The following is a 113,045-nucleotide window of genomic DNA, read 5'->3' on the forward strand; positions in this document are numbered from 1 at the left end:
CCCTGGTCCCGATGTTCCTGATCATCGGCATCTGGGGCGGTCAGAACCGGATCTACGCGGCCTACAAGTTCTTCCTATACACGCTGCTGGGGTCGGTGCTGATGCTGCTGGCCATGCTGTGGATGGCGCATGAAGCGGGCACCACCAGCATTCCCGAGCTGAAGCGTTTCGCCTTCGATCCGGCCGTTCAGCCGATCCTGTGGCTGGCCTTCTTCGCCTCGTTCGCGGTCAAGATGCCGATGTGGCCGGTCCACACCTGGCTGCCCGACGCCCACGTTCAGGCGCCGACGGCCGGTTCGGTCATCCTGGCGGGCATTCTGCTGAAGCTGGGCGGATACGGCTTCATCCTGTTCAACGTGCCGATGTTCCCGATGGCGTCGGAGATGTTCCGGCCGCTGGTCTTCACCCTGTCGGTGATCGCCATCGTCTATACGTCGCTGGTCGCCTGGCGTCAGACGGACATCAAGAAGCTGATCGCCTATTCGTCGGTCGCCCACATGGGGTTCGTCACCTTGGGCATCTTCTCGGGCAACGACATCGGCATGCAGGGCGCCATCTTCCAGATGATCAGCCACGGCCTGATTTCAGGCGCGCTGTTCCTGTGTGTCGGCGTCGTCTACGACCGGATGCACACCCGCGAGATCGCCTTCTACGGCGGACTGACGTCCAAGATGCCGTGGTACGCGGCCATCTTCCTGATGTTCACCATGGCCAACGTCGGCCTGCCGGGCACCTCGGGCTTCATCGGCGAAGTATTGACCATGACGGGCGCCTATCAGGCCTCGACCTGGGCGGCGCTGGTCGCGGCCTCGGGCGTGATCTTCTCGGCGGTCTATGCCCTGACCCTGTACCGCGCGGTCATGTTCGGCGAGATCACCAATCCGAAGCTGGAGACCATCACCGACATCGACAAGCGCGAACTGCTGCTGTTCGTGCCGCTGATCGTCGGCACGCTCTGGCTGGGGGTCCATCCGGCCTCCGTCCTCGATTACACCGGGCCCGCCGTCGAGGCCCTGACCAGCGCCTATCGCGCCGCGATCGGCGGGTGAGACCATAATGCCTGATCTGTCCTCCGCCCTGCATCTCGCCGCCTCGGAAGTCACCCTTGCGGTCGGCGCCCTGGTCCTGCTGATGGTCGGCGCCTTCGTCGGCGACAAGAGCGCCCGGCTGGTGTCGATCCTGTCGGTCCTGCTGCTGATCGCCGCCTCGGTCATCGCCATCGTCGGCCCGTGGGGCGTCGCCTTCAACGGGGCCTATGTAGCCGATCCGCTGGCCATCTACGCCAAGAGCCTGATCTATCTGTCGGCCGCCGTGGCGGTCGTGCTGGGTGACGGCTGGATGAAGCGTACGCGCATCGCCAAGTTCGAATATCCGGTCCTGATCGTGCTGGCCTCCGCCGGCATGGGGATGATGGCGTCGTCGGGCGACCTGATCTCCATGTATGTCGGGATCGAGCTGCACTCGCTGGCCCTGTATGTTCTGGCGGCCTTCCACCGCAACGACGTCAAGGCGTCGGAAGCGGGCCTGAAGTATTTCGTCCTTGGCGCCCTGTCGTCGGGCCTGCTGCTTTACGGCTCGAGCCTGATCTACGGTTTCGCCGGTTCGATGCGGTTCGAGGACATCGCCGCCTTCGCCGCCGACAACCCCGGCCCCGGCCTGATCTTCGGTCTGGTCTTCCTGATCTGCGGTCTGGCGTTCAAGGTTTCGGCCGCGCCGTTCCACATGTGGACGCCCGACGTCTATGAGGGCGCGCCGACGCCGGTCGTGGCCCTGTTCGCCACGGCGCCCAAGGTGGCGGCCATGGTCCTGATCGCCCGCGCGCTGGAGCATGGCTTCGGCGACGCCCACGCCCAGTGGTCGCAGGTCCTGATCGCCATTTCGCTGATCAGCTTCGTCGTCGGCGCCTTCGGCGGTCTGGCCCAGAAGGACATCCAGCGCCTGCTGGCCTATTCGTCGATCGCCAACATCGGTTACGCCCTGCTGGGCGTCGCGGCGGGCACGGCCGAGGGCCTGCAGGCCATGCTGATGTTCATGACCCTTTACGTCATTGATCAGCTGGGCTTCTTCGCCATTCTGCTGTCGCTGTCCAAGTCGGGCCGTCCGATCCGCCGCATTGCGGATCTGGCCGGTCTGAAGAAGGACCGCCCGCTGACCGCCGTCGCCCTGACGGTGCTGTCGCTGTCGGTGCTGGGGATGCCGCCGTTCTCGGGCTTCTGGGGCAAGTACTATGTGTTCGGCGCCGCCGCCGATGCGGGCCTGTGGCCGGTCGCGGCCGCGGGTCTGGTGGCTTCGGTCGTCGCCGCCTTCTACTATCTGCGCATCATCAAGCTGATGTGGTTCGATGCCCCCGTGGATGACATCGCCACCGACGCCGCGCCGGTCGAGGCCAAGTGGATCGGCTGGGCCTGCGCGGCCTTCGCCTTCCCTCTGGTCATCGTGGGTCTGACCTGGCTGGAGCCGCTGACCAAGGCCGCGAGCGCCGGCTTCGGGAACGGGTAGGGCGTTGACGCCCGCCCCCTTGGTCATCCTCGACGAGATCGACTCGACGCTCTCGGAGGCCCGACGGCTGGCGGAGGCCGGCGAGGTCGGTCCGAAGTGGATCATCGCGCGCCGTCAGACCGCGGGGCGTGGCCGCCGGGGCCGGGCCTGGGTGGACAAGCCGGGCAATCTGGCCGCGACACTGTTGATCAGGGTTCATGCGACACCGCGAGAAGCGGCGCAGGCGACGTTCATCGCCGCGTTGGCGGTTGCGGATCTGCTGGATGTTTTCGTGTCGCCCGCGCTGGTGTCCATCAAATGGCCGAACGACGTCCTGCTGGACGGACGCAAGGTGTCCGGCATCCTGGTGGAGAGCGGGGTCCATGCGTCGGGCGGGCTCTGGCTGGGCATCGGCATCGGCGTGAACCTGACCCACGCTCCCGAAGGCACTGAAACCGCCGCGGCGGCGATGTCCGAAAAGCTGCGGGAAGATCATGCGTTCGCGCCGCCCATCGAGGCCGCCGCCGAGATTTTGGCCGAAACTTTCGCGGTCTGGTGGGGACGCTGGCAGACGCTGGGCTTCGAGCCGGTGCTGGACGCCTGGACCAGTCGCCTGACCGGGTTGAACGGCCCGTGCGTCGCGCGTTTGGACAACGAAACCGTTGAGGGTCTGGCCGAGGGCGTGGAGCCGGACGGCGCCTTGCGCCTGCGTCTCGCCGATGGTTCGGCGCGCCTGATTTCCGCTGGCGACGTCTTCTTCGGTTCGGCGCCCAACGTCGGTGCCGTCTGATGCTTTTGGCCATCGAGCAGGGCAACACCAATACGTTGTTCGCCGTTCACGACGGATCGGAATGGATCGCCCAATGGCGCGCCGCCACCGAGGCCAGCCGCACGGCGGACGAATACGCCGTCTGGCTGAACCAGTTGATGGTCATGAAGGGGTTGGCGGTCGCCGACCTGACCGGCTGCATTATCTCCAGCGTCGTGCCGCAGTCGATCTTCAATCTGCGCAACCTGGCGCGCCGTTATCTAAACATCGAGCCGCTGGTGATCGGTGAGAATGTCGACCTGGGCATCGACGTGCGGATCGCCAAGCCCAGCGAGGCCGGCGCCGACCGTCTGGTCAACGCCATTGGAGCCAAGCTGCTGTATTCGGGCGACCTGATCGTGATCGACAGCGGCACGGCGACGACCTTCGACATCGTGGCGCACGACGGCGCCTTCGAGGGCGGGCTGATCGCGCCGGGCATCAATCTGTCGCTGCAAGCCCTGCACGAGGCGGCGGCCAAACTGCCGCGCATCGCCATCCAGCGGCCTGAAAACGTCATCGGGCGCGGCACGGTCGAGGCCATGCAGTCGGGCGTTTTCTGGGGCTATATTTCGTTGATCGAGGGCCTGGTCGCGCGCATCAAGGCCGAGTGGGGTCGACCCATGACGGTCATCGGCACCGGCGGCGTCGCCAGCCTGTTCGAAGGCGCGACCGACAGCATCGACCACTTCGATTCCGACCTGACCATTCGCGGCCTCCTCGCAATCTGGCGTCGTAACGCCCATTTGACTGACTGAATGAAAAAGCAAAACCAAGACGAACTCGTTTTCCTGCCGCTGGGCGGCTCGGACGAGGTCGGTATGAACCTGAACGCCTATGGCTTCGGCCCGGAGGCGAACCGTGAATGGCTGATCGTCGATGTCGGCGTCACCTTCGGAGATCTGTCCACGCCGGGCGTGGACGTGATCGTGCCCGATCCGACCTATCTGCAGGGCGAGACGATCAAGGGCATCGTCCTGACCCACGCGCATGAGGACCATATCGGCGCCCTGGGCTGGCTGTGGCCGCGCATCAAGGCGCCGATCTACGCCACGCCCTTCACGGCCTATCTGATCCGCGACAAGCTGCGCGAGCGCGGCATCCTGGATCAGGTCGAACTGATCGAGGTTCCGCTGGGCGGCACGGTCGACATCGGTTCGTTCGGCGTCACCTTCGTCAACATGACCCACTCGATCGCCGAACCAAGCGGCCTGGCCATCGACACCCCGCTGGGGATGGTGTTCCACACCGGCGACTGGAAGATCGACGACCAACCGGTGATCGGGACCAAGACCGACGCCCCCGCCATTCGCGCCCTGGGCGACGAGGGCGTGCTGGCCATGGTGTGCGATTCCACCAACGTCTTCGTGCCGGGCGTCGCCGGGTCCGAGGGCGATGTCGCCGTCGCCATCTCCAAGCTGATCGCCAGCCTGAAGGGCCGCGTCGCCGTGGGCTGTTTCGCCTCCAACGTCGCCCGGATGGACAGCGTGATCCGCGCGGCCGAGGCCTGTGGGCGTCGTGTCGCCCTGGCCGGCCGGTCGATGCACCGGATCACGGCGGCGGCCAAGCACGTCGGCATGCTGCAGGACGTCAAACCCTTCCTGTCGGACGAAGAGGCCCGCGTCTGGCCCGCCGATCAGATCCTTTATCTGTGCACCGGCAGCCAGGGCGAGGCGAGGGCGGCCCTGTCGCGCGTCGCCGATGGGACACACCCGACGGTCAAGCTGGGCCTGGGCGATCACTGCATCTTCTCGTCGCGCCAGATCCCGGGCAACGAACTGGCCATCGGCAATCTGCAGGACCGGCTCGCGGATCGCGGCGTGCGCCTCTACACCGAGAAGGATCACCCCGGCATCCACGTCTCGGGCCACCCCTGCCGCGACGAGCTGAAGCAGATGTACGAATGGGCGCGGCCGCAGATCGCGGTGCCGACCCATGGCGTTCGACGCTTCCTGCTCGAACACGCCAACCTGGCCAAGGAGGTCGGCGTTCAGGAGACTGTCACGCCGCGCAACGGCGACATGGTGCGTCTGGCGCCCGGACCGGCACAGATCATCGACGAAGTGCCGAACGGCCGCCTGTATGTCGACGGCGGGATGCTGGTCACCGAACAGGGCGAGGCGCTGAAGGAGCGTCGGCACGCCTCGACCAACGGCGTGCTGATCGTCAGCTTCGCCCTGGACAAGCGCGGCCGGATCGTCAGCGACATCGACATCCGCAGCGTGGGCCTGCCGGGCGACCTGCAGAAGCCGCTGGGCGATGTGCTGGACGACCTGGCCGAGCGCGTCGAACAGGTGGTCAAGAACCTGAAGGGCGAGGCGCCGGAGGACGAGATGGTGGTGGAACAGGCCATCGCCCGCGTGCTGAAGAAGGCCAGTCAGCAGGTCTGGGATCGCCGTCCCATCGTCGAGACCGTCGTCCTGCGCGTCTGAGATTAGCGGTCGCGACAGGCCGCCCGCATCGGCTATAGGCTGAGGCATGGCCGAGACGCTCTTTCTGCTGAATCCCGACTGGCACGACGATCAGGGCGGGCCGTGGTTCTGCCCGCCCGGCGCCTATATCGAGGGCGTTCTGGCCTTCTATCCGCGACTGCGCGAGGCGCTGAACGTGGTCTATCTGGACCATGCGAAGCCGCGACCGCCGGTGATCGAACAGGTGGGCGAGGCGCATCAGAGCTGTCCGATCCTGATCCTGGACGGCGAACTGGACTGGCCCGACGCGCAGGTCAGCGCGGCGACCGGGCGGCGTTTCCTGCAGGATCACGCCATCGCCCCCTATCTGGCGGCCCGCTACGGCGTCGGCCGCCCGCATCCCTGAAGCAAAGAGGCCCGTCATGCCCATCGGCCCGCTGACCATGATCGGCATCTACATCATCGTCTGGTGGACGGTGCTGTTCGCCGTCCTGCCGCTCGGCACCTCGCAGGAAACCCACGAGCCGCCGACCGACGGCGCCCAATGGGGCGCGCCCCGCACGCCGAACCTGAAGAAAAAGTTCCTGACCACCACCTGGGTCTCGGCGATCGTCTGGGCCTTCGTCATGGTGCTGATCTTCACCGGCTGGCTGCCGCTGCCGGACTTCTCGCACGCGCCTGCAGTCTAAACCGCAAGCCGGTCTAGCTTTCGCCCCGCTCCAGCGGCTAAAGCCTTGTTCCGTCTCTACGCCTAGGATTCCCGATCATGCGCCTGTCGCGCTTTTTCCTGCCCACGCTGAAGGAAGCCCCTTCGGACGCCCAGATCGTCTCGCACCAGCTGATGCTGCGCGCCGGCATGATCAAGCAGGAGGCCGCCGGCATCTACGCCTGGCTGCCGCTGGGTCTGAAGGTGCTGCGCAAGATCGAGCAGATTGTGCGCGAGGAGCAGACGCGGGCAGGGGCGGTCGAACTGCTGATGCCGACCCTGCAACTGGCCGACCTGTGGCGCGAGAGCGGCCGCTACGACGCCTATGGCCCCGAGATGCTGCGCATCACTGACCGGCATGAGCGCGAACTGCTGTACGGCCCCACGAACGAGGAGATGGTCACCGACATCTTCCGGGCCTATGTGAAATCCTACAAGTCGCTGCCGCTGAACCTGTTTCACATTCAGTGGAAGTTCCGCGACGAGCGCCGCCCGCGCTTTGGCGTGATGCGCGGCCGCGAGTTCCTGATGAAGGACGCCTATTCGTTCGATCTGGACGAGGCGTCGGCCCGCACCGCCTACAACCGTATGTTCACGGCCTATCTGAACACCTTCGCCCGTATCGGCCTGAAGGCCGTGCCGATGCGCGCCGATACCGGCCCCATCGGCGGCGACCTGAGCCACGAGTTCATCGTTCTGGCCGAAACCGGCGAGAGCGAGGTCTTCTGCGACCGCAAGCTGGTCGAGATGGCGCCGCCCGGACACGATCTGGACGCCGAGGCGCTGCAGGCCGTGTTCGACGAGCGCACGGCGCTGTACGCCGCGACCGAGGAAATGCACGACCAGGCCCAGTTCGAAGCCCAGACCGCCGAAAGCGACCGTCTGTCGGCCCGCGGCATCGAGGTCGGCCACATCTTCTATTTCGGCACCAAATATTCCGCGCCGATGAAGGCCAAGGTCGCCGGGCCGGACGGTCAGGACACCGAGGTCCATATGGGCAGCTATGGCGTCGGGGTGTCGCGCCTGCTCGGCGCCATCATCGAGGCCAGCCACGACGAGGGCGGCATCATCTGGCCCGACGCCGTCGCGCCCTTTGATGTCGTGGTCATCAATCTGCGCGCCAACGACGCCGCCGTCTCGGCCGCCTGCGAAGATGCGGTCGCCCAGCTGGAAGCCCTGGGCAAGGATGTGCTGTACGACGACACCGACGAGCGTCCGGGCGGCAAGTTCGCCACCGCCGACCTGATCGGCGTGCCGTGGCAGTTGACCATCGGGCCGAAAGGTCTGGCGGACGGCGTGGTCGAGCTGAAGCGCCGCGCCACCGGCGAGAAGGTCTCGGTCGCCCTGGCCGAAGCCATCGAAAGGCTGACCGCTTGAGCCTGCCGTCCCAACCGTCCGGCGCCTTCTCCTCCTGGGAGATCGGCCTGGCCCTTCGCTACCTGCGCGCTAAGCGCAAGGAGGGCGGGGTGGCCACCATCGCCGTCATCAGCTTCATCGGCATCATGCTGGCCGTCGCCGTGCTGATCAGCGTAATGAGCATCATGTCCGGCTTCCGCAGCGAGCTGCTGGGCCGAATGCTGGCCTTCAACGGGCACATGTATGTTCAGGGGCCGGTCCTGACGTCGCCGGATCGGGATGCGGTCCTCAAGAAGATCGAGGCCATCCCCGGCGTCTATAGCGTCAATCCGCTGAACGAGGCGCAGAGCCTGATCCGCGTAGGCAGCTATACGACCGGGGTGATGGTCAAGGGCATTCGTCCGCAGGACCTGGCCAAGACGCAGTATGTGTTCGACAGCCTGTCGCCGCAGGAGCGCGATAGCTTCGGCAAGGGCGCCTATGGCGGCGACCGCGTCCTGATCGGCGCGGCCCTGGCCAACTCGCTGGGCATTCGGGTCGGCGACGCGATCACCGTCTATTCGCCGACCGGCGCCGACAGCGCCTTCGGCAATTTGGGCGGTCTGGAGAAGACCTATTTCGTGGGCGGCCTGTTCCGTTCGGGCGCCGCCGATTACGACCGCGCCTTCATGTTCATGCCGCTGGAGCAGCAGCAGCTGTTCTTCGGCAAGGAAGGCGTCTGGGACGCCATCGAGATCAAGGTCGATGACCCCGATCAGGTCGGCACCCTGACGCCCGCCATACGCGCCGCCGCCGGCCCCGGCTCGGTCGTCAGCGACTGGCGCGAACGCCTCGCCGCCTTCTATGGCGCGCTGAAGGTCGAGCGGGTGGCCATGAGCATCATCCTGGGCCTGGTCGTCGCCATCGCCGCCATGAACATCATCTCCGGCATCGTCATGCTGGTGAAGAACAAGGGGCGCGACATCGCCATCCTGCGCACCATCGGCGCCAGCCCGTCGGCGATCCTGCGCGTCTTCTTCATGGCCGGCGCCATGATCGGCGTGGCGGGCACACTGGCCGGACTGCTGCTGGGCCTGCTGTTCTGCTGGAACATCGGCGCGATCCAGCATTTCCTGGAGTGGGCGCTTCAGACCAAGCTGTTCGATTCCGACGTCTATATGCTGGACGCCATTCCTGCCCTGGTCGATCCGATCGACGTGACCTGGGTCGCCTTCTGGTCGTTGCTGATGAGCTGTATCGCCAGCCTGCCGCCGTCGTGGAATGCGTCGCGCATCGATCCCGTGGAGGCGCTCCGCTATGAGTAAGGCTCCCATCCTGTCGGTGCGCGGCCTGACCCGCACCTATCCCACGGCCCAGGGCGGACTGACCGTTTTGAAGGGCGTCGATCTGGACGTGTTTCCGGGCGAACTGGTCGGGCTGATCGGACCGTCGGGGTCCGGCAAGTCGTCACTGCTGCACGCCGCCGGTCTGTTGGAAAAGCCGACCAGCGGTACGGTGGCCATCGATGGCGAACAGGTCGGCGATCTGGACGAGCGCGCGCGCACCCGGCTGCGCCTGGGCCGGATCGGCTTCGTCTATCAGTTCCACCATCTGCTGCCCGAGTTCGACGCCCGCGACAACGTCGCCTTGCCGATGCGGATCGCCGGCCTGGGGCAGGATGAGGCCCGCAAGCGCGCTGAAGTCACCTTGACGGCGCTCGGCCTGGGCGAGCGCCTGACGCACCAACCGGCGCAACTGTCGGGCGGCGAGCAGCAGCGCGTCGCCATCGCCCGCGCCCTGGCCAACGGTCCACGCCTGCTGCTGGCCGACGAGCCGACAGGCAACCTTGACCCGATCACCAGCCAGTCGGTGTTCGAGGCCCTGCGCGACCTGGCCAAGACCACGGGCGTCGCCGCCCTGATCGCCACGCACAATATGGAGTTGGCCGGTCATATGGACAGGGTCTTCGCCCTGCGCGACGGCCATCTGGAAGAGCGCGCGGCCGAAAGCCACGCCTATTGATCAACTGACGGCGGCGTCGCCCCAGATGGCGCGCAGCCGTTCCGGCCGGCGGCAACCGATCCGATAGGCCTGATAGCTGGCGGCGTGGCGTTTGGCGTAGTTCTGATGCTCTTCGGCCGCCGGCCAGAAGCGCTGGACGCCGACGACCGGGGTGGTGAAGCTCTTTCTCAACACCCGCATCGCCGCATCGCGGGAGGCGACCGCATCGGCCCGCTGCTGGTCCGTAGCGAAGACCGCCGCACGATAGGATGGGCCCTGATCGCAGAACTGACCGTTTGGATCGGTCGGGTCGATGGTGCGCCAGTAGCGATCGACCAGGGCGCGATAGCTGACGACGCGCGGATCGAAGGTGACCTGCACCGCCTCCATATGGCCGGTCCCGCCGCGCACCACCTGCTCATAGGTCGGATTGGCGGTGTGGCCGCCGACAAAGCCCGACACGGCGGACCGCACGCCGGGCACGTCTTCGAACGCCTTTTCCTCCGACCAGAAACAGCCGCCCGCGAAGATCGCCGTCCGCAGGTCCGGCGCACGGGACTGAGCATAGACGACCGGCGACGCCAGCAAAGCCGCTCCCGCCAGAATGGAAACCCCAAACCGCATCGCCATTACCTGTTGTTGTCTGGTCAGGAATACGTGGGCGACAGCCGTTCGGTTTCAGGCCGCAGGCATCGGCTGACCGTCGCGGCGATCACCGCTGCGCTTGACGAGAACGCACAGGGAACATAGAACAGAGAGAGAACATTTTCGAGGTCGGGAAAGCCATGCCGCGTTTGATGAGGGATATGTTGTCGTTGGCCTGCTGCGGCGGTTTCGTCTGGATGGTCTGGACGTTGGCGTTCAGTGTCACCGCCGTCTGAGGAAGGATCCGGTGGGCGTTGGCGTCTGAAATGCGTCGACGAACATCAATAGGTTCAATCAAGTTCAGACGATGAGGCGCTGTTTTCCAGTCTCGCGACCATCGGTTCGCCGTTCTTCTGGGGATGATGCAGCGCCGCATCGGGTTTGCCATGGTGGCGCGGCGCAGGATGTGAGACTCGCTTTAGGGTGATGATAGGCGGACGTTGCGTCGCCCAGACGGAGAGCCAGTGAGCCAGCGGATGAAGAGCCAGGGTTTCGTGCATCTGCGGGTTCGGTCGGCCTATTCGCTGCTGGAAGGCGCGATCAAGGCCAGCAAGGTTGGCAAGCTGGCGGCGGACGCGGGTATGCCCGCCGTCGCCGTGGCGGACCGGGCCAATCTGTTCGGGGCGCTGGAGTTCAGCCAGACAGCCAAGGATGCCGGCGTCCAGCCCATCGTGGCCTGCGCCCTGCCGGTCGTAGGCGTCGGCGGCCAGGTCAATGCGCGCTGGGCCAAGACGCCGACCGTTGTTCTGCTGGCGCAGGATATGACGGGCTGGCTGAACCTGTGCGCCCTGTCGTCCTCGGCCTATCTGGACGCGGGCGAAATGGCCGAGCCGGGCGTGGCCTGGGACCAGGTCGTGGCGCGATCCGAAGGCTTGATCCTGCTGTCTGGCGGCCCCGACGGCCCGGTCGACCCGCTGTTCGCCCAGGGAAAGACCGCCGAGGGCGTCGGGACGCTGGCGGAGATGAAGGCCGCGTTCGGCGACCGGTTCTACGTCGAGCTTCAGCGCCATGGCCTGGACGATGAACGCCGGGCCGAGCCGGGGCTGGTGGAATGGGCCTACGCCAACGACGTCCCGCTGGTCGCCACCAACGATGTCTATTACGCCAAGGCCGCCCAGGCGAAGTCGCACGACGCCCTGCTGTGCATCGCAGACGGCGCCTTCACCGGCCAGGAGGACCGTCGCCGCATCACGGGAGAACACTGGTTCAAGTCGGCGGAGGCGATGCGTGACCTGTTCGCCGACCTGCCGGAAGCTTGCGACAACACCATCGACATCGCACGGCGCTGCGCCTTCCTGGTGCAGACCCACGCCCCGATCCTGCCACGCTTCGACACCGGGGCAGGGCGGTCAGAGGGGGACGAACTGGCTCACCAGGCGCGTGAGGGGCTGAAAGTCCGCCTGACTCAGGTCGATCCCGCCGTGCCCGAGGCGGAATATTGGTCTCGGCTGGAGTGGGAGGTCGGGATCATTCAGCAGATGGGGTTCCCTGGCTACTTCCTGATCGTGTCGGACTTCATCAAATGGGCCAAGACCCACGGCATTCCGGTTGGGCCTGGGCGGGGGTCCGGCGCCGGTTCGCTGGTGGCATGGTCCCTGACCATCACCGATCTGGACCCGTTGCGGTTCGGCCTGCTGTTCGAGCGGTTCCTGAACCCCGAACGTGTCTCCATGCCCGACTTCGACATCGACTTCTGCCAGGAGCGGCGCGAAGAGGTGATCGACTATGTCCAGGCCCACTACGGCAAGGACCGGGTGGCGCAGATCATCACGTTCGGCACGCTACAGGCGCGGGCGGTGCTGCGCGACGTCGGGCGTGTGCTGCAGATGCCGCTGGGCCAGGTGGACCGGCTCTGCAAGATGGTGCCGAACAACCCGGCCAACCCCGTGACCCTGGCCCAGGCCATCGAGTTGGAGCCGCGCCTGAAGGAGGCGAGGGACGCCGAGCCGGCGGTCAAGACCCTTTTGGAGACGGCGCTGGAGCTGGAGGGGCTTTACCGCAACGCCTCGACCCACGCCGCCGGCATCGTCATCGGCGACCGACCGCTGACCGAGTTGGTGCCGCTGTATCAGGACCCGCGTTCGACCATCCCGGCCAGCCAGTTCAACATGAAGTGGGTGGAGCCGGCGGGCCTGGTGAAGTTCGACTTCCTGGGCCTGAAGACCCTGACCGTGCTGGATCGGGCGCGGGGCTATCTGGAGCGGCGCGGCGCGGCGCCCGAATGGAACCAGCTGCCGCTGGACGATGCGCGCACCTATGAACTTATGGCGTCGGGGCAGACGGTCGGGGTGTTCCAGCTGGAATCGCAGGGCATGCGCGACACCCTGCGCAAGATGCGTTGCGGCTCCATCGAGGAGATCACCGCCCTGATCTCCCTCTACCGGCCGGGGCCGATGGAGATGATCGACACCTATATCGACCGCAAGTTCGGTCGGGCCGAGGTGGACTATCTGCACCCCAGTCTGAAGGAGGTGCTGACCGAGACCTATGGCGTCATCATCTACCAGGAACAGGTGATGAAGATCGCCCAGATCCTGGCGGGCTACAGCCTGGGCGAGGCCGACCTGCTGCGTCGCGCCATGGGCAAGAAGAAGAAGGAGGAGATGGACTTTCAGCGAGCGCGCTTCATCAAGGGCGCGCTCGAGAAGTCAGTCTCCGAGAGCCAGTCCGGCTCTATCTTCGACCTGGTGGCCAAGTTCGCGGGCTATGGCTTCAACAAGTCCCACGCGGCCGCCTATGCCCTGATTTCATTCCAGACGGGGTGGCTGAAGGCCAATCAACCGGTCGAGTTCTTCGCCGCGTCGATGAGTCTCGACCTGTCGAACACCGACAAGCTGGCGGTCTTCTATCAGGATGCGCGTCGCTTCGAGGTGCCGGTGCTGTCGCCCGACATCAACCGCTCGTCCGCTGACTTCGACGTGGCGTGGGACGATGCGAAGGGCGCGGTCCTCTATGCCCTGGGCGCCATCCGAAACGTGGGCCTGGAGGCGATGAAGCACGTCATCGAAGTGCGCGAGACCGGCGGGCGGTTCGCCGACATCTTCGACTTCCTCGAACGGGTCGATCCCCGCAGCGTCAACAAGCGCGCGCTGGAGGGCCTGGCCAAGGCCGGCGCCTTCGACAGCATTCATCCCAACCGCCGCCAGTTGGTCGAACAGGCCGATGTGCTGATGGCCTATTGCCAGAGCGTGGCGGCCGAGCGGGCCTCGTCGCAGGTGTCGCTGTTTGGCGGCGATCAGGCTCACGCAGCGCGCCCACGCCTGAAGACGGTCGAACCCTGGGTTGGGCCGGAACGGCTGGATCACGAGCTGGCCGCCGTGGGATTCTATCTGTCGGGCCACCCGCTGGACGAGATGACGTCGGCCTTGAAACGCAAGCGCGTCACCTTTGTCGCCGAGGCCATCCCGCTGGCGGAATCGGGGCACGAAGCCTTCCAGATGGCGGGTATGGTTCGGCGCAGACAGGAACGGGCCAGCGCCCGGACAGGCGAAAAGTTCGCCTTCGTCACCTTTTCGGACCCGACGGGCGAGTTCGAATGCCTGTTCCCGCCTGAACAACTGCGCAAATGCCGAGAGGTGCTGGAGCCCGGCGCCTCTGTCATGGTGCGGGTCCGCGCCAAGGCGTCCGAAGGGGAGGTGCGTTTCTTCGGCGACGATGCGTCGCGCATGGACAATCTGCTGGACGACGCCAACATCGGCCTGCGTATCCATGTCTCGGCCCGAACCGCCGACGCCGACGCCTTGAAGGGCCGGCTGGAGCGCGCCCGATCCGGCGCCATCGGCAAGGGCGGCGAGATTTCGCTGATGATCGCCGGGCTGGAGCAGGGGCGGGAGGTCGAGGTCAAATTGCCTGGACGCTATCGCCTGGACGGCGCATTGCGCGGTGCGCTGAAATCCGCGCCGGGTGTGGTCATGCTGGAGGACGCATAGGGATTTGCAGGCGTGAGCTTATGGTCAAGCTGTTGATTTTTCGGAACCTCACGGGCGCGTGATGGGTTTGGTCAGTCCATAGGGAGACTGTTCCAATGAAATATCTCGCCATCGCCAGCGTCGCCTCGCTGGCTCTCCTCGCAGCGTGCAACCAAGGTGGAGACAGCGCCGGCCAGAACGCCAGCGAAGCCGTCAACGCCACCCAGGACGCGACTTCGGGCGTCGTCGGCCAGACCTCGGCCATGACCATGGGCGCCAACACCGTGGACGGCTTCGTGACCGGTCTGGGCACGAGCAACATGTACGAACTGGAAGCGGCCAAGATCGCCGCCGCCAAATCGACCAACGCCGACGTAAAGGCGCTGGCCGCCATGATCACCAAGGACCACACCGCCGCCGGCGAGAAGCTGGGCGCTGCAGTCGCGACCGCCGGTCCGAACGTGGCCATCCCGACCACTCTGGACGAGCGCCGCAAGGGTCTGATCGACAACCTGAACGCCGCCACGCCCGGCGACTTTGACAAGGTCTATCTGAACCAGCAGGTCGCCGCCCATAACGAGGCCCTGACCTTGCTTAACGGTTTCGCCGGCAACACGGACGCTCCGGCCCTGTCGACGCTGGCGCGCGAACTGGTGGCCCCGGTGACCGCGCATCGCGACCGCGCCCAAGCGCTGCTTGATGCGATGAAGTAAGGATTACGCCTTAGGGCTGATCGGGAAAGGCGGTCTCGAGAGGGGCCGCCTTTCTGCTGCGCGCGACGCAGCGCTTGCTATTCGAGGCCATCCCGCCTACATGGCCCCCGCATTTCGCAACGCGGGTGAGGCGCGATTCGGGGAGAAATCCCGGCACGCACCATTCCGAGGGTCGTCGACCTTTAATCCCCCGCGCCACGTTGATCGGAAAAAGGACTGAACGATCATGGCTCTGCCTGAATTCTCGATGCGCACCCTGCTGGAAGCGGGCGCCCACTTCGGCCACCAGACGCACCGCTGGAACCCGAAGATGGACCGTTACATCTTCGGCTCGCGCTCGAACATCCACATCATCGACCTGTCGCAGACGATGCCGCTGTTCCACCAAGCTTTGGTGGCCGTGCGCGACGTCGCCGCCAAGGGCGGTCGCGTCCTGTTCGTCGGCACCAAGCGCCAGGCTTCCGAGCCGGTCGCTGAAGCCGCCAAGCGCTGCGCCCAGTACTATATGAACAACCGTTGGCTTGGCGGTACGCTGACCAACTGGCGCACCGTCTCGGGCTCGATCGCTCGTCTGCGCGAACTGGAAGGCATCCTCGAGAACGGCGGCGAAGGCCGCGTCAAGAAGGAACTGCTGACCTTGCAGCGCGAGAAGGACAAGCTGGAACTGTCGCTGGGCGGCATCAAGGACATGGGTTCGATTCCGGACATCATGTTCGTGATCGACACCAACAAGGAAGCGATCGCGATCCAGGAAGCCCGCAAGCTGAACATCCCGATCATCGCCATTTTGGACACCAACTCGGACCCGGACGGCATCACCTATCCGGTGCCCGGCAACGACGACGCCGCGCGCGCTATCCAGACCTACTGCGACCTGATCGCGGACGCGGTTCTGGACGGTCTGGCCGCTGGCGCCTCGGCCTCGGGCGTGGACCTGGGCGCTTCGGAAGCCCCGGTCGAGCCGATGCTGCGCGAAGCCTCGGCGCCGGTCGCCGCTGAAGCCGCTCCGGCCGGCACGGAAGGCGCCGCCGCCGAGCTGGAAGCCGCCGCTCAACCGGCCGTCGCCGATGAAGCGGCCCAGGCCGCCACTTCGGAAGCCAACGACGCGGTCGAAACCGAGAAGGCCACGGGCTGATGGCCCGCAGGGCGGCGCTCGGGTTTTCGAACGCCGCCTGACGAAATGACACACGGCCGGGCTAAGTCAGTCCGGCCGTTCCCACATACGAATCCCCCAAGGAGAAGAACATGGCCGAGATCACTGCCGCCCTCGTGAAGGAACTTCGCGAGCGTTCGGGCGTCGGCATGATGGACTGCAAGAAGGCCTTGCAGGAAAACGACGGCAACATCGAAGCCGCCATCGACTGGCTGCGCGCCAAGGGCCTGTCTAAGGCCGCCAAGAAGGCCGACCGCGTCGCAGCCGAGGGCCTGGTCGCCGTGGCGTCCAAGGAAGACGGCAAGGGCGAAGTCGCCGCCGCCATCGAGTTCAACGCGGAAACCGACTTCGTCGCCCGCAACGAGCTGTTCCAGAACGCCGCCAAGTCGTTCGCCCAACTGGGCCTGGAGCACCACTCGGTCGAGGCCCTGCACGGCGCCGAACTGGAATCCGGCAAGACGGTCCAGGATGAAGTGACGAACATGATCGCCACCATCGGCGAGAACATGCAACTGCGCCGCGCCGCCCGCCTGTCGGTGTCGGAAGGCGTGGTTTCGACTTACGTCCACAATGCGGTTTCGCCGGGCGTGGGCCGCATTGGCGTTCTGGTGGCGCTGGAAGGCGAGGGCGACAAGACCGCTCTGCGCGAACTGGGCCGCAAGATCGCCATGCACGTCGCCGCCACCGCGCCGCTGTCGCTGAACACGGACGACCTGGACCCCGCCGCCATCGAGAAGGAACGCGCCGTTCTGATCGAAAAGGCCAAGGAGGAAGGCCGTCCGGAAAACATGATCGAGAAGATCGTGGAAGGTCAGATCAACAAGTTCCAGAAGGACGTGGTGCTGTCCAAGCAGCCGTTCGTGATGGACCCGGACGTGACCATCGAACAACTGGTCGCCAACTCGGCCAAGGAACTGGGCTCCTCCAATCTGCATCTGGCCGGCTTCGTCCGCCTGGCGCTGGGTGAAGGCGTCGAGAAGGTCGAAGGCCCCGACTTCGCGTCGGAAGTCGCCTCCATGATGGGCGGCAACTAAGCCCCTATCCCCTCATTCGTGAGGGTTTTGTATCAGAAGGGCGCGTTCGGCTTTGATGGCCGGCGCGCCCTTCGTCTATAAGAAGTCGCCTGATTCAAGGGCGCAGCAGCCAACGGACCCTCCGCACATGCCCGACGCCCCCAAAACCTTCCGCTACAAACGCGTCCTGCTGAAGGTCTCCGGCGAGGTGCTGATGGGCGATCAGTCGTTCGGGGTGGACATGAAGACGGTGGACACGGTCGCCAAGGCCGTCGCCGACGTCGCCGCCGAGGGGATCGAAATCTGCCTGGTCATCGGCGGCGGCAACATCTTCCGCGGCCTGTCCAAGGCGGCCGCAGGAATGGAGCGCGCCCAGGCCGATTACATGGGCATGCTGGCCACCATCATGAACGCCCTGGCCATGCAGTCGGCGCTGGAGAAGATCGGCGTCTCGACACGGGTGCAGAGCGCCATTCCGATGGCCGCCATTGCTGAACCCTACATCCGTCGGCGCGCCTTGCGTCATTTGGAAAAGGGCAGGGTTGTGATCTTCGCCGCCGGCGTGGGCGCTCCCTTCTTCACGACGGATTCGGGCGCCGCTCTGCGCGCCGCCGAAATGGGCTGCGACGCCCTGCTGAAGGGCACCAGCGTCGATGGCGTCTATACCGCCGACCCCAAGAAGGACGCCACCGCCACCCGTTACGAAACCCTGACCTATCAGGACGTGCTGGCCAAGGATCTGCGGGTCATGGACGCCTCGGCCATCGCCATGATGCGCGACACGGGCATTCCCATCGTGGTCTTCTCGATCCGGGAAGACAATTCGCTTCGCCGGACCCTGACCGGCGAAGGCACGTTCACGGTCATTCAGGACGTCGCTTAAGCGTCCGCACGACCAGGAAAAACGAAGAGAGACCAAGACCATGGCAAAACCCGATCTCAAGACCTATCGCGACCGGATGGACCGTTCGGTCGCCGCCCTGAAGGAAGAGTTCAGCGGCCTGCGCACCGGCCGCGCCAACGCCGGCCTGCTGGAGCCTGTGCGGGTCGAGGCCTATGGTTCGGCCTCGCCGCTGACCGCCGTGGCCGCCATCAGCGTGCCCGAGCCGCGCATGATCAGCGTCAGCGTCTGGGACAAGGGCATGGTCGTCGCCGTCGAGAAAGCGATCCGCAACGCCAACCTGGGACTGAATCCCATTGTCGATGGTCAGACCCTGCGCATTCCCGTGCCGCCGCTGACCGAGGAGCGCCGCAAGGATCTGGTCAAGCTGGCCGGCAAATACGCAGAGCAGCAGAAGATTTCGGTCCGCAACATCCGCCGCGACGCCAATGACGACCTGAAGAAGGCCGAAAAGGCCGGCGACATCAGTCAGGACGAGCAGAAGAAGATGGAGACCGAGGTCCAGAAGGACACGGACGCGGCCATCAAGCGCATCGACGAGGCCTTGAAGACCAAGGAACAAGAGATCATGCAGGTCTGAGGCGAAACGGCTTGGGCCTGAAGGGATCGCACGACAGATGACGGCAGACAGCGCCGCCTCTTCAGGGCCGAGCCTCGCGGGTCCGCGCCATGTCGCCATCATCATGGACGGCAACGGCCGCTGGGCCAAGGCGCGGGGACTGCCGCGCGCCTTGGGCCACCGCGAGGGCGTGCAGGCGTTGAAACGCACCATCCAGGCGGCTCCGGACCTGGGCATCGAATGCCTGACCGTCTTCGGCTTTTCGACCGAGAACTGGAGCCGTCCCGAGGACGAGGTGTCGGACCTGATGGGTCTGGTGCGGACCTATGTGGCCAGCGATCTGGCGCGGCTGGAGAAGGCGGGCGTCCGCCTGAGGATACTGGGCCGGCGCGAAGGGCTGCCCGCCGACATCGCGGCCATCATCGACAGGGCCGAGGCGCAGACGGCGCACAACGACCAGTTCCTGTTGCAGGTCGCCTTCAACTATGGCGGTCGCGCCGATCTGGTGGACGCCGCGCGTCGGCACATGGCGCGGATGGCGGCCGGCGAGACGACCGAACCCCTTACGGAACAGGCCCTGGAGGCCGGACTGACCACGGCCGGTTCGCCGCCGCTGGATCTGATCGTGCGGACATCGGGCGAGCAGCGGCTGTCGAACTTCCTGTTGTGGGAGGCCGCCTACGCCGAACTGGTCTTCCAGGACATCCTGTGGCCCGACTACGGTCCCAAGGCCCTGGCCGAGGCCATCCAAGCCTTTGGACGGCGCGACCGCCGGTATGGCGGCCGTGTTGTCCCGCCCTTGCGCGAAACAGCCTGATGGCGGTCAAGCCTCGCGACATCGCGCTGCGCGCTGCATCCGCCGTGGTTCTGGCGCCGGCCGCCGTGGCTGCGACCTGGGCCGGCGGCGTCTGGTTCCTGGCTCTGATGGTGGCGGCCAGCATCGTTCTGGCGTTCGAATGGGCGGCGATGAGCGCGCCCCACGCCCGGCGCGTGATGGGCGGGGCCGTCGGCTTCGGCGTCGTCGCGGCCGTGATCAGCGCGCATTTCGGCGTGATGTCGGTGGCCTTCATCATGCTGGTGTTCGGGGCGGCCGCCGCTGGCGTCTATGCCCGCAGTCGAGGGCAGGAGGCGTTGGATGCGGCCTATGGCGTGCTCTATTTGGGATGGCCTGCCGTTCTGCTGATCTGGCTGCGCGGCGTCGACAGCCCCATCGGACTGCATTGGACCGTGCTGGTGTTCGCGGTGGCCTGGTCGGCGGACATCGTCGCCTATCTGGCCGGTTCGACCTTTGGCGGGCCTAAGCTGTGGCCCCGCTTTTCGCCCAACAAGACCTGGTCCGGCTTCATCGGCGGCATATTGGCCGGCGCGGTCGCCGGCGGCTTGATGACGACCTGGGTCGATATGGGGGCCTTGACCGTGATCTGGGGCTCCATCCTGGGCCTGGCGGCCGCGCTGGCCACCATGGCGGGCGACCTGTGGGAGTCGGCGTTGAAGCGGCGGTTCGGGGTCAAGGACGCCGGCAACACCATTCCCGGCCACGGCGGTCTGCTCGACCGCGTCGACGGGCTGATGTTCGCCGTGGTCGTGGTGGCGGCCGGGCGATTGCTGCTTCTGATGCTGGAGCGTGGCGCGTGATTCATCGTCGCGTCACGGTGCTGGGCGCCACCGGCTCGGTCGGTTCCTCGACCCTGGACCTGATGGCCCAGGCCGAGGCCTCGGGAACCGGGGCCTTCGAAGTCGAGGCCCTGACGGGCGGCGCCAATATCCAAAAGCTGGCCGAACAGGCCCGGCGGTGGAAGCCCAGGGTGGCGGTCACCGCAGATCCGGCGCGCTTGGACGACCTGCGGGTCGCCCTGGTCGGAACCGACATCGAGGCGGCGGCCGGCGAGGCGGCCATCGTGGAGGCGGCGACCCGACCGGCAGATTGGATCATGGCCTCAATCGTGGGGGCCGCGGGTCTGAAGTCGGCCTGGGCGGCGGCGGGGACGGGCGCGACCCTGGCCCTTGCCAACAAGGAGAGCCTGGTCTGCTGCGGTCCCGCCTTGATCGAGCGGGTCAGGCGGGCAGGGGGACGGCTGATCCCGGTCGATTCGGAACACTCCGCCATCTTTCAAGTCTTTCCGGCGGAGGCGCCCGAGCGGGTGTCCAAGCTGATCCTGACCGCTTCGGGCGGGCCATTCCGGCAGACCCCGCGTGAGCATATGGGGGCGATCACGCCGGAGCAGGCGGTGGCCCACCCCAACTGGAGCATGGGGGCCAAGATTTCTGTCGACAGCGCCACCATGGCCAACAAGGGCCTGGAGATGATCGAGGCGGCCTATCTGTTCGACATGCCGCAGGATCGGATCGACGTGGTGGTCCACCCTGAATCGATCATCCACAGCCTTGTGGAATATGTGGATGGATCCACTCTGGCGCAGATGGGGCCGCCGGATATGCGCACGCCGATCGCCTGCGCCCTAGCCTGGCCGGACCGCATCGCCTGGCCAGCGCCCCAGTTGGACCTGGCCACGCTGGGCAGACTGACATTCGAGGCGCCGGATTTGGCGCGCTTCCCGGCCCTGGATCTGGCGCGTCAGGCGCTGAAGGCCGGGGGCGCGGCGCCGGCCGTTTTCAACGCCGCCAACGAGGTCGCAGCCTTCGCCTTTCTTGACCGGACGCTGGCCTTTCTCAATATTGCCGCAGTCGTCGCCGAAACCCTTGAACGTGCGACGAAAGCGGGGATGGTTTTCGGCTCTGGAGACGCCTGCGGCGCGGCCCTGTCGGTCGATGCCGAGGTTCGTCTGATGGCCCGTTCCATAATCGTTGGACTGGCGAGCGCGGCCTGATCGGTCGGGGGAGACGATTTTCGAATGCTGGGCGTCCTGGGTCAGATCCTGATCTACATCGTGCCTTTCCTGCTGGTGCTGACCTTTATCGTCACCATCCATGAACTGGGTCACTTCCTGGTCGCGCGCGCCTTCGGCGTGAAGGTGGATCGTTTCGCGGTCGGCTTCGGCAAGGCCGTCTTCAGTCGCACTGATCGGCACGGCATAGAGTGGCGGCTGGGTTGGCTGCCGCTGGGCGGCTATGTGAAGTTTTCCGGCGATCTGGATGCGTCCAGCGTGCCGGATCAGGCGGGGCTGAACGAACTGCGCCAGCGTGTCGTCGCCCAGAGCGGGCCAGGCGCCGAGCGCGACTATTTCCACTTTAAGCCCGTATGGCAGCGCGCCCTGGTCGTCGCCGCCGGGCCTGTCGCCAACTTCATCCTGGCCATCACAATCTTCGCCATCGTCTTCATGGCTGTGGGCGTCCAACTGCGTCCGGCGCGCGTGGCCCAGGTGCAGGCGGGATCGCCGGCTGCCGCCGCCGGTTTCCAGGTCGGCGACCTGATCACGGGCGTGAACGACAAGGCGATCAAGGACGGCAGCGCGGTGACGCGCACTGTCATGCTGTCGACCGGCGATCCCGTGCGGTTCACGGTAGAGCGCGGCGCACAGACGTTGCACCTGACGGCGGTGCCTGAGCGGCGCGAGGAGAACGACCCGGTCGCCGGCCGCGTCAAGGTCGGCCGCATCGGTCTGGGCCTGGGGTCGACCGCCGCCGACGTTCGACACGTCCGCTATGGCCCCGTCAGCGCCGTGGTCGAGGGCGTGCGCCAGACCGGTGATGTGATCGGCTCGACCCTGACCTATCTTGGACGCCTGGTGACCGGCCGAGAGTCCGGCGATCAGTTCAGCGGACCGTTGGGCATCGCCAAGGCCACCGGATCGCTGACGACCGCTGCGGTCGAGGCCAGCCCGGCGCCCGGTCAGATGGCGATCAATCTGCTTCTGACGCTCACGACCTTGGCCGCCATACTTTCGATCGGAATCGGCTTTCTAAATCTGCTTCCCATTCCGATCCTCGACGGCGGGCATCTGCTTTTCTACGGCTATGAGGCCGTGGCCAAGCGACCTGTGTCGGCGCGGTTCCAGGAGATGGGCTATCGCGCAGGTCTTGCGCTTTTGGCGGGATTTATGTTGTTCGCGACGTGGAACGACCTACAGAAGCTCAACCTCTTCCAATTCCTCGGCGGGCTCGTCTCTTGAGCCGACGCCAGCCCCCGATGGTTTCCCGAATGAATGACATGACCTCTCGCGCCGCCGTTCGATTGAGCGCCCGTTCCAGCCTGCTGGCGCTAGCCGTCGCCGCAGGCCTCGGCGCACCCGCCCTGGCGCAGACCGCACCGGCGCAAGCCACGCCCGCAACGCCGGCGCCCACACCTGCTCCCCAAGGCGCCGCCGCCGAACAGACTCCGCGCGTCGAGATCGCCGCGCCCCAGACGATCACGATCAACCGCATCATCGTGCAGGGCGCGCAGCGGATCGATCAGACGACGGTTCTGTCCTACCTGCCGATCCGTCCCGGCGATGCGGTGGACGCCTCTGTGCTGGATGTCGCGGTGCGCACCCTGTCGCGCACCGGCCTGTTCGCCGATGTGCAACTGGGCGTGCAGAACGGCGACCTGATCGTTCAGATCAAGGAAAACCCGATCATCAACCAGGTGGTGTTCGAGGGGAACAAGGCGCTGTCGCAGGACAAGCTGACCAAGGAGGTCACCCTGGCGCCGCGCGGCATCTACACCCGCGCCAAGGTGCAGGAAGATGTCGGCGCCATCGTCGAACTGTATCGCCTGCAGGGCCGGATATCCGCGACCGTCACGCCCAAGCTGGTCCAGCTGGATCAGAACCGCGTGGACGTGATCTTCGAGATCAACGAAGGGCCGCAGACCGGCATCAGCGCGATCAACATCCTGGGCAACCATGCCTTCTCAGACCGCGATGTGCGCGGGGTGATGGTCACCGAGAAGTCGACATGGTGGAAGTTCTTCTCCAACAACGACAACTACGATCCCAACCGCCTGGAATACGACCAGGAGCAACTGCGCAAGTTCTACACCAACCGGGGCTATTACGACTTCCGCGTCATTTCCTCTGTCGCCGAACTTCAGCCTGACGATCAGGCGTTCCAGCTGACGCTGACGCTGAACGAAGGCGACAAGTACAACTTCGGCGAGGTCAAGGTCGTCACCCAGAACGACCGCCTGAACGCCGACTTCCTGCAGCGCCTGATCCCGATCCGCTCGGGCGACCTGTACGAAAGTGACAAGATCGAACAGGCGGTCGACGCCCTAACGTTTGCGGCGGGTTCGGCCGGTTACGCCTTCGTCGAGATCAATCCGACCTATCGGGCCAATCCCGACACCGACACGGTGGACGTGACCTTCAACGTGTCCGAGGGACAGCGGGTCTATATCGACCGCATCAATGTGGTCGGCAACACCCGCACCATCGACCCGGTGATCCGGCGCGAACTGATGCTGACGGAAGGCGACGCCTTCAACCGCGCCCTGATGGAGCGGTCGCGCAACAACCTGCGCGCCCTGGGCTTCTTCAAGGACGTGAAGGTTGAGGAGACGCGCGGCAGCGCGCCGGACCGTACGGTCATCAACGTCAACGTTCAGGAACAGCCCACCGGCGAACTGTCGGTCGGCGCGGGCTTCAGCTCGGTCGACTCATTCACCGTAAACCTGGGCATCTCCGAGCGGAACTTCCGTGGACGCGGCCAGAACGTGGTGGCCCGACTGGAGTGGGGTTCGCTGCGTCAGCAGGTCGACTTCCGCTTCACCGAGCCGAAGTTCCTGGGCCGCGACCTGCGCGCGGGCTTTGATCTGTTCCACTCGCGCTATGACCTGAGCAAATACTCGTCCTACGATTACCGCTCGACCGGCGGCGGGGTGCGGCTCTCCTATCCGCTGAACGGCAATATGCTGCTCAGCACCCGCTACTTCCTGAAGTCGGACGAGATCATCGTTCCGTTCGGCTATTGCTCTGGCGTGGGGCAGGGTTCGTCCGCGCTGTGCGACCAGGTGGGCAGCTTCATCAACTCGTCCGTCGGCTATACGCTGCAGATGAACTACACCAATGATCCGGTGCGGCCGACGCGCGGTTGGGCTGGCTCGTTGCGTCAGGATCTGGCCGGTCTGGGCGGCGACGTGAACTATGTGAAGACCGAGGCGGACGCCAGCTGGTACTATGGGTTCACGCCCAACTGGGTGGTCAGCCTGCAGGGTTCAACCGGCTATGTCAGCGGCTGGAACGGCGATCCGATCCGCATCAACGATCGTTTCTTCAAGGGCGGGAACAGCTTCCGCGGCTTCGAGACAGCCGGCATGGGGCCGCGCGATCTGAACACGACCGATGCGCTGGGCGGCAACTTCTACGCCATCGGCACGGTCGAGCTGACAGTGCCGAACTATCTGCCCGAGCAGTACGGCATCAAGACGTCGCTGTTCGCCGATGTCGGTACGCTGGGCGTGCTGGATGATCGCTACAAGCTGACCTCCACCGGGACGGTGAACCCGAACATCGCCGACGAACTGTCGCTGCGCGCGTCGGCCGGCGTCAGCATCCACTGGAAGTCGCCGATGGGTCCGATCCGCTTCGACATCTCCAAGGTCCTGTCCAAGGAAGACTACGACAAGACCGAATCCTTCCGCTTCTCGACCTCCACCCAGTTCTAATCGCGGCATTTCGACCGCACGAGGAAATCCCATGAAAGCTCTGATCATCGCGGCGACCGCCGCCGCTTCGCTTCTCGCCACCGCCGCCTCGGCGGCCACGGCCCAACAGGCGTCCGCCGCCCCCGCCAACCCCGGCCCGGTGATCCCCGGCGTGTGCGTCTATTACAACGCCCGTCTGCTGGCCCAATCGTCGGCTGGCCAGGCCGTCGAAACCCGCATGCAGCAACTGGCCCAGGAAGTTCAGGGCGAACTGCAACCCTACGCCACGGCGATCCAGAGCGAAGCCCAGCAACTGCAGACGTCGGGCGCCAGCCTTCCGGCCGATCAACTGCAACAGCGCCGCCAGGCCCTGCAACAGCGCGCGCAGGAAGCCCAGCAGCTGGAAGCCACCCGCGAGAACGAGTTACGCTACACCCTGGGCATGCAGCGTCAGGCGATCACCGAGGCCGTCTCCCCGATCCTGACCGCCCTGTATCAGGAAAAGGGCTGCGGCCTGCTGCTGGACCGCGAAAGCGTCTTCATGATGAACCCGGCCATGGACGTGACCGATCTGGCCATCCAGCGCCTGAACACCGCCCTGCCGACGCTCAGCTTCAACCGCATGACCGTGCCGGCTCAGACGCAGGCTCAGCCGGCGGCCGCGCGCTAAGTCTCGATGCCCGATTCCCGCTTTTTCGAAACCCTGTCGCCCCTCAGTGTCGCCGAACTGGCGGCCAGGATCGGCGGGGAGGTCGAACGGGGCGGGGATCGCATGATCGCCTCCGTCGCGCCCCTGTCCTCAGCGGACGGGGGCGCGATCGCGTTTTTGGGCGACCGCAAGTTCGCCGGAGCGCTGAAGGAAACCCGCGCCGGGTGCGTGATCTTGCCGTCGGAGGCCGTTGACGCGGCGCCGGCGGACGCCGCCGTGATCGTTTCCCGCACGCCACAGGCCGCCTGGGCCAAGGCGTCGATCCTGTTGCATCGGCCGATCCTGCTGGACGCCGCCATCGCGCGCGCGGAGGCGGCCGAAGACGACAGCGTCGTGATCGAGCCGGGCGCCGTGCTGGGCGCGGGCGTTCGCATCGGTCGCGGCTCTCGCATCGGGGCCAACAGCGTGATTGCGCCGGGCGTCCAGATCGGACGCGACTGCGCGATCGGCGCCAACGTCAGCGTCGGTTTCGCCCTGATCGGCGACCGGGTGAAACTGTATGCCGGGGCGCGGATCGGCGAGGCGGGTTTTGGCGCGACCGGAACCCAGGCCGGGGTGATGGACATTCCGCAGCTGGGCCGGGTTATCCTTCAGGATGGGGTGACGGTGGGCGCCAACAGCTGCATCGACCGCGGCGCCTATGACGACACCGTCATCGGCGAAAACACCAAGATCGATAATCTGGTCATGGTGGGCCACAACTGCGTCATCGGGCGCAACTGCCTGCTGGTCGCCAATACGGGCATTTCCGGCTCGGTCACGGTCGGCGACAACGTCATCTTCGGCGGCAAGGCGGGGATCGGCGATCACATCACGATCGGCGAGGGCGCCCGTATCGCGGCCGGCGCCGGGGTGTTGGCTGACGTTCCGGCGGGCGAAACCTGGTCGGGTTATCCGGCCCGTCCGATCCGACAGTTCTTGCGCGAGACCGTCTGGCTCGCCAAACAGGCCTCATCCAAGAAGGCCCCGAAGGAATCATAGGGATGAGCGAAGACGGCAAGATCGATTACGCCGAGGTGATGCGGCGGCTGCCGCACCGCTATCCCTTCCTGCTGGTGGACAAGGCCGAGGACTTCGTGCCCCGCACCTCCATCGTGGGCATCAAGAACGTCACCCATAACGAGCCCTTCTTCCCCGGCCATTTCCCCATCGACCCGGTTATGCCGGGCGTGCTGATCGTCGAGGCCATGGCCCAGACCGGCGCCTTGCTGATGTCCAAGACGCTGGATGTCGCGGTGGCGGACAAGGTCATCATGTTCATGTCCATCGACGGGGTGCGGTTCCGCAAACCCGCCCGCCCCGGCGATCAGTTGCGCATGGAGGTCAAGGTGATCAAGGCGCGCGGCGACGCCTACAAGTTCCGGGGCGAGACCTTTATCGACGGCAAACTGGCCGCCGAGGCCGAGTTCATGGCCATGGTGGTGACGGTGCCGGAGCCGGCCGCCTGATGAGCATCCACCCGACCGCCCTCGTCGATGCGTCCGCCCTCCTGGCTGACGGGGTGCAGGTAGGGCCGTGGTGCACGGTCGGGCCGAACGTGACGCTGGGCGAGAATGTGCGGCTGGTCAGCCATGTCGTGATCCAGCAGGACACCGCGGTCGGGGCGGACACCTCGATCCATCCCTTCGCCGTCATCGGCGGCGATCCGCAGCACAATGGCTACAGGGGGGAGGCCGTGAGGCTCGAGATCGGGCGCAACAACCTGATCCGCGAACACTGCACCTTCAACCGGGGGACGCCGCAGGGGACGGGCGTCACGGTGATCGGGTCGAACAATCTGTTCATGACCGGCGCCCACATCGGTCACGACTGCGTTGTGGGCGATAATGTCGTCATGGCCAATAACGCCACCCTGGGCGGTCATGCCCAGGTCGGGGACAAGGTCTTCCTGGGCGGCCTGTGCGCGGTTCATCAGAACGGACGGGTGGGGCAGGGCGCCATAATCGGCGGTCTGGCCGCCGTGACGCGCGACGTCATCCCCTATGGCTCGGCCTGGGGCAATCATGCGCGGTTGAGAGGGCTGAATCTGATCGGCCTGAAGCGCAAGGGCTATGGCAAGGATCAGGTGCGGCGTCTGCTGGCCGCCTATCGCGAACTGTTCGAAGGCGGGGGCGAGTTCGCGGGGCGCCTCGAGGGTGTCGCCGCCCGCTATTCCGACCTGCCCGAGATCATGGAAATCCTGACCTTCATCCGCGAGGGCGGCAGGCGGCCGCTGTGCCTGCCGAACGCGGAATGAGCGTCAAACTGGGTCTGATCGCGGGCGGCGGCGATCTGCCGCAGGCGGTGGCCCAGCGCTGCGAGGCCGAGGGGCGCGCGGTCTATGTTGTGCGGCTGGACGGGTTTGCCGGCCCGCATCTGGCGCGTTGGCCGGGCGACGATTTCGGCATGGCCCAGATCGGCGCGATCCTGAAGGCGTTGAAGGCTCAAAAATGCGGCGCGGTCTGTCTGGCGGGCATCGTCAGCCGGCCTGATTTCAAGACGTTGAAGCCGGACTTCAAGGGCGCGACCCTGCTGCCCGGCATCGTGGCCGCTGCGGCCAAGGGCGACGACGCTCTTTTGCGCAAGATACTGTCGGTGTTCGAGGCGGAGGGGTTCGCGGTCGAGGGCGCCGACGACATACTAGGCGGTGAGACGCTGGCCCCCGGCGCCTTGGGCGCGTTGACTCCGACGCCCGAGCAGCTTTCGGACCTGAAGAAAGCGCTGCACGTCGCTGAAAGGTCTGGCGAACTGGATATCGGCCAAGGGGCTGTCGTGTGCGACGGTCTGGTGCTGGCGGTCGAAGCTCAAGAGGGCACGGACGCCATGCTGGGGCGGGTCGCCAATCTGCCGGCCGACCTGCGGGGTTCGACTGCCGACAGAAAGGGCGTGTTGGCCAAGGCGCCCAAGCCGATCCAGGACCTGCGGGTCGACATGCCGGTGATCGGGCCACGCACGGTTGAGACGGCGGCGGCGGCGGGACTGGCGGGCATCGGCGGGGTCGCGGGCCGGCTGATCCTGATTGACCGCCCTGGCATTGTCGCGGCGGCGGACCGGCTGGGCCTGTTCGTTTGGGGCGAGGAACAATGAGCCGGCCCCTGAAGATCATGCTGGTTGCGGCCGAGGCGTCGGGAGACGCCTTGGGCGCGGGCCTGGCCAAGGCGCTGCGGGCGCGGCTGGGCGACGATGTGGCCTTCGTCGGCATCGGCGGGCCGCGAATGGCCACAGAGGGCGTGGTCAGCCCGTTCGACATCGCCGAACTGTCGATCTTGGGCTGGATCGAGGGTCTGCGCGCCTATGGCAAGGTCAGGCGCCGGGTCGCGGAGACAGCGGCCTTGGCCGCGCGCGAACGGCCGGACGCCGTGGTCCTGATCGACAGCTGGGGCTTCACCATTCGCGTCGCCCAGGCCATCCGAGCCGCGCGGTCGGATGTAGCCTTGATCAAATATGTCGGCCCCCAGGTCTGGGCTTCCCGTCCCGGTCGGGCCAGGACGCTGGCCGGGGCGGTCGATCATCTGCTGGCGCTCTATGGCTTTGATGCGCCCTGGTTCGAGCGCGAGGGTCTGGCGACGACCGTGGTCGGCTCGTCTGCGCTGCATATCGACATGGCCCATGCTGACGGGAAGGCCTTTCGCGCGCGACGCGGCATAGCGGCGGACACGAAACTGCTGCTGGTCTTGCCGGGCAGCCGGCCCAGCGAAATCGCGCGCATGACCCCCGTCTATGAGGAGACGGTGCGCAAGCTGAAGGCCATCGACCCCGCACTGGAGATCGCCGTGATCGCCGCGGGCACGGTGGCCGACGACGTCGCCGGCCGGATCGCGACCTGGCCCTTCCGCGTGCATCTGGTGGACGAGGCCGAGAAGTACGACGCCATGCGCGCCGCCGATGTGGCCCTGGCCACCAGCGGCACGGTCTCGACCGAACTGGCCTTGGCTGGCGCGCCAATGGTCATCGCCTACAAGATCGACGGCCTGTCGTATCAGCTGATGAAGCGGATGGTGACAGCCAAATACATCACCCTGTTCAACGTCGCCGCCGACGACCAGATCGCGCCTGAATACATTCAGCACGAGGCGACGCCGGCCCTGCTGGCTTCCGCCGTCGGTCGGCTGCTGTCCGATCCCGAAATGGCCGAGGCGCAGGCGCGGCGCCAGACGGCGGCGCTGGATCTGATGGGGCGCGGCGGGCCCGATCCGTCGGAACTGGCCGCCGACGCCGTTCTGCGCGTCATCGCGGCCAAGGTCGGCGCGGGGCCGAGCTGACCGTGGCCCGCGCCCTCAGCCCCCGTCGTGCGGCCGAGGTGCGGGCGGCGCTGCAGATGGCGGTGGCCGCGACGGCCGCGCTTTATCTGGCCACCCTTCTGCATCTGCCCCATCCCTATTGGAGCGTGATCTCGGCCATTGTGGTGGTGCAGGCCAGCGTCGGGGGAGGGGTGGTGGCGATCGCGCGAGACCGGGCGCTCGGCACAATGACTGGCGCACTCGTCGGCGCGGCGATCGCCTTCGTCCGGCCGCCGGGCATGGAGAGCCTGGCCCTCAGCATCGCCGTCTCGACGGCGGTGCTGGCCTTCTTGGGAGCCGGACGCCCCTGGTTGAAGATCGCCCCGGTGACGGCGACCATCGTCATCGCCGGGGGCGCGGGATCGGAGGGGCCCGCATCCTTGGCGCTGGATCGGGTGATGGAAATCCTGGTGGGCAGCGGGGTCGGCGTGGTCGCCATACTGGCCTTGTTTCCGCGTCATGCGCGCCAGGCGTTCAAGCTTCAGGCCCGCGAAGCGGCGGGCGAAGCCGCCGTGCTGCTGGCCCTTGTGGCCAAGGGCGACGCCAAGGATGCGGCCGAGTTGACCCGCCGTCACGCCGATTTGAAACGGCGTCTGGACGCCCTGGCCCAGGCGGCCAAGAATGTCGTCGACTTCCCTGGCGTGCAGCGCGAGACGGCCGACCGGGCCGCCCTGGCCCGCGCCTTCTGGCGGGTGCGCAGCGACATCGTCATCTTGGGCCGTGGTTTTCATGACGAGGGGGCGGATGGGCGGTTGACGCCCTGGTCCCAGGACGCCGCGCGCGCCGTCGAACGGCTGGAAGCGCTGTCGCGGGGCAAGGCCGCCGATCCTATGGGGCCCATCGACCAGAGCCTGGCCCTGTCCATCGCGGTCGAGGGCGACGACATGGCCTTGGGCGCCGCCGCCATCGGCGCGGCCCACATGCACCGGGACCTGGACGACCTGGCCGCGCGTTTCCGGGATCTGCGCCTGGTCTGATGGACCAAACGAAAACGCCGGGGAGGTCCCCGGCGTTCTGCATTTCGGATGCTGGACTGCCGATCAGCCGCGCTGGTCGATGGCCACGTAATCGCGCTCGGTCGGGCCGGTGTACAGCTGGCGCGGGCGGCCGATCTTCTGCGACGGATCCGACATCATTTCTTGCCACTGGGCGATCCAGCCCACGGTGCGGGCCAGGGCGAACAGGACGGTGAACATGGTGGTCGGGAAGCCCATCGCCGACAGGGTGATGCCCGAATAGAAGTCGACGTTCGGGAACAGCTTGCGCGAGGTGAAATATTCGTCCGACAGGGCGACCTTCTCCAGCTCCTTGGCGACCTGGAACAGCGGATCGTTCTCGCGGCCCGTGGCGGCCAGCACTTCATAGGCCGACTGCTGCATGACCTTGGCGCGTGGATCGTAGTTCTTGTACACGCGGTGGCCGAAGCCCATCAGCTTGTACTTGCGGTCCTTTACGCCCTGAATGAACTCAGGGATCTTGTCGGGCGTGCCGATTTCCTTGAGCATGTTCAGCGCCTCTTCGTTGGCGCCGCCGTGCGACGGCCCCCACAGGCAGGCGATGCCGGCGGCGATACAGGCGAACGGATTGGCGCCCGACGAACCGGCAAGGCGAACGGTCGAGGTGGATGCGTTCTGCTCGTGGTCGGCGTGCAGGGTGAAGATGCGGTCCATGGCGCGAACCAGGGCCGGATCGACGTGATAGTCTTCGGCCGGCACGGCGAAGCACATGCGCAGGAAGTTCTCGGCGTACGACAGGTCGTTGCGCGGCGAGATGAAGGGCTGGCCGACGTGGTATTTGTAGGCGCGAGCCGCGATGGTGGGCATCTTGGCGATCAGGCGGATGGCCGAGATGTCGCGCTGGATCGGATCATGGATGTCCAAGCTGTCGTGGTAGAAGGCCGACAGGGCGCCGACCGTGCCGACCATGATCGACATCGGGTGGGCGTCGCGGCGGAAGCCCTCGAAGAAGCGGTCGAACTGGGCGTGCAGCATCGTGTGGGTGGTGATGCTGTTTTCGAACTTCTCGAACTGTGCGGCGGTCGGCAGTTCGCCGTGCAGCAGCAGATGGCAGACTTCCAGGAAGTTCGACTTCGACGCCAGTTGATCGATGGGATAGCCGCGGTGCAGCAGCACGCCGGCGTCGCCGTCGATATAGGTCAGGGCCGATTCACAGGCCGCCGTAGAGGTGAAGCCGGGATCGAAGGTGAAGGCGCCCGTTCCCGCATAAAGCTTGCGGATGTCGATGACGTCCGGGCCGGTGGAGCCCGAAAGGACCGGCAACTCGATGGTCTTGTCCTCGAAGGACAGGGTCGCCGAGCCGGCGGTTTTGGCTTGTTCAGTCATGAATGCCCCTTTGCATCATACGTCCAGGCGCGGGGAGGCGCCGGGCGCTTTTTGGTTTGTGGGTGATCACTTAGTCTGTTGCAGCGCATCATCCAAGCGTCCGAGACTTTCGTCGCGACCGAGAGCGGATAAAGTTCGTGCGATGTCGGGCGAAGCTGACCCTGCGGTAAGCGCCGCGCGCATCGGCGGGCCGATTTTTCCAAAGCCCACGCGCTCGGATTCGGCGAAGGCCTTCAGTTCAGCCTCCAGGGCGAAGACGTCCCAGGACTGGAACAGGGCCAGCCGGTCGCGCAGTCGCGACAGGCGATCCAGCGTCTCGCCAGACAACAGGCCGCGGGCCTTTTCGTCGAGCGTCAGAGGTCGGGTCTTCAGCACGAATGCGGTCTGATCGGCCAAGTCTAGCACCGTCTTGGCGCGGTCCTTGACGAAGGGCATGGCGCGCTGGAGCCGGGCCTCGTCGGCCTCAGCCAGGACGTGCCCTTTCTGCAGGTGAGCGTCCAGCGCCAGCTTGGCCAGTCGTTCGTCGTCGGCCAGACGCAGCCAATGGGCGTTGACGTGGGCCAGTTTGTCGAAGTCCAGCCGAGCTGGGGCCTTGCCGATGCCGGCCAGATCGAACCAGGCGATGGCCTGGGCGTCGCTGAACAGTTCGTCGTCGCCGTGCGCCCAACCCAGTCGGGCCAGATAGTTGCGCATGGCCTCCGGCAGATAGCCCATCTCGGCGTATTCATGCACCGCCTGGGCGCCGTGCCGTTTGGACAGTTTGGCGCCATCCGGCCCGTGGATCAGCGGGATGTGGGCGAAGACGGGCCGCATCCAGCCCAGGGCGTCGTAGATCAGGCTCTGACGCGCGGCATTGTTCAGGTGGTCGTCGCCGCGAATGACGTGGGTCACGCCCATGTCGTGATCGTCCACCACCACGGCCAGATTATAGGTCGGGGCGCCGTCCGAGCGCAGTAGGACCAGATCGTCCAGATCGTCGGTCGACCAACTGACCGCGCCCTGGACCTCGTCGGGCACCGTCACCGTGGTCGATTGCGGCCGGCGGAACCGCACGACGTGGGGCAGAACCAGATCGTCAACGGTGGGCTCGCGGTCGCGCCAAGGCGATTCGAAGCTGCGCTTCTCCGCCTTGGCCTCATCGCGCAGACGGCCCGTCTCCTCGGCGGAGGTGAAGTCGCGATAGGCGTGGCCGGCTTCGAGTAGTTGATCGACCACCTCGCGGTGGCGGTCGGCGCGGCTGAACTGGAACACAGGCTCCTCGTCGGCGAACAGCTCCAGCCAGCTCAGCCCGTCGAAGATCGCCCTGACGGCCTCATCGGTGGAGCGCTCGCGGTCGGTGTCTTCGACACGGATCAGGAAACGCCCTGCGTGTCGCTTGGCGTACAGCCAGTTGAACAAGGCGGTTCTCGCCCCGCCGATATGCAGATAGCCTGTCGGCGAGGGGGCGAAGCGGGTGACGACAGTCGAAGAAGGTGAGGTCATGGGGGAGGGGTCCGTAGGCGAGGCCCTTATACGCTCCGATGCGGCAAAGCCTACCCCCGGCGCGCGATTGCAATCCTGGCTGGCCGATCAGGTCGGCGCCCAGGCGCTGCGATGGCGGCTGTGGGGGCCGGTGGCGTTCGGCGGCGGGTGCGCCTTCTATTTCGCCCTGCGGTCCGAGCCGCCGTTCTGGCCGCTGGTGTTGGCGGCGGTCGCGGCTTTTGCGTTCTGGGGCTTGGCCAAGGCGCGGGGAATGACGCGGCGCATCACATGGCCCCTGCTGCTGATCGCCTGTCTGGCGGGCGGCCTGGCGGCGGCCAAGGCGCGCACTGGCTTCGTCGCCGCCCCCATCGCACCGGTGCTCGGCGAGCCGACGGCGATCGAGGCCTGGGTGGTCGATGTGGACAGCCCTGGCCAACGCGGCGCCCGGGTGGTGATCGCTCCCGTCTGGATTCGCGGCCTGGCGCCAGACCAGACGCCGGTGCGCCTTCGCGCCACCGTGCGGGGCGAACCGCCCGAACCGGGCCGGGCCATACGTGTGTTCGCCATCCTCAATCCGCCGCCGGCGCCGGCCAGCCCCGGCGCCTACGATTTCGGCCGGAACGCCTTCTTCCAGGGCATGGGCGGGGTCGCCTTTGCGCTGGGAGAGACGCGCGAGGCGGACCTGCCCCGCCCGCCGTGGCGCCTGCGGCTGGAGATGGCGGTGAACGGCGCGCGCTACGCCCTGGCTCAGCGCATCGTGGCGCGGTTGGGCCAGCGGACGGGCGGGATCGCGGCCGCCATGACCACCAGCCACGAGACCTGGATCAGTCAGGAAGACATGGATGTGATGCGCGATTCCGGTCTGGCGCATATCCTGTCGGTGTCGGGTCTGCACATGGCCATCGTCGGCGGCTTCGTCTTCTTCGCCGTACGCCTTGGCGTCGCGGCATGGCCCTGGTTGGCGCTGCGGGTTTCGGGCAAGAAGGTCGCGGCTTTGGCGGGCCTGGTCGCGGTGGGGGTCTATCTGGTGGTGTCCGGCGCGCCGCCGCCGGCCGAGCGGGCCGCCATCACCGCCGCCATCGCCTTTCTCGCCATCCTGCTGGATCGGCAGGCGGTGACCATGCACGGCCTGGCGGTTGCGGCCTTCGTCGTGCTGGCCATCCAGCCGGAGGCTGTCGTTACGCCCGGCTTTCAGATGTCGTTCGCGGCGACCGCGGCGCTGGTGGCCTTGGTCGAGGCCTGGCCCAAGCGACCGCGCGAAATTTCCGCACCCTGGCCGATCCTGGCGATACAGCGGTTCGCCGGCTGGATCACGGCGGCGGTGGCGGCCAGCCTGGTCGCCGGCATGGCGACCGGGCCATTCTCCATGCAGCATTTCAACCGCACGGCCGTCTATGGCCTGCTGGCCAATCTCGGCACATCGCCGGTGGCGGACTTCATTTTGATGCCGGCCTTGGCGCTGGGTGCGGCGCTCGAACCCCTGGGGCTGGGCGGCCCCTTCCTGGCGGTGGCGGGATGGGGCGTCGATCTGATGCTGGCGATCGGGTCGTGGACGGCCAGCTTACCGGGGGCCGTTAGAACCATACCGAGCGCGCCCGACGTCGTTCTGCCCATCGCCTTCGTCGGCGTGCTGTTCATCTGCCTGTGGCGCGGGCGGCTACGCTGGATGGGTTTGCCGCTGGCGGCGGCGGTGCTGATCTGGCCCCGTCCGTCGGCGCCTGACCTTTGGATCGGGGACGGCGGAACAAACGCGGCCTTCAATCGGCACGGCGCGGCGGTCGTCGTGTGGCCAGGCGTGCGAGAGTTCGCCGCAGACCTGTGGTCCCGGCGAAGGGGGCTGGCCCTGACCAAGCGGGAAATGGACGGCTGGACCTGCGATCGCTTCTCGTGCCGGCCCCAAAGCCCTGTTGCTGGACCGATCGCATTATGGTGGGGCAGGCGGGCGCCCGATCCCGAACGTCTGGCGGCATTGTGCGAAACGGCCGAGGTCGTCGGACTCCGCGCCGCCGTCCCAGATATTCCCGCATCCTGCGCCGGCCGTCTGGTTCTGGACGGGGTGGATTTCTCTAAGGGCGGGGCGGTCGAACTATGGCGCGATGGCGTCGGCTGGCGCGCGGTCTGGACGACCGACGTGCGCGGCAACCGTCCCTGGACGCGCCAACCCGACCCCGATGTCAGTGATAGCGGCGCATGAGCCCCACCAGCTTGCCCTGAACCTCCACCTGATCAGGGCCGAAGATGCGGGTCTCATAGTTGCGGTTGGCCGGTTCAAGCGCGATGGAGCCGCCCTTGCGGCGCAGGCGCTTCAGGGTGGCTTCCTCGCCCTCGACCAGGGCGACGACGATCTCGCCATTGGTCGCGGTGTCGCCGCGCCGGATCACCACCAGATCGCCGTTCAGTATGCCGGCCTCGATCATAGAATCGCCCTCGATCTCCAGCACGTAGTGATCGCCCTTGCCGAGCATGGATTCCGGCACCGGTAGGCGGTCCTGTTCATGCTGAATGGCGGCGATGGGAGTGCCGGCGGCGATCTTGCCCAACAGCGGCAGATCGCGCGTGTCGTTGGCGGCCATAGGCGCGGTCTCGCGAACCGGTGCGCCGCCTTCGATCACGTCGGGCTTGAACCCGGCCCGGCCGCGCGGCGCGCCGGCGGTCGCCTGTTCGGGCAGTTTGGTCACTTCCAGCGCGCGGGCGCGGTGGGCGAGGCGGCGGATGAAGCCGCGCTCCTCCAGCGCTGTGATCAGCCGGTGGATGCCCGACTTGGAGGCCAGGTCCAAAGCCTCCTTCATCTCGTCGAACGAGGGAGAGACGCCCGTCTCCTGGATCCGTTCGTGGATGAACATCAGCAGTTCGTGCTGTTTGCGCGTGAGCATCGCCAAGCCCTCAAGCGCCCTCTCCGTAGAATCGGAACGGGCCGTGAACATTGATGATGTTCTGTAAGTGTTCCTTCCTAATGTCAACTTAACGGCCGCGCTGGCCCGCATCGGGCCAAGGAAAGCCGTGCCTCAGGCCGCCAGCAGCGCTCGCGTCGCCGCCTCGACATCGGCTTGGCGCATCAGGCTTTCGCCGACCAGTATGGCCTGGGCGTGGGCGGCTGAGACCCGCGCGACATCATCCGGCGTGAAGATTCCGCTTTCCGCGACCAGAAGGGCGCGCACAGGGCTGAGCATCGACAGGCGTTCGGTGACCTCCAAGTCGACCTCGAACGTCCGCAGCGAGCGATTGTTGACCCCCACCAGATCACCGCCCAGCGCACAGGCGCGGGCCATCTCGTTCTCGTCGTGCGTTTCGATCAGGGCGTCCATGCCGAACCGTTCGGCCTCCGCCAGCAACTCGGCCGCAAGCCTGTCGTCGATCATGGCCAGGATGATCAGGATGCAGTCCGCGCCCAGAGCGCGGCTTTCCGCCACCTGCCACGGATCGACCAGGAAATCCTTGCGCAGGCAGGGCAGGGCGACGGCCTCGCGCGCGGCGGCCAGATAGGCGTCGTCGCCCTGGAAGCTGGGGCCGTCGGTCAAGACCGAAAGACATGCGGCGCCCCCCGCCTGATAGGCGCGGGCCAAGGCGGGCGGATCGAAATTGGGGCGAATCAGACCCTTGGACGGGCTGGCCTTCTTGATCTCGGCGATCAGGGCGGGGCGACCCGTCTCTTCTTCGACCCGCTCCAGGGCGGCGCGAAATCCGCGCGGCGCCGAGGCGGTCTTGGCCATGGCCTCGATCGCGTCCTGAGACGTGGCGGCTTTTCGGGCGGCGACGTCCTCGCGCTTGTAGACGGCGATACGGTCGAGAACGTCGGTCATGCGTCGGCTTCGGGGTCCAGCGGAGTCGTGGTGATGCGGGCCAGACGCTCTAGCGCCTGTGCGGCGCGGCCGTCGTCGATGGCGGCGGCGGCCAGCACCGCGCCCTCGGCCAGATCGGCCGCCTTGTCCGCCACGACCAGGGCGGCGGCGGCGTTCAACAGGACGATGTCGCGATAGGCGCCGGCCTGGCCCGCCAGCAGGGCGCGCAAGGCGGCGGCGTTCTCCTCGGCGTCGCCGCCGCGAATGGCGTCGATGGGGCTGCGCGACAGGCCGGCGTCCTCTGGCGTGACCTGGAACCGTCGGACGGCGCCGTCCCTCCATTCGGCCACCTCGGTCGGGCCGGATGTCGCCAGCTCGTCCAGCCCCTGCCCGTGGACGGTCCAGGCGCGCGTCGCGCCCAGCCGCCCCAAGACATCGGCCAAAGGCTCCAACAGACGCGGATCATAGACGCCCATGACCTGACGCCGTGCAGACGCTGGGTTCGAAAGCGGACCCAGAAGATTGAATACGGTGCGAAAACCGATCTCGCCCCGCACGGGCCCGACGTGACGCATGGCCCCGTGATAGGCGGGCGCGAACAGGAAGCAGATACCCGCCTCGTCCAGCGCCTTCCGTTGCTGCGCCTGATCGGCCATCAGGTTCACGCCCAGGATCGACAACACGTCGGAAGAGCCTGATTTAGACGACATGGCCCGGTTGCCGTGCTTGGCGACCTTCAGCCCCGCGCCAGCCAGAACCAGGGCGGCGGCGGTGGAGATGTTGTAGGTGTGCTGACCATCCCCGCCGGTGCCGCAGGTGTCGATGACTTCGTAAGGGTGATTCAGCGTCAGGGCCGCTTCGCGCATGGCCGAAGCGAAGGCGGCGATCTCATCCACCGTTTCGCCGCGCATCCGCATGGCGGTGACGGCGGCTGCGACCTGGGACGGGGTCGGCTCGCCCCGCAGACAGGCGGCGAAGAAGTCGTGCGCCTGTTCCGACGTCAGCGGTCGGCCCTCGACCAGCCGGGCCAGGATCGGCTTGAACCCTTCCGCCATGGTCAGTCCGCCACGATCAGGCGGCCGCGAGGCGCTTTACGCCGGCGATATCGAGGAAGTTGGCCAGCATGTCATGGCCGTGTTCGGTGGCGATCGATTCCGGGTGGAACTGCACGCCGTGGATCGGACGGACGCGATGCCGCAGGCCCATGATCTCGCCGTCGGCGGTCCAGGCGGTGACCTCCAGGTCATCGGGCAGGGTTTCGCGCCGGACGGCCAGCGAATGATAGCGGGTGGCGGTGAAGGGCGAGGGCAGGCCGGCGAAGACGCTCTGGCTCTCATGCAGGATGGGCGACGTTTTGCCGTGCATCAGGGTCTTGGCGCGGATCACATCGCCGCCGAACGCCTGACCGATGGCCTGATGACCCAGGCAGACGCCCAGGATCGGCATGGAGGCCGGCGCCGTCTGGATCAGCGGCAGGCAGATGCCGGCCTGATCCGGCGCGCAGGGGCCGGGGGACAGCAGGACGGCGGCGGGGTTCAGCGCCCACGCCTGGTCCACCGTCAGGTCGTCGTTGCGCACCACATGCGTCGGCGCGCCCAACTCCGCGAGGTAGTGGACGAGGTTGTAGGTGAAGCTGTCGTAGTTATCGACGACGAGGATCATGCCTTGGCTTCTAGGCGCGACAGGCGTCCGCGCCAAGCCAGCGCGGCGGTAAAGCGCATTTTAACTCGCATGGACGCAGGATGCGGCTGTGAAACTGACCGCAGAAAAAGACATCGCCGCCAAGATCGCCGCCGCCAGGGCCAGGCTGGTCGTGGTCGAAAGCCCGCCGAGCGCGGCCGCCGCCTTGGGCGCCGCCGCTCTGGCGGCGATGGCGGCGCTGCTGATGGCCGGAGTGGTCATCGTCGGGCCGGGCGTCCAGTTCGACGACCCGACGACGACGCTGACCCGCTAGCGATTGCCGGTGCGAAAGCGCCAGGCTTCCTCGGCCGCCCGCATCGGCGCGCGCGCCTTGTGCTGGGTTTCGGCGTATTCGGCGGCCGGATCGCTGTCGGCGACCACTCCGGCCCCAGCCTGAACGAAGATGCGGTCGTCCGCGAACAGGGCGGTGCGCAGGGTGATGCAGATGTCCGCCTCGCCACCGGCCGAGATATAGCCGACGCCCCCGCCGTAGCCGATGCCGCGCTTCTGGCTTTCCAGTTCGTCGATGATCTCCATCGCGCGAACCTTGGGCGCGCCCGACAGGGTGCCGGCGGGCAGGGCCGCCAGCAGGGTGTCGACGGCGTCGAGACGCGGATCGGCCTTGCCCCGCACGTTTGAGACGATGTGCATCACCTGGCTGTAGCGTTCGACGACGAAGCTTTCCGTCACCTCCACCGTGCCCGGCGCGGCCACGCGGCCCACGTCATTGCGGCCCAGGTCCAGCAGCATCAGATGCTCGGCCCGCTCCTTCGGATCGGCGAGCAGTTCGACTTCCAGCGCCTTGTCCGCCTCGGGCGTCTCGCCGCGCGCCCGGGTGCCGGCCAGCGGACGAATGGTCACTTCGCCGTCCTTCAGCCGAACCAGGATTTCCGGGCTGGATCCGGCCAGCTGGAAGCCGTCGAAATTCAGATAGAACAGATAGGGCGACGGGTTCTGGCGGCGCAGCGATCGATAGAAGGCGAAGGGATCGGCCGACCAGGGCGCGGAGAATCGGTGGCTGAGCACGACCTGAAAGATGTCGCCGGCGGCGATATAGTCCTTGGCGCGCGCCACCATCTCGCCAAAGCCGGCTTCGTCCACCGGCGAGGCGAAGGCCGGCGCCTGGGTTTTCTGAGGCGCGGCGCGGACTGGCAGCGGATCACGCAAGGCGGCTTCGAAGGCGTCGAGCCGCGCCACCGCCGCGTCGTGGGCGGACTCAGGCTCTAGTCCCGCGTCCGGGTAGGCGGCGGAGACCAGGACGATCTCATGACGCACCGAATCGAAGATGGCGACCAGCGACGGCCGGGTCAGGACGGCGTCTGGCAAATCCAGCGGGTCGGGATTGGGCGCACCCAACGGCTCCAGCAGCCGCACCATGTCATAGCCGAACACCCCGAACAGGCCCGCCGCCATGGGCGGAAGGTCGTCGGGCAGATCGAACCGCGAGGCCGCGATCAGGCCGCGCAGCGACTGAAGCGCCGGCAGGCTCTCGGGTGTGAAGGCACCTTGGCCGATGGCCTGCCCACGGGCCATCTCGGCCGCGTTCGCCCGGCAACGCCAGACCACGTCGGGGTCCAGCGTCAGGATCGAATAGCGACCGTTGACCGCACCGCCTTCCACCGATTCCAGCAGGCAGGCGTAGGGGCGGTCCAGGCCCAGTTTCAGATAGGCCGAAACCGGCGTTTCCAGATCGTCGATGATCCGGCGCACGATCACCTGCGGCCGACCGGCCCGAAGACCGGCGGCGAAGGCGTCGAAATCGGCGTCGGCAGGCGTCGCCGTGCTCATTGCGCCGGGGCGGCGGGCTTGGCGTCGGCCGACAGGCCCAGCGCAGAAAGCGCCTGGGCTGGATCGTTCTTGGCCTTGGAACGCTGGGCGCCGGCGGTGAAGGACGACTGAACCATGGCCTGGACCAGTTCCTGGGTCAGACGCGGACGGACCTGTTCGGCCAGCGGGCCGGCGGCGGCGGGATTGGCGGCATGGATGTTGTCCACGCGACCGACGACATAGGCGGTCTGCGACGCCGGCTGCGAGAAGGCCTGGCCCTTGGACTGGCCAAACAGACCCTGCAACACGCCCTGTCCCAGCGACTGCTGGGTTTCCTGATTGCGGACCACGCCGGTTCGGACCGTGAGGGGCGCGTTCACCGAGCGGGCGACGGCGGCGATGTCCTCGCCATTGCGGACGCGGCCGGTCAAATCCTCAGCCTTGGTCGACAGACGGCGCATCGTTTCGCGCTGGATCCACTGTTCGGCCAGGGGCGCGCGGACTTCGGCCAGGGTCGGCAAGGCCGAGGGGCGGATGTCGTTGACGCGGATGGCGAAATACTGGCCCTGGCCGGCGTGAACCACGTCGCTTTCGCCGCCCTTGGTCAGGCTCCAGGCCGTCTCGAAGATTTGCGGCGGGGCGTTCAGCGCCTGACCGTTCGGCAGCTTGCCGTCCTTTGTGAACGGCGGCAGGTCGACCATGCGGCCGCCGGCTTCACGCGCGGCGTCGGCCAGGGACTTACCGGCCGTGCGGGCGGCTTCGTACTTCTCGACCTTGGCGTAGGTCTGGGTCTTCACATCCTCGGCGCGTAGTTCCTGGATCAGCTCCTGGCGGGCGCTTTCCAGCGACGCCGGGGCGGCGGGCTGAATGGCCGTGACCTTGGCGACGGCGAAACCGACGCCGGCCTGGACGGGATCGGACACCTGATTGGCTTGCAGGCCGAAGACGGCGCCGGCCGTGGCGGCGTCGCCGATGGCGGCGCGCGGGGTGGCCTCGAAGCTGGCGGGGGCGATGTTGTTGGCGCGGCCCACGTCGGCGGGCGACTGACCGGCGCGCAGGGCGGCGGCGATCTTCTGGGCCGTCTCGCGGTTCGGGGCCGTCAAGGTGACGAAGGTGCGGGTCTCGGGCTTGCCCAATGTGTCCTTCTTAAACTCGAAGCGCTCACGAATACGATCTTCCGAGATCGGCGCATTGCCGGCGTTGTCGGGCGTGAACAGCACGACCGAAACCATGCGGAACTCGGGCGCGCGCAGACGCTCGGCGTTTTCCTGGATGAAGGCGTTCAACTGGGCGTCGGTCGGGGCGGGAACCTGGCCCGCCATGGCCGAGGTCACTTCGAACCAGCGACCATCGCGCGTTTCAAGCGCCGAACCGGCCAGCAGGGCGCCGTAGATGCGCGGCACGCGGGCGCCGGCGAAGACGGCGGCGCCGAAATGTTCGGTGGCGTATTGGTCACGCAGGTCCTGCTCCAGCATGGCCGGCGTCAGGTTCTGCTGGGCCAGGGCGGCCTGATAGGCCTGCTGGTCGAACTGGCCGGTGACAGAATTGAAGAAGGCCGGAATCTTGCGGATCTGTTTGACGACCAGTTCCTGGCCAGGGCGGATGCCCGCTTTCCAGGCCCAGTTCAGGAAGCCCAGCTGTTCGGTCTGCTCGGCGAGGAAACGGGTGTGGATGTTCTCGGCGACCAGATCCTGATTGGTCAACGGGCGGCCCACCTGCTGCTGCAGCCGCTCGCGCACTTGGTCGAATGCGGTCTTGAACTCGGCCTCGTTCATCGAACGCTCGCCGGCGTCGATCACATGCTTCGGCCCCAGGTTCGAGAACACGTCCATGCGCGCGCCGACGATGACGAAACTGATCGCGATCAGGACAAGCAGGGCGGCCGCCCATTTGGATCGAGAGAAGGCGCGGAAGGCGGTGAGCATTCGAAAACCCGGGACAGGCCGATATTGGCGTCAGCTGTCGCGTATAGTCGCGCCGGGCACGCCCCCGCAAGGATGGCATGATGTCGAGATTGCGGCGCGCCTCTTGGCTTCGCGGTTTACGCCCCCTAGAGAGGCGGCCATGAAACAATCCGTGAAGATGATCGTCGGCAATTGGAAGATGAACGGCCTGGCCGGGGCCTTGGATGAAGCGCGGGCGATCCGAGACGCCGCAAAAACCCTCGATGGCGCCTGTCGGGTCGCCCTGTGTCCGCCCGCGACGCTGGTCGAGCGTATGGCGACCGTGTTGAAGGACGGGGCGACGGCCGTCGGAGGGCAGGACTGCCACGCCAAGCCGTCAGGCGCCTTCACCGGATCGGTTTCGGCCGAGATGCTGGCGGACGCAGGGGCGACGCTGGTGATCCTGGGGCACTCCGAACGCCGGGCGAGCTTTGGCGAGACGGACGCCGAGGTTTCGGCCAAGGTCGAAGCGGCATTGACTGCAGGCCTTGAACCAATCGTCTGCGTCGGCGAGACCCTGGCGCAGCGTGAGGCGGGTGAAGCCATCGCCGTGGTGTCCGCGCAGGTCGAGGGTTCGTTGTCCGACAGCCTGTCGGAACGGCCTTTCGCCGTGGCCTATGAGCCGGTGTGGGCCATCGGCACGGGCCTGACGCCCACTTTGGATCAGATCGCAGAGGTCCATGCGGCCGTCCGCGCCGCCATCGTCAGGCGGTTGGGGGAGGGCGCGCGCGCCGCGCCGATCCTGTATGGCGGTTCGGTCAAGCCGGATAACGCCCGCGACATCCTGGCCGCGCCTGAGGTCGGCGGAGCCCTGGTCGGCGGTGCATCGCTGACGGCGGCGGATTTCATTCCGATCATCCAGGCGGCCGTCTGAGGATGGTTTGCCCCCGGCGCGCTTCGATGATAGAGGCCGCCGCTTGATCGGCGCAGATCCGCGCCCACATGATTGACACCATGCTCCAGACCATTCTGCTCGTCGCCATTATCATCGTCGCCGTCGCCCTGACGGGGGTGGTGCTGCTCCAACGGTCCGAGGGCGGCGCCCTGGGCATGGGCGGCGGACCTTCGGGCTTCATGACGGCGCGGGGCGCGGGCAATCTGCTGACGCAGATCACCTGGATCTTGGCGGCCCTGCTGTTCGTTTTGACCATCGTGCTGACCGTGGTCGGCAACATGGATCGCGCCTCGGTTTCGGGCATCGACGCCGACGCCGTCGGATCGCTGGCCACCACGCCTCAGAGCCAGGCGCCGCAGCAGCCCGCGCAGCAACAGCCAGCCACACCGGCGCAGCCGGCGGCGCCGTCGCTGGACGATCTGGAAGCCAGTCTGCCGTCAGCGGGCGCCCGGCCCGCGACGGCCCCGACCCCGGCCCAGCAACCCGCCCAGTAAGGGTCGGAAATCCCGACCAGAGTTTTGGAAAGCGCGCCGCAGGGCGCGCTTTCTTCTTTTGATCAACAGTTCGATTCGCCGCGGGCCATGCGCCGTTTGCGAATCATGGAGTAAGGTGTCCCCCCATGGCTCGCTATGTGTTCATCACCGGCGGCGTGGTTTCCTCGCTAGGAAAAGGCCTCGCCTCCGCCGCTCTCGGCGCTCTTCTGCAGGCGCGCGGCTACAAGGTCCGCCTGCGCAAGCTGGACCCCTATCTGAACGTTGATCCGGGCACCATGAGCCCCTATCAGCACGGGGAGGTCTTCGTGACCGATGACGGCGCCGAGACCGACCTGGACCTGGGCCACTATGAGCGGTTCACCGGCGTGTCGGCGGCCAGGTCCGACAACATCACCACGGGCCGGATTTATTCGACCATCCTGGAGAAGGAGCGTCGCGGCGACTATCTGGGCGCCACGGTGCAGGTCATCCCGCACGTCACGGATCAGATCAAATCCTTCTGCCTGACGCCGGCCCTGACAGATGTGGGCGAGGATGTGGACTTTGTGCTGGTCGAAATCGGCGGCACGGTCGGCGACATCGAGGGACTGCCCTTCTTTGAAGCCATCCGCCAACTGGGTCAGGACCTCCCGCGCGGCCAGTCGTGCTTCGTCCACCTGACTCTTCTGCCCTTCATCAAGACAGCCGGGGAGATGAAGACCAAGCCGACGCAGCACTCGGTCAAGGAACTGCGATCCATCGGCATCCAGCCCGACATCCTGCTGTGCCGCTGCGAACAGCCGATCCCGGCCGAGGAAAAGCGCAAGATCGGCCAGTTCTGCAACGTGCGTGAAAGCGGCGTCATCCAGGCGATGGATTCGGCCGACATCTACGCCGTGCCGCTGGACTATCACCGCGAAGGTCTGGACCGCGAAGTTCTGGCCCATTTCGGCATCACGGACGCGCCGGAGCCGGACCTGACCCGCTGGCAGGAAATTTCTCGCCGTCGCCTTCACCCCGATGGCGAAGTCACCATCGCCGTGGTCGGCAAATATACGGTCCTGAAGGACGCCTATAAGTCCCTGATCGAGGCGCTGCATCACGGCGGCGTGGCCAACAACGTCAAGGTCAACATCGATTGGGTGGAGGCCGACACCTTCGAAGGCGATCCTGAAGCGTGCGAGGAGCGGCTGCAGGGCGCGCACGCGGTCCTGGTGCCCGGCGGGTTCGGCGAGCGTGGATCGGAAGGCAAGATCGAGGCGGCGCGTTTCGCCCGCGAACGCAACATCCCCTATTTCGGCATCTGCTTCGGCATGCAGATGGCGGTGATCGAGGCGGCGCGGAACCTGGCAGGCTACCCCAAGGCGTCCTCGACCGAGTTCGGCCCTACGGACGAGCCAGTCGTCGGCCTGATGACCGAATGGACGCAGGGCAACCAGCGCGTCCTGCGACAGCAGGGCGGGGACCTGGGCGGCACCATGCGTCTGGGCGCCTATGATTCGACGCTGACGTCGGGATCCAAGATTGCGGAGATTTACGGCGCGACCGCCATCAGTGAACGGCACCGCCATCGCTACGAGGTCAACATCAACTATCGCGAAGCGATCGAGGCCAAGGCGGGGCTGGTCTTCGCCGGTCTGTCGCCGGACGGCGTGTTGCCCGAGACGGTCGAACGTCCCGACCATCCGTGGTTCATCGGCGTCCAGTATCATCCCGAACTGAAGAGTCGCCCGTTCGCGCCCCACCCGCTGTTCGCGAGCTTCATTGGCGCGGCCGTAGTCCAAAGCCGTCTGGTTTGATGTAACGTCGTTCACGGACCTGCGATTCCGTCAGGCGCGACTTTTGCGTTAAAGTGAACGGAACGGATCGATTTGGCACGATCCGAGATCGCGTGGGACCGTCGATGATCGGCGAGATGCTTTACCACCTGCATCGGCATGTCCGATTGGTGTTGATCGCCGGTGGGCTGATGTTCCTTATCGGTGTGGCCCTGCTCGGCTATGAGGCCGTGCGGCACATAGACGATCAGTCGAACCGGCCCGTGGCGTCGTCGCAGGCTTAACCGCGCTTCTTGTCTACCAACGGCAGGCCTGGCGCGTCGGGCGATGAATCGCCGCCCTGGCCCAGGGCACGCTGCATGAAGACCACGTCTCGCCAGTCGTCGTGCTTCCAGCCGGCCGCCTTGAAGACGCCAGCGTCGAGGAAGCCGCGTGTCCGATGCAGGGCGATGGAGCCGACGTTTTCCGAATCGCCGATGACCGCCACCATCTGACGAAGGCTCAACGCTTCGCAGCGCTGGATCAGGGCATCGAGCAGGGCGCCGGCGACGCCCTGTCCGCGCGCCCAAGGCGCGACGTAGATCGAATCCTCGACCATATAGCGATAGGCTTGGCGTGTGCGGAACGGCGCAGCGTAGGCGTATCCGGCGACCCGGCCGCCGATTTCGCCGACCAGACGGGGCAGGCCCAGGGTTTGGACCACCGCCAGACGTGACGCCATCTCGGCCTCGTCCGGCGGTTCCAGCTCGAACGTGCCTCGCCCGTTGGCGACGCTCTCCGCATAGATGGCGGTGATCGCCGCGATGTCGTCGGGACGGGCGTCGCGAACCGTTGGTGCGCTCACGCCGTCTCCCACCCCTTGTCGACGGCCCAGACGGCGAAGGCGTAGTCGTGGGCGACTTCCTTCAAATAGTCGAATCGCCCGGCCGCCCCGCCGTGGCCGGCCTCCATGTTGATCTTCAGCAGCACAGGCTTGCCCGAGGTCGTGGCGGGCCGCAGCTTGGCGACCCACTTCTCCGGCTCCCAATAGGTGACGCGCGGGTCGGACAGGCCGCCGGTGGCCAGCACGGCCGGATAGGCTTTAGGCGCGACCTGATCGTAGGGGCTGTAGCTGAGCATATAGTCGTAGGCGGCCGCATCCTCGATGGGGTTGCCCCATTCGGGCCATTCGGGCGGCGTCAGCGGCAGGGAGGTGTCGCTCATGGTGTTGATCACGTCCACGAATGGCACCTGACCGATCACGCCGGCCCACAGGTCGGGCCGCATATTGGTGACGGCGCCCATCAGCAGGCCGCCCGCCGATCCGCCCTGAGCGACGATGTGCCCGGTCGTCGCGTATTTGCGGTCGATCAGATGTTCGGCGGCGGCGATGAAGTCGGTGAAGGTGTTCTTCTTCGTCATCTTCCGGGCGTCCAGGAACCAGCCCCAGCCCTTGTCGGAGCCGCCCCGAATGTGGGCGATGGCGTAGATCCAGCCGCGATCCACCAGCGACAGCCGGTTGGTCGAGAAGCTTGCGGGCATGGGAATGCCATAGGAGCCATAGCCATAGAGCAGCAGGGGCGCCGAGCCGTCGACCGGCGTCGATTTTCGACGCAGCACCGTCACCGGCACAAGCTGTCCATCGGACGCCGGGGCGTTCAGACGCTCCACCACATAGTCTTCGATGTTGTGACCGGACGGAATCTGCTGGGTCTTGCGCAGCGTCCGTTCCCGCGTCGCCATGTCGTAGTCGAAGGTCTGGGTCGGGGTGGACGGCGAGTTGTAGGCGTAGCGGGTGGTCGTCGTCTCGAACTCCGACGCGCCGGCCAGCGACAGGGCGAAGGCCGGCTCGTCCACCGCGATCTCATGCTCAGCGCCGGCCCGGTCGCGGATGATGATCCGGGTGTTGGCGTCGGCGCGTTCCTGGCGGGCCAGATGGGCGGAGGTCAGGTCGAGACCTTCGATGAAGCGGCCGGGCGTGTGGGCGACCAGATCGGTCCAGTTCGCCTTCGACGGCGTCGCGCTCGGGGCCTGGACGATCTTGAAATCGATAGCGTCGTCGGCGTTGGTGCGGATCACCCAGCGGTCGCCCCAGTGATCCGCGTCATAGCGAACGGCGACGACGCGCGGCTCCAGCACCACCGGCTCGGCGGTCGGTGTCGCGGCGGGGATATAACGGGCTTCCGACGTTTCCTGGTTCTGGATGCCGATCAGGATGAACTGATCGTCGGCGGTGCGGCCCACGCCGATGAACATGCCGTCGTCGGCCTCTTCATAGACCAGTGTGGTTTCGCCGCCGCGCGCAGGGCGACGGAAGATCTTGTCCGGGCGGCCGTTGTCGTCGCGGTTGGTCCAGAAGATCCACTGGCTGTCGGGCGAGAAGACGAAGTCGCCGGTGGCGCTGTCGATCACATCAGGCAGAACCTCGCCCGTGGCGATGTCCTTGACGTAAATCTTGTGGACCTCGGACCCTTGGGCGTCCTCGGCATAGGCGAACAGGGCGTGGTCGGGGCTGTGGGAGGCGGCCGACACTTCCGAATAGGCCTTGCCTTTGGCCAGGACATTGGCGTCCAGCAGCAGTTGCGGGGTCGGAGCCATGACGAAATTCTTCGTCACCGGCTGGCCGTCCACCATCCATGTGCCTTGGCGTTCTACTCGCATGTAGCGGGGGTGCTGATCGCCGGTCTTGTATTCGACGTAGTAGTTCCAGCCGCCATCGGGCGCGGGCACCGAACTGTCGTCTTCCTTGATGCGACCGCGCATCTCGGCGAACATCGTCTGCTGCAGCGGCAGGGTGGAGGCCATCATGGCCTCGCGATAGGCGTTCTCGGCCGTCAGATGCTCCTTGACCTCGGCCTTGATCAGGGTCGGGTCGCGCAGAACCGCCTGCCAGTTGTCGTCCTTCATCCATTGATAGTCATCGGTTCGGGTGCGGCCCAACTGTTCGATGACGACAGGTATCTTCTTGGCGACGGGCGGTTGGGGCATCGAGGCTCCGGCAGGTTGGCGGGCGAGGGCAGGGGCGGCCGAGGCGGCCAGGGCCGTGGCTGCCGTGGACATGATCACTTGCCGACGGTTCATCGGTCGCTCCCTGCATTTGAAGGTCAAGGCCGCACCTTGCGGGCCTCCGACGACGAAGGTCAATGAGGCGCCACGCGGTTCAGCCCGCCAGCGCCTCGACCGACAGGCGTTGCAGCAGGGCGCCGCCCTGGCCCACGGCCGCCAGGCGGCTGGAGACGTGGCCCAGCACATTGGCGGCGTAGATTTCGTAGAGGTCCAGCTTGCCCTGCAGCCAGGCCGGATCGCCGTCCTTGGCGTCGAGCCGGGCCTTGGCCGCCAACGCGCCTTTGGCCAGCATCCAGCCGCCGACGACGTCGCCCAGCAGTTTCAGATAGGCGTCGGCGGCGGCCAGAACGTCGGCCGCCGCATTCGCGTCAGCCTTCTGGTCCAACAGCCAGAGGGTTGCGTCCTCGACCGCCTCGATGGCCGTGGCGAACCGTTCGACGGGCTTGCCGGGATAGAGCGCCCCGAGGTCGGCGAGCGTCGCCTTCATGTCCGCAATCAGGGCCTTGGCCGATTCCCCGCCGTCCATCGACAGCTTGCGCCCGACCAGGTCCATGGCCTGGATGCCGTTGGTGCCTTCGTAGATCGGGGCGATACGGGCGTCGCGATAGTATTGGGCCGCGCCAGTCTCCTCGATAAAGCCCATGCCGCCGTGGACCTGCACGCCCATCGAGGCCACGTCGCACCCGACGTCGGTGGACCAGGCCTTGGCGATGGGGGTGAACAGGTCTTCGCGACCCTTCCAGCGGCGGCGCTCCTCCTCTGTCGCGGCGTGTCGGGCCAGATCGGCGGCGACGCCGGTGGACAGGCAGATGGCGCGGGCGGCAGAAATCTTGGCCTTCATGACACCCAGCATCCGGCGCACATCCGGGTGATCGAAGATCGGCGCATTGGCCTCGCCCGTCCAGACAGAACGGCCCTGACGACGCTCCAGCGCATAGGCCAGGGCGTGCTGATAGGCGCGTTCGGCGACGCCGACGCCCTCGACTCCGACAGCCAGGCGGGCGGCGTTCATCATCACGAACATGTGGGCCAAGCCTTGGTTGGGCTGTCCGACCAACTCGGCGGTCGCGCCCTCATAGCTCATGACGCAGGTGGGCGAGGCGTGGATGCCCAGCTTGTGCTCGACCCCGACCGGGCGGAAGGCGTTGCGGTCGCCCAGGCTTCCGTCGTCCTTGACCGCGAACTTGGGCGTCAGGAACAGGCTGATCCCCTTCGGCCCCTTGGGCGCGTCGGGCAGTCTGGCCAAGACCAGATGGACGATGTTGTCGGTGGCGTCGTGGTCACCCCAGGTGATGAAGATCTTCTGGCCGTTCAGCGCATAGGTGCCGTCGCCGTTCGGCGTGGCGGTGGCGGTCAGGGCGCCCAGGTCCGACCCGGCGCCCGGCTCGGTTAGGACCATGGCCCCGGTCCATTCGCCGCTGACTAGTTTGGTCAGATATTTCGACTTCTGCTCCGGGGTGCCGACCTGCTCCAGCGCCTCAATGGCGGCCAGCGACAGCATGGGACACAGGCCGAACGCCATATTGGCGGCGTGCACGGTCTCATAGGCGGCCAGCTCCAGCGCCTTGGGCAATGCTTGGCCTCCGGCCTCGGCCGGGGCGGACAGGCCGGTCCAGCCGCCGGCGGCGAACTGGCGATAGGCGTCGGCGAAACCCGGCGCGGCGGTGACGGCGCCGTTGGCGTAGGTCGAGCCCTGCTGGTCGCCGATGCGGTTCAGGGGCGCCAGCACCTCTTCGGAAAACTGGCCGGCGGCCTCGATCACGGCCGCGGCGACATCGGCGTCGTAGTCGGGAAAGGCGCCGGTCGCGGCGACGTCGGCCATGCCGGCGACGGCTTCCAGGGTGAAGGCCAAGTCTCGAACGGGCGCGCGGTAGGTCATGGGTTTCCTCAATCGTCTTTGCGGCCTAAGTGCCGCGTCGAGGCGGGGTGTCGCAAGCGTCTTGGCGACGCGCCTCGTCTCTGCGCAAGGTGACGTAGTGCCGTCACGGAAGGGAAGCCATGGGCGAACCGCGAAATCGATATTCGATCGTGTCCCTGGTCCTGCACTGGGGGATCGCGGCGGCGGTCCTGATCCAAGTGCTGCTGATCACGGCGCACGAGAATACCGAGGGCCCGCTGTCGGGCCAGTTCGTCATGCTGCACAAGTCGCTGGGTCTGACGATCCTGGCGCTGACGCTGGCGCGCATCGGCTGGCGTCTGGCCCATCCCGCCATCGCCCTGCCGTCCGACCTGCCGCGCTGGCAGAGGGTGGCGGCGCGGGCGACCCATGTGCTGTTCTATCTGGCGCTGATCGTCATTCCAATGACCGGCTGGCTGGCGTCTTCGGCCGGCGGCCGCGCCATCCAATGGTTCGGCCTGTTCGAATGGCCCTTGCTGCCCATCGGCGGGGGGCGAGAGGCGGCGCGGGGGCTGATGGCCATCCATGGTCTGGCGGTGAAGGGGCTGTATGTCCTGATCGCCCTGCACGTCCTGGCGGCGCTGAAGCATCAGTTCATTGACCGGGACAATGTGCTGCACCGGATGATCCCGCTGATTCCGCGCAGACCATGAGGGCGACTCCGCAAGAGGCCGCCGACGCCCTGAAGGCCGGGGCCCTGATCCTGCTGCCGACCGAGACCGTCTATGGCCTGGGCGCCGACGCCGGCGACCCGAAGGCGGTCGCGGCCATCTTCGAAGCCAAGGGGCGGCCACGGTTCAATCCACTGATCTCGCATGTCGCCGAAGCGGCGGCGGCGGCCGAGATCGCGGTGTTCGGCGCCACGGCCCAGGCTCTGGCCGACGCCTTCTGGCCCGGACCGTTGACGATCGTCGCGCCCGTTCGTTCCGCCGCGCGGGTCTGTGACCTAGCACGCGCCGGTCTGGACAGCGTGGCGATCCGGGTTCCGGCCCACCCGATGGCTCGGGCGGTTTTGGCGGCGTTCGGCGGGCCTGTCGTGGCGCCCTCCGCCAACCGTTCGGGACGGCCCAGCCCGACGACCTTCGACGATGCGTTGGAGGAAACCGGCTTCGCCGTCGCCGCCGCCGTCGATGGCGGGCCGTGTCAGGTCGGGCTGGAAAGCACGGTCGTGTCGGTGCTGGACGGCCGTGTCGCCTTGTTGCGGCCCGGCGCGGTGACCCGGGCCCAGATCGAGACCGTGGTCGGGCCGCTGGCCGACAGCGGGGAGGGGCGCCGTTCTCCCGGACGGCTGGCGCTGCACTATGCGCCGGACGCCCCGGTGCGGATTGCAGCGGACGTCGCAAGGCCAGGCGAAATCCTGCTGGGGTTCGGCCCCGGCGTGGGCGAGGCGCGCTGGAGTCTGAGCCCCGCCGGCGATCTGGCGCAGGCGGCCGCCAATCTGTTTAGGTTGCTGCGCGAGGCGGATCGCACACGCCCGGTCGGCATCGCCGTCTCGCCGATCCCGCCAAAGGGCCTGGGAGAGGCCATCAACGATCGTCTGAGACGGGCCGCCGGCTTCGTCGGTTAGCCGAATCGGGCCTGCATATCGACGCTAGCATGGCGCCCAACGGCGCCCAGACAACTGTCCAGCCATTCGTCGGCGGCGGCGCGGCCGCGCGTCTTCAAATCGTTCAGGAAGCTCCATTCGGTGTTGAACTTGGTGCGCAGCGACAGGTCCGACAGCCAGCGATCCGCCTCGATGGCGTGCATTCGAACGTGGCGGTATGGCCCTTGGCCGCCCACGTCGATCTGACCCTGACCGATCATCTCGCCCGCGATGGCGATGGCGCGAAGTTCCGCGACCAGGGGGGCGTTGAAGACAATCTCGTTCAGCCGATCCATGATGTCGGCGGCGCTGCGCGGCGTTTCCTCGCGCGTCATGGGGTTCAATGTGACTAGAAGCACATCGTCCGGCGTATCCTCGCCCGTCAGGGGCCACAGTGGCGGATTGGTCAGATAGCCGCCGTCCCAATAGGGCTCGCCCTCGATCTCGACCGCCTGAAACAGGTGGGGCAGGCAGGCCGACGCCATCAGGACATCGGCGTTGATCTCGCTGGCGGTGAATATCCGCGCCCTGGCCTGACGCACCGCCGTCGCGGCGACGAACAGCTTTATGTCGGTCGCCTGAACGGCGCCGAAATCGACGGCGGCTTTCAGAACCCGTTTCAGGGGATTGTGGTTCAGGGGGTTGAATTCATAGGGGCTCATCGACAGGGCCAGCGTCTCGCCGGCGCGCCAGAAGGGATTGTCCTTCATCCAGTCCGGCGGCTGGGCGGCGTTCCAGATAGCGCTGTCGCCAAAGACGTTGCGGCCGCCCGACTGGTTCACCTCGCGCCACAGCCTGTCCAGGGCGGCGCGGGCGTCGCCTGCCGCCAGACCCGAGACCAAAGCGGCGGCGTTCATGGCGCCGGCCGAAACGCCCGAGATGGCGCGAATGTCGAGGCGGTCGTCTTCCAGCAGCCGGTCCAGCACGCCCCACTGGAAGGCGCCGTGCGCGCCGCCCCCCTGAAGCGCCAGACAGATCGGCCGTTTGCCCGATGGTTGAGCGGTCGCGTCCGCCGGTTGGGGGGGCTTGCGTCTGAAGATCGCCATATCGCCCCCGCGTCCGCCCCTGCCTGTCAGACCCTATTGCGCGGTCCAGCCGCCGTCGATGGAGAAGCTGGCGCCGTTGGCCGAGGCGCCCAGGTCGCTGACCAGATAGAGGAACATCCCGGTCAGTTCCTCGGTCGTCACGAACCGTTTGGTCGGTTGGGCGGCCAGGATCACGTCGGTCAGCACCTGCTCCTCGCTCATGTTGCGTGTGCGGGCCTGGTCGGCGATCTGTTTCGACACGATGGGGGTCTCGACGAAACCGGGGCAGATGGCGTTGCAGGTGATGTTGTCGCGCGCCAGTTCCAGCGCCACGGTCTTGGTGAAGCCGACGATCCCATGCTTGGCCGCCACATAGGCCGACTTGAACGGACTGGCGACCAGGCCGTGGGCCGAGGCCATGTTGACGATCCGACCGCGCCCCTGCGCCTTCATGATCGGGATGGCGGCGCGCGTGGCGTAGAAGGCCGAGGACAGGTTGATGGCGATAATCTTCTCCCACTGATCGGCAGGGAAGTTCTCGACGGATTCGACATGCTGGATGCCGGCGTTGTTGACCAGGATGTCCAGCCGACCAAGCTCGCGCTGCGCAAAGGCGACCATATCTGCGATCTGGTCGCCTTGGGTCATGTCGGCGGGATGATAGAGGACGCGCCGCCCGGACGAGCCTTCCAGATCGGCGCGGGCGCGTTCGATTTCGAGCGGATCGCCCAGGCCATTCAGCACCACGTCGCCGCCCGCCGCCACCACCGCCCGCGCCAGTGCCAGACCGATGCCGGAAGTCGAGCCGGTGACGACCGCGACCTGACCGGACAGGTCGCCGATCTGGCGAAGCAGCGAGGCCTGATCTTGGGTCGAGGAGTGAGGCCGTTCTGACATGGGTCCGCCCTTTATGATCTTTCGGTCGAGACTAGCGGCATGACGCGCCGTTGATCAAGAATTTCGCGACCTGATGAATATCCAGTCGCTGCCGGTCGATGCGGCCTTGTCGAAACGGTAGCCGTCGCGGTCGAAAGCCTTCAGATCCTCGACCCGTTCCACCCGCTCGTCGATGGCGAAACGGGTCATGGCGCCGCGCGCCTTCTTGGCGAAGAAGGAGACGATGCGGGTCTCGCCGTTTTTCTCCTCGCGGAACTGCGGCGTGACGACCGGCAGGTTCAGCGCCTTGGCGTCCACGGCGCCGAAATATTCCTGGCTGGCCAGGTTCACCAGGGTGGGATCAGCCTGATCGGCCGCGTCCGCGTTCAACTGTTTGGAGATGCGGTCGCCCCAGAAGTCGTAGAGGCTGTTGCCGCGCTGGGTCTTCAGCCGCGTACCCATCTCCAGCCGATAGGGTTGGATTCGGTCAAGCGGACGCAGCAGCCCATAGAAGCCGGACAGGATGCGGACGTGCGCCTGGGCGAAGTCCAGGGCCTTGGCGTCCAGCTCACGCGCCTGAAGCCCCTCATAAACATCGCCGGCGAACGCGAACGCGGCCTGGACGCCGCCGGTCGATTCGGGCTCGAAGGCCTTGAACCGCTCGACGTTCAGGGTCGCCAGATCGTCGGAAATCCCCATCAACCGGCGCAGATCAGCCTTGGTCTGCAACCGGGCGGTCTTGGCCAGACTGTCGGTGTCTTCCAGAAAGCGGCGGTCAGAGCCGGGCAAGGCCGGGTCGGCCGGGGTGAAGTCTAGTCGCTTGGCGGGGGAAAGAACGATCAGCAAGGCAGCCTCCGTGACAGCGCGGCTGACATAAGCCGGTTCGCACACGATTTGAACCGGGCGCAGCCGCTAAGCCGGGCGCGCCACTACCGCAAGGTATGCGACCGGTCAGCGACTACATCGGCGCTGCCGCTCTTCTGGACAGCCTGCCACGCGCCCAGTGGCTTCTGGGAGACCGGGGCTACGACGCCGACTGGTTCCGGGACGCCTTGCAGGCCAAGGGGATCACGCCGTGCATCCCAGGCCGCAAAACCCGCACCGAACCGATCCGCTACGACAAGCGCCGCTACAAACGGCGCAACCGCATTGAGATCATGTTGGCTGCTACGCGCCGCCCTTCGGGTCGGCAGGCTGAAAGACTGGCGACGGGTCGCCACGCGCTATGATCGCTGCCCGAACGTCTTCCTGTCCGCCATAGCCCTCGCGGCCACCTTCTAGCTATGAGTCCTGAGCCTAAGCTTAGCCTTGCGGCATTTAATTGGAATTGAATGACAGGGATGATCGCCGATCAGAACAGGACAGCGGGGTTCATTATCCGCCTGGGATCAATCGCGAGGCGGATGGCAGCCATTGTTTCGATTTCGAGCGGCGTCTTGTAGCGTTTGACTTCATCGGTCTTGAGCCGGCCGAGCCCGTGTTCGGCCGAGATCGAGCCGTCGTAGCGCGCGACGACGTCGTGGACGACCTGGGAGCCTTCCTTCCAGCGCCCGATGAAGGCGGGGATATCCTGACCGACGCCCGGCAGGATGTCGTAGTGCAGATTGCCGTCGCCGACATGGCCGAAGACTGAGATTCGCGCGCCCGGATGGAAGCGTTCGACGGCGGCGGAGGCTTCGTCGATGAAGTCGGCGATGCGGCTGATGGGGACCGAGACATCGTGTTTCCAGCCGCCGCCCTCAGGCTTGAGCGCCGCAGAATGTTCTTCGCGCAGACGCCAGAAGGCGGCGCGCTGGGCGTCGTTCTGGGCTAGGGCGGCGTCGTTGATCAGGCCTTGTTCGAAGGCGGCCTCAAGCAGCCGTTCAAGCTGGGCCTCGGCGCCGCCGGGCGTGCCTGAAGCGATCTCGATCAGGACGTACCATTCGGGGGTCGACTCCAGCGGTTCCCGGGTGTCGGGGATGGTCTTGAGCACCAGCTCCATGCCAAGGCGCTTCATCAGTTCGAAAGCCTCCACGCCGCCGCCGGTCTCGGCCTTGGCGCGGGCCAGAAGTTCTACCGAGGCGGCTGCGGTCTCCAGACCGACAATGGCCACCGCGCGCGACCGCATGATGGGAAACAGCTTCAGTGTGGCGGCTGTGACCACGCCCAATGTGCCCTCCGCGCCGATAAAAAGATGTTTGAGATCATAGCCGGTGTTGTCCTTGCGCAGCCGCTTCAGGCCGTTGAAGACCTCGCCATTTGGCATGACGGCTTCGACCCCCAGCACCAGATCGCGCATCATGCCGTAGCGCAGAACCTGGGTGCCGCCCGCATTGGTCGAGATCACGCCGCCGATGGTTGCCGATCCCTCGGCCGCCAGGCTGAGCGGAAAATAGCGGCCCGCCGCCGTCGCCGCCTGTTGCGCCTCCAACAGGGTCAGACCGGCCTCGACCGTCATGGCGTCGTCCAGCGGGGTGACGTCGCGGATGGCGCGCAACTTCTTCAGCGACAGCAGGACTTCGCCGAAGGGAATCTGGCCGCCGACCAGGCCGGTGCCGCCGCCCTGGGGGGTGATGGCGACGCCCTCGCGCGCGCAGATGGCCACGGCGCGGGCGACCTCCTCCGTCGAACGCGGGGTCAGCAGGATCGGCGTGTTCCCGGTCCAGCGATTGCGCCATTCGGTCAGGAAGGGCGCGACGACGTCGGGGTCCTGGGTCCAGCCGCCGGAACCCAGGGCGGCCTTCAGGTCGTCGAGGACGGCGGATGAGGGGGCGGTCATGCTCATGCCTCCTTGTGTCAGGCGTCGCCGTGCGTTGGAAGGGCCGCGATGGCGTCAGACGTCCAGTTCTTCCTTCACGAACTGCGCGTTTTCCTGAATGAACTGGAAGCGGGCGTCGGCGCGCTTGCCCATAAGCCGTTCGACCAGATCCTCGACGCTGGATTCCGCGTCGGGAACGGTGATGCGCGCCAGGGTCCGCTTCTTCGGGTCCATGGTGGTTTCCTTCAGCTGGGACGCCATCATTTCCCCTAGGCCTTTGAAGCGGCCGATCTCGGTCTTCTTGCCCTTGAAGACGGTGGCCAGCAGTTCATCGCGGTGGGCGTCATCGCGGGCGTATTCGCTCAGGGGGCCGGCGGATATCCGATAGAGCGGCGGCAGGGCCATGAAGACGCGGCCTTGACGGATTGTCTCGGGCATGACGCGATAGAAGAAGGTGATCAGCAGGGCGGCGATGTGGGCGCCGTCCACGTCGGCGTCGGTCATGATGACGATCCGCTCATAGCGCAGGTCATCGATGTTGAAGCGATTGCCGGGCTGGACGCCCAGGGCCAGGGCCAGATCGGACAGTTCGACGTTCTGGCGCAGCTTGTCGGCGGTGGCCGAGGCGACGTTCAGGATTTTGCCGCGCAGCGGCAGGATGGCCTGGGTCGTGCGGTCGCGCGCCTGTTTGGCCGAGCCGCCGGCCGAATCGCCTTCGACGATGAACAGTTCGGTGCCTTCGGCGGCCTGACGGCTGCAGTCCGACAGCTTGCCCGGCAGGCGCAGCTTGCGGGTGGCGGCGGCGCGCTGGACCTCCTTGTCCTTGCGACGGCGCAGGCGGTCCTCGGCGCGGTCCACGACGAAACCCAGTAGGGCGTTGGCCTGTTTGGGGCTTTCGGTCAGCCAGTGGTCCAGCGGGTCGCGCAGAAGCTGCTCCACCAGACGCGCGCCTTCGGGCGAGGACAGGCGGTCCTTGGTCTGACCCTGGAACTCGGGATTTCTGATGAAGACGCTGATCAGGGCGCCGGCGTTGGCGATGACGTCTTCGGCGGTGATGATGCCTGCGCGCTTCTCGTTGGTCAGCTCGCCATAGGCCTTTAGGCCCTTGACCAGGGCGGCGCGGAAGCCCGCCTCGTGCGTGCCGCCATCCGGCGTCGAGACGGTGTTGCAGTAGGACTGGATGAAGCCGTCAGACTCACCGAAACCGATGGGCGACCAGGTGACGGCCCATTCAAAGGCGCCGGCCTCGCCCTGACGTTCGGCGCGGCCGGCGAAAGTGGGGGTGACGGTCTCAAGCTGGCCGATGCGGTCGGTCAGGGCGTCGGCCAGACCACCGGGGAAGTGAAGCAGGGCCTGGGCCGGGGTGGCGTCGGTGATCCGGTCCGGCGCGCAGGTCCATTTGATCTCGACGCCGCGGAACAGATAGGCCTTGGACCGCGCCATGCGGAACAGGCGGGCGGGCTTGAAGGCCGCGCCCATGCCGAAGATTTCGTCGTCCGGCTTGAACCGGATCAGGGTGCCCTTCTTCTTCGACGGCTGGACCTGCAGGATGGGACCAAGGACGTGGCCGCGCGAGAAGGACTGCTTCCACTCAAACCCGTCGCGCCAGACGGTGACGTCCAGATGTTCCGACAGGGCGTTCACGACAGAAACGCCGACGCCGTGCAGACCGCCAGAGGTTTCATAGGCCTTGCCCGAAAACTTGCCGCCCGAGTGGAGGACTGTCATCACCACCTCCAGCGCCGACTTGCCGGGATGTTTCGGGTGGGGATCGACCGGAATGCCGCGCCCGTCGTCGCGCACCGACAGATAGCCCTCGGCGTCCAGGTCTACGGTGATCAGTTTGGCGTGGCGGGCCACGGCCTCGTCCATCGCATTATCGAGGACTTCGGCGAACAGATGGTGCAGAGCGCGTTCGTCGGTGCCGCCGATATACATGCCGGGGCGTTTGCGGACGGGTTCCAGCCCCTCCAGCACTTCGATCGACGAAGCGGAATAGCCGGTGGCGGCCGCCGTAGTCGCCGTGGCTTGAACAGCGGGCGGCGCAGGCGTGGGGACCACCGCGGGCGCAGTCTGAGGCTGCATCGCCGCAGCGGGCTGCGACGCCTTTTGAGGCGGCTCGGGTTTGCGAGCTTCGGGTTCGTCGTCAAAAGCGAAGAGGTCGGCGGCCATTCACATAGTCTGAGGCGATTCGGGGCCGGTTCTGGTAGGCCCGCAAAGCCGGTCGAGCAAGCGGCGCGCGCACGGGCGGCGGATCGAAGGTTACGGCGCGCGTCAGAATGGCCAGCATCAGCGACCAAGGCAGGCTGGCGTGGTTCAGCAGCACGCTTTCCGACAGGCTGAGCGCGATAAAGACCGACAGATAGCCGACGCTCCAATAGCCTTCGCGCGCGCCCAGGCCGTTGGTGCGGGCCAGGATCATGACGACGGCGATGACGATCAGGGCCCCGACTGCTATCGCGCCGGGCCAGCCCAACTGGACCAGAAGGTCGATCCAGCCATTGTGGGCGCTGGGTACGGGCCACTGGGTCTGGATGCGGATTTCGCGCGCCGGGACCGAGTCCACGCCCCAGAAGGCGCTGAAGCCGTATCCGGTCCAGGGGCGTTCGGCCACCTTGCGCATAAGGGCCTCCCAGATCAGGGTTCGTCCGGTCAGGGAAGGGTCCTTTCCCAGGGCCTGGAGGATGGAGGCCGAGGCGACGTGCCACGCCCAGCCGCCGCCGACAATCCCGACCACAGCGGCCCACAAGGAGACGATAGTCACGGCCGCGCCCCCCTGCTTCAAGACCCACCAACCGCCCACCATGCCGACGCCGATCATCAGGCACAGCAGGGACGTCTTGGACTGGGTCGCCAAGACCAGCAGGGTCGTCAGGGCCAGCGTCAGCAACGCGGCCCAGGGCTTGCGTCCGTTGGCGGCGATCTGGTCGGCCGCCAGACAGGCCGCCGCCGAAACGGAGCCGACGACCATGACCAGGCCCATCTGGTTCTTCTCGTACCACAGGCCGCGCCAGAGACCGGCGTTGTCGAACTGGTGCACGCCCACCTTTGGATAGGCGAACACCATGATCAGACTGCCCACCGCCATCACCAGACAGGTGTGCATCAGGACGCGCGGCAGGGCGGCGCCGCGAAACACGGCCCCCAGATAGACGGCGAAGGCGCTGTTGATCGCCATGGCGATGACGCGGCGATCCGTGACCTCTGGATCGATCGACCAGTATTGAGAGACGTAGGCCAGGGCGACCAAGGCGCCGACCATCAACCAGGCAGGCCAGGCGCGGATCGCCTTGTCGAAGCGGAAGACCAGAAGGCCGGCCGTGACGGCGTAAACCGGCAGCCAGATCAGTCGCAGCACCGGCGTCTCGGCCTGGTCCGGCGCGATCACAGGCGCGATCAAGGCGCCCGTAAGCATGAAGACGACGAAGCCTGCGGCCAGCTGCTCCCACAGCGGCGGCGAATCATTCGGGACCTGGGCTGGCGATGCGCGCACGAACGGACAGTCCGTTGTCGCGCTTAAGGAAGGGTGAGCGCGGCGCGGAAGGCGCCCAGGCCGACCTCCAGATCGGCGATCAGGTCGGCCGGGTCCTCCAGCCCGATGTGCAGCCGGATCAGTTCACCCTCAAGCTTCGGAGGATGGGCGCGATAGGCCATCTGGTGCGTCTCATGCGTGATCAGGCTTTCGAACCCACCCCAGGAATAGCCCAGGCCGAACAGGGTCAAGGCGTCCAGAAAGGCCTCGCCCGCCGCCGGGTCGCCGCCCTTCATCACCACGCTCATCAGGGAGGCGGCGCCGGTGAAGTCGCGGGTCCAGAGGTCATGACCGGCCGCGCCGGGCAGGGGCGGATAGAGAACGCGCGAAATCTCGGGGCGGGCCTGAAGCCACTCGGCGACCCTCAGGGCCGAACGCGCCTGTTCGGCATAGCGCAGCGGGAGGGTGCGAAGGCCCCTTAGCGCCAGCCAGGCGTCGTCGGGCGAGACGTGCCAGCCCAGATCCTCGATGGCGTCGGCGATGGCGCGGCGGCAGGCGGGGGCGTTGACGGCGATGCCGCCCATCAAGACGTCGGAATGGCCGCCGACATATTTCGTCACGGCCTGGACGCTGACATCGACGCCCTGGGCGAGGGGACGATAGGCCAGGCCCGCCGCCCAGGTGTTGTCCATGATGGTCAGCACGCCCCGCGCGCGACAGCTAGCCGCCACCGCCGCCGCATCGACCATGTCAAAGGTCAGGGACGCGGGCGATTCCATCAGCACAAGGCGCGTCCGGTCGCCCACCGCCGCGATTATGGTCGCCGCATCGGCGTCGGCCGGAAGGAAGCGGGTCGTGACGTCGCGCGCGGCCTGATAGCGGCTGAGGAAACGTCGCGTGGGGCCATAGAGGGCGTCGGTCGTCACCACCTCGTCGCCGGGTCGCAACAGGGCTAGAAGCGGAACGGTGACCGCCGCCAGACCCGAAGGGACCAGAAAGGCTTCGTCGGCGCCTTCAAGGTCGGCCAGGGCGCGACGCAGCTGACGCGCCGCGTTGGTTCCCGACAGGCCGTAGGTCGGACCTTCCGTTTCGTCGCGCATGACGGCGGCGGCGTCGCTGAGCATTGTTGAGGCGCGTTCCAGCGGCGGATTGACGGGGCGGCGGCCCTCACCCCGGCGCGTGGCGGAGGCGATCAGGCGGGTGCGGTCCGAATGCGTCGGCATGGGGAATCCATGGTTGCGGTTCAGGGCCTAAAGGCCTCTAAAGCCTGCATGGGCGCAAGCGGCGAGGGACCAAACGCGATGCGGTGCTGGATGATCGGGACGATGGCCGTGGTGCTGCTGGCCGCCGGCTGTGGACGCCAGGATGCGTCGCCCGCCGCCCCCGAAACCGCCGCGGCGCCTTCAGCGAGCGGCCCCGCCGCCCTGCCTGAAAGCCCGACCGTGAAGGCGATCAAGCGTCGCGGGCGACTGAACTGCGGCGTTCACCAGGGGCTGGTCGGCTTCGCCTATACCGACAATCGGGGCCAGTGGCGTGGGTTCGACGTGGACTTCTGCCGCGCGACGGCTGCGGCGGTGCTGGGCGACGCTAATGCAGTGCGGTTCGTGCCGCTGTCGGCCGCCGACCGGTTCGCCGCCCTGAACGACGGGCGGATCGACGTGCTGTGGCGTAACTCGTCATGGACGATGACCCGTGACGCGGGGGAGGGCTTTGTCTTCGCGGGCGTCAACTATTACGACGGTCAGGGTTTCCTGGTCCGGCGCTCGCTGAAGCTGAACAGCGCGACGGAGCTGACGGGGGCGCGAGTTTGCGTTCAGTCCGGTTCGACCTCCCAAGCCAACGCCGCCGACTATTTCGGATCGCGCGGCATCGAATACCGGCCTGTGGTCTTCGATACCGAAGAGGCGGCGCGCGACGCCTACAACCGCGAGGATTGCGACGCCTTCAGCGCGGATATCTCGGCTCTGGCCGCGGCGCGTACAGTGCTGAGCAACCCCACCGAACATGTGATCCTGTCGGACGTGGCGTCCAAGGAGCCGCTGGGGCCGGTGCTAAAGGTAGGCGACGAGCGCTGGGCCGCGACCGTGCGATGGACGCTGAACGCCTTGATGCTGGCTGAGGAACTGGGCGTGACGCGCGAGGGCGCCGACGACCTGGCCAAGACCGCGAGCGACCCGCGTGTGCGGCGATTGCTGGGCGCGGAGGGCGATTTCGGCCCGATGTTGGGGCTGTCCAAGGCCTGGGCCAGGGATGCGGTCTCGGCGGTTGGGAACTATGGCGAGATCTTCGAGCGGAATCTGGGTTCGCAATCGGCGCTCGACCTGGACCGCGGTTTGAACGCACAATGGAACGCGCGTCCAGCCGGCTTGATCTATGGGCTGCCGATCCGATAAGCGCCGAAAGCAGCATTGCTTCCTGGGGGAAATATGACCGAGACGAAACGCGGCCTCGCGCTGCATTGGCTGATGCTGATCGGCTTTTCCGTGGGATTGGTCGGGGGGCTTTTGGTCAATCTGGCCGTCGGCGCCGATACGGCTTGGGTCGTCTGGCTGACGGACAATGTGACTGGACCGATCGGTCAGATATTCCTGCGCCTGCTGTTCATGATGGTGATCCCGCTGCTGTTCTCGGCCCTTGTGGTCGGGGTGGCCGAGATGGGCGACCTCAGCGCCCTGGGCCGCGCGGGCATCAAGACCCTGTTGCTGACCATCGTGGTGTCCAGCATCGCCGTGGTCATCGGCCTGGTGATGGTCAATGTCTTCCAGCCCGGTCGCGGGGTCGATCCGGCGGTGGCGCAGCAACTGCTGGCCCAGGGCAAGGACGGGGCGGCCAGCATCGTTCAGACCGGTCGCGACAGTTCGATCCAGCTGGGCGACTTCTTCCTGGACCTTGTGCCGTCCAATGCGGTCACCGCGGCGGCGGAGAACGCCATCCTGCCGCTGATGGTCTTCGCCCTGTTCTTCGGCATCGGCCTGGTCATGGCCAAGAGCCCGGCGACGGATCGGCTGCAGGAGGTGATCCAGGGGATTTTCGAGGTCTCCATGACCCTGATCAACCTGTTCATCAAACTGGCTCCGCTGGCCATCGCATGCCTGATGTTCAACCTGGCGGCCCTGTTCGGGTGGGATCTGCTGGTCCGGCTGGCGGCCTTCGTCGGCGTCGCCGTAGGTGCGATGGCGATCCATATGTTCGTGGTCTATCCGCTGGTGATCTGGCTGCTGGCCGGGCGTTCGCCTATCGCCTTCTTCAAGGGCGTGCGCGAACCGATGGTGGTGGCCTTCTCGACCGCCTCATCCAACGCCTCGCTGCCCGTGTCGCTGAAGGCGGCGGAGGAGCAGCTGAAGCTGCCGCGCAAGATCGCCCGCTTCGTCCTGACCGTGGGCGCCACCGCCAACCAGAACGGCACGGCCCTGTTCGAGGGGGTGACGGTGCTGTTCCTGGCCCAGTTCTTCGGCATCGACCTGACGATCACCCAGCAGGTGGTGGTGATGCTGGTCTGCATTCTAGGCGGCGTAGGGACGGCGGGCGTGCCGGCCGGCTCCCTGCCGGTGGTGGCCATGATCCTGGTGATGGTGAAGGTGCCGCCCGAAGGCATCGGCCTTATCCTGGGCGTGGACCGTTTCCTGGACATGTGCCGCACCACGCTGAACGTGACCGGCGATCTGGTGCTGGCGACCGTTGTGTCGCGCGGCGAGGTCGATACCTCGGACGCACAAGACCTGAACGCAGCGGAGGGCCTGCCTGGCGCGGCTCGACGCGGCCTGACACACGAAACGGCCTGAAGGGATCAGTCGGTTTGGACGGGCGTGTCCATGCGCCCGCCCCATTCCGACCAGGAGCCATCGTACAGGCGCGACGGCCGGCCCAGTTCGGCTAGGCCCAACGTCAGAACGGCGGCGGTCACGCCAGAGCCGCAGGTGGTGATCGCGGGCCGGGCCAGATCCACCCCGGCGTCGACGAAGGCTTGGGCCAGGGCGTCACCGGGCTTCATCTTGCCGTCTGAATCGAGCAATTGGCCGAAGGGCAGGTTGAGAGCGCCCGGCATATGGCCGCTGCGAACGCCAGGGCGTGGTTCGGCCGCCTTGCCCGCGAACCGGCCCGCGCTCCGCGCGTCGATGACCTGAGCGTCCCCCTTAAGCGCGTCTCGAACATCGTTCAGCCCGGCGACGGCGGATGGCGCCTCGATTGCATCGAACGCGGCGGGCTGGGCGGCAGCGTCGCCTTGCTCCAGCGCAAACCCACGAGATCGCCACACCGGCAGGCCGCCATCCAGAACCCGCACGTCGCGCGCGCCCATGGTCCTGAACATCCACCAGACGCGGGCCGCCGAGAACAGACCAGCCGTGTCATAGATCACGATCAGGTCGTCCGCCGCCACGCCCAGCGCGCCGACCGCTTCGGCGAAGGCCGTTGGCGTAGGCATCATATGGGGTAGGGGGCTGTCGCGGTCCGACACGGCGTCCAGGTCGAAGAAGACGGCCCCCGGAATATGCGCCTGCTGGAAATCGGCGCGCGCGTCGCGGCCGTCCAGATGCCAGCTGGCGTCCACGATCCGCAGATTGGGCTGGCCCAGCCGGTCCGCCAGGTCCTCGACCGAGATCAGAAAGCTCATGCGCGCGCCAGGGTCAGTTGGATCACATCGGTGCGGGCCGAGCGAAAACCCGCCTCGCAATAGGCCAGGTAGAAGCGCCATAGACGTCGGAAACGTTCATCGAAACCGCGCATGCGGCTGATGTCGCTCCATGCCGCCTGGAACCGCTCGTCCCAGAGCTTGAGCGTTTCGGCGTAGTCTTTCCCGAACCGCTCCACCGCCTGCCAGGTCAGGCCTGCAGCCTTTGTCACCGGAGCGAGACGCTCTTCGGACGGCAGCATTCCGCCGGGGAAAACGTATTTCTGGATGAAGTCGGTGCGGGCGTTGTATTCGTCGAACAGGGCGTCCTGGATGGTGATGATTTGAAGGCCCGCCACGCCGTTAGGGGTCAGGACATCATGAATCTTGCCGAAATAGGCGGGCCAGTATTCCTTGCCGACCGCCTCGAACATCTCGATGGAGGCGACACGGTCGAAGCGGCCCTGAACGTCGCGATAGTCGATCAACCGGATGTCGGCGCGTTCCGACAGCCCGGCGTTCGACAGTCGGGCCTTGGCGAAGTCGTGCTGCTCCTTTGAAATCGTGATGCCCGTGACCCTGGCGCCGATGTCGCGCGCCACGAACTCGGCGAAGCCTCCCCAGCCGCAGCCGATCTCCAGCACGGTCATGCCGGGCCTTATGTCCATCATCCGGGCCAGGGCGGCGTATTTCTCGCGTTGGGCGGCCTCAAGCGGTTCGCCCGCACGGCCGAAGCGAGCCGAGGAATAGGTCATCGAGCCGTCCAGCCAACTGGCGTAGAAGGTGTTGCCCAGGTCGTAGTGGGCGTGGATATTCTTTTTGGACCCGGCGCGGCTGTTGCGGTTGCTGCGATGAGACAGCCAGTTGACCGCCATCATCAGCCAGTTGCCGTCGAATAGGCGGCGGATGTGATCGTAGTTGTCGACCAGCGTCTCCAGCAGGGAGGCCAGGTGCGGGCTGTCCCATTCGCCGGCCATATAGGCCTCGGCGAACCCGATGTCGCCGGCGGCAAGGACGCGGCGGGCGAAGCGGTAGTCCTTGACGTTCAGAATGCCGCAGGGCCCCGGCCGGTCGCCCTGCAGGACATGCACCTCGCCGTTCGGCAGTTGGACGGTCAACCGGCCGAAGGTCCAGTTCCTGGCCAGCAGGCGCAGCATCATCGCAAACACGCGAGGGGTCTGGCGGAAGACGGTTTCGAGATCGGCGCTGGCGACGCTCATGCATAGACTTTCGGCTTGGAGGACATGTCGGTCAATCGCGATCGCTTGGATCGTCGCCGCGACCGGTGACGGTTTTTAGAGCGTCGAGCGCGCGGGCGCGGGCCTTCTCGTGCTCGACGATGGGTCTGGGATAGTCGTGGCCCAGACGCACCCCCGCATCGCGCAGCACCTCGGCCGGCGCCGTCCAAGGGGCGTGAAGCCAGCGGTCGGGCAGGCGGGCCAGTTCGGGAACCCAGCGACGCACATAGCCGCCTTTAGGATCGAACTTCTCGCTCTGGGCCATGGGATTGAAGATGCGGAAATAGGGCGAAGCGTCGGCGCCCGAACCCGCGACCCACTGCCAGTTCTGCACATTGCTGGCCAGGTCGGCGTCCACCAGAGTATCCCAGAACCAGGCCTCGCCTTCGCGCCAGTCGATCAGCAGATGTTTGATCAAGAAGGAGGCGACGATCATTCGCACGCGATTGTGCAGCCAGCCGGTGGTCCAAAGTTGGCGCATCCCGGCGTCCACGAGCGGATAGCCGGTTCGGCCGCATCGCCAAGCCTGTAGACCTTTTGGGTCGTTGCGCCACGGCATGGCGTCGTATTCGGGCCGGAAGGCGCGATCGACGATGTAGGGGAACTGATGCAGCAGATGGGCCGAAAACTCGCGCCAGCCGACTTCGGCGACGAACTTTTCAGCCTCGGCGGGTGAGGCCTTGCCGACCTCGGCGGCCTGGCGGGCGCGTTCGATGGCGCGCCACGGACTGATCTCGCCCCAGTGCAGATGCGGGGAAAGGCGGCTGGATGCGGGACGGTCGGGAAAGTCCCGATCCTTCGTATAGGTCGCCAAGCCGCCGGCAAGGAAGGTCGACAGCGCCTCCAACGCGCCCGCCTCGCCCGGGGTCCAGTCGAAGCCGCCGGACCAGTCGGGGGATGTTGGATGCAGGCCCCAGTCGTCCAAATCGTCGCTGGCGATCCGCTCGGGCGTCTCGATTCGCCGTGGACCTGTCGTGTGCGGGGGCGGCTCCGACGTCGAAAGCAGCGTTTTAAGAAAGGGGGTGAAGACCTTGTACGGGTTGCCCGATCCGTTCAGAACGGCGCCCGGCCGACACATCAGAGTTCCGTTGAAACCCCGGCATTCGACGCCGTTGGCCTTCAAGGCATGGGCGATCTCCGCGTCCTGTTCGAAGGCTTCCGGCTCGAACAGGCGGTTCAGGAATACGGCGTCGGAGCCGGTTTCCGCGATCAAGGCCTGCAAGACGGCCGCAGCGCGGCCACGGCGCAGGATCAGGCGCGTTCCGCGATCCTTCAGCGTGGCGTCCAGGGCGCGAAGGGACTTGTTGAGCCACCATTGCGACGCCGCGCCGATAGGCCGGTCGTAATGGTCGTCCAGAATGAAGATCGGCAGGATGGGCCGACCCGTCCCGGCCGCATGGTTAAGGGCTGGATTGTCCTGAAGCCGCAGATCGCGCCTGAACCAGAGAATGACAGGCTTATTGGCCAAGCAGGCGAACTCCGTGATAACTTGCGCCCATCGCCGACGAGCGCCAACTGATGGCCTCAGGTTTGCGGCAGTCACGCACGCAGACCCTCTAAATGCAGAAAGCCGTACCCGTGAGCCGACCCAACGCTGTCATTACGTTGTCCGAAGGTCTTCGGACGCCTGTCGTCATCGGCGGCGGCGCACGAATCGCCTTCATCGCGGGACCGTGCCAGATGGAAAGCCGCCAGCACGCGCTGGAAACGGCGCACCAACTGAAGGAAATCGGCGAGCGGCTGAACGCGGGCATCATCTACAAAACCAGCTTCGACAAGGCGAACCGCACCAGCGCCAGCGCGGCGCGCGGGATTGGCCTGAAGGACGCTCTGCCGATCTTCGCCGAGATTCGCGATGTCACCGGCCTGCCGACCCTGACCGACGTCCATTCCGAGGCCCAGTGCGGGCCGGTGGGCGAGGTGGTGGACGTGCTGCAAATCCCCGCCTTCCTAAGCCGCCAGACCGATCTGCTGCTGGCCGCCGCCGCCACGGGCAAGGCGATCAACATCAAGAAGGGTCAGTTCCTGGCCCCGTGGGACATGAAGAATGTCATCGCCAAGGTCGTCGGCGCGGGCAATCCGAACGTCATGGCCTGCGAACGCGGCGCCAGCTTCGGCTACAACACCCTGGTCAGCGACATGCGGGCGCTGCCGGTGTTGCGCGACATCGGCTGCCCGGTCGTGTTCGACGCGACCCACAGCGTCCAGCAACCAGGTGGACAGGGCACGTCGTCGGGCGGTCAGCGCGAATTCGTGCCGGTTTTGGCGCGCGCCGCCGTCTCGGTGGGCGTGGACGCCGTCTTCATCGAGACCCATCCCGATCCCGACCACGCGCCCTCGGACGGCCCGAACATGGTGCCGCTGGGTCAGTTCGAGGCCCTGGCCGCGCAACTGATCGCCTTCGACGACCTGGCCATCAAGCTGGGAGCCAAGGCGCCGGTGGCGCGGGCGGCGTGAATCCTTTAGGTCGTGCGGATGTCTGACACCCTGGATCTGGCCGCCCTGCAGAGCCTGCTGGAGCGCGTTCGCGGTCTCAAGATCGCCTGCGTCGGCGATCTGATGCTGGATCGCTACGTCTATGGCGAAGTCAGCCGCATTTCGCCCGAAGCGCCGATCCCAGTGCTGCGGACCGCGCGCACCGTCGCCATGCCTGGCGGCGTGGGCAATGTGGCGCGCAACATCGCCGCGCTGGGCGGCGTTGCGCGTCTGGGCGCCGTGGTCGGAGACGATGCGGCGGGGGCGGAGTTGACCGCTTTGATCGACGCCGAAGCCGGCATCGAAGACGTGTTGGTCAGGCCTCCCGGGGCTGTGACGATCGTCAAGACGCGGTTCGTCTCGGCGGGGCAGCAACTGCTGCGGCTGGACGATGAGGCGGCGCCGGCCAGGGTAGAGGATTCCGACGCGTTTTCCGAAGCGTCTGTCTATTTGTTGTCAGACTATGCGAAAGGCGTCGTAGGCGACGCCTTGATCGCTGCGGCCCTGAAGGCGGCCAAGGGATCGGGCGCGCCTGTCGTGGTCGATCCAAAAGGGCGCGACTTCGCCCGTTACGGCGCTGTGGACGTCATCAAGCCCAACGCTTCGGAGCTGGCGGCGGCGACGGGCCTGCCGGTTGGAACGGACGCGGAGGTGGAGGCGGCGCTCGACGCCCTGCTGGCCGCCACCACCGCCAAGGCCGTCATCGTCACGCGCGCCGGCAAGGGCATGAGCCTGGCCCGGCGGGGCGCGCCGGTGAAGCATTTCCCCGGCCGGGCGCGCGAGGTGTTCGACGTGTCCGGGGCCGGCGACACGGGTCTGGCCGCCATCGGCCTGGCGCTGGGCGCGGGCGCTTCGTTGGAAACGGCGGTGCAGTTCGCCATCCTGGCCTCGGGCGTGGTGGTCGGCAAGGCGGGGACCGCCGTGGTTACGCCGGCAGAGCTGATCGAGGCCGAGGTGAGCCAGCACGCCAGCGCCGCCGTCGCCAAGGTCACGCCGCTGGACGAGCTGGACGCCGACGTCGAGACGTGGCGGCGTCAGGGGCTGAAGGTCGGCTTCACCAACGGCTGTTTCGACATTCTTCACCGGGGCCATGTCGCCTATCTGGCCCAGGCGCGCAGTTGGTGCGACCGGCTGGTGGTGGCGCTGAACACAGACGCCTCCGTCCGGCGATTGAAGGGCGAGGGACGGCCGGTCAACGACCTGGACAGCCGCGCGGTCGTCATCGGCGGCCTGGCCAGCGTGGATCGCGTGACCAGCTTCGACGATCCGACGCCGCTGGCGCTGATCGAAAGACTACGCCCTGATGTCCTGATCAAGGGTTCGGACTATACGCGCGAAGGCGTAGTGGGCGGCGATCTGGTTGAAAGCTGGGGCGGAGAGGTCAAGCTGGCCGATTTCAAGGACGGCTTCTCGACCACGCGGACCATAGAGAAGATGACAACCGGCGCCCCGGCCGCGCCGGCGACAGGACAAGAGCAATGACCCCGCGCATGATCGTGGTGACCGGCGGCGCCGGATTTATCGGCTCCAACATCGTGGCGCGCCTGACGGCCGAGACGGCCTATGACGTCGTGGTCTGCGATCGCCTGGAAACGGCCGATCTGGCCAAGTGGAAGAACCTGGCCAAACATCCTATCGCCGACTTCTGGTCGCCCGAAGAGCTGTTCGAACAGCTGGAACGCCACGCCGAGCGGATCGAGGCCGTCGTCCATATGGGCGCGATCTCTTCAACGACGGAGCCGGATGCGGACCTGATCCTGCGGACCAACTTCACCCTGTCGCGCGACCTGTGGGATTGGTGCGCCATCCGTGACGCGCGGATGATCTACGCCTCGTCGGCGGCGACCTATGGCGACGGAGAGACGGGGTTCAACGACGATGACGATGCGGAGTCACTGTCTCAGCTTCGGCCGCTAAACGCCTATGGCTATTCGAAGATGCTGTTCGACCAGTATGCGGCGCGCCAGGCGGACCGAGGCCAGGCGCCGCGTCAGTGGGCCGGGCTCAAGTTCTTCAACGTCTATGGCCCGAACGAGGGACACAAGGGCGGTATGAAGTCGGTGGTGGCCCAGATCTGGCCCAAGGTGCAGGCAGGTGAGGCCGTGACCCTGTTCCGCTCGCATAATCCGAATTATTCGGACGGGGGCCAGATGCGCGACTTCGTCTATGTCGACGACGTGGTCGACATCATCGAATTCCTGCTGCAATCGCCTGAGGTTTCGGGCGTGTTCAACGCCGGGTCGGGACAGGCGCGTTCGTTCGCGGACCTGGCCAGGGCGACATTCGCCGCCGCGGGCAAGGCCCCGTCCATCGACTATGTCGATACGCCGGTCTCGATCCGGGATCGCTACCAGTATTTCACGGAAGCGCGCATGGACCGCATTCGCGCCGCCGGCTTCCAGGGGCAGTCCACGCCGTTGGAAGAGGGTGTACGACGCTACGTGCAGAACTTCCTGTCGACGGCCGACCCGTACCGCTGATGCGCCGGCTGACCTTCAGGCAGTGGGTCGGCTATGCGGGGTTCGCCGCCGTCTTCGTGATGACCGCCGCCGTCGCCGTCTGGAGCGGCGATATCCTGCGGGCTGGACTGGACCCGCAGGTGCCGTTCCAGACCTATGAGCCGCCGGCCGAGCCGGACTATCGTTCGGCCCTGTCCTGGGCGTTGCAGGACGACGGAAGGTCGGATCAGGCCTCGGTGTTCTTCGTCATGCCGACGACGTTCGATGGCGGTTCGGGCTGGAACGGGGCCATCGATGACGCGCGGGCGAACGCCTATATGCGCCGCGTGGTGCTGCCGAACTATGCGTCGCCGTTCGCGCGCGAGGCCAAGGTCAGCGCGCCGCTGTATCGACAGGCCAGCCTCTATACCCGGCTGACGCTGCGCGACGACGCACGCGAGGCCAGGGCCTTCGCCTATGGGGACGTGAAGCGGGCCTTCGATCTGTGGCTGCAGAACCATCCGAACGGGCCCATCATCATTGCAGGGGTGGAGCAGGGCGGCGAACTGGCGGCCCGTCTGGTGCGTGAGGAACTGCAGGCGCATCCGGCGCTGAAGGCGCGTCTGGCCGCCGCCTATTTGATCGAGACGCTGGTGAGCCGCGAGATGTTCGATGGACGCATCGCGCCCTGCGACGCCGCCGACCAGACCGGCTGTCTGGTTGCCTGGATGTCGGTGCAGAACGGCGATGATTCGGCTGCCCGTCGCGCCCTTCGTCGCGCCCTGGAGTGGAACGACCGGGGCGAACTGGTAGGCTTGGAGACCCCGTCCATCTGCGTCAATCCCGTCACCGGCGCCGCCGCCCACCCGCGCGCCGAAGCGCGACAGCACAGCGGCGCAACCAACGCGACCGGCCTGGAATGGGGCGCGCGGCCGGCCCTGACCGGGCGGCTGATCTCGACCGAATGTCGCGGCGGCCTGCTGTGGCACAGCGCGCCTGACGCCGATTTCCTGACCGCCGGAGGAAGCTGGGCGGATCGGCGCAAGATCGAGCCCTACAATCTGTTTTACGGCGATATAGAGCGCGACGTGGCGACGCGGATCGGCGCCTGGCGGCGGCGAAACGGCGCCTGACAACAAGGGCCGCCGGTTTCTGTAGCGCCGCTCGCGCGCAGCGGGTAGGCTTGCCGCCTCAGGGAGGATCCGAATGGACGTGACCACCATCTTCGCCGGCGTCGTGCTGCTGCTGGCCATCGTGCTCTTGATCAGCGTGATCAAGATCGTGCCGCAAGGCCGTGAATTCACGGTCGAACGTTTCGGCAAATATACCAAGACCCTCAGCCCCGGCATCGGCTTCCTGACGCCGTTCGTGGAGCGGGTCGGCCGTCGCATGAACATGATGGAACAGGTGCTGGACGTCCCGACCCAGGAGGTCATCACCAAAGACAACGCCATGGTGAAGGTGGATGGCATCGTCTTCATCCAGGTGATGGACTCGGCGCGCGCCGCCTATCGCGTCGACGATCTGCCCTACGCCATTTCGCAACTATGCATGACCAACCTGCGGACGGTGGTCGGTTCGATGGAGCTGGACGAGGTTCTGAGCCAGCGCGACAGCATCAACACCCGCCTGCTGCACGTCATCGATGCGGCCACCGAGCCCTGGGGCGTCAAGGTCAACCGCATCGAGATCAAGGACCTGACCCCGCCGACAGACATCACCAACGCCATGGCTCGCCAGATGAAGGCCGAACGCGAGCGCCGCGCCGTCATCACCGAGGCCGACGGCGAGAAGTCCGCCGCCATCGCCCGCGCCGAGGGCGCCAAACAGGCCGCCATTCTTCAGGCCGAGGGCCGCAAGGAAGCCGCCTTCCGCGACGCCGAGGCCCGCGAGCGGGAGGCCGAGGCCGAGGCCCGCGCCACCGCCATGGTGTCGGAAGCCATCGCGCGCGGCGACGTGAACGCCATCAACTATTTCGTGGCGCAGAAATACGTTGAGGCCTTCGCCGAATTGGCCCGCAGCCCGCAGCAACGCACCGTGATCGTGCCCGCCGAAATGGGCGCCCTGGTCGGCACCATCGCCGGCATCGGCGAGATGGTCGGCCTGGCCAAGCAGCAGAGCGGACCCACGGCCGCGCCCGCACGCCCCGCGCCGCCGCGTCGCCCCGCGCAAGGCAGCGTCCCGCCCTCCGCCTGATTTCTTAGGAAGCTGATCGATGACCGCGCTCGCCGATTTCTATGTCGCCCAGCCGTTCTGGATCTGGCTTGCTGTTGGCGTGCTGCTGCTTGCGGTGGAGGCGATGTTCTCGACCGAGTGGCTGCTGTGGCCCGCAGTCTCGGCCGGGGTCGTCGCGGTGATGACGGCGGCGGGCGTGCGGCTGGGCCTGCCGGGCGAGGTCGCGGTGTTCGCCCTCTTGACCGTGATCTCGACCCTGCTGTCGCGCCGACTGATCGCCAAGGCCAATCCCGACGGTCCCGACATCAACGACCGCGACGGCCGCCTGATCGGCCAAAAGGCCAGGGTGGTCCAGGCCTTTGTCGATGGACGGGGCCGGGTCTTCGTCTCTGGCGCCGAATGGTCAGCCGAGATCGAGGGCGAGGCGCCGGGAGAGGGGCAGGATGTCGTCGTCAAGCGCGTCGACGGCTCTCGCCTGACGGTTCAGGCCAGCGTCTGAACCGTTACGCGGTCGCCCGCGTTGGCGTGGGATGACTAGCCAGTATGTCGCAGCCGACGGCCTGCCCACGCCTCGGCGCTATTGGGCCATCGTGTCCATCGGCCTGGGCATCACCCTGGCTGTCTTGGACGGCGCCATCGCCAACGTCGCCCTGCCGTCCATCGCCCGCGATCTGCAGGCGTCGGCCGCAGCCTCGATCTGGATCGTCAACGCCTATCAGATCGCCATCGTCGTGGCCCTGCTGCCGCTGGCGTCGCTGGGCGAGATCGTGGGGTATCGCCGTGTGTCCCAGATCGGGCTGGCGGTTTTCACCCTGGCGTCCATCGCCTGCGCCCTGTCCGATTCGATCCTGACCCTCAGCCTGTCGCGGGTTCTGCAGGGATTCGGCGCGGCCGGGATCATGAGCGTGAACGGCGCCCTGGTGCGCTTCACCTATCCGCAGCGAATGCTGGGGCGGGCCGTCGGTATCAATGCGGTGATCGTGTCGATGGCCGCCGCGGCCGGCCCGACCATCGCCAGCGCGATTCTCAGCGTCGGCGAATGGCGTTGGCTGTTCGCGCTGAACATTCCGTTGGGCGTCCTGGCGGTGTCGATGGCGGGGTTCACCTTGCCGCACAATCCGTTGCACAAGCGACGGCTGAACATCGTCGGCGCCCTGTTGAGCGCGGCCGCCTTCGGCTTCGTCATCACCGGGATGCAAGCGCTTGCGCATGGCGAGGCGTCCATCTTCGGCTTCGGCCTGACGGGACTTGGGCTGGCGGCGGGCGTCCTGCTGGTTCGACACGAGAAGCCCAGCAAGACGCCGTTGATCCCGCTCGATTTGCTGGCGCGACCGATGTTCGCCTTGTCGGTGGCGACGTCGATCATTTCCTTCACCGCCCAGATGATGGCTTTCGTTGCCTTGCCCTTCTTCCTGCAGGGCTCGCTTGGACTAAGCGCGGTGCAGACGGGGCTGCTGATGACGCCGTGGCCGCTGGGGACCATGTTCGCCGCGCCGCTGGCCGGAGCCTTGTCGGACCGATATTCGGCCGGCGTGCTGGGGCCGTGGGGCTGACGCTGTTCGCCTGCGGGCTTATGGCGCTGAGCCTGTTGGACGCCGAATCGTCGCATTTCGACATCGTCTGGCGCATGGCCCTGTGCGGAGCTGGATTCGGTTTCTTCCAGTCGCCCAACAATCGCGCCATGTTGTCGGAGGCCCCGCGTGAGCGGGCTGGTGCGGCGGGCGGGGCGCTGGGGACCGCGCGCGTCCTGGGTCAGTCGATGGGCGCCGTGGTCGTGGCCTTTCTGCTGTCGGCCGCGCCGCAGAGCGGCGTGCGGCATGGTTTCCAGATCGCCGCCACAGCCGCCCTGTTCGGCGCGGTCATGAGCGGATCACGCATCCGCCGCCGACCGGCCGAGCCGGAAAAGGAAGTCGAGGTCGTCTAAGGTTCGATCCACATTCAGCTTTCTAATGTCATTCCAAGGGCGTCCGAAGGCGGAATCCGAAACCTGGAAGTCGTGCATCAGGCTTTAGGTCTGTCCAACAGTCCGGGCGTGCCCCTGGGTTCCAGGTTCTTCGCTGTAAACAGCCCGGCAGTGACCACCAGGCCTGGGCCCACAGATGTGCAGTTGAACCTAACGGCCCTTCAGCTCCGCCACGCCGCGATTCGCCAGTTGGTCCGCGCGCTCGTTCAGCTCATGGCCGGCGTGGCCCTTGACCCAGCGCCATTTGACGTCGTGGCGCGTGCGGGCGGCGTCCAGTCGCTGCCAAAGGTCGGCGTTCTTGACCGGCTTCTTGTCCGCCGTCAGCCAGCCGCGCGCCTTCCAGCCGCGCATCCATTCAGTGATTCCCTGCATCACATACTTGCTGTCGGTATGCAGCTCGACCTTACAGGGCCGTTTCAGGGCCTCCAGAGCCATGATGGCGGCCATCAGCTCCATCCGGTTGTTGGTGGTGTTGGGCTCGCCGCCCCAGAGTTCCTTTTCGTGGCCGCCGCCTGCCTGAAGCACGGCGCCCCAGCCGCCAGGTCCGGGATTGCCCTTGCAGGCGCCGTCGGTGTGGATGATGACGTGATCGGAGGGACTCATGGTCGCGCAGGCCTACAGCCTCCCTTGGCGGGACGCCATGACTGCGCCTATATGCGGGTCGAATAAGAGTGGATGGGATCGGATGACCGATCCCCGCGAGGAGAATACGCCATGGGCTCCATGAGCATCTGGCACTGGGCCATCGTCATCGTCGTGGTCGCCCTGCTGTTCGGCGGGCGCGGCAAGCTGTCCGGCATCATGGGCGACGCCGCTAAGGGCATCCGCGCCTTCAAGGACGGACTGAAGGACGAGGACAAGAAGGACGGTCCGCACGAGGGCGTCAGCTCGCTGCCGCGCACCGAGGCGGAAAAGGAAGAGCTGAAGCGCTAGCCGTCATCTGTAAGGGTTGACGCATGGGCGGGCTCGCCCCCGGAGTGGGGGGTTTCGAATTAGTGGTGATCGGCATCGTGGCCCTGCTTGTGGTGGGACCAAAGGATTTGCCGATCCTGATGCGTCGCGTCGGCCAGATGGTGGCCAAGGCGCGCGCGATGGCCAATGAGTTTCGCACCAGCTTCGACGAAATGGCGCGCCAGTCCGAGTTGGACGACCTGCGCAAGGAGGTCGAGGCGCTGCGGACCGGGCAGGGGGCGATGTATCCGCTGGGGCCCGAGGCCGACGCGGCGTTCAAGGACATCAACGCCGGACTGACCGCGCCGACGACATCGACGCCCCGGCCGGCGCCCGTGCCCGAAGCGCCGGTGATGACGCCGGCGGCGGACGAATGGCCGGACGTCGGCGCGTCGGTGAACGCTGAACCCGCTCTCGCACCCGAGGCCAAGCGCACGCCGACTGTGAAGAAGGCTGCGGCGAAGCCCCCGACTGTCGCCAAGACCAAGGCGCCGAAGACGGCCTCGGATAAACCGAAGGCGGCCAGACCGGCTGCGACCAAGACCGTCAAGACCGCTGCGGCCAAGGCCGCCAAGCCCAAGGGCGCGCGCAAGAAGGCTGTCGATCTTTGACCCTGTCCGATCGTGACGAAGCCGAGATCGAGGCGTCGCGGGCGCCTCTGATGGACCATCTGATCGAGCTGCGTCGGCGGCTTCTGATCTGCGTCGTCGCCTTTGCGGTCGGCTTCATCGGCTGTTTCGCCTTTTCCGAGCCGATCTATCTGTTTCTGGTCAAGCCGTTCGTGGCGGCCCAGGCCTTCTATTCGTCGGTCGGCCCACATGGTCACGTCTCGCCGCTGGACCTGATCCTGGGCACGGCCGGGCTGAAGCCCCTGCCGCACGTCAACGGCCATACGGTCAATCTGATCTATACGGCGCCGCTGGAAATCCTGTTCACCAAGATGAAGCTGGCCGGGTTCGGCGCGGTGTTCGTGGCCTTCCCCGTACTGGCCTGGCAGTTGTACCGCTTCGTCGCGCCGGGGCTTTATCGCAACGAGCGCGGCGCCTTCCTGCCGTTCCTGGTGGCGGCGCCCTTGCTGTTCCTGCTTGGGGCCGCGCTGGTCTATTTCGTCATGCTTCCCTTCGTGATGTGGTTTTCGCTGAGCCAGCAGATCGTGGGCGACGGAGTGGCGGCCAATCTGCTGCCCAAGGTGTCGGACTATCTGAACCTGGTGACGGCGCTGCTTCTGGCGTTTGGCCTGTGCTTCCAGCTGCCGGTCGTGATGACCCTGTTGGGGATGGCGGGTCTGATCAATTCCAAGCTGATGTCGTCGGGCCGCCGCTACGCCATCGTCGCGGTCGTGGTGGTCGCCGCCGTCGTGACCCCGCCTGATCCGATCAGCCAGCTGATGCTGGCCGTGCCGATGGTGCTGCTCTACGAGGTTTCGATCTGGTGCGTGCGGCTGATCGAACTGCGCCGCAAGAAGGCCGACGCGCTGGAAGCCGAGATGGCCTGACGATCCGATAGAGCGGCGAGGGCGTGGCGTTTCCCCAGCCAATCCGAGACATGAAAAAGGGCCGGGGAGCGATCCCCGGCCCTTCGTCTTTTTACGCCGATCCTGCGATCAGCAGCTGTAGTACATGTCGAACTCGACCGGGTGCGGATGCAGTTGCAGGCGCATCACCTCTTCCATCTTCAGCTCGATGTAGCTGTCGATGAAGTCGTCATCCATGACGCCGCCCTTTTTGAGGAAGGCGCGGTCCTTGTCCAAGTTCTCCAGCGCTTCACGCAGCGAGCCGCAGACCTCGGGGATCGAGCCGCGCTCTTCCGGCGGCAGGTCGTAGAGGTTCTTGTCGGCGGGCGCGCCCGGATCGATGCGGTTCTCGATGCCGTCCAGGCCGGCCATCAGCAGGGCTACGAAGGTCAGATAGGGGTTGCCCATCGGATCGGGGAAGCGGGCTTCCAGACGCTTGGCCTTGGGCGAGGAGACGTGTGGGATGCGGATGGAGGCCGAACGGTTGCGCGCCGAATAGGCCAGCTTCACCGGGGCTTCGTAGCCGGGCACCAGACGCTTGTAGGAGTTGGTGGTCGAGTTGGCGAAGGCGTTGATGGCCTTGGCGTGCTTGATGATGCCGCCGATGTACCACAGGCATTCTTGGCTCAGGCCGGCGTACTGGTCGCCGGCGAACTGGGGCTTGCCGTCCTTCCAGATCGACATGTGAACGTGCATGCCCGAGCCGTTGTCGGCGAACATCGGCTTGGCCATGAAGGTCGCCGACTTGCCGTAGGCGTGGGCCACGTTGTGGATGACGTACTTATAGAGCTGAAGGCGGTCAGCCATGGTCAGCAGGTCGGAGAACTTCAGACCCAGTTCGTGCTGGGCCGGGGCCACCTCGTGGTGGTGCTTCTCGGGCTGCAGGCCCAGGTCGCGCATGACGCCCAGCATTTCGCCGCGCAGGTCCTGGCCGGAATCGACCGGATTGACCGGGAAATAGCCGCCCTTGGGTCCGGGGCGGTGGCCCATATTGCCTTCGGCATATTCGGCGCCGGTGTTGGCGGGCAGTTCCGTCGAATCGTAGCTGTAGCCGGTGTCGTGCGGCTGGGTAGACCAGCGCACGTCGTCGAAGATGAAGAACTCGGCTTCCGGGCCGAAGAAGACCTGATCGCCCACGCCCGACGACTGCACATAGGACAGCGCCTTCTTGGCCATGGAGCGGCTGTCGCGGTTATAGGGCTCGCCCGTGTCGGGGTTCAGCACGTCGCAGAACAGGAACATCGTGGTCTGCTGGTAGAACGGATCGATGTAGGCCGTGGTCAGGTCCGGCTTCAGCAGCATGTCGGACTCGTTGATGGCCTTCCAGCCGGCGATGGACGAGCCATCGAACATCGTGCCTTCCGTCAGGAAGTCCTCGTCGACCAGATCGACGTCGAAGGTGACGTGCTGCAGCCTGCCGCGCGTGTCGGTGAAACGGACGTCGACATATTGGACGTCCTTTTCCTTGATCTCCTTGAGGATCTTGCTGGCGCTCATTCTCGGAAGTCCTGTTTTCTTATCGTTTGGGGAGGAAACCGGACCACGACCCGAGGGCCGAGGCCGGGGAGGGGTAGTCAACGTCAGACGGCCTGTGCGCCCGTTTCGCCGGTTCGGATGCGGATCACCTCGGCGACGTCGGACACGAAGATCTTGCCGTCGCCGATCTTGCCCGTGCGAGCAGAGGTCTGAATAGCCTCGACCACGGCGGGCGCCATGTCGTCGGCGACGACAACCTCGATCTTGATCTTGGGCAGGAAGTCGATGACGTATTCGGCGCCGCGATACAGTTCGGAATGGCCCTTCTGGCGGCCATATCCCTTGGCCTCCAGCACAGTCATGCCTTGCACGCCCACATCCTGGAGTGCCTCTTTGACGTCATCCAGCTTGAAGGGCTTGATGATGGCTTCGATCTTCTTCATGGCGACCCCTGAGCGGCGCACGAAATGCAGCGGCGCTCGGGCCTGAATGGGACACACCAAGGGCGCTGAAAGCAAGCAGTTTTCGCAGAAGAGCCACGGATAATCGGAAGGCGGACAATGCAGACCAACGACCCCGCGCTATGGCGCAGTTTTCTGCCCTGGCCGAGCGCAGAGACGCACAAACATGCTCGGGGGCGTTTAGTGGTGGTGTCGGGTCGAGCGCATCACACGGGCGCGGCGCGGCTGGCGGCGCGGGCGGGACTGCGGATGGGCGCGGGCGTAGTGCGAATCCTTTGCCCGCCCGATGCCGCAGCGGTGATCGCTCCGGCCATTCAGGCGATCATGCTGACGCCCTTCCCCTCGGCGGAGGCGCTGGGGCGCGAGGCGAGCAGCGCCGATGCGATCGTGGTCGGCCCGGCGGCCGGCGCCGACGAGGCGACCGTGGCGAACATCCATGCACTGGCCGGGACAGGGGCGGTGCTGGTGATCGACGCCGACGGCCTGTCGGTCTTCAAGGGACGGACGGTCGAGTTGATCGGTTTGCTGGACCGCGACGACATCCTGACCCCGCACGAGGGCGAGTTCGAGCGGCTGTTTCCTGGCCTGCTGAAACAGGGACGCGAGGCCGCCGTGGCGGAGGCGGCCAAGCAAGCGCGGGCGGTGATCGTGCTGAAAGGCTCGCAGACCCTGATCGCGGCGCCGGACGGGCGGGTGCGATTCAATCCAAACGGCTCGCCCTGGCTGGCCACCGCCGGCAGCGGAGACGTGCTGGCCGGGATCATCGGCGGCCTGACGGCCCAGCGGATGGATAGTTTCGAGGCGGCCTCGGCGGCGGTCTGGATCCATAGCGATGCGGCGAACCGGTTCGGACCGGGCCTGATCGCCGACGACCTCAGCGAGATCCTGCCCCGCGCCCTGGCGGCGCTGCGCTAGATGCGGGTGTAGATGAAGCGGGGGATGTGGAAGCGGCGCATGTTCAGGATGACGCCCGCCACCGTCCCGCCCGCCGCCGTGACCCGTTCAATCAGATTGGCGGCGACGGCCGTGCGCGTCTCCTCCGCCTCGATCACCACCAGCGACAGGTCCGTCAGCGGCGCAAGCAGCAGGGCGGCGGAGGATCGGTGCAGCGAGGGCGTGTCCACGATCACCACCGGGAACCGCGCCTTAACCCCATCGACAAAGTTGCGCCAGCGCGCCTCGGAAATGTTCGAGCCGGTGCGCGTCATCGGCGTGGTGACGTACAGATTACTGTCCTCGACCCGCAACACATAGGGGCTGTCGGGGATGTTGGTCAGTCGTCCGCCCAGGCCGTGAATGGCCATGGCGACGCTGGCGTCCTCTCGCGGTTCGGCGTCGATCAGCAGGGTCTCGACACCCGATCGGAAGGCCGAGGCCATCGCTAGGTCCAGCGCGATGCTGGTGACGCCCACGCCGTCCTCTGGCCCGATCACCGCTAGCGCGGCCTGGCCATCGGCGTTTTCCCGCAAGCGCCGCAGGATCAAAGCCGCCTGATCCGCCGTCAGCCGCGACGTCAGCGGGCGCCAGCGGGGCAGGGGGCTGTCGTCGTCGTCGCCCAGCGGCACGGTGGCCAGGACCGGGGCGCGCAGACGCACCTCCGCATCGCGCGGGGTCAGTATGACGGGCGAGGCGGCGGCCGAAACGATGATGACGGCCAGGGCCGCCAGGCTTCCGACGACCAGACCTGCCGCCAGGATCAGCAGCCGGCCGGTGCGGGCCTTGGTCGGCGGTTGGGCGGCCTCGATGACACGCACATTGGCGTTTGCGCCGGCGATTGAGCTTTGCAGCCGCGAATCCTCGGCGTTCTCGGAAACGCTGCGATAGGCGGTTTCGGTCAGGGTGCGCTGGCGCGTCAACTCGCGATAACGCGGCCCGATCTCGACCAAACTGGCCAGGCGGCTGCGCGCGGCGCCGAGGGCGTCGGACAGCTGTGCGCGTCCCGACTGCAGACCGGCCAGTTCGCCGCGTGTGGTGGCCAGTTGTGTCTCGATCTGCTGGCTGACGGGGTTGGGGCCGCTGCGGACCAGAGTCGTCTGCGACGGGGGCGCGGCGGCGATCTGGGTTTCAAGGTCGGTGATTTGACGATCCAGTTCGACCACGAGCGGATAGCCGTCGGCATAGCGGGCGGCGGCGACCCGACGACGCTCGCGCAGCAGCATCAGATTGTCGGTCAGGGCCGTGACCTGTTGAGAGCGGGTGTCGTCGGTGTTCAGCGCGATCTGGGCCGAGGCGTTGCGCAACTGCTGGGCCAGCCGGTCGGCGCGTGCGGCGGCGGTGGCGATCAACTGGTCCTGAGCGGCCAACTGAGCGGTCAATGCGGTCTGCTGCGACTGCACGCCTTGGATTTCCTGATCGTAGTCGCCGATGGCGTAACGGTTCGACAGGTCGGCGATCTGGGCCTCGGTTGCGGCCAGTTGATCGGACAGGCCGCGCTGCTGATCGTTGACGGCCGCGCTGTCGGCGCGCTGGAATATTTCGCGGCGGCTGGCGATGTAGTTCTGAACCAGGCGATTGACGAAGTCGGCCGCCACCTTGGGATCGCTATGACGCAGACGCACCTCGATGGTGTTGGACTGGGGTACGTTTTCGATCGTCAGGTCGCGGCCGAGTTGCTCTAGAGCCGCGTTCATGCCTGCCGGGCCGGCTTTCGCCTTGGGATAGACGCGCGTCAGGCCGATGTCGGTCAGGGTCTTCTCGCGGATTTCACGCGAGCCCAGGATTTCCATTTCGGCATGGACGATCTGGGCGCGGTCGAAGGTCTGCGGATTGCCGGTCGCGTCTTCGCCCACCGAGCGGCGAAACACATAGTCGTCGCCCAGCAGGATCAGCAGGCGTGACTGGGCGGTGTAGATCGGTTGGGCCAGGGTCGCGGCGGCCAGGGCCAGCAGAACGGGGATCAGGAACGCGATCAGCGCCTTGCGCCAGTGATAGAAGACAGGCGTCGCCAACTCGCGAATCGTGATCGCCGCCCCGGCGTTTCTGGGGCGTTGGTCGTCTTCGAGTTTCAGCGTCTGGTCGGTCAATACGCGGCTCTGGAGCAGGACGATCCCGCCGACGGGGGCGAGGCTGCCGGTCAGCCTGTCTCATAAAGCCCTGAGTCGTAGGCGCAACGCCAGTCCGGCCTTGGCATTGTCGGTGAAAAACAGAAAGATGGCGCAGGCGGCGGCGCGCGAGTCGGTCCGCGACAAGGAACCCCGATGGCCGTCTGGCGCACGATCGCGATCGCCCTGGTGCTGTTTTCGGCCGCCTGCGCTTCGGGCGGCGGCGTGCGGGGGCAGGCCCAGCCTTATGATTTCGCGCCCTGGGGGCAGGACGACTATCAATATCGGCTGGCGGCGGGCGACGCCCTGCGGCTGGGCTTTCTGGTCGAGGACGGACTGAACGCCGACGTCGTGCTGGGGCCGGACGGCCAGGGCGTGTTTCCCGTGATCGGTCCGTTGCCGGTCGGCGGCCTGACCGTGCGCGACGCCAGCCAGAGGCTGACGGAAGCCTATGCCGGGGTGCTGCGCAATCCGCAGGTCCAGATCAGCGTGTCGACCTATGGCGCGTCGCAGATCTATGTGGGGGGCGAGGTCAAGACGCCGGGCGTGGTTCAGATACGCGGCGAGATGAACACGGCCCAGGCTATCTTCGCGGCCGGCGGATTCGCCGAGACGGCGGGGACGGGCAAGGTGGTTGTGCTGCGGCGCGTGGCGGACGGCCGGCTGGCGTCGCGGATCGTGGACGCCAAGGCCCTGCTGAACACCGACCCGCGCCAGGACTTCCTGCTGCATCCGGGCGATCTGATCTTCGTGCCGCGTAGCGCCATTGCGGAGGTCAATCTGTTCGTCCGGCAATATCTGAATGGCATCCTGCCTTTCAACTTCGGCTTCAGCTACGATCTGAACCGCTTCCGATGAGGAGGCTGGCGGGGCGGATCGGCCGCGCGTCGCCCTATCTGACGGCCATCGTCGAACAGGGGCTGTTCTCGCTGCTGAACCTGGGCGTCGCCTTGGCCCTGGGACGGGTGATGGCGCCCGATCAGTTCGGCGCCTGCGTGCTGTGGTTCTCGGTCGCCTATGTGCTGGCCAGCGTGCAGAACGCGGTCAGCGTGGCGCATCTGCAGGTCCTGCCCAACGGCAGGGGCGTCGACGCCACCCGGTTCGCGACCGAGCGGCTGATGCTGGGCGCCACACTGTGTTTCTGGGTGGCGGTCGCGGCTAGCGTCGCCCTGGCGGTCGAGCTGATGACCGGCGACGGGCCGTTCGCGGCCTGGGCGGCGGTGCTTTTCGTGCCGGCCTATCTGTTGCAGCAATATGTGAGGCTGACCTTATTCAGCCGAGGCGAACCGGGCGGGGCGACGGTTCAGACAGGGGCTGTGCTGGCGGGGGCGGCGGCGTTCCTGGCGTTGGGGTCGACCGTGTTTCGGCCCCTGCAGGCCGAACATGTGCTGGCCCTGATGGGCGCGGCCTATGCGGTTGTGGGTCTGGTCGGGTTGGCTCGGGCCAGCAGGGGTTTGTGGGTCGGCTTGGTGGGCGCCTTGCCGAGCTATGTGGCCTATGGCCGGCAATCCGGTTGGCTTTTTCTGGGGGTGTCCAGCACCGAAGTTCTGGCTCGGTTCTATGTGTTCGCCATCGGCGCCGCCTATGGGCCCGGGGTGCTGGCGGCCCTGTCGTTCAGCCAGACGTTCCTGCGGCCCGTGCCTCTGCTGGCCTCGTCTTGGAGCATGGCGGCAAGAAGCGATCTGGTGGCGCGGCGAGAGGTCGACGACTGGCGCGGCTATGTTCGGCTGTTGACGATGTCGGCCATGGCCGGCTCGACCTTCGCCCTGGTCTGGGCGGGTCTGGTGTGGGCGGCCTGGCCCACGATCACCGGCCTGGCGTTCGACGGCAAATACGCCGAGGCCCGATGGATGCTGCCGCTGTGGGGGCTCAGCGTGGCGTTCGGCTTCACTCAGGTGGTGGTCAGCACGGGCTTACAGATTCTGAAGGCGTTCAAGGCCTTGGCCATCGCTAACGCCTCGGCCTCGGCAGTCGCGGCGGTCGGGGTGCTGTGGGGCATCGGCCGGCTGGGACCGGCCGGCGCGATCCTGGGCACGGCGGCCGGCCAGGCGCTGGAGGCGGCGGCGATGCTGGCGGTGCTGGTCGTGTTGATCCGCCGTCTCAGGCGCGGATGAAGCGTCGCTCGATTTCAACCCCCAACAGAAGCAGCACCGTGCCGAAGATGGAGTTGGCGGTGAAATAGCTGCTTTCCATGAAGTTGTGGCCGAACACCATCAGCGGAAAGACGCCCAGCAGAATGGCGGCGCCCAGCCGTCCGCGATCCCCGCTCACGGCGTCTCGGATCAGGATGAGACCGCCGACGATCCAGCGTAGGAGAACGATGACGGCCCCCGTCAGACCGATCATGCCGGTCGTGACCGCCAGGTCCAGGAAGCCGTTGTGCGCTTCGTTGGTATAGGCGTCGGGCTGGGCGAACCAGGCGTCGGTCTGCAGGCTGGGCTGGACGGTCGGGTTGATGTCCCAGAATGAGCCGAAGCCCCAACCCTGAATCGGCCGCTTGACGAACTCGTCCCAGACGAAGGCCCAGACTTCGGTGCGCTGGGTGAAGGTGATGCCGGCGAACGGCGCCCAGGGATCGGCGCCGACAACGAGACAATAGGCCAGCCAGCCGAAAGCGACCCCCGCCACCATCAAGGCGGCTATGGCGATCAGACCCCATCGCACGATGCGGCGCTGCGCCATCAGGGACACGATGACCGGCGTGGCGCAGGCCAGGGCGGCGAACAGGCCCATGCTGGTCTTGGACAGGCTGGCGACCAGCAGCACCAGGGCCAGGACAGTGACGCCCCACCAGAAGGCGCGCGCCCGCCAGTCAGTCCGAGACCAGGCGTAGGTTCCACAGACGAAACCCGCCAGCAGCATGACCGCGCCCAGAGTGTTCTTGTGCGAATGGATGGCGGCCAGACCCAGCGGCGTCATCGACACGCCGGGTGCTGCGACCCAGGACAGGATGTCGACGCCCACCAGCACGGCGCACCCCGTCGCCATCGCAAGGTGCAGTCGTCGACTGTCGTCCAAACCGACTGCAATAGCCACGCAGATCAAGAGATTGATCGCATAGAGGATCAGGCGGCGCGTGGAGACCGCAGGGTCCAGGGCCCAGCGAGTCGTCAGTACAAACCAAGCGAACAGGAGCAAAAGGGGCAGCAGCTTCAACAGCATGGCCGGAAGCGCCCGACGACGGAACCACAGCAGCGGCGCCGAGAGGCCGAACAGTCCCAGCCAGACGAGCCGGTTCACCGGCGACGCCTCGGCCCCGCCGGTCAGGGGATCGACGACAATCTCATGCTGATAGGGATTGGGGCCTATGCAGATATAGAGCAGCATCAACACCAGCACCGCGCCGGCCCACAGGGCGATGGCGCGGTCGGCTTGCGCGCCGCGTCGACGCGCGTCCTGATCCAGACGTCCCTGCCAATCCTGAATGCGCGCGGCGTCAGCCACGCGGACTCGGGGACTTGAGCCGCAGGCGGTAGGCGAGGGAGTCGATCAGGCCAAGGCCCAACCCGTAGAGACCACGCACCAGATAGCGGCGCCACAGACGACCCGGCTCGCGCGCCAGGCGATAAAGCCAGACCAGTCCCCGATCCTCCATCCAACGGGGCGCGGGCGGGGTGCGGCCGATCAGGGTTGTGATCGAACTGCCGATGCAAAGGCCAAGGCCCGTGGACCGCCCATCCTCCATGATGCGCAAACACAGCTTTTCCGACTGTGGGGGGCCCATGGCGATGAAGATGAAGCGGGCGGGGTGGGCGACGACGAACTCCACCGCCGTCTGAACCGCTTCGGCATCGCGGATGAAGCCCATCGGCGGATTATGATGGGCGACGCGCGTCAAGCCGAACTGACGGACCAGGTCAGCGATGACCGAGGCGTCTCCACCGATGATGGTGATGGGGTCGGCGGGGCCGATCACGGTCTTGAACAATCGTTCGACCACATGGGATCCTGGCGCGAACCCCAGGTCCACACCACCGATTGCGGCGGCCTTGCGCAACACGCGGCTGTCGTTGGTGCTGAGCCAAGCGCGAGCGCTGATGCGGTCGAACGCCTGGTCCTTGCGGCGCAGCCAGGCGTGTTCGGCGTTTGGCGTGATCAGGAGGTCGAAGGGCAGGTCGGCCGGACGCGCCGCCAACGCCGCGACTGTCTGGTCCGTCGTCATCCGATGAAACCGCAGGCCCGCGAAGCGCACCTCGGGCTGCGGCTGAAGACGGCTGTTGGGCGACAGGCTGTTCATGATGCGACCGTTCTGCGTTGCATCGCGGCAAACTGCAATTCGCTTGCCGCGATAACGGCGACGCGCGACATGGCGTGGTTCTTGATATAGGGGCGGCATGAGCGACGCCGCCTTGCCATTGTCGAACGAAAAACCCGCTTTGCCGCGTCTGGCAGGCGGCCGTGACGTGCGCCTGGGATTGGCGTTGAAACGGCTGATGGACATCGGAATTTCAGCCGTCCTGCTGGTGGTCCTGTCACCCTTGCTGCTGGCCATCGCCCTTCTGGTCAGGGCGACCTCGCCTGGTCGGGCGTTGTATGGCGTGGACTGGGTCGGGCAGGGCGGCCGCCGTTTTCGAGGCTATAAGTTCCGAACCATGGGGATCGACGCTGATCGCCAGGAAGAGGCGCTGCAGTCCCAGAACGAGATGCGGGGGCCAGCCTTCAAGATGGAGAATGACCCGCGCGTCACGCCGCTGGGACGCGTGCTGCGGCGCTATAGCTTGGACGAGTTCCCGCAGCTGTGGAGCGTACTGAAGGGCGACCTGAGCCTGGTCGGGCCGCGCCCGCCGCGCGTGCATGAATACGCGCGCTTCACCCCCTTCCAGATGAGCAAGATGGCGGTCAAGCCCGGGATAACCTGTCTGTGGCAGGTCGAGGGGCGCCATCGGATCAACGACTTCGACGAATGGGTGCGGCTGGATATCCGCTATATCGAGACCTGGTCGCTGGGACTCGATGTCTGGATCCTGATCCGCACGGCCGGGGTGGTGCTGCGGGGGACCGGCGCATGAGCGTGGACATAAGCGTCGTCATCCTGAGCTATGATCGGGTGCATCTGCTGGAGCGGACGTTGCGCGGCTGCGCTGTTCAGGGCGGGGACTGGGGCGGATTCGAGATCATCGTCGTGGATAACCACCCCACTCAACTGGCGCGGGGGTTGGTCGAGCGGCTGGCGGTCGAGACGGGCGTGGCCATGACCTATCTGGCCGATCCGCGACGCAACATCTCCATTGTCCGAAACAAGGGCATCGCCGCCTCGCAAGGCCGCTATATCGCCTTCATAGACGACGACGAAGAGCCTCAATCCGGCTGGCTGGCGGCCCTGACGACCTGTCTGGACCGCACCGGCGCCGATGCCGCCTTTGGCCCCAAACTGCCAGAGTTCGAGGGCGGACGCGCGCCGGATTGGGACCCCGCTGGTTGGCGCTATACGCTCGATTTCCAGATGCCGGCGGACGAGCAGATCCATATGTTCGGTCGGCTGCGCAAACGCGGCAAGGGCCTGGGCAGCGGCAATGCGGCCTTCCGGGTCGCAACCTGCCTGGAGGGGGCAGAGCCGTTCAGCGTGGCGTTCGGCGACGCCAATGGCGAAGACACCCAGCTGCTCTTTCGTTTGGCGATGGCGGGGCGGCGCTTCGTATGGTGTCCCGACGCCGTGGTTCGGGAGTTCATCGAGACCAGCCGCGCGCGGCCGGACTATATGATCACGCGCATGAAGCGCGGCTCGCAGCACTATGCCGTGTGCCGGATCGATACGAGCGACAACAAACTCCTGACCAAGGCCAAGGTGGCCCTGCTCGGCCTGGCGCAGACGACGGTGCACGCCGGCCTCTATGTCGCCGCGGGCGAGTTTCTGGATCGCAAGCAGCGCTACGATCACCGGATCGGCATGGCCAAGGGCCTGGGCAAGCTGACCTGGCGCGCCCCTATCGGCTTCATCGCGGAGAAATCGGCGTGAGCGAGGCGGCGCCCGACCTGACGCTAGCCATACTGACCTATGATCGGCCCGAGGGGCTGGAGGTGACGCTGCGGTCCTGTCTGGCCCAGACGAACAGCCTGGGTCTGGCGCTGGAGATCGTCGTGGTGGACAACCATCCCGGCGGGGCAGGGAAGAAGGTGGTCGAGTCGTTGGCGCCCAACTCGCTCTGGCCGATCCGCTACATTTCGGACCTGACCCGAAACATGGCCGCCGTGCGAAATCGCGGATTCAGGGAAGCGCGCGGGCGCTGGCTGGCGGTCATCGACGACGACGAGATTGCCGATCCCGACTGGACCGACGCCCTGGTCGGTGCGCTGAAAGCCACGGACGCCGACATCGCTGTGGGTCCCCGTTTCGCGGTGTTCGAGGATGGGGCGCCGCCCGCCTATGATCCCGAAGGCCGCCAGTTTGTGCGCGACCTGGGTCTGGCCGATCTGGCGGAGATCGAACTGACCGGACCGTCCGGGCGGCCGCGCTATGGCCTGGGCACCGGCAATTCCATCTTCGATGTGAAGCGGTGTTTTCCTGACGGCCAGGCCGCCATGCGCGAAGCCTTCGGCTATGCGGGCGGGGAGGACGCCGAGCTGTTCGTGCGGCTGCATCGTCAGGGGCGGCGCATCGTCTGGGCGGCGCGTGCTCGCGTCACAGAAGTGGTGTTTCGAAATCGGACGGCCATCCCCTATCGGCTCATCCGCACCCGTCGCGAAACGCAGCACTATGTCTCGATCTACGTCGATGGGGCGCGGCGCCCAGCCCTGGCGCGGGCTGAATTATTCGGAAAAGGGTTAATACAAACGGCCGTCGGCGGCGCCCTGTCCTGGCTGACGGGGGAGGACCGCTCGACCTCTCGCCTCAGGTGGCGACTGCTGACACAGCATGGATTGGGCAAGCTGACGTGGCGCCGGCCGGTGGGCTTCATCGATGAGACAATCGTCTGACAACCATGGCGAGCCTTAACCTTTTCGATTAAGGGGGCGTCGTTTTGCAGCCGATATAGTCGGCCCACGGCACGCATCTTGGAGGATGCAGGGCCGAACCGTTTTCCGAAGGATTTCCCCATGCTGACCCAGGTCGATCGACCCATCGTCTCGAAGGCGCCGCCGATGCCGTTGATCGCGGGGCTGAAGCTGTTCGGAGACGGGGCCAGCCTGGCGGATTTCTCGCGCCTTCACGCGCAGGGCATGGTCACGGGATTCACGACCAATCCGACCCTGATGTTCAAGGCGGGCGTCAAGGATTACGCCGAGTTCGCGCGGCAATTGATCGCCCTGATTCCCGACATGCCGCTGTCGTTCGAAGTCTTCTCCGACGACTTCCAAGAAATGGATCGCCAGGCGCGGGTGATCGCCAGTTGGGGCGACAATGTCTATGTGAAGATTCCGATCACCAACACCAAGGGTCAGTCCAGCCTCCCGATGGCGCGCGCTCTTGCCGCTGACGGCGTGAAGCTGAACATCACCGCCATGCTGACGCTGGAGCAGGTGGCCGAGGCGATCGAAATCCTGGCCGACGACACGCCCGCCATACTCTCGGTCTTCGCGGGGCGGATCGCGGACACTGGCGTCGATCCTGCGCCGGTCATGCGGGCCGCCGTGGCCATGGCCGCGCGCAAGCCGCTGGCCGAAGTTTTGTGGGCCTCTACCCGCGAAGTGCTGAACGTCTTCCAGGCGGCGGAGTGCGGTTGCCACATCATCACCGCCACGCCGGACATTCTCAAGAAGCTGGACATGGCGGGCAGGGATCTGGACGCCCTCTCGCTGGATACCGTGGCCATGTTCCGCGCCGACGCGGTGGCGGCGGGCTTCACCCTGTAATCATGTCAGGTCGTCCCGCCATATTCCTGGACCGCGACGGCGTTCTGAACGACGTGGTGTGGCGCGACGGCAAGCCGGCGTCCCCGCGCACCGTGGACGAACTGCGGATCGCGGACGGAGCGGCCGAGGCCGTGCGAGCGCTGGGCCAGGCGGGCTATCTGACCTTCGTCGTTACCAATCAGCCCGACGTGCGACGCGGCAAGATGAGCGCCGAGGCGCTGGACGCCATCCACGCCGCCCTGGTCCGATCCGTGCCGGTGGACGAGGTCCGGGCCTGTCTGCACGACAACGCCGACCTGTGCGATTGCCGCAAGCCCAGGGCCGGGATGTTGTTGGACCTGGCGGCGCGCTGGAACATCGATCTGGCCGACAGCTGGATGGTGGGCGACATGGACCGAGACATCGCCTGCGGCCGCGCCGCCGGGTCGCGGACCGCCCTGCTGGCGCGACCTTACAACAGCCAGGCCGGGGCCGATGTGGTCGCCGCCGATCTTCATCAGGCCGTGGCCTGGATTCTTCAAACCACGCCGGCCGATCCGGCGCCCGCCCTTCAGGACTAAACAGCCATGTTCGCCGACCATTTCTTCGCCGCTGCCGAAAAGGCCATGGCCGCCATCGACCGGAACGCCGTTGAAGCCATGGCCCAGCGCCTGGCCGAGGTGCGCGAGCGCGGTGGGCGCCTGTTTCTCATCGGCGTTGGCGGCAGCGCTGGCCACGCCAGCCACGCCACCAATGACTTCCGCAAGATCTGCGGCTTTGAAGCCTATTGCCCGACCGACAATGTCTCGGAACTGACCGCCCGCATCAATGACGAGGGCTGGGAAGGCACCCTGTCGACCTGGCTGGAGACCAGCCGCCTGAAGCCCGAAGACGGCCTGCTGATCTTCTCTGTCGGCGGCGGCAGCATCGAACCGCCCGTCAGCGCCAACATCGTGCGCGCGATCCAGCTGGCCAAAACCCGCGGCTCTATGGTCACCGGCATTGTCGGCCGCAACGGCGGCTATACGGCCGAGGCCGCTGACGCCTGCGTCATCGTGCCGACGGTCGATCCGCAACTGATCACGCCGCTGGTCGAGGGTCTGGCCGCCGTGGTCTGGCACCTGCTGGTGTCCCATCCGGCCCTGGCGCTGCACAAGGGCCACTGGGAGCAGATCGCACCCGTCGCCGCTCCTGCCGCCTGAGCCGTCGCCCGATGATCACAACCCGCACCCCGCTGCGCGTCACCCTGGGTGGGGGCGGCACCGATCTGGAAAGCTATTACCGCAACGACGGCGGCTTCATTTTCGGCATGGCGCTGGACAAATACATCCGTGTCGTCGCCCATCGTCCGGCCTTCGACGACCGGGTGGTGGTGTATGGCCCCCAGCCCGAGGTGTCGCCGCGCGCGACCGGGGTACAGCATGAACTGGTGCGCGCCGCCCTGATGGCGCACGGGTTTGACGACCGGCTTGAGACTGCGTCGCTGGCCGATATCGCAGGCGGTACGGGGCTGGGGTCCTCGTCCAGCTTTCTGGTCGGCTTCCTGAACGCCCTGCACGGTCTGAAGGGCCAGAAGCCGTCGCCTCAGGCCCTGGCCGAGGAAGCCTGCGATCTGGAGATCCGTGTCCTGAGCAAGGGCATCGGCAAGCAGGACCAGTATATGGCGGCCTTTGGCGGCCTGACCACGCTGGACATCGCGCCGGACGGTCTGGTGGTGGTCAAACGGGTCGATCTGGACGCTGAGGTCGAGGCGGCCTTCATCGAACACACCCACATCTATTACACTGGCCTGCGCCGCGACGCCGCCGTGGTTCTGGCCGATCAGCACACGGCCATGTTGTCCGAGGCCGCCCCGCGCCGCGAGACGGTCAGCGATAGTCTGGGGTTCATCAAGGATTTGGGCTACCGCATCCGGGACGCCTGGATGGCGGGGGATCTCGACGGCTGGGGCCGTATGCTGGACGACCACTGGAGCCAGAAGAAAAAGCTGTCTGGCAAGATCAGTTGGTCCGCCGTCGACGACCTGTATGACCATGTGAAGCGCGATATGGGCGTGACCGGCGGCAAGGTGATCGGCGCCGGCGGCGGCGGCTTCCTGATGCTTTTCCACCCCGGCGACGGCGCTGAGCTTGAGGCCTATATGGCCAGCCATAACATGCCCCGTCTGCGCTATGGCATCGACCGAACCGGTTCGCGCCAGATGGCCGAAACGCCCCTGTAATGGTGCGTGCCGGGCAAACGCCGAACTGGGGCGTGCGGGCGCGTGCGCCGCTGCGGCTCGGCCTGGCCGGCGGCGGCACCGATCTGTCGCCCTATTGCGATCAGTTCGGCGGCGCGGTTCTGAACGCCACGATCGACCGGTTCGCCTTCGCCCACATCGATGCGAATCCCGAAGGCCGGTTGGCCTTCCGGGCGCGTGATATCGGCGTCGAGGAGGTGATGGACCCGGTCATGCCGCCAGTCGATGGGGGTGATCTGGGGCTTCACCGTGCGGTCTATCGTCACGTCGCCGAACGTTGGCTGGGCGGAGCGACGCCGCCGTTGACGGTCTCCACCACTTCGGACGCGCCGGCCGGTTCGGGTCTTGGGTCGTCGTCGGCCCTGGTCGTGGCGTTGGTCGAGGCTTTTCGGGTGGCGCTGGATTTGCCGCTCGGGCCCTATGATGTGGCGCGGCTGGCCTATCGGATCGAGCGGGTGGAACTGGGGCTGTCCGGCGGGCGACAGGACCAGTATGCAGCGGCCTTCGGCGGCGTGAATTACATCGAGTTTCTCGCCGACGAACGGGTAGTTGTGAACCCGTTGCGCGTCCGGCGCGCCTATCTGAACGAGCTGGAATCCTCCCTCGTCGTCTGTTTCACCGGCCAGTCGCGGCGGTCCGAAACCATCATCAACGAGCAGGTTAGGGGGCTCACCGATCTGGACGCCGGCGTTCTGGACGGCATGCATCGCCTGAAACAGGACGCAACAGCGATGAAGGAGGCGGTCCTGGAAGGCGACATGCGCCGCGTCGCCCGCGTACTGATGCGCTCGTGGGAGGCCAAGAAGATGACGGCGTCCGGCATCGCCACGCCCAAGGTCGATCAGTTGTTCGACCTGGCTCTGCGCGAGGGCGCGTGGGGGGGCAAGGTGTCCGGGGCGGGAGGCGGCGGCTTTCTGATGTTCTGCACCGACCCCGAAAACCGCTATCGGCTGACCGCAGCGCTGAACGAGGCGGGCGGTGCGGCCAGCGCCGTCAAGTTCACCCTGGACGGCGCCGAGGCCTGGAGCGTGCCGCGATGAGCGCAGGGCAGGCCGTCTTTCTGGTCGGGGGCAGAGGGTCGCGCCTTGGCGACCTGACCCTCGACACGCCCAAACCCCTGTTGCCGGTGGGGGGACGCCCCTTCATAGAACACTTGCTGGACAAGGCCGTGCGCGAGGGGTTCGACGATCTGGTCCTGTTGGCCGGCTATCGGCATGTGGCGATCAAGGCCTATGCGGGGGAATGGAGCGGCGTTCCATTGCGGCTTTCCATAGAGCCGGAGCCGCTCGATACGGCTGGCGCAGTCGCGCACGCCGTGTCGCTGTTGCGCGACGATTTTCTGCTCGTCAACGGCGACACCTGGTTTGATTTCGAGTGGTCCAGCCTGCGGCTGTCCGGCGGATTTTCCGGCCTAGTCGCCGCACGCGATGTTTCGCCGGCGGATCGCTACGAAACCCTCGACATCCGCGAGGGCCGGGTCGTCGCCATCCGCCCGCGCGCCGACCTGGCGGCCGGTGTCATCAACGGCGGCGTCTATCGTCTAAGGCGAGATGTCTTCGCCGATGTGCGCGGCCGAGCCTCGCTGGAGAAAGACACTCTGACCACCTTGTGCGCTGACGGCCTGCTCGGGGCGGAAACCAGGACCGGCGCCTTCATCGATATCGGACTGCCGCATAGTCTGAAGGCGGCGAACGACCTGTTCCCTCCAAGTTAGCAGAGCGGCGGCCGGGTCAGTGGAAATCCCGCGACCCCGGCAGGATGCGGATGTTTCGCGGGTGGCGGTGTGTGGGTTGGCGAGGCTGCTGAGGGTGAGCCACGACGTCGGCGCGGGCCAGTTGAATATTGGTCTGCCGGTCCTGCGACAGGGTTTCCAACTCGGTGGATCGATCAAAGACCTTATGGACCACGACATGGACCACATCCTCCGGGCTCTTTTCTATGACGCCCTCGACCAGCATCAGGCGCGCGGACATCACCTCGCGTCGGAACTGTTCGAACATACGCGCCCATAGGACGACATTGGTGATCCCGGTCTCGTCTTCCAGCGTCACGAAGATCGCATTGCCCTTGCCTGGTCTTTGACGCACCAGAACCACGCCGGCCACCTGAACCCGGGTTCCGCCTTTAAGGGCTTCCGCCGCCTGGCACGTCAGAACGCCTTCGGCATTGAAGGTCGGGCGCAGGATGTGCATGGGGTGCGCCTTCAGCGACAGGCGCGTGGTCTGGTAGTCGGCCGCCACATGCTCTCCCAACGACATCTGCGGCAGGCGACAATCGGGCTCGTCGCCCAGTTCTCGCGCATCGGCCGCGGCGAACAGGGGCAGGGGGGCGTCGTCTGGAAGCCGGCGGACGGCCCATAACCCCTCTCGCCGCCCCAGATTCAAGGAGCGAAAAGCGTCCGCGTCCGCAAGCTTGCGCATCGCCGCAGTCGGCAATGCGGCGCGTCGCGCAAGGTTCTCCACGTCGCGGAAAGCCGACCCGATCCTGGCCTGAACCAAGGCTGTCGCCCAATCCTCTCTGAACCCGTCGATCTGACGCAGCCCCAAGCGCAAAGCCGGCTCGCCCGAGGTCGGCTCCAGGGCATTGTCCCAGTCGCTGAACGCCACGTCGATCGGCCGGATTTCCACGCCCCCTATCTCATGGGCTTCGCGCACGATCTGAGCCGGCGCGTAGAAGCCCATCGGCTGGCTGTTGAGCAAGGCGCAGGCGAAGGCGGCCGGATAGCGACATTTGAGATAGGCCGAGACATAGACCAGGCGGGCGAAGGACACGGCGTGGCTTTCGGGAAATCCGTAGGAACCGAACCCCTTGATCTGATTGAAGCATCGGCGTGCGAAGTCCGCGTCGTAACCCCGCGCGATCATATTCGTGACCATCAGGCCCTCGAACCGCTCCAGATCGCCTTCGCCCTTGAACGTGCCCATGGCCTTGCGAAGACCGTTGGCCTGTTCGGGCGTGAACTGGGCGGCGACCATGGCGATCTTCATCGCCTGTTCCTGGAAGAGCGGCACGCCCAGGGTCTTCTTGACGATGGACTCCAACTCGTCCTGCGGATGTTCGAGCCCGGGCCGGGGGTAGTCCGGTTCTTCCAATCCGGCGCGCCGCCGCAGATAGGGATGGACCATGTCGCCCTGGATCGGGCCGGGTCGGACGATCGCCACCTGGATGGCGAGGTCGTAGAATTTTTCCGGTTTCAGGCGTGGCAGCATATTGATCTGGGCGCGGCTTTCGACCTGGAACACGCCGATCGAATGCCCCTTCCGCAGCATGGCGAAGACATCCTCCTGGTCGTCTTCGATGGTGTGCAAGGCATAGGTCTTGGCGTGGTTCGCCTGGATCAGATCGAAGGCTTTTCTGACGCAGGTCAGCATGCCGAGCGCCAGGACATCCACCTTCATGAGACCCAGGTCGTCGATGTCGTCCTTGTCCCATTCGATAAAGGTGCGGTCCGGCATGGCCCCATTGTGGATGGGCACGATCTCGTCCAGCCGACCCCGCGTCAGGACAAAACCGCCGACATGCTGGCTGAGGTGACGGGGGAAGTTCAACAGGCGCGAGGCCATCTTCACCGCGCGCGAAATCATTGGATTGGCGGGGTCCATGCCGGCCTGTTCGACATGAGCCTGGGTGATATCCGCGCCCCAACTGCCCCAGTGACTGGCGGCGAGACGTGCGGTCACATCCTCGCTGAGCCCCAGAACCTTGCCGACTTCACGGATGGCGCTGCGGGGGCGGAAATGGATAACGGTGGCGGCGATGCCCGCGCGATGTCGCCCATAATCCTGGTAAAGATACTGGATGATCTCTTCGCGCCGCTCGTGTTCGAAATCCACGTCAATGTCGGGCGGTTCGCCGCGACTGGATGACAGGAAACGTTCGAACAGAAGATCATGCTGCGCGGGGTTCACGCTGGTGATGCCCAGCACGTAACAGACGGCGGAATTGGCCGCCGACCCCCGTCCCTGACACAGGATGCCCAAGTTCTCCGCCTTCTGGACGATGCGGTGGATGGTCAGGAAATAGGGAGCGTATTCGGCCGTCTTGATGAAGGTGAGCTCCTTTTCCAGCGTCGCGCGCACGCTTTCGGGAATGCCGTCGGGATAACGCATTCCGGCATTGCGCCACGTCAAATGACTCAACCAATCATCAGGCGTCTTGTCCGGCGGTATGGGCTCATGGGGATATTCGTATTTGAGATGCGCCTTCAGATCGAACATCACGCGCGCCAGAAAATCGGTCGTCTCAGGCACTGCGGCGGGGTAATCCCTGAACAGCCGTTTCATCTCGGAGGCGGTTTTGAGATGGCGTTCCGCATTGGCTAACAGCCGGTGGCCGGCGACCTCCAGGGTGGTGTTTTCGCGGATACAGGTCAGGACGTCCTGTAGGTCACGCTGCTCCGGCGCGTGGTACAGCACGTCATTGACCGCCAGCAGGGGAACGCCCGTGTTTCGAGCCATGGCCTGCAATCGCGCGAGGCGGCGGCGGTCATCTCCCTTTCGGAGCATGGCGGCGCCCAACCAGACCGCACCGGGCGCGCCCTGGGCGATCCGAGACAAGGTGGCCTCAAACCCCGCCAGCCGATCGGGCGGCATGACGATAAGCAGGATGTCTTCGGGAGCGGCCAGCAAATCGTGAAGACCGATTTCGCACTGGCCTTTCTTCGCGCGCCGATTTCCCAGCGTGAGCAACCGCGTCAGACGTCCCCATCCGGCGCGGGTTTCGGGATAGGCGAGGATGTCGGGCGCGCCGTCGCTGAAAACCAGACGCGCGCCCAGGATCAGTTTGAAGGTCTGGGCGCGCCGCCTGACCTGGTCGGATAGGGCCGGATCAATGGTGTGGTCTTCATCGACGGTGACTTCACCCGGCCCCGAGCCTTCTCGTCGAAAGTCAGGCGGAAGAAGACCATGTTCTCGCAAGGCCTTTAGCGCGCTCCAGGCGCGGACCACGCCGGCGACGGTGTTGCGATCCGCGATGCCCATGCCGGCATGACCCCGCAGGAGCGCCGTCGCCACCATCTGTTTGGGGGATGAGGCCCCGTGAAGAAACGAGAAGTTGGTCGTCGTCGCCAGTTCGGCGTAATCGCCAGAAGGATCAGGTTCGATCATGCGAACAGGCCATGGATGAACCAACGTTGCTGTTCATCGACGCCGTATTCGCCTTGACGAAACAGCCAGAAACGGCGGCCGTCCGTGTCCTCCACGCGATAGTAGTCGCGGGTGCGCTGTCCCGGCGCACGCCACCATTCTCCAGCGATCCGCTCCGGCCCTTCGGCGCGTGTGACCTGGTGCAGAACGCGACGCCAGCGGAACTTCAACGGATGACCGTCGGGCACTTCGGCCAGGGTCTCGATCGGCTGAGGCGGATCGAACAGCTGCAAGGGGCGCAAGGGCGGATCGTCCGGGTCCAGGTCAGGCCAGTCGCCGTCGCCGGACCGGGCCGAGGCCTGAACCCGTCGCGAGGCGCGTTCTGGAATATGGGACGCGAACGGCTCGAACCGGATCACCGCCTCGGGACCCAGCCGGGCGGTGAGTTGATCCACCAGCAGGCTGAGGGACTCTTCGCCCGGCGCGTCCTCCTCTAGTCCCTGCTGAGTCGGTGTCAGGACCTGCGTCCACACGACCGTCATCCGCGTCTGATCGAACCCGAATCCGGGATCCAGCGGATTGGGCAAGGCCGCGATCCGTTCCTGAAACAACCTCAGGATCGCCTTTTCATCCCGTGTCGGTCGCCCCGTGCGCACGACAATGCGCCGCACCGCGCCATCCACGCGATAGAAGCCCGCCTCGAAGGCGCGGCCGCCCAGGCTGATCTGGTCCAACTGGGTCATGGTCTCGATCAGCAGGTCGGACAGGATGCGGTCGATATCCTCCAGAGTCGTGATCGGCTCGAAGAAAACCCGGTCGACAACCACGGGAGCGGGGGGACGATGAGGGACGATGCGAATGTCCTCTTCACCCAGGATGCGCGCCAATCGGTTCGGGAACCCGACGCCAAATCGCGCGGCCAAGGGCGCGCTCGCCCGGTCGTCCAGATCGCCCAGTCGCTTCAAGCCCAAGCGGCGCAAAGCCACCTCGTCCTTGTCGGGCAGTTCCAGCGCGGCGACCGGCAAACGGCGGACAGCCTGGCGATCCTGCCCCGGTTCGAACAGGCCGCCGGGACCGAAGCGAACAAGCGCGCGCGCGGCCTGCGGCGTTGCAGCCAGGGCGCACCGGGTCTGAAGGCCGAAGTGCTCGCCGCGAGCTTGGACTGCGTGCAGCAGCCCCTTTTCGTCGCCGAACAGATGCGCGCAGCCGGTTGCGTCCAGGATCAGGCCATCCGCAGGATCAAGCGCGATCATGGGGGTGAAGCGGTCGAAATCCTCCAGAACCTGTTCGAGAAAGGCGGCATCAGCATCCGCCAAATGCGGGACGACACGCAGATCCGGCGTGCGTGCGCGGGCGTCGGCCAGGCTCAGTCCAGGCGTCAGCCCCACTCGTGCGGCCGATGGATCGACAGCGGCCAGCCTCAGTGCGCCCTTGACCTTTTCCGTCAGAACCAAGGGCGAGGTATGGTCAGGCGGCGTATCGTCTTTCGCCTCCTGGCGCAGCAGTCGGTCGCTGGCCAGCCAAGGAAACCAGACCGCCAGGTAACGGCGGGGGCGGCTGAAATGATCTCTGCTCACGATCCCACTCCACGATGCTTGTTCCTGTCTGCCCGCCGCCCCGCCGCCGCAGCAGGGTCACGGAAAAAGACGGACGGCCCGGCGCTCCGCCTTCCAGGGGGACCGAGGCCGATGAGGCCACAGACCATCGGCTTTCGGCGGCGCTGGGGCAGGGCGCGGCGGCGGCGCGCGCCAGAAACAGTGTTCCCCCTCCGGTTTCAGCCGCCAGCGCCAGACGTCGGCTGGCCGTCATGCTGAAAGCCTTCGCTTCGCCCCAGGCGCTCAACACCACCGCGCCCACGGCGAGACAGCGCAAAGCCTCTTCACCCACGGCCAGCAGGGTGTGCACGTCGCGAGTCCGCACCAGCAGAATGTCACGGGCCGACAGGCCCATTTCATGCAGGCCACGCCCGTAAGGGCGCCCCGTCTCTTGCGCCATCATGTCGTGCATGCCCCACAGGATCGGCCGATCCCCCCTGATGGTCTGGGCCATCCCCAATCCGAAAGCGTTGAGAGCCACGGCGTCCGCTGGCGTCGCGGCATAGAGGTCATGCACGACCCCTGGGATCAAAGGCGCAAGAGGGGTGTCACATATCCCGCGCGCGCCGATGGCGACCCGACGATCACCAAGCCGCTCAAGCCTTTCCAGCCGAGCCTTCAAAGCCGCCAAGGCGTCAGGTTGCGAACAAATGTTCCTCATTTGTTCTAGAAAGCCCAAAACCTCTAACCAGAGTCAAGCAGAGCAATGGGCTAGGTTTCAGAGACCTGTGCTTAAGGGAGCACACGGAATGCATAACAAGGTACCGGTTTCGACTCGCATCAAGTATCGCCTAAGATATATTATGCGAAATAACTGTCGTTCGGTTGTCTAGTCGTCGCTATTCAATGGCCTAGCCGGCTTTCCTCAGCCGTCGCTTGGTAAGTGGCCGGCGTTTGCGCTGGCGGGGGCTGGTTGGTGAGTCGGACGCCTTTGAGCCAGAGCTTGAGCGCTTCCCAATGGATCGCAGCCATGACCTTAAGCGTCATCAGCGGGATGGACGCAGCGACGGATACGATGACGCGATCGGTCAGGGGTTGGCGCCAAGCCTTCATGGCGGCGTTGATCAGGACGCCGTCGGCGTCCAGGCCGTCGATGGTCATGTCCAGTTGATCGCCCGGCGCATGGCCGCGAAACCGATAGTCCATCTCCATGCCCATGAATGGCGAGACATAGAGCGCCTTGGCCGCCCCCTGACGGATCAGGCCCTTGGCTTGGTCGGCCGCCGGCACAGGAATGACATAGACGTGACGCACGCCGAAGGTGCTGGTTACCTCATAAACCATGGCCGCCAAACGCTCATCGGGATGATGGCAGTAATAGAGGCTGATCGGATTGAAGACGTAGCCCAAGACGCGGGGCATGGTTAACAGGCGGACCGGCCCCAAACCGATGTCGATCCCGGCCCGCGCCAGCCATGCCTGAACCTGGGGCCTGAGATCGCCGGAGCCGTCGCCATAGTCTCGGTCATGGAAGGACAGCAGGTTGAAACGGTTGCGAGAGAAAAGACGTAGCCGCCGGGCTGCGTCTTCGATCTCGCTCAGGTCCAGAAACAGCCAGAAGACACGGTAATCCAACTGGTGAACCTTGGGTCGCAGCCGACGGTGCATGACCCGGCCGCGATAGAGGGCCGATGCCCCGCTCATGCCGCGCGTTCAAGATATGGGGTCGGGCTGGCGATTAGATGGATGCGGCCGCTCTCGTTATCGACCGCCCAGGGCCGGCGCACACCACCCAACTGTTCGGCGACGGCCAGGCCGGATTGCAGGCCGTCCTCGTGGAAGCCGGCGCCGAAGTGCGCGCCGCAGAACCAGACGCCCCCCTGCCCTTGCAGGCTCCACAACTGCTTCTGGGCGGCGACGGCGGCCGGATCGAAGATCGGGTGTTCGTAGATCTCGCTGCGCAGAAGGGTGTCGGGACGCGGCGGACGCGGCGGGTTCAGGGTCACGAACAGATCGTCGCCCGCCAGCCCCTGGAGCCGGTTCATCCAGTAGGTGACACACAGGCCGGAGTCCGCTCCGATATAGTTCCAACTGGCCCAGGCGCGGCGACGACGCGGCATCAGGGAGGCGTCCGTATGCAACACGGTCAGATTGCGACTGTAGCGGAAGGCGCCCAGCAGCGACTGCTCGGCCGAGGTAGGCTGATCCAGCATGGCCAGCGCCTGGTCCGCGTGGGCGCCGATGACGACATGATCGAAACGTTCGACGCCGCCGTGGCTGTCGTGAACGATCACGCCGTCGTCGGTGCGACCGATCAAGACGACGCCGTGATCCAGCCGAATGTCCTGAAGCGCGCGCGCCAGGTGTTCGACATAGACGCGGCTGCCGCCCTCGACCGTGCGCCACATCGGGCGCCCCACTAGTTTCAGCAGACCATGATTGCCGCAGAAGCGGATGAAGGACTCCGCCGGATAGTCCATCAGCGTATGGGCCGGCGACGACCAGATGGCGGCGGCCATCGGCAGCAGGTGATCGTCGCGAAACGCCTCGCTGAACCCTTCGCGTTTCAAATAGTCGCCCAGCGTCAGGGACGGATCGTTCAGACCGACCAGATCGCGCGGCGCCTCGCGATAGAAGCGCAGAATTTCGGTCAGCATGGACCAGAAGCGCGGCCTCAGGGCATTGCGACGCTGGGCGAACAGGCCCGGGGCCGCGTATTCGAACCGTCCATCATCCAGCGACACGGCGAACGACATGTCGGTGGCGCGGGTCTGAATCCCCAGATGCGTGAAAAGGGCGATCAGATTGGGATATGTGGCGTCGTTGAAGCAGATGAATCCGGTATCCACCGCGATCTCGCCGGACGGCACGCCCGCCGTCACCGTATTGGTGTGCCCGCCCAGACGGTCCGCCTTTTCATAGAGCGTGACCCGGTGTTTCTGCGATAGAAGCCAGGCTGAGGACAGGGCCGCGACGCCCGAACCGACAACGGCGATCTTCAGGGGTTCGAGGGACGATCTTGCGGGCGAGACGGACATGGAGGCTCCAGGGCGCGCCCGCAGGCGCGGCGACGACGCATGGAGGATTTACGGCCCTGCGTCATGATCGGATCGCGATTGATCCAGACATTTCCGCCCGCCGTATTAGGGTTCATGCATGGCGAACCCCAATCCTTCGCACCCACACGGTCCGCAACCTTGGCGCCCCGACCGGGCGTCTCCCGTTCTGGCCGAATGACCCGTCCTGACGCGCCCCTGGATCCCCGGCTGCACGATCAGATGATCGAGGCGATCGCGCTGCGGCGCGACCGGGCGGCGTTCGCTTGCCTGTTCGAATATTTTGCGCCGCGCCTGAAGGCCTGGCTGATCAAGTCCGGGGCCACGCCGGGCGCGGCGGAGGATTTCGCCCAGGACGCCATGCTGACGGTTTGGCGCAAGGCCGATCTGTTCGATGGCCGCAAGGCGCGGGCGGCGACCTGGATCTTCACCATCGCTCGCAATCGCCGCCTGGACATCCTGCGTCGCGACGCCCGGCCGCTGCCGACGCCTGAGATCGAACTGGCGGGTGAAGACGTTCTGCGGCCGGACGAGCTGTTGTCCATGTCCCAGGATGCCGACCGGGTGCGTGACGCCCTGGCCCGTCTGAGCCCCGAACATGTCGAGGTGCTGCGCCTCGCCTTCTTTGTCGACAGTTCCCATTCCGAAATCGCGCGTCAGTTGGATCTGCCGCTGGGCACCGTGAAATCCCGCATTCGAAACGCCATGACCAAGCTTCGCCTGATACTCGCTCCGTCCGAAGAGGCCTCGCGATGAACGCGCGCCGCAATCCGTCCGAAGACCTGCTGCTGTCCTATGCGTCCGGGTCGTTGAGCGCGCCGGAAGCCGTGGTGGTCGCCGCCCATCTGGCCCTGCGCCCCGCCAATGACGCCTGGGTGCGAGAGTTGCAGGCGGTTGGCGGCGCATTCCTCGACGACGCCTCGCCCGTCGATTTGTCAGAGGATGCGCTGGCGCACGCCTTGGCGCGGATCGAGACGGATGCAGGCGCGGCGAAATCGCCTGCCCCGCTGAATGACATGCCCGAACTGCCAGAGCCGCTTCGCCGCTATGCGCTCGGCCCCTGGCGTTGGATCGGCCCGGGTATGCGGGTTCGCGATGTTCATGCGCCTCGCGATGGCGACTGCCGCGTCATTCTGTTGCGAATCGAGCCGGGTCGCGACACGCCGAAACATACGCACGGCGGGGTCGAACTGACCTGCGTCATCTCGGGCGCCTACGCCACCGAAACGCAACGGTTCGATGTCGGCGATCTGGAAGAGGCCAACGACGACGTGCTGCACCAGCCGCGCGTCGTCTCTGACGAGGCCTGTCTGTGCGTGGTCGCCCTGGATGGACAGATCAAGCTGGACGGCTGGATGGGCCGGTTGCTGCAGCCGTTCGTGCGCCTGTGATGGGCCTGGTCGGCCTCTGGGGCGTGGCTGCCCTGTTCATAGTCTTGGTCATGTGTGCCGCCTGGGTCGTGCAGCGCCGGACCGGACAAGGCGGATGGGCGGACGCCTTTTGGTCGTTGGGTCTGGGGGCGGCCGGCGTTGGCGTGGCCCTGTTTCCACTCGACGGCGCCGCTCCCTCCCCTCGTCAATGGCTGGCGGGTTTGCTGATCGGCGCCTGGGGTCTGCGTCTGGGGTTACACATCGCCAAACGCGCGGCGGCCGAAGGCGAGGACGCCCGTTACGCAAGGCTGCGCCAGGACTGGGGCCGGGGCTTCCAGGCGAAGATGTTCGGATTTTTGATGTTGCAGGCCGGCGCTGCGGCCTTTCTTTCGCTCAGCGTTCTGGTCGGCGGACGCAATCCGGCGCCGGGTCTCACGCTTCAGGACGTCTTGGCGGCGCTGATCTTTATCGGCGCCCTGCTCGGCGAGGGCGTGGCTGACCGGCAGTTGGCCGCGTTCAAGCGCGATCCCGCCAACAAGGGCAGGGTGTGCGATGTGGGCCTGTGGGCCTGGTCGCGGCACCCGAACTATTTCTTCGAATGGTTGGGCTGGTGCGCTTGGCCCATTTTCGCCATCGGCCTCAGCGGCGACTGGCTTTGGGGTTGGCTGGCGCTGACGGGCCCCGCTTACATGTATTGGCTGTTGACCAAGGTGTCGGGCGTGCCGTTGCTGGAGGCGCACATGAAGCGGTCGCGGCCGGACGCCTTCGCCGCTTACGTCGAGAAGACGCCTAGCGCCTTCTTCCCGCGTCCGCCACGCCGTTAGGATTGGGCGAGGCGCCGATATGGGTCTGCCCACGCTTTTGGGCGATCTCGATTTGGCGATGCCGTTCGGCGTAGCGGGCGCGTTGGCCCTCGTCGCGCGTGTCGTGACAGCGTGCGCAGCAGACGCCCTCGACGTAATGCACAGATGCGCGGCCAACCTCGTCCACCGGCAGACGGCAACCGCGGCACAGGGTATGCGCCCCCTGGATCAGGCCGTGACCGACAGAGACCCGCTCGTCGAAAACAAAACACTCTCCATGCCATAGGCTATCTTGTTCGCTCGTCGTCTCAAGATAACGCAGAATCCCGCCCTCCAGGTGGTGGACGTTCTTTATCCCTTCGGCCTTGAGGAAGGCGGTGGATTTCTCGCAGCGGATCCCGCCGGTGCAATACATGGCGACCCGCCGCGCGCCGGTCTGCGCCAGCAGGGCGCGGCCCTCGGTGCGGAACCAGTCGGGGAAATCGCGAAAGCTCTCTGTATTGGGCTTCACCGCGCCTTCGAAGGCGCCGATCTCGCTCTCGTAGGCATTGCGCGTGTCGATCACCAGGGTCTCAGGATCGGCAATCAAAGCATTCCAGTCCGCGGGCGAGACGTAGACGCCGGCGTCGCGCGCCGGGTCCAGGTCCGGCTGGCCCATGGTGACGATCTCCGTCTTGACCCGCACCTTCATCCGATGGAACGGCGAAATGTCCGTCCAGGCGTATTTTAGTTCCAGCCTGTCGAACCCCGGTAGGGCGTGGATGGCGTCCAGCACCGCCTCGACGCCGTTGATCGGCCCGGCGATGGTGCCGTTCAACCCCTCGTGGGCGACCAGCAACGTCCCCCTCACCTGCCCTGCGTCGCAGACAGCCTGCAGCCTTTCGCGAACCCTAGCGGGATCGGCGACCGGCGCGAACCGATACAGCGCCGCCACGCGGATGGCCTGTTCGGGCGAGGTGGGGATGTCGGTCATGTGCGGACCCCATACGCGCCGCGCCGGGAATGGCGCGCCCAGCAGGACTCGAACCTGCAACATCCCGCTTAGAAGGCGGGTGCTCTATCCGGTTGAGCTATGGGCGCTTTTGGCCGGACGCAGGCGTCAGTGCGTCCAGGATTGCTTGCGGTTGGTGGCGAAGTTGTCGGCATAGGCCTTGATAATCACCGGCGGATCGTTCGGCTCATGCAGACGGAAGGCGATGCCGTGACGCTCGGCGTATTCGACGGCCTCTTCCTTCGAATCGAAGTTCATGCGGACCTGGCCGTTCATGTCGCTGGAGCTGGTCCAGCCCATCAGCGGGTCGATGGTGCGCGCCGAGGCGGGTTCGAACTCTAGCCGCCAGTCGCGGCTCTTGGCCTTGCCTGACTGCATCGCGGTCTTGGCCGGGCGGTAGATGCGAGCGAGCATGGGCGGGTCCTCAGTGACGGCGAGCTTTCGCCCCTGCCATAACGCGCGCCGGATGCGGAATCCAGCGGCCTTCCGTTGGTCGGGGCGAGAGGATTCGAACCTCCGACCCTCTGGTCCCAAACCAGATGCGCTACCAGGCTGCGCTACACCCCGGACCGAACGGAGCGCCCTATTGGCACTTCGCGCGGCAAACCGCAATCAAGGCTTGAAATAAGGATGTAAAACTTTGTCGCCGGGCTGTGCGTTGATCTCGGCGGCGCGGCCGGCGCGGAGTTCCAGCACGCCGTTGGCCGCCCCGTTGGACGGTATCGGCGCCTCGGAAAACGGCGTGGCGTGCGAGGCGATGGAGACGATGCGCCCCTTGGGGTCGATATAGAGAATGTCCAGCGAACTGGGGGTGTTGCGCATCCAGAAGCTCTGCTCGCGCGGCGCCTCGCCGGGCCATTGGAACAGCATGCCGCGATCCGCCTCCAACGGCGGTCGGAACATCAGACCACGCTGACGCTCCGGTTCGTCATCGGCGATCTCAACCCAGAACTGGTGTTCGCCCGAGGTCGTGACGATGGCCAGACTTTGCAGCGGCTCGCCATTGGGGCCGGTCGGCGCCTTGGCCGCGCAGCCGGCGACGGCCAGAATCAGCAGCCCTGCCAGAATCAGTCGTCTGCTTGCGTCGATCATGCGCCTCTCCTGGGCGCCGGATATCAGTCGCCCGTTCTGATGTCCGCGACCACCAGCCCCTTGGGCCCATTGGCGAATCGCACCCGCACCGTATCGCCAGGGATCAGATCGTCCAGGCCGCAGCGACGCAGCGTCTCGATATGGACGAAGATATCGCCTGGCTCGCGATCACGCACGACGAATCCGTAGCCCTTGGTGCGATTGAACCATTTGACCAGCGCGGTCTCCAGTTCGTCGTCCGACAGTTCGACCGAGGCGGTTGGCGGTGGCGCGCGACGAACAGGCGGGGCCGAATCTCCATAGCCGAGATCGTGGATCGCCACCGTCTGCCACCCCTTTGGACGTTTGACGCAATCGCAGGTGATCGGCGCACCTTCTTCCGCGTCGCGGCCAAGGTCGCGAAGGCTGCTGATGTGCAGCAGCACGTCGCGCATTTCAGTCAGCGCCGGATCATTGGGAACGATGAAGCCATAGCCCTTTACGGCATCGAACCATTTCACCCGCCCGATGACGCGAACGGTCTGCGCCGTCTCCATCTCGTTGTAGTCAGACAACTTAAGACCCCCGTCCGCGCGTTTAGCGGACTCGGTCTATGTTTAACACCGTTCCGCGAAACTTTGAAAAGCGGAAAATGCACGCGATGGGCGAAGATTAACGTTATTGGTCAATAACGACTAACCACGAACGCGCACGGCGCGGTTCCGCGATGCGGAACATCAGCAATATTGGTCGGTGGAAATTGATCGTCGCCAGAGCCATTCGGCTAGACGATCGGCCTGCCCCGCGTGGCAGTCCCTAGGGGAGTCGAACCCCTCTTTTCAGGTTGAAAACCTGACGTCCTAACCGATAGACGAAGGGACCGCTGCGCGGGAGAGCCGGCGATATAGCCGCGCCCTCGAAACGGTGCAAGCGTGGATTTTCAGTTTTTTGGGCGCGTTCAGATCATCCGGGGATCGGACACATCCTCGATCTCGAACTGCACGCCCTTACGGCCATTCCAGTCGTCGGCCTTCAGCCGACCAACGACGCTCAGCCCCCCCTGCCCCGCCAGAAGCGCCTGGCCGGTCGGCAGATCGGCGCAGCGCCAGGCGATGGCCCGAACCGAGGCGCCATCCGGCCCGACCAGCCGGCACCGCACATGGCCGCCGTTCATCGCAATCGGCTCACGCGCCTGAACGCCGTTGAGCGCGAATGTAGGTTCGGGATTGGCGGGACCGAAGGGCGCCAGGCGCTCAAACGATTCGAACAAGTCGCGCGTCGCGGCGGACGGATCGATCAGGGCGTCGATCTCCAACACATCCTGAGCGACCGCCTCGACACGTTCCTGCGCCAGCCGGTCGTTTAAAAAGGCGTTCAGTTCCGCCAGACGCGCGCCGTCCATCGTCAGACCTGCCGCCATCGCGTGCCCGCCGCCGGCGATCAGGACGCCGTTTTCCCATGCCGCCTGGATCGCGCGCCCCAGGTTCATGCCAGGCTGGGACCGTCCTGAACCCTTGCCGATGCCGGTGATGGGATCGATGCCGATGACGATGACGGGCTTGCGCCAGCGTTCGCGCAATCGACCCGCGACGATGCCGACCACGCCGGGATGCCAGTCGTCGCCGGCCACCACGACCACGGCGCTGTCGTCGGCGTGAGCGCCCGTCGCCTCGACGCGACGCACGGCGGCCTCCGTCACCATCCGCTCCACCTCGCGCCGCGACACGTTCAGGGCGTCCAGTTCGATGGCCAGGGCCTCGGCTTCTCTGGGGTCGTCGGTCGACAGCAGGCGTGCGCCCAGGTCCGAACGACCGATCCGCCCGCCCGCATTGATTCGCGGTCCCAAAATGAAGCCCGCGTGATTGCTCTTGGCAGGCCCCGGTTCGGCCCCCGCGGCCGCCAGCAGGGCGCGCAGACCCGGATTGCGCCAGTCGCTCATCACCTTCAGCCCCAGGCCCGTCAGGGCGCGGTTGAAGCCGGTCAGGCCGGTGACGTCGCAGATCGCGCCCAGGGCGGCCAGGTCCAACCACTGTCGGATGTCGGGCTCGGACCTGTTTGCAAACAGGCCGCGCCTGCGCGCCTCGCGGTTCAGGGCGGCCAGAAGCACGAAGACCACGCCCGCCGCCGCCAGGTTGCCTTGGCCAGAGTTGCAGCCCGGCCGGTTGGGATTGACGACAGCCAAAGCCGTCGGCGGTTCGCTGCGCATCATGTGGTGGTCGATCACCACGACGTTCAAAGCGATGGTGGCGGCATGGGCCAAGGCTTCGTTCGCCGCCGCGCCGCAGTCTACGGTGATGACCAGATCTGCGCCCGACGCCTTCAGGGTGTCGAAGGCCTTGGCGCTGGGGCCGTAACCTTCGGTCAGGCGATCGGGAACATAGATGGGCAGTTCGTGGCCCATGGCCCGGAACCAGCGCACCAGAAGGGCGGCGCTGGAGGCGCCGTCGACGTCATAGTCGGCAAAGACATGGATGCTCGCCTGGGCCTGGAGCGCGTCCAGAATGGCTTCGGCCGCCGCGTCCATGTCCATGAAGCTGGACGGATCGGGAAACAGGGCCCGCAGGGTCGGCGTCAGAAAGTCCGCACCCTGATCCGCCCGCACGCCGCGCGACGCCAGGGCGCGGGCCAGAACTTCTTCCAGGCCCAGGGTCTGCATGTGGGCGCGCACGACCGCAGCGTCGGCCAGCCTCTGTCGCCAGGCGCGGCCGGACAGGGATCGGGACACGCCCAGAAAGGCGTTCAGTGTTTTTGCCGCGCTGTCGTCAGCCATAGGCGCATCATCGGCGGATTCTGCCGGCGCGGCGACCGCCAGTGTCGATTTCACCGCGCAGGGCGGCGGTCAAGCGGCGGCGGCGCCTTCGCCCTGTCGCGCAGGCTCTGGGCGAAGGCCTCGATCTCGGCCTGGGTGCGCGCGGCGTCGGGCGATACGGGAACGGTCGCGACCTTGGCGTTGATCTGGGCCGCTAAGGCCTCGGGATCGTTCAGTGTCCAATCGATTCGGGCGATCTCGCCGTTCAGGGCGGCGTTGTCGGCCTGAAGCCGTTGGGCGTTCGCTGCGACCTGACGCACGTCCGGCAGGCTGGTCGGCGCCGCCGGGAAGTCCTCCCAGCGCGGATAGTGGCGGTTGGCGTCGACCAGTTCCTGGACGCGCGGGGCTAGCGGCGAGGCGGCGTCGGTCTTGGCGGCCAGGCCGCCGGAGCAGGCGCCTAATGCCCCTGTGATCGCGACTGCGGCGATCAGGATCATCCTTTTTGAGAGCGGCGCGTTCATTTCCCGGTCGGTCTTATGCCATCATGGCCCCGCGCGGAAGGGCGGATGAACCAGCCCGCAGCGCAGGAAGCGCGAAGGACGATGATGGCCAAGCCTCCCCCGCCCCCAAAGGACACGACCGACAAGCCTGCGCGTAAAGCCGGCCGCCCCACCTCCGCCAAGCCGCGACCGCCGCGTCAGCCCAAGGAACAGCTGAAATCCTTGCCGGACGGGCCGCCGCCGGCCGATGAACCCCAGTCCGCCTTTGCCGGCGCCGAGCAGGCCGCGCTGATCGAGACGCTGTCGCTCAATCTGGCCAAGGCGGCGATGATGGCCCAAGGCGCCATGGCCGAGGCTGCTCTGAACCAGGCGGTCAAGAACCCAGACGGCGCGGCGACGCTGACGCCTGACCCTTTCAACGTCGGGCCCGCCATGACGTCGGTGATGACCAGCCTGGCCGCGCGCCCCGAGAAGCTGTTCCACGCCCAGGCCGACCTGTTCGGCCGCTACATGGACCTGTGGAGCACCACGGCGCGTCAGGCGGCGGGCGAGACGCCGGACCCCGCCCCGGCCGACAAGCGCTTCAAGGACCCCGCCTGGTCGGAAAACCCGATGTTCGACATGATGCGGCGGTCCTATCTGCTGACGTCGGACTGGATGAACGGCTTGGTGGCAGGGGTCGAGGACGTCGATCCGGCGGTAAAACGCCGCGCTCAATTCTTCACCCGCCTGCTGACTGACGCCTTCTCGCCGTCGAACTTCCTGGTCTCCAACCCGGTCGCGCTGAAGGCCCTGGCCGAGACCAGCGGCGAATCCCTGGTCCGGGGGATGCAGAATTTCGCCGCCGACCTGGAGCGCGGCGGCGGTTCGCTGCGCATCAGTCAGGCCGATTACGGAAAGTTCGTCGTTGGCGAGAATGTCGCCACGGCGCCGGGCCAGGTCGTCTGGCGCGACGAACTGTTCGAACTGATTCAGTACGCGCCGGACAGCGAGATGCAGCATGAGATCCCGCTGCTGATCTTCCCGCCGTGGATCAACAAATTCTACATCATGGACCTGCAGCAGGCCAACTCGCTGATCCGCTGGCTGTCGGCGCAGGGGTTCACCGTCTTCGTCTGTTCCTGGGTCAACCCGGATCGCGACAAGGCTGATTTCGGCTTTGACGACTATCTGGAGAAGGGCGTCTATCGCGCCGTCGAGAAGACGCTGGAGCAGGCGGGTGCGGATCGACTGAACGCCGTCGGCTATTGCATCGGCGGCACTCTGCTCGGCGCCGGTCTGGCGCATATGGCGGCCAAGGGCGACGCACGCGTCGCCGCCGCCACCTTCTTCGCCGCCCAGCACGATTTCGCCGAAGCTGGCGACCTGCTGCTGTTCACCGACGAACACTGGATCGCCGAGATCGAGCGTCAGATGGATGCGGCGGGTGGCGTACTGCCCGGTGCGGCGATGGCTGAGACGTTCAACGCCCTGCGGTCAAACGACCTGATCTGGTCCTTCTTCATCAGCAACTATCTGCTGGGCAAGGATCCGCCGGCGTTCGACCTGTTGTTTTGGAACGCCGATCAGACACGGATGCCCAAGGCGCTGCATCTAGAGTATCTGCGCCAAATGTACGGCGCCAACGCCCTGGCAGAAGGCGTGTTCGAGATCGGCGGCGTGACCGCCGACCTGTCGAAGGTGAAGATCCCGCTGTATTTCCAGGCCAGCCGCGAGGACCATATCGCGCCGATGAACTCGGTCTATCGCTCGGCGCGACTCTTCGGCGGGCGGGACGTGACCTTCACCCTGGCCGGATCGGGCCATATCGCCGGCGTCATCAACGCCCCGGCGGCGCGAAAATATCAGCATTGGATCAACCCCGCCCTGCCCGACACCCTGGCGGAGTGGCAGGCGGGCGCGACGGAGCATCCCGGCAGCTGGTGGGAGCACTGGGCGGCGTGGCTGCGCGAACGATCCGGCAAGCCGATCCCCGCTCGTGATCCGGCGAAAGGGCCGCTAAAGCCCATCGAGCCCGCGCCCGGCAGCTATGTGAAAGTGAAGTCTTGAACCGTATCGAACCGAACGCCCTTCTGGCCCTCAGCACGGGCGTGGCCCTGGCGCTTTTGCTCATGACCGCCAGCGTGTTCGGGGAGCCGGGCAATACGCTGAAATACGTCCTGTCGGCCGTAGTCTGCGCCGGCACCTTCGTGCTGTTGAACGGGCGGGTGGCGCGGATGATGAAGCGGCCGGCGGTCCAGCCGATGATCCACGGGGACGCCCCCGGCACGGCCGTCTGGTCGGGCCTTTTTCCGCTGATGGTCATCGCCATGGCCTGCGCGCCGGTCTTCTTCCCCGGTCATGACTACGGCCTGCTGGTCATCATCGCATCGGTCATCTTCGGCGCGACAGTGGACTCCGCCGTCCGAGCGCGTCGCCTCTAGGCGGCTGCGAACTTCAGCGCTACGCCATTGTTGCAGTAACGTAGGCCCGTCGGGCGCGGGCCGTCCGGGAAGACATGGCCCTGGTGGGCCAAACAGCGGGCGCAATGGTATTCGGTGCGTGGAACGCCGATGGCCAGATCGCGCTTCTTGCCGATATTGGCGGCGATCACGTCGTAGAAGCTGGGCCAGCCCGTGCGGGAATCGAACTTCCATTCCGATCGGAACAGCGCCAGATCG

Annotated in this window: 107 protein-coding genes, 3 tRNA genes and 1 pseudogene (2 of these 111 only partly in view); 67 read left to right on the top strand and 44 right to left on the bottom strand. The window is 66.3% G+C overall.

From position 1 onward, the window contains the following. From KZX42_RS01220 to KZX42_RS01265, 10 genes are all read left to right on the top strand, one after another. A protein-coding gene (locus tag KZX42_RS01220) for an NADH-quinone oxidoreductase subunit M (protein WP_248116303.1) crosses the window boundary here: on the top strand, positions 1-1,049 show its 3' portion. 436 nt of this gene lie to the left of the window's left edge; only the last 1,049 of its 1,485 coding nucleotides appear in the window; the start codon falls outside the window, past its left edge; its stop codon occupies positions 1,047-1,049. A 7-nt stretch (positions 1,050-1,056) separates the two neighbouring features. Continuing rightward, complete coding sequence (gene nuoN, locus KZX42_RS01225; protein ID WP_248116305.1) at positions 1,057-2,499, top strand: NADH-quinone oxidoreductase subunit NuoN; 1,443 nt, start codon at positions 1,057-1,059, stop codon at positions 2,497-2,499. 4 nt (positions 2,500-2,503) lie between these two features. Continuing rightward, positions 2,504-3,268 (top strand): biotin--[acetyl-CoA-carboxylase] ligase, encoded by a 765-nt coding sequence (locus KZX42_RS01230; RefSeq protein ID WP_045811218.1) that lies wholly within the window; start codon positions 2,504-2,506, stop codon positions 3,266-3,268. Then, complete coding sequence (locus KZX42_RS01235; protein WP_045811217.1) at positions 3,265-4,044, top strand: type III pantothenate kinase; 780 nt, start codon at positions 3,265-3,267, stop codon at positions 4,042-4,044. The genes KZX42_RS01230 and KZX42_RS01235 overlap by 4 nt, the downstream gene beginning before the upstream one ends. Then, positions 4,045-5,718: a ribonuclease J gene (locus tag KZX42_RS01240; RefSeq protein ID WP_248116307.1), complete on the top strand. Its 1,674-nt coding sequence runs from the start codon at positions 4,045-4,047 to the stop codon at positions 5,716-5,718. 46 nt (positions 5,719-5,764) lie between these two features. Continuing rightward, positions 5,765-6,103, top strand: a complete 339-nt coding sequence (locus tag KZX42_RS01245; RefSeq protein WP_248116309.1) for a DUF3088 family protein — start codon at positions 5,765-5,767, stop codon at positions 6,101-6,103. Positions 6,104-6,119: 16 nt separating this feature from the next. Beyond that, complete coding sequence (locus KZX42_RS01250; RefSeq protein WP_248116312.1) at positions 6,120-6,386, top strand: DUF1467 family protein; 267 nt, start codon at positions 6,120-6,122, stop codon at positions 6,384-6,386. A 77-nt stretch (positions 6,387-6,463) separates the two neighbouring features. Further along, complete coding sequence (proS, locus tag KZX42_RS01255) at positions 6,464-7,780, top strand: proline--tRNA ligase (RefSeq protein WP_248116314.1); 1,317 nt, start codon at positions 6,464-6,466, stop codon at positions 7,778-7,780. A gap of 2 nt (positions 7,781-7,782) precedes the next feature. Continuing rightward, positions 7,783-9,063 (top strand): lipoprotein-releasing ABC transporter permease subunit, encoded by a 1,281-nt coding sequence (locus KZX42_RS01260; RefSeq protein WP_248117250.1) that lies wholly within the window; start codon positions 7,783-7,785, stop codon positions 9,061-9,063. Beyond that, positions 9,056-9,760, top strand: a complete 705-nt coding sequence (locus tag KZX42_RS01265; protein ID WP_248116315.1) for an ABC transporter ATP-binding protein — start codon at positions 9,056-9,058, stop codon at positions 9,758-9,760. The genes KZX42_RS01260 and KZX42_RS01265 overlap by 8 nt, the downstream gene beginning before the upstream one ends. Here KZX42_RS01265 and msrA read toward each other — a convergent pair whose 3' ends face one another. Continuing rightward, positions 9,761-10,363: a peptide-methionine (S)-S-oxide reductase MsrA gene (gene msrA, locus KZX42_RS01270; RefSeq protein WP_248116317.1), complete on the bottom strand. Its 603-nt coding sequence runs from the start codon at positions 10,361-10,363 to the stop codon at positions 9,761-9,763. It lies immediately after the preceding gene. A gap of 88 nt (positions 10,364-10,451) precedes the next feature. Continuing rightward, positions 10,452-10,760 (bottom strand): hypothetical protein, encoded by a 309-nt coding sequence (locus KZX42_RS01275; protein ID WP_248116319.1) that lies wholly within the window; start codon positions 10,758-10,760, stop codon positions 10,452-10,454. Between the two features lie 100 nt (positions 10,761-10,860). Between KZX42_RS01275 and dnaE the strand changes: the two genes are divergently transcribed. The 18 genes from dnaE (at position 10,861) to KZX42_RS01365 (ending at position 31,099) form a co-directional block, all read left to right on the top strand. After that, the gene (gene dnaE, locus KZX42_RS01280; protein WP_248117252.1) at positions 10,861-14,313 is read left to right on the top strand and encodes a DNA polymerase III subunit alpha; all 3,453 of its coding nucleotides are present in this window, start codon (positions 10,861-10,863) and stop codon (positions 14,311-14,313) included. Positions 14,314-14,408: 95 nt separating this feature from the next. Beyond that, positions 14,409-15,005, top strand: a complete 597-nt coding sequence (locus KZX42_RS01285; protein ID WP_248116321.1) for a DUF4142 domain-containing protein — start codon at positions 14,409-14,411, stop codon at positions 15,003-15,005. A 226-nt stretch (positions 15,006-15,231) separates the two neighbouring features. After that, entirely contained in the window at positions 15,232-16,140 is a 909-nt protein-coding gene (rpsB, locus tag KZX42_RS01290) for a 30S ribosomal protein S2 (RefSeq protein ID WP_248116323.1), read from the top strand. 110 nt (positions 16,141-16,250) lie between these two features. Beyond that, the gene (gene tsf, locus KZX42_RS01295; RefSeq protein WP_248116325.1) at positions 16,251-17,192 is read left to right on the top strand and encodes a translation elongation factor Ts; all 942 of its coding nucleotides are present in this window, start codon (positions 16,251-16,253) and stop codon (positions 17,190-17,192) included. 127 nt (positions 17,193-17,319) lie between these two features. Next, positions 17,320-18,054: a UMP kinase gene (gene pyrH, locus KZX42_RS01300; RefSeq protein WP_248116327.1), complete on the top strand. Its 735-nt coding sequence runs from the start codon at positions 17,320-17,322 to the stop codon at positions 18,052-18,054. A gap of 40 nt (positions 18,055-18,094) precedes the next feature. Then, positions 18,095-18,652: a ribosome recycling factor gene (gene frr / locus KZX42_RS01305; RefSeq protein ID WP_248116329.1), complete on the top strand. Its 558-nt coding sequence runs from the start codon at positions 18,095-18,097 to the stop codon at positions 18,650-18,652. Between the two features lie 37 nt (positions 18,653-18,689). Next, the gene (gene uppS, locus KZX42_RS01310; protein WP_248116331.1) at positions 18,690-19,448 is read left to right on the top strand and encodes a polyprenyl diphosphate synthase; all 759 of its coding nucleotides are present in this window, start codon (positions 18,690-18,692) and stop codon (positions 19,446-19,448) included. Then, positions 19,448-20,266 carry a CDP-archaeol synthase gene (locus tag KZX42_RS01315; protein ID WP_248116333.1) on the top strand — a complete coding sequence of 273 codons (819 nt, stop codon included), beginning with the start codon at positions 19,448-19,450 and terminating at the stop codon, positions 20,264-20,266. The genes uppS and KZX42_RS01315 overlap by 1 nt, the downstream gene beginning before the upstream one ends. After that, a complete protein-coding gene (dxr, locus tag KZX42_RS01320; protein WP_248116335.1) occupies positions 20,263-21,459 on the top strand; it encodes a 1-deoxy-D-xylulose-5-phosphate reductoisomerase in 1,197 nt (398 codons plus the stop codon). The genes KZX42_RS01315 and dxr overlap by 4 nt, the downstream gene beginning before the upstream one ends. Before the next feature lie 24 nt (positions 21,460-21,483). Next, the gene (locus tag KZX42_RS01325; protein ID WP_248116337.1) at positions 21,484-22,701 is read left to right on the top strand and encodes an RIP metalloprotease; all 1,218 of its coding nucleotides are present in this window, start codon (positions 21,484-21,486) and stop codon (positions 22,699-22,701) included. A 29-nt stretch (positions 22,702-22,730) separates the two neighbouring features. Next, on the top strand, positions 22,731-25,175 hold the full coding sequence (gene bamA, locus KZX42_RS01330) for an outer membrane protein assembly factor BamA (protein ID WP_248116339.1): 2,445 nt from the start codon (positions 22,731-22,733) through the stop codon (positions 25,173-25,175). Between the two features lie 31 nt (positions 25,176-25,206). Further along, on the top strand, positions 25,207-25,824 hold the full coding sequence (locus tag KZX42_RS01335; protein WP_248116341.1) for an OmpH family outer membrane protein: 618 nt from the start codon (positions 25,207-25,209) through the stop codon (positions 25,822-25,824). Positions 25,825-25,830: 6 nt separating this feature from the next. Continuing rightward, complete coding sequence (gene lpxD / locus KZX42_RS01340; RefSeq protein WP_248116343.1) at positions 25,831-26,844, top strand: UDP-3-O-(3-hydroxymyristoyl)glucosamine N-acyltransferase; 1,014 nt, start codon at positions 25,831-25,833, stop codon at positions 26,842-26,844. A 2-nt stretch (positions 26,845-26,846) separates the two neighbouring features. After that, positions 26,847-27,311 carry a 3-hydroxyacyl-ACP dehydratase FabZ gene (gene fabZ / locus KZX42_RS01345; protein WP_248116345.1) on the top strand — a complete coding sequence of 155 codons (465 nt, stop codon included), beginning with the start codon at positions 26,847-26,849 and terminating at the stop codon, positions 27,309-27,311. Then, on the top strand, positions 27,311-28,099 hold the full coding sequence (gene lpxA / locus KZX42_RS01350; RefSeq protein ID WP_248116347.1) for an acyl-ACP--UDP-N-acetylglucosamine O-acyltransferase: 789 nt from the start codon (positions 27,311-27,313) through the stop codon (positions 28,097-28,099). The genes fabZ and lpxA overlap by 1 nt, the downstream gene beginning before the upstream one ends. Further along, positions 28,096-28,929, top strand: coding sequence for a UDP-2,3-diacylglucosamine diphosphatase LpxI (gene lpxI, locus KZX42_RS01355; protein WP_248116349.1), 834 nt, complete (start codon positions 28,096-28,098; stop codon positions 28,927-28,929). The genes lpxA and lpxI overlap by 4 nt, the downstream gene beginning before the upstream one ends. Further along, a complete protein-coding gene (gene lpxB, locus KZX42_RS01360; protein WP_248116351.1) occupies positions 28,926-30,104 on the top strand; it encodes a lipid-A-disaccharide synthase in 1,179 nt (392 codons plus the stop codon). Before lpxI ends, lpxB begins: the two co-directional genes overlap by 4 nt. Positions 30,105-30,106: 2 nt before the next feature. Then, entirely contained in the window at positions 30,107-31,099 is a 993-nt protein-coding gene (locus tag KZX42_RS01365) for an FUSC family protein (protein ID WP_248116354.1), read from the top strand. Positions 31,100-31,162: 63 nt separating this feature from the next. On the opposite strand, the gene gltA is transcribed toward KZX42_RS01365, so the two are convergent. Both gltA and gltX read right to left on the bottom strand, forming a co-directional pair. Then, entirely contained in the window at positions 31,163-32,464 is a 1,302-nt protein-coding gene (gene gltA, locus KZX42_RS01370; RefSeq protein ID WP_248116356.1) for a citrate synthase, read from the bottom strand. Between the two features lie 66 nt (positions 32,465-32,530). Continuing rightward, on the bottom strand, positions 32,531-33,946 hold the full coding sequence (gene gltX, locus KZX42_RS01375; RefSeq protein WP_248116358.1) for a glutamate--tRNA ligase: 1,416 nt from the start codon (positions 33,944-33,946) through the stop codon (positions 32,531-32,533). Here gltX and KZX42_RS01380 point away from each other — a divergent pair. Beyond that, positions 33,945-36,119: a ComEC/Rec2 family competence protein gene (locus KZX42_RS01380; RefSeq protein WP_248116360.1), complete on the top strand. Its 2,175-nt coding sequence runs from the start codon at positions 33,945-33,947 to the stop codon at positions 36,117-36,119. The two genes, gltX and KZX42_RS01380, sit on opposite strands and share 2 nt — an antisense overlap. Here the strand turns inward: KZX42_RS01380 and lexA are convergent. The 4 genes from lexA to KZX42_RS01400 all read right to left on the bottom strand — a co-directional run bounded on the left by lexA (position 36,100) and on the right by KZX42_RS01400 (position 39,366). Further along, complete coding sequence (gene lexA / locus KZX42_RS01385; protein WP_248116362.1) at positions 36,100-36,798, bottom strand: transcriptional repressor LexA; 699 nt, start codon at positions 36,796-36,798, stop codon at positions 36,100-36,102. The two genes, KZX42_RS01380 and lexA, sit on opposite strands and share 20 nt — an antisense overlap. Before the next feature lie 132 nt (positions 36,799-36,930). Then, the gene (gene trpC / locus KZX42_RS01390) at positions 36,931-37,725 is read right to left on the bottom strand and encodes an indole-3-glycerol phosphate synthase TrpC (RefSeq protein ID WP_248116364.1); all 795 of its coding nucleotides are present in this window, start codon (positions 37,723-37,725) and stop codon (positions 36,931-36,933) included. Beyond that, the gene (gene trpD, locus KZX42_RS01395; protein WP_248116366.1) at positions 37,722-38,759 is read right to left on the bottom strand and encodes an anthranilate phosphoribosyltransferase; all 1,038 of its coding nucleotides are present in this window, start codon (positions 38,757-38,759) and stop codon (positions 37,722-37,724) included. The genes trpC and trpD overlap by 4 nt, the downstream gene beginning before the upstream one ends. 16 nt (positions 38,760-38,775) lie before the next feature. Next, a complete protein-coding gene (locus KZX42_RS01400; RefSeq protein ID WP_248116368.1) occupies positions 38,776-39,366 on the bottom strand; it encodes an aminodeoxychorismate/anthranilate synthase component II in 591 nt (196 codons plus the stop codon). 88 nt (positions 39,367-39,454) lie between these two features. On the opposite strand from KZX42_RS01400, the gene KZX42_RS01405 reads away from it, so the two are divergent. Further along, positions 39,455-39,658, top strand: coding sequence for a peptidoglycan-binding protein (locus tag KZX42_RS01405; protein WP_248116370.1), 204 nt, complete (start codon positions 39,455-39,457; stop codon positions 39,656-39,658). On the opposite strand, the gene trpE is transcribed toward KZX42_RS01405, so the two are convergent. Continuing rightward, a complete protein-coding gene (gene trpE / locus KZX42_RS01410) occupies positions 39,655-41,172 on the bottom strand; it encodes an anthranilate synthase component I (RefSeq protein ID WP_248116372.1) in 1,518 nt (505 codons plus the stop codon). The two genes, KZX42_RS01405 and trpE, sit on opposite strands and share 4 nt — an antisense overlap. Beyond that, positions 41,169-43,076 carry a SurA N-terminal domain-containing protein gene (locus KZX42_RS01415; protein ID WP_248116374.1) on the bottom strand — a complete coding sequence of 636 codons (1,908 nt, stop codon included), beginning with the start codon at positions 43,074-43,076 and terminating at the stop codon, positions 41,169-41,171. Before KZX42_RS01415 ends, trpE begins: the two co-directional genes overlap by 4 nt. 139 nt (positions 43,077-43,215) lie before the next feature. Between KZX42_RS01415 and tpiA the strand changes: the two genes are divergently transcribed. The 4 genes from tpiA to KZX42_RS01435 all read left to right on the top strand — a co-directional run bounded on the left by tpiA (position 43,216) and on the right by KZX42_RS01435 (position 46,524). Next, positions 43,216-43,968, top strand: a complete 753-nt coding sequence (tpiA, locus tag KZX42_RS01420) for a triose-phosphate isomerase (protein ID WP_248116376.1) — start codon at positions 43,216-43,218, stop codon at positions 43,966-43,968. A 68-nt stretch (positions 43,969-44,036) separates the two neighbouring features. Next, positions 44,037-44,483 carry a preprotein translocase subunit SecG gene (gene secG / locus KZX42_RS01425; RefSeq protein ID WP_248116378.1) on the top strand — a complete coding sequence of 149 codons (447 nt, stop codon included), beginning with the start codon at positions 44,037-44,039 and terminating at the stop codon, positions 44,481-44,483. A gap of 125 nt (positions 44,484-44,608) precedes the next feature. Then, complete coding sequence (locus tag KZX42_RS01430; protein WP_248116380.1) at positions 44,609-46,261, top strand: CTP synthase; 1,653 nt, start codon at positions 44,609-44,611, stop codon at positions 46,259-46,261. 104 nt (positions 46,262-46,365) lie between these two features. Further along, positions 46,366-46,524 carry a hypothetical protein gene (locus KZX42_RS01435; protein ID WP_248116382.1) on the top strand — a complete coding sequence of 53 codons (159 nt, stop codon included), beginning with the start codon at positions 46,366-46,368 and terminating at the stop codon, positions 46,522-46,524. Here KZX42_RS01435 and KZX42_RS01440 read toward each other — a convergent pair. From KZX42_RS01440 to KZX42_RS01450, 3 genes are all read right to left on the bottom strand, one after another. Next, complete coding sequence (locus KZX42_RS01440; protein WP_248116384.1) at positions 46,521-47,084, bottom strand: GNAT family N-acetyltransferase; 564 nt, start codon at positions 47,082-47,084, stop codon at positions 46,521-46,523. The genes KZX42_RS01435 and KZX42_RS01440 overlap by 4 nt on opposite strands. Beyond that, positions 47,081-49,300 carry a S9 family peptidase gene (locus KZX42_RS01445; protein WP_248116386.1) on the bottom strand — a complete coding sequence of 740 codons (2,220 nt, stop codon included), beginning with the start codon at positions 49,298-49,300 and terminating at the stop codon, positions 47,081-47,083. Before KZX42_RS01445 ends, KZX42_RS01440 begins: the two co-directional genes overlap by 4 nt. A gap of 79 nt (positions 49,301-49,379) precedes the next feature. Continuing rightward, complete coding sequence (locus KZX42_RS01450) at positions 49,380-51,164, bottom strand: acyl-CoA dehydrogenase (protein ID WP_248116388.1); 1,785 nt, start codon at positions 51,162-51,164, stop codon at positions 49,380-49,382. 119 nt (positions 51,165-51,283) lie between these two features. On the opposite strand from KZX42_RS01450, the gene KZX42_RS01455 reads away from it, so the two are divergent. Then, positions 51,284-51,835 carry a cytochrome b gene (locus tag KZX42_RS01455; protein WP_248116390.1) on the top strand — a complete coding sequence of 184 codons (552 nt, stop codon included), beginning with the start codon at positions 51,284-51,286 and terminating at the stop codon, positions 51,833-51,835. After that, positions 51,832-52,749 carry an L-threonylcarbamoyladenylate synthase gene (locus KZX42_RS01460; protein ID WP_248116392.1) on the top strand — a complete coding sequence of 306 codons (918 nt, stop codon included), beginning with the start codon at positions 51,832-51,834 and terminating at the stop codon, positions 52,747-52,749. Before KZX42_RS01455 ends, KZX42_RS01460 begins: the two co-directional genes overlap by 4 nt. Here the strand turns inward: KZX42_RS01460 and KZX42_RS01465 are convergent. From KZX42_RS01465 to yaaA, 3 genes are read right to left on the bottom strand one after another with little or no spacing between them, the layout of a single operon-like run. After that, positions 52,746-53,813: a patatin-like phospholipase family protein gene (locus KZX42_RS01465; RefSeq protein ID WP_248116394.1), complete on the bottom strand. Its 1,068-nt coding sequence runs from the start codon at positions 53,811-53,813 to the stop codon at positions 52,746-52,748. The genes KZX42_RS01460 and KZX42_RS01465 overlap by 4 nt on opposite strands. Positions 53,814-53,846: 33 nt before the next feature. After that, positions 53,847-54,689 carry a 3-hydroxybutyrate dehydrogenase gene (locus KZX42_RS01470; RefSeq protein ID WP_248116396.1) on the bottom strand — a complete coding sequence of 281 codons (843 nt, stop codon included), beginning with the start codon at positions 54,687-54,689 and terminating at the stop codon, positions 53,847-53,849. 54 nt (positions 54,690-54,743) lie between these two features. After that, positions 54,744-55,514, bottom strand: a complete 771-nt coding sequence (yaaA, locus tag KZX42_RS01475; RefSeq protein ID WP_248116398.1) for a peroxide stress protein YaaA — start codon at positions 55,512-55,514, stop codon at positions 54,744-54,746. Between the two features lie 104 nt (positions 55,515-55,618). Here yaaA and KZX42_RS01480 point away from each other — a divergent pair. Continuing rightward, positions 55,619-55,949, top strand: a pseudogene (locus KZX42_RS01480) (transposase); the annotation flags it as partial. 70 nt (positions 55,950-56,019) lie between these two features. On the opposite strand, the gene KZX42_RS01485 reads toward KZX42_RS01480, so the two are convergent. The 4 genes from KZX42_RS01485 to metC are packed head-to-tail and all read right to left on the bottom strand — an operon-like array spanning position 56,020 to position 62,100. Beyond that, positions 56,020-57,426 (bottom strand): FAD-binding oxidoreductase, encoded by a 1,407-nt coding sequence (locus KZX42_RS01485; RefSeq protein ID WP_248117253.1) that lies wholly within the window; start codon positions 57,424-57,426, stop codon positions 56,020-56,022. A 54-nt stretch (positions 57,427-57,480) separates the two neighbouring features. Then, positions 57,481-59,577 (bottom strand): DNA topoisomerase IV subunit B, encoded by a 2,097-nt coding sequence (locus tag KZX42_RS01490; RefSeq protein ID WP_248116400.1) that lies wholly within the window; start codon positions 59,575-59,577, stop codon positions 57,481-57,483. Further along, positions 59,552-60,898, bottom strand: coding sequence for an O-antigen ligase (locus KZX42_RS01495; protein ID WP_248116401.1), 1,347 nt, complete (start codon positions 60,896-60,898; stop codon positions 59,552-59,554). The genes KZX42_RS01490 and KZX42_RS01495 overlap by 26 nt, the downstream gene beginning before the upstream one ends. Positions 60,899-60,921: 23 nt before the next feature. Beyond that, a complete protein-coding gene (metC, locus tag KZX42_RS01500; RefSeq protein ID WP_248116403.1) occupies positions 60,922-62,100 on the bottom strand; it encodes a cystathionine beta-lyase in 1,179 nt (392 codons plus the stop codon). Positions 62,101-62,178: 78 nt separating this feature from the next. On the opposite strand from metC, the gene KZX42_RS01505 reads away from it, so the two are divergent. Beyond that, complete coding sequence (locus KZX42_RS01505; RefSeq protein ID WP_248116404.1) at positions 62,179-63,270, top strand: amino acid ABC transporter substrate-binding protein; 1,092 nt, start codon at positions 62,179-62,181, stop codon at positions 63,268-63,270. A gap of 33 nt (positions 63,271-63,303) precedes the next feature. Next, positions 63,304-64,659, top strand: a complete 1,356-nt coding sequence (locus KZX42_RS01510; protein ID WP_248116405.1) for a dicarboxylate/amino acid:cation symporter — start codon at positions 63,304-63,306, stop codon at positions 64,657-64,659. 5 nt (positions 64,660-64,664) lie between these two features. Here KZX42_RS01510 and sseA read toward each other — a convergent pair whose 3' ends face one another. From sseA to KZX42_RS01525, 3 genes are read right to left on the bottom strand one after another with little or no spacing between them, the layout of a single operon-like run. Then, the gene (gene sseA / locus KZX42_RS01515; RefSeq protein ID WP_248116407.1) at positions 64,665-65,489 is read right to left on the bottom strand and encodes a 3-mercaptopyruvate sulfurtransferase; all 825 of its coding nucleotides are present in this window, start codon (positions 65,487-65,489) and stop codon (positions 64,665-64,667) included. Further along, positions 65,486-66,706, bottom strand: coding sequence for a cyclopropane-fatty-acyl-phospholipid synthase family protein (locus tag KZX42_RS01520; RefSeq protein WP_248116410.1), 1,221 nt, complete (start codon positions 66,704-66,706; stop codon positions 65,486-65,488). The genes sseA and KZX42_RS01520 overlap by 4 nt, the downstream gene beginning before the upstream one ends. A 31-nt stretch (positions 66,707-66,737) precedes the next feature. After that, positions 66,738-68,192 (bottom strand): deoxyribodipyrimidine photo-lyase, encoded by a 1,455-nt coding sequence (locus KZX42_RS01525; RefSeq protein WP_248116412.1) that lies wholly within the window; start codon positions 68,190-68,192, stop codon positions 66,738-66,740. Between the two features lie 92 nt (positions 68,193-68,284). Between KZX42_RS01525 and kdsA the strand changes: the two genes are divergently transcribed. The 8 genes from kdsA to KZX42_RS01565 all read left to right on the top strand — a co-directional run bounded on the left by kdsA (position 68,285) and on the right by KZX42_RS01565 (position 75,736). Next, entirely contained in the window at positions 68,285-69,181 is an 897-nt protein-coding gene (kdsA, locus tag KZX42_RS01530; protein WP_248116414.1) for a 3-deoxy-8-phosphooctulonate synthase, read from the top strand. A gap of 18 nt (positions 69,182-69,199) precedes the next feature. Then, complete coding sequence (gene rfaE2, locus KZX42_RS01535; RefSeq protein WP_248116416.1) at positions 69,200-70,681, top strand: D-glycero-beta-D-manno-heptose 1-phosphate adenylyltransferase; 1,482 nt, start codon at positions 69,200-69,202, stop codon at positions 70,679-70,681. Then, complete coding sequence (rfaD, locus tag KZX42_RS01540; protein WP_248116419.1) at positions 70,678-71,679, top strand: ADP-glyceromanno-heptose 6-epimerase; 1,002 nt, start codon at positions 70,678-70,680, stop codon at positions 71,677-71,679. The genes rfaE2 and rfaD overlap by 4 nt, the downstream gene beginning before the upstream one ends. Continuing rightward, complete coding sequence (locus KZX42_RS01545) at positions 71,679-72,770, top strand: DUF3089 domain-containing protein (protein WP_248116421.1); 1,092 nt, start codon at positions 71,679-71,681, stop codon at positions 72,768-72,770. Before rfaD ends, KZX42_RS01545 begins: the two co-directional genes overlap by 1 nt. A gap of 73 nt (positions 72,771-72,843) precedes the next feature. Continuing rightward, the gene (locus KZX42_RS01550; RefSeq protein ID WP_248116423.1) at positions 72,844-73,833 is read left to right on the top strand and encodes an SPFH domain-containing protein; all 990 of its coding nucleotides are present in this window, start codon (positions 72,844-72,846) and stop codon (positions 73,831-73,833) included. Positions 73,834-73,852: 19 nt separating this feature from the next. Further along, positions 73,853-74,311, top strand: coding sequence for an NfeD family protein (locus KZX42_RS01555; protein ID WP_248116425.1), 459 nt, complete (start codon positions 73,853-73,855; stop codon positions 74,309-74,311). Between the two features lie 31 nt (positions 74,312-74,342). Further along, the gene (locus KZX42_RS01560) at positions 74,343-75,365 is read left to right on the top strand and encodes an MFS transporter (RefSeq protein WP_248116427.1); all 1,023 of its coding nucleotides are present in this window, start codon (positions 74,343-74,345) and stop codon (positions 75,363-75,365) included. Further along, on the top strand, positions 75,356-75,736 hold the full coding sequence (locus KZX42_RS01565; RefSeq protein ID WP_248116429.1) for a hypothetical protein: 381 nt from the start codon (positions 75,356-75,358) through the stop codon (positions 75,734-75,736). Before KZX42_RS01560 ends, KZX42_RS01565 begins: the two co-directional genes overlap by 10 nt. 189 nt (positions 75,737-75,925) lie before the next feature. Here the strand turns inward: KZX42_RS01565 and rnhA are convergent, their stop codons facing one another. Then, positions 75,926-76,378: a ribonuclease HI gene (gene rnhA / locus KZX42_RS01570; RefSeq protein WP_248116431.1), complete on the bottom strand. Its 453-nt coding sequence runs from the start codon at positions 76,376-76,378 to the stop codon at positions 75,926-75,928. A 111-nt stretch (positions 76,379-76,489) separates the two neighbouring features. Here rnhA and KZX42_RS01575 point away from each other — a divergent pair, with 111 nt between their 5' ends. From KZX42_RS01575 to tatC, 3 genes are read left to right on the top strand one after another with little or no spacing between them, the layout of a single operon-like run. Continuing rightward, the gene (locus KZX42_RS01575) at positions 76,490-76,708 is read left to right on the top strand and encodes a twin-arginine translocase TatA/TatE family subunit (protein ID WP_248116433.1); all 219 of its coding nucleotides are present in this window, start codon (positions 76,490-76,492) and stop codon (positions 76,706-76,708) included. Positions 76,709-76,731: 23 nt separating this feature from the next. After that, positions 76,732-77,337 carry a Sec-independent protein translocase protein TatB gene (gene tatB / locus KZX42_RS01580; protein ID WP_248116435.1) on the top strand — a complete coding sequence of 202 codons (606 nt, stop codon included), beginning with the start codon at positions 76,732-76,734 and terminating at the stop codon, positions 77,335-77,337. Next, the gene (tatC, locus tag KZX42_RS01585; protein ID WP_248116437.1) at positions 77,334-78,221 is read left to right on the top strand and encodes a twin-arginine translocase subunit TatC; all 888 of its coding nucleotides are present in this window, start codon (positions 77,334-77,336) and stop codon (positions 78,219-78,221) included. The genes tatB and tatC overlap by 4 nt, the downstream gene beginning before the upstream one ends. 108 nt (positions 78,222-78,329) lie before the next feature. Here the strand turns inward: tatC and glnA are convergent, their stop codons facing one another. Together glnA and KZX42_RS01595 are read right to left on the bottom strand one after the other, a co-directional pair. After that, complete coding sequence (glnA, locus tag KZX42_RS01590; RefSeq protein WP_248116439.1) at positions 78,330-79,736, bottom strand: type I glutamate--ammonia ligase; 1,407 nt, start codon at positions 79,734-79,736, stop codon at positions 78,330-78,332. Positions 79,737-79,819: 83 nt separating this feature from the next. Then, positions 79,820-80,158: a P-II family nitrogen regulator gene (locus KZX42_RS01595; protein ID WP_248116441.1), complete on the bottom strand. Its 339-nt coding sequence runs from the start codon at positions 80,156-80,158 to the stop codon at positions 79,820-79,822. Positions 80,159-80,275: 117 nt separating this feature from the next. On the opposite strand from KZX42_RS01595, the gene KZX42_RS01600 reads away from it, so the two are divergent. Beyond that, positions 80,276-81,091, top strand: coding sequence for an NAD(P)H-hydrate dehydratase (locus KZX42_RS01600; protein ID WP_248116443.1), 816 nt, complete (start codon positions 80,276-80,278; stop codon positions 81,089-81,091). Here KZX42_RS01600 and KZX42_RS01605 read toward each other — a convergent pair. Then, positions 81,088-83,199 carry a hypothetical protein gene (locus KZX42_RS01605; RefSeq protein WP_248116445.1) on the bottom strand — a complete coding sequence of 704 codons (2,112 nt, stop codon included), beginning with the start codon at positions 83,197-83,199 and terminating at the stop codon, positions 81,088-81,090. The two genes, KZX42_RS01600 and KZX42_RS01605, sit on opposite strands and share 4 nt — an antisense overlap. Before the next feature lie 174 nt (positions 83,200-83,373). Between KZX42_RS01605 and KZX42_RS01610 the strand changes: the two genes are divergently transcribed. Together KZX42_RS01610 and KZX42_RS01615 are read left to right on the top strand one after the other, a co-directional pair. Continuing rightward, on the top strand, positions 83,374-84,075 hold the full coding sequence (locus tag KZX42_RS01610; protein WP_248116447.1) for a polysaccharide biosynthesis/export family protein: 702 nt from the start codon (positions 83,374-83,376) through the stop codon (positions 84,073-84,075). Beyond that, positions 84,072-85,331: a hypothetical protein gene (locus KZX42_RS01615; protein ID WP_248116449.1), complete on the top strand. Its 1,260-nt coding sequence runs from the start codon at positions 84,072-84,074 to the stop codon at positions 85,329-85,331. The genes KZX42_RS01610 and KZX42_RS01615 overlap by 4 nt, the downstream gene beginning before the upstream one ends. On the opposite strand, the gene KZX42_RS01620 is transcribed toward KZX42_RS01615, so the two are convergent. Next, positions 85,318-86,661: an O-antigen ligase family protein gene (locus KZX42_RS01620; RefSeq protein ID WP_248116451.1), complete on the bottom strand. Its 1,344-nt coding sequence runs from the start codon at positions 86,659-86,661 to the stop codon at positions 85,318-85,320. The two genes, KZX42_RS01615 and KZX42_RS01620, sit on opposite strands and share 14 nt — an antisense overlap. Continuing rightward, a complete protein-coding gene (locus KZX42_RS01625; RefSeq protein ID WP_248116453.1) occupies positions 86,654-87,454 on the bottom strand; it encodes a WecB/TagA/CpsF family glycosyltransferase in 801 nt (266 codons plus the stop codon). Before KZX42_RS01625 ends, KZX42_RS01620 begins: the two co-directional genes overlap by 8 nt. Before the next feature lie 97 nt (positions 87,455-87,551). On the opposite strand from KZX42_RS01625, the gene KZX42_RS01630 reads away from it, so the two are divergent. The 9 genes from KZX42_RS01630 (at position 87,552) to KZX42_RS01670 (ending at position 94,940) form a co-directional block, all read left to right on the top strand. Beyond that, positions 87,552-88,226, top strand: a complete 675-nt coding sequence (locus tag KZX42_RS01630; RefSeq protein WP_248116455.1) for a sugar transferase — start codon at positions 87,552-87,554, stop codon at positions 88,224-88,226. Further along, positions 88,223-89,173, top strand: coding sequence for a glycosyltransferase family A protein (locus KZX42_RS01635; protein ID WP_248116457.1), 951 nt, complete (start codon positions 88,223-88,225; stop codon positions 89,171-89,173). The genes KZX42_RS01630 and KZX42_RS01635 overlap by 4 nt, the downstream gene beginning before the upstream one ends. After that, positions 89,170-90,132, top strand: coding sequence for a glycosyltransferase family 2 protein (locus KZX42_RS01640; protein ID WP_248116459.1), 963 nt, complete (start codon positions 89,170-89,172; stop codon positions 90,130-90,132). The genes KZX42_RS01635 and KZX42_RS01640 overlap by 4 nt, the downstream gene beginning before the upstream one ends. 120 nt (positions 90,133-90,252) lie before the next feature. Next, positions 90,253-91,008, top strand: a complete 756-nt coding sequence (locus tag KZX42_RS01645; RefSeq protein WP_248116461.1) for a transaldolase — start codon at positions 90,253-90,255, stop codon at positions 91,006-91,008. Between the two features lie 2 nt (positions 91,009-91,010). Further along, positions 91,011-91,568 (top strand): HAD-IIIA family hydrolase, encoded by a 558-nt coding sequence (locus KZX42_RS01650; RefSeq protein WP_248116463.1) that lies wholly within the window; start codon positions 91,011-91,013, stop codon positions 91,566-91,568. A 6-nt stretch (positions 91,569-91,574) separates the two neighbouring features. Continuing rightward, a complete protein-coding gene (locus KZX42_RS01655; protein WP_248116465.1) occupies positions 91,575-92,189 on the top strand; it encodes an SIS domain-containing protein in 615 nt (204 codons plus the stop codon). An 11-nt stretch (positions 92,190-92,200) separates the two neighbouring features. After that, positions 92,201-93,208 (top strand): hypothetical protein, encoded by a 1,008-nt coding sequence (locus KZX42_RS01660; RefSeq protein ID WP_248116468.1) that lies wholly within the window; start codon positions 92,201-92,203, stop codon positions 93,206-93,208. Then, a complete protein-coding gene (locus KZX42_RS01665) occupies positions 93,208-94,266 on the top strand; it encodes a dehydrogenase (protein WP_248116470.1) in 1,059 nt (352 codons plus the stop codon). Before KZX42_RS01660 ends, KZX42_RS01665 begins: the two co-directional genes overlap by 1 nt. Continuing rightward, the gene (locus tag KZX42_RS01670) at positions 94,263-94,940 is read left to right on the top strand and encodes a sugar phosphate nucleotidyltransferase (protein ID WP_248116472.1); all 678 of its coding nucleotides are present in this window, start codon (positions 94,263-94,265) and stop codon (positions 94,938-94,940) included. Before KZX42_RS01665 ends, KZX42_RS01670 begins: the two co-directional genes overlap by 4 nt. Positions 94,941-94,956: 16 nt before the next feature. On the opposite strand, the gene KZX42_RS01675 is transcribed toward KZX42_RS01670, so the two are convergent. From KZX42_RS01675 to KZX42_RS01695, 5 genes are all read right to left on the bottom strand, one after another. Then, a complete protein-coding gene (locus KZX42_RS01675) occupies positions 94,957-98,331 on the bottom strand; it encodes an error-prone DNA polymerase (RefSeq protein ID WP_248116474.1) in 3,375 nt (1,124 codons plus the stop codon). Further along, positions 98,328-99,887 (bottom strand): DNA polymerase Y family protein, encoded by a 1,560-nt coding sequence (locus KZX42_RS01680; protein WP_248116477.1) that lies wholly within the window; start codon positions 99,885-99,887, stop codon positions 98,328-98,330. The genes KZX42_RS01675 and KZX42_RS01680 overlap by 4 nt, the downstream gene beginning before the upstream one ends. Beyond that, entirely contained in the window at positions 99,778-100,359 is a 582-nt protein-coding gene (locus KZX42_RS01685) for a hypothetical protein (RefSeq protein WP_248116480.1), read from the bottom strand. The genes KZX42_RS01680 and KZX42_RS01685 overlap by 110 nt, the downstream gene beginning before the upstream one ends. A 389-nt stretch (positions 100,360-100,748) precedes the next feature. Further along, entirely contained in the window at positions 100,749-101,549 is an 801-nt protein-coding gene (locus tag KZX42_RS01690; protein ID WP_248116482.1) for a DUF1365 domain-containing protein, read from the bottom strand. Beyond that, entirely contained in the window at positions 101,546-102,883 is a 1,338-nt protein-coding gene (locus KZX42_RS01695) for an FAD-dependent oxidoreductase (RefSeq protein WP_248116484.1), read from the bottom strand. The genes KZX42_RS01690 and KZX42_RS01695 overlap by 4 nt, the downstream gene beginning before the upstream one ends. A 195-nt stretch (positions 102,884-103,078) precedes the next feature. Between KZX42_RS01695 and KZX42_RS01700 the strand changes: the two genes are divergently transcribed. From KZX42_RS01700 to KZX42_RS01710, 3 genes are read left to right on the top strand one after another with little or no spacing between them, the layout of a single operon-like run. Then, positions 103,079-103,657, top strand: coding sequence for a sigma-70 family RNA polymerase sigma factor (locus tag KZX42_RS01700; RefSeq protein WP_248116486.1), 579 nt, complete (start codon positions 103,079-103,081; stop codon positions 103,655-103,657). Then, positions 103,654-104,292, top strand: a complete 639-nt coding sequence (locus KZX42_RS01705) for a ChrR family anti-sigma-E factor (protein WP_248116488.1) — start codon at positions 103,654-103,656, stop codon at positions 104,290-104,292. Before KZX42_RS01700 ends, KZX42_RS01705 begins: the two co-directional genes overlap by 4 nt. Before the next feature lie 50 nt (positions 104,293-104,342). Beyond that, positions 104,343-105,095 (top strand): DUF1295 domain-containing protein, encoded by a 753-nt coding sequence (locus KZX42_RS01710; RefSeq protein WP_248116490.1) that lies wholly within the window; start codon positions 104,343-104,345, stop codon positions 105,093-105,095. On the opposite strand, the gene KZX42_RS01715 is transcribed toward KZX42_RS01710, so the two are convergent. The 9 genes from KZX42_RS01715 to KZX42_RS01755 form a co-directional block, all read right to left on the bottom strand. Continuing rightward, positions 105,061-106,047 (bottom strand): rhodanese-related sulfurtransferase, encoded by a 987-nt coding sequence (locus KZX42_RS01715; protein WP_248116491.1) that lies wholly within the window; start codon positions 106,045-106,047, stop codon positions 105,061-105,063. The genes KZX42_RS01710 and KZX42_RS01715 overlap by 35 nt on opposite strands. A 30-nt stretch (positions 106,048-106,077) precedes the next feature. Next, positions 106,078-106,154 (bottom strand) — tRNA-Arg (locus KZX42_RS01720). A gap of 19 nt (positions 106,155-106,173) precedes the next feature. After that, positions 106,174-106,479 (bottom strand): ETC complex I subunit, encoded by a 306-nt coding sequence (locus KZX42_RS01725; RefSeq protein WP_248116493.1) that lies wholly within the window; start codon positions 106,477-106,479, stop codon positions 106,174-106,176. A 76-nt stretch (positions 106,480-106,555) separates the two neighbouring features. Beyond that, positions 106,556-106,632 (bottom strand) — tRNA-Pro (locus tag KZX42_RS01730). A 45-nt stretch (positions 106,633-106,677) separates the two neighbouring features. Then, positions 106,678-107,157 carry a DUF192 domain-containing protein gene (locus KZX42_RS01735; protein ID WP_248116495.1) on the bottom strand — a complete coding sequence of 160 codons (480 nt, stop codon included), beginning with the start codon at positions 107,155-107,157 and terminating at the stop codon, positions 106,678-106,680. Between the two features lie 23 nt (positions 107,158-107,180). Next, positions 107,181-107,693, bottom strand: coding sequence for a cold-shock protein (locus tag KZX42_RS01740; RefSeq protein WP_248117254.1), 513 nt, complete (start codon positions 107,691-107,693; stop codon positions 107,181-107,183). Positions 107,694-107,943: 250 nt separating this feature from the next. Continuing rightward, a tRNA-Glu gene (locus KZX42_RS01745) sits at positions 107,944-108,018 on the bottom strand. Between the two features lie 76 nt (positions 108,019-108,094). Further along, positions 108,095-109,906, bottom strand: coding sequence for a single-stranded-DNA-specific exonuclease RecJ (gene recJ / locus KZX42_RS01750; RefSeq protein ID WP_248116497.1), 1,812 nt, complete (start codon positions 109,904-109,906; stop codon positions 108,095-108,097). A 50-nt stretch (positions 109,907-109,956) separates the two neighbouring features. After that, positions 109,957-110,406, bottom strand: coding sequence for a hypothetical protein (locus KZX42_RS01755; RefSeq protein ID WP_248116499.1), 450 nt, complete (start codon positions 110,404-110,406; stop codon positions 109,957-109,959). Between the two features lie 84 nt (positions 110,407-110,490). Between KZX42_RS01755 and phaC the strand changes: the two genes are divergently transcribed. Then, complete coding sequence (gene phaC, locus KZX42_RS01760) at positions 110,491-112,434, top strand: class I poly(R)-hydroxyalkanoic acid synthase (protein ID WP_248116501.1); 1,944 nt, start codon at positions 110,491-110,493, stop codon at positions 112,432-112,434. Further along, the gene (locus tag KZX42_RS01765) at positions 112,431-112,808 is read left to right on the top strand and encodes a hypothetical protein (protein WP_248116503.1); all 378 of its coding nucleotides are present in this window, start codon (positions 112,431-112,433) and stop codon (positions 112,806-112,808) included. Before phaC ends, KZX42_RS01765 begins: the two co-directional genes overlap by 4 nt. Here KZX42_RS01765 and msrB read toward each other — a convergent pair. Next, positions 112,805-113,045, bottom strand: the final stretch of a protein-coding gene (gene msrB / locus KZX42_RS01770; RefSeq protein ID WP_248116505.1) for a peptide-methionine (R)-S-oxide reductase MsrB. Its footprint extends 263 nt past the window's final position; 241 of the gene's 504 nt are visible here — the last part of the coding sequence; its start codon lies off the right edge, out of view — the gene reads right to left on this strand; the stop codon is at positions 112,805-112,807. The genes KZX42_RS01765 and msrB overlap by 4 nt on opposite strands.

It is taken from the genome of Brevundimonas sp. EYE_349 (assembly GCF_023147505.1).
GTDB lineage: Bacteria > Pseudomonadota > Alphaproteobacteria > Caulobacterales > Caulobacteraceae > Brevundimonas.

Bases quoted from the DNA above. Each gene is read 5' to 3' on its own strand.
- nuoN (WP_248116305.1), top strand. From the start codon at position 1,057: ATGCCTGATCTGTCCTCCGCCCTGCATCTCGCCGCCTCGGAAGTCACC.
- KZX42_RS01240 (WP_248116307.1), top strand. From the start codon at position 4,045: ATGAAAAAGCAAAACCAAGACGAACTCGTTTTCCTGCCGCTGGGCGGC.
- KZX42_RS01245 (WP_248116309.1), top strand. From the start codon at position 5,765: ATGGCCGAGACGCTCTTTCTGCTGAATCCCGACTGGCACGACGATCAG.
- KZX42_RS01250 (WP_248116312.1), top strand. From the start codon at position 6,120: ATGCCCATCGGCCCGCTGACCATGATCGGCATCTACATCATCGTCTGG.
- proS (WP_248116314.1), top strand. From the start codon at position 6,464: ATGCGCCTGTCGCGCTTTTTCCTGCCCACGCTGAAGGAAGCCCCTTCG.
- KZX42_RS01265 (WP_248116315.1), top strand. From the start codon at position 9,056: ATGAGTAAGGCTCCCATCCTGTCGGTGCGCGGCCTGACCCGCACCTAT.
- msrA (WP_248116317.1), bottom strand. From the start codon at position 10,363: ATGCGGTTTGGGGTTTCCATTCTGGCGGGAGCGGCTTTGCTGGCGTCG.
- KZX42_RS01275 (WP_248116319.1), bottom strand. From the start codon at position 10,760: ATGCGGCGCTGCATCATCCCCAGAAGAACGGCGAACCGATGGTCGCGA.
- dnaE (WP_248117252.1), top strand. From the start codon at position 10,861: ATGAAGAGCCAGGGTTTCGTGCATCTGCGGGTTCGGTCGGCCTATTCG.
- KZX42_RS01285 (WP_248116321.1), top strand. From the start codon at position 14,409: ATGAAATATCTCGCCATCGCCAGCGTCGCCTCGCTGGCTCTCCTCGCA.
- rpsB (WP_248116323.1), top strand. From the start codon at position 15,232: ATGGCTCTGCCTGAATTCTCGATGCGCACCCTGCTGGAAGCGGGCGCC.
- tsf (WP_248116325.1), top strand. From the start codon at position 16,251: ATGGCCGAGATCACTGCCGCCCTCGTGAAGGAACTTCGCGAGCGTTCG.
- pyrH (WP_248116327.1), top strand. From the start codon at position 17,320: ATGCCCGACGCCCCCAAAACCTTCCGCTACAAACGCGTCCTGCTGAAG.
- frr (WP_248116329.1), top strand. From the start codon at position 18,095: ATGGCAAAACCCGATCTCAAGACCTATCGCGACCGGATGGACCGTTCG.
- uppS (WP_248116331.1), top strand. From the start codon at position 18,690: ATGACGGCAGACAGCGCCGCCTCTTCAGGGCCGAGCCTCGCGGGTCCG.
- KZX42_RS01315 (WP_248116333.1), top strand. From the start codon at position 19,448: ATGGCGGTCAAGCCTCGCGACATCGCGCTGCGCGCTGCATCCGCCGTG.
- KZX42_RS01325 (WP_248116337.1), top strand. From the start codon at position 21,484: ATGCTGGGCGTCCTGGGTCAGATCCTGATCTACATCGTGCCTTTCCTG.
- bamA (WP_248116339.1), top strand. From the start codon at position 22,731: ATGAATGACATGACCTCTCGCGCCGCCGTTCGATTGAGCGCCCGTTCC.
- KZX42_RS01335 (WP_248116341.1), top strand. From the start codon at position 25,207: ATGAAAGCTCTGATCATCGCGGCGACCGCCGCCGCTTCGCTTCTCGCC.
- lpxD (WP_248116343.1), top strand. From the start codon at position 25,831: ATGCCCGATTCCCGCTTTTTCGAAACCCTGTCGCCCCTCAGTGTCGCC.
- fabZ (WP_248116345.1), top strand. From the start codon at position 26,847: ATGAGCGAAGACGGCAAGATCGATTACGCCGAGGTGATGCGGCGGCTG.
- lpxA (WP_248116347.1), top strand. From the start codon at position 27,311: ATGAGCATCCACCCGACCGCCCTCGTCGATGCGTCCGCCCTCCTGGCT.
- lpxI (WP_248116349.1), top strand. From the start codon at position 28,096: ATGAGCGTCAAACTGGGTCTGATCGCGGGCGGCGGCGATCTGCCGCAG.
- lpxB (WP_248116351.1), top strand. From the start codon at position 28,926: ATGAGCCGGCCCCTGAAGATCATGCTGGTTGCGGCCGAGGCGTCGGGA.
- gltA (WP_248116356.1), bottom strand. From the start codon at position 32,464: ATGACTGAACAAGCCAAAACCGCCGGCTCGGCGACCCTGTCCTTCGAG.
- KZX42_RS01380 (WP_248116360.1), top strand. From the start codon at position 33,945: ATGGGGGAGGGGTCCGTAGGCGAGGCCCTTATACGCTCCGATGCGGCA.
- gltX (WP_248116358.1), bottom strand. From the start codon at position 33,946: ATGACCTCACCTTCTTCGACTGTCGTCACCCGCTTCGCCCCCTCGCCG.
- lexA (WP_248116362.1), bottom strand. From the start codon at position 36,798: ATGCTCACGCGCAAACAGCACGAACTGCTGATGTTCATCCACGAACGG.
- trpC (WP_248116364.1), bottom strand. From the start codon at position 37,725: ATGACCGACGTTCTCGACCGTATCGCCGTCTACAAGCGCGAGGACGTC.
- trpD (WP_248116366.1), bottom strand. From the start codon at position 38,759: ATGGCGGAAGGGTTCAAGCCGATCCTGGCCCGGCTGGTCGAGGGCCGA.
- KZX42_RS01400 (WP_248116368.1), bottom strand. From the start codon at position 39,366: ATGATCCTCGTCGTCGATAACTACGACAGCTTCACCTACAACCTCGTC.
- trpE (WP_248116372.1), bottom strand. From the start codon at position 41,172: ATGAGCACGGCGACGCCTGCCGACGCCGATTTCGACGCCTTCGCCGCC.
- KZX42_RS01415 (WP_248116374.1), bottom strand. From the start codon at position 43,076: ATGCTCACCGCCTTCCGCGCCTTCTCTCGATCCAAATGGGCGGCCGCC.
- tpiA (WP_248116376.1), top strand. From the start codon at position 43,216: ATGAAACAATCCGTGAAGATGATCGTCGGCAATTGGAAGATGAACGGC.
- secG (WP_248116378.1), top strand. From the start codon at position 44,037: ATGATTGACACCATGCTCCAGACCATTCTGCTCGTCGCCATTATCATC.
- KZX42_RS01430 (WP_248116380.1), top strand. From the start codon at position 44,609: ATGGCTCGCTATGTGTTCATCACCGGCGGCGTGGTTTCCTCGCTAGGA.
- KZX42_RS01435 (WP_248116382.1), top strand. From the start codon at position 46,366: ATGATCGGCGAGATGCTTTACCACCTGCATCGGCATGTCCGATTGGTG.
- KZX42_RS01445 (WP_248116386.1), bottom strand. From the start codon at position 49,300: ATGAACCGTCGGCAAGTGATCATGTCCACGGCAGCCACGGCCCTGGCC.
- KZX42_RS01450 (WP_248116388.1), bottom strand. From the start codon at position 51,164: ATGACCTACCGCGCGCCCGTTCGAGACTTGGCCTTCACCCTGGAAGCC.
- KZX42_RS01455 (WP_248116390.1), top strand. From the start codon at position 51,284: ATGGGCGAACCGCGAAATCGATATTCGATCGTGTCCCTGGTCCTGCAC.
- KZX42_RS01460 (WP_248116392.1), top strand. From the start codon at position 51,832: ATGAGGGCGACTCCGCAAGAGGCCGCCGACGCCCTGAAGGCCGGGGCC.
- KZX42_RS01465 (WP_248116394.1), bottom strand. From the start codon at position 53,813: ATGGCGATCTTCAGACGCAAGCCCCCCCAACCGGCGGACGCGACCGCT.
- KZX42_RS01470 (WP_248116396.1), bottom strand. From the start codon at position 54,689: ATGTCAGAACGGCCTCACTCCTCGACCCAAGATCAGGCCTCGCTGCTT.
- KZX42_RS01485 (WP_248117253.1), bottom strand. From the start codon at position 57,426: ATGACCGCCCCCTCATCCGCCGTCCTCGACGACCTGAAGGCCGCCCTG.
- KZX42_RS01490 (WP_248116400.1), bottom strand. From the start codon at position 59,577: ATGGCCGCCGACCTCTTCGCTTTTGACGACGAACCCGAAGCTCGCAAA.
- metC (WP_248116403.1), bottom strand. From the start codon at position 62,100: ATGCCGACGCATTCGGACCGCACCCGCCTGATCGCCTCCGCCACGCGC.
- KZX42_RS01505 (WP_248116404.1), top strand. From the start codon at position 62,179: ATGCGGTGCTGGATGATCGGGACGATGGCCGTGGTGCTGCTGGCCGCC.
- KZX42_RS01510 (WP_248116405.1), top strand. From the start codon at position 63,304: ATGACCGAGACGAAACGCGGCCTCGCGCTGCATTGGCTGATGCTGATC.
- sseA (WP_248116407.1), bottom strand. From the start codon at position 65,489: ATGAGCTTTCTGATCTCGGTCGAGGACCTGGCGGACCGGCTGGGCCAG.
- KZX42_RS01520 (WP_248116410.1), bottom strand. From the start codon at position 66,706: ATGAGCGTCGCCAGCGCCGATCTCGAAACCGTCTTCCGCCAGACCCCT.
- kdsA (WP_248116414.1), top strand. From the start codon at position 68,285: ATGCAGAAAGCCGTACCCGTGAGCCGACCCAACGCTGTCATTACGTTG.
- rfaE2 (WP_248116416.1), top strand. From the start codon at position 69,200: ATGTCTGACACCCTGGATCTGGCCGCCCTGCAGAGCCTGCTGGAGCGC.
- rfaD (WP_248116419.1), top strand. From the start codon at position 70,678: ATGACCCCGCGCATGATCGTGGTGACCGGCGGCGCCGGATTTATCGGC.
- KZX42_RS01545 (WP_248116421.1), top strand. From the start codon at position 71,679: ATGCGCCGGCTGACCTTCAGGCAGTGGGTCGGCTATGCGGGGTTCGCC.
- KZX42_RS01550 (WP_248116423.1), top strand. From the start codon at position 72,844: ATGGACGTGACCACCATCTTCGCCGGCGTCGTGCTGCTGCTGGCCATC.
- KZX42_RS01555 (WP_248116425.1), top strand. From the start codon at position 73,853: ATGACCGCGCTCGCCGATTTCTATGTCGCCCAGCCGTTCTGGATCTGG.
- KZX42_RS01560 (WP_248116427.1), top strand. From the start codon at position 74,343: ATGACTAGCCAGTATGTCGCAGCCGACGGCCTGCCCACGCCTCGGCGC.
- rnhA (WP_248116431.1), bottom strand. From the start codon at position 76,378: ATGAGTCCCTCCGATCACGTCATCATCCACACCGACGGCGCCTGCAAG.
- KZX42_RS01575 (WP_248116433.1), top strand. From the start codon at position 76,490: ATGGGCTCCATGAGCATCTGGCACTGGGCCATCGTCATCGTCGTGGTC.
- tatB (WP_248116435.1), top strand. From the start codon at position 76,732: ATGGGCGGGCTCGCCCCCGGAGTGGGGGGTTTCGAATTAGTGGTGATC.
- glnA (WP_248116439.1), bottom strand. From the start codon at position 79,736: ATGAGCGCCAGCAAGATCCTCAAGGAGATCAAGGAAAAGGACGTCCAA.
- KZX42_RS01595 (WP_248116441.1), bottom strand. From the start codon at position 80,158: ATGAAGAAGATCGAAGCCATCATCAAGCCCTTCAAGCTGGATGACGTC.
- KZX42_RS01600 (WP_248116443.1), top strand. From the start codon at position 80,276: ATGCAGACCAACGACCCCGCGCTATGGCGCAGTTTTCTGCCCTGGCCG.
- KZX42_RS01610 (WP_248116447.1), top strand. From the start codon at position 83,374: ATGGCCGTCTGGCGCACGATCGCGATCGCCCTGGTGCTGTTTTCGGCC.
- KZX42_RS01615 (WP_248116449.1), top strand. From the start codon at position 84,072: ATGAGGAGGCTGGCGGGGCGGATCGGCCGCGCGTCGCCCTATCTGACG.
- KZX42_RS01625 (WP_248116453.1), bottom strand. From the start codon at position 87,454: ATGAACAGCCTGTCGCCCAACAGCCGTCTTCAGCCGCAGCCCGAGGTG.
- KZX42_RS01630 (WP_248116455.1), top strand. From the start codon at position 87,552: ATGAGCGACGCCGCCTTGCCATTGTCGAACGAAAAACCCGCTTTGCCG.
- KZX42_RS01635 (WP_248116457.1), top strand. From the start codon at position 88,223: ATGAGCGTGGACATAAGCGTCGTCATCCTGAGCTATGATCGGGTGCAT.
- KZX42_RS01645 (WP_248116461.1), top strand. From the start codon at position 90,253: ATGCTGACCCAGGTCGATCGACCCATCGTCTCGAAGGCGCCGCCGATG.
- KZX42_RS01650 (WP_248116463.1), top strand. From the start codon at position 91,011: ATGTCAGGTCGTCCCGCCATATTCCTGGACCGCGACGGCGTTCTGAAC.
- KZX42_RS01655 (WP_248116465.1), top strand. From the start codon at position 91,575: ATGTTCGCCGACCATTTCTTCGCCGCTGCCGAAAAGGCCATGGCCGCC.
- KZX42_RS01660 (WP_248116468.1), top strand. From the start codon at position 92,201: ATGATCACAACCCGCACCCCGCTGCGCGTCACCCTGGGTGGGGGCGGC.
- KZX42_RS01665 (WP_248116470.1), top strand. From the start codon at position 93,208: ATGGTGCGTGCCGGGCAAACGCCGAACTGGGGCGTGCGGGCGCGTGCG.
- KZX42_RS01670 (WP_248116472.1), top strand. From the start codon at position 94,263: ATGAGCGCAGGGCAGGCCGTCTTTCTGGTCGGGGGCAGAGGGTCGCGC.
- KZX42_RS01675 (WP_248116474.1), bottom strand. From the start codon at position 98,331: ATGATCGAACCTGATCCTTCTGGCGATTACGCCGAACTGGCGACGACG.
- KZX42_RS01685 (WP_248116480.1), bottom strand. From the start codon at position 100,359: ATGGCCCAGACCATCAGGGGGGATCGGCCGATCCTGTGGGGCATGCAC.
- KZX42_RS01690 (WP_248116482.1), bottom strand. From the start codon at position 101,549: ATGAGCGGGGCATCGGCCCTCTATCGCGGCCGGGTCATGCACCGTCGG.
- KZX42_RS01695 (WP_248116484.1), bottom strand. From the start codon at position 102,883: ATGTCCGTCTCGCCCGCAAGATCGTCCCTCGAACCCCTGAAGATCGCC.
- KZX42_RS01700 (WP_248116486.1), top strand. From the start codon at position 103,079: ATGACCCGTCCTGACGCGCCCCTGGATCCCCGGCTGCACGATCAGATG.
- KZX42_RS01705 (WP_248116488.1), top strand. From the start codon at position 103,654: ATGAACGCGCGCCGCAATCCGTCCGAAGACCTGCTGCTGTCCTATGCG.
- KZX42_RS01710 (WP_248116490.1), top strand. From the start codon at position 104,343: ATGTGTGCCGCCTGGGTCGTGCAGCGCCGGACCGGACAAGGCGGATGG.
- KZX42_RS01715 (WP_248116491.1), bottom strand. From the start codon at position 106,047: ATGACCGACATCCCCACCTCGCCCGAACAGGCCATCCGCGTGGCGGCG.
- KZX42_RS01725 (WP_248116493.1), bottom strand. From the start codon at position 106,479: ATGCTCGCTCGCATCTACCGCCCGGCCAAGACCGCGATGCAGTCAGGC.
- KZX42_RS01735 (WP_248116495.1), bottom strand. From the start codon at position 107,157: ATGATCGACGCAAGCAGACGACTGATTCTGGCAGGGCTGCTGATTCTG.
- KZX42_RS01740 (WP_248117254.1), bottom strand. From the start codon at position 107,693: ATGGAGACGGCGCAGACCGTTCGCGTCATCGGGCGGGTGAAATGGTTC.
- recJ (WP_248116497.1), bottom strand. From the start codon at position 109,906: ATGGCTGACGACAGCGCGGCAAAAACACTGAACGCCTTTCTGGGCGTG.
- KZX42_RS01755 (WP_248116499.1), bottom strand. From the start codon at position 110,406: ATGAACGCGCCGCTCTCAAAAAGGATGATCCTGATCGCCGCAGTCGCG.
- phaC (WP_248116501.1), top strand. From the start codon at position 110,491: ATGGCCAAGCCTCCCCCGCCCCCAAAGGACACGACCGACAAGCCTGCG.